The organism is Paenibacillus sp. FSL F4-0125 (assembly GCF_038008565.1).
Lineage (GTDB): Bacteria > Bacillota > Bacilli > Paenibacillales > Paenibacillaceae > Paenibacillus_AQ.
Window position 1 is genome coordinate 5,767,149 of sequence record NZ_JBBOZJ010000001.1, and the last position, 115,343, is coordinate 5,882,491.

Annotated in this window: 102 protein-coding genes, 1 riboswitch and 1 other annotated feature (2 of these 104 cut by a window edge); of the genes, 21 read left to right on the plus strand and 81 right to left on the minus strand. The window is 44.9% G+C overall.

Annotated elements, in window-relative coordinates; translation table 11 throughout:
* From NST74_RS25630 to NST74_RS25645, 4 genes are all read right to left on the minus strand, one after another.
* On the minus strand, positions 1-13 hold the 5' end (the start) of the coding sequence (locus NST74_RS25630) for an MBL fold metallo-hydrolase (protein ID WP_341115123.1). It extends 617 nt beyond the left edge of the window; 13 of the gene's 630 nt are visible here — the first part of the coding sequence; the start codon lies at positions 11-13; the stop codon falls past the left edge of the window.
* 4 nt (positions 14-17) lie between these two features.
* Positions 18-584, minus strand: a complete 567-nt coding sequence (locus NST74_RS25635) for a thioredoxin family protein (RefSeq protein ID WP_339288129.1) — start codon at positions 582-584, stop codon at positions 18-20.
* Complete coding sequence (locus NST74_RS25640) at positions 581-1,195, minus strand: DedA family protein (protein ID WP_042131027.1); 615 nt, start codon at positions 1,193-1,195, stop codon at positions 581-583. Before NST74_RS25640 ends, NST74_RS25635 begins: the two co-directional genes overlap by 4 nt.
* Positions 1,196-1,586: 391 nt before the next feature.
* Positions 1,587-2,345 (minus strand): glucose 1-dehydrogenase, encoded by a 759-nt coding sequence (locus NST74_RS25645; protein WP_341115125.1) that lies wholly within the window; start codon positions 2,343-2,345, stop codon positions 1,587-1,589.
* 217 nt (positions 2,346-2,562) lie between these two features.
* Here NST74_RS25645 and NST74_RS25650 point away from each other — a divergent pair, with 217 nt between their 5' ends.
* Entirely contained in the window at positions 2,563-2,865 is a 303-nt protein-coding gene (locus tag NST74_RS25650; protein WP_341115126.1) for an autorepressor SdpR family transcription factor, read from the plus strand.
* A gap of 2 nt (positions 2,866-2,867) precedes the next feature.
* Positions 2,868-3,521, plus strand: coding sequence for an SdpI family protein (locus NST74_RS25655; protein WP_341115128.1), 654 nt, complete (start codon positions 2,868-2,870; stop codon positions 3,519-3,521).
* Here NST74_RS25655 and NST74_RS25660 read toward each other — a convergent pair.
* The 4 genes from NST74_RS25660 to NST74_RS25675 all read right to left on the minus strand — a co-directional run bounded on the left by NST74_RS25660 (position 3,510) and on the right by NST74_RS25675 (position 9,133).
* Positions 3,510-6,035: an O-antigen ligase family protein gene (locus NST74_RS25660; protein ID WP_341115129.1), complete on the minus strand. Its 2,526-nt coding sequence runs from the start codon at positions 6,033-6,035 to the stop codon at positions 3,510-3,512. The two genes, NST74_RS25655 and NST74_RS25660, sit on opposite strands and share 12 nt — an antisense overlap.
* A 344-nt stretch (positions 6,036-6,379) precedes the next feature.
* Positions 6,380-7,570 (minus strand): class I SAM-dependent methyltransferase, encoded by a 1,191-nt coding sequence (locus NST74_RS25665; protein ID WP_341115974.1) that lies wholly within the window; start codon positions 7,568-7,570, stop codon positions 6,380-6,382.
* 82 nt (positions 7,571-7,652) lie between these two features.
* Complete coding sequence (locus tag NST74_RS25670; protein ID WP_341115131.1) at positions 7,653-8,462, minus strand: PhzF family phenazine biosynthesis protein; 810 nt, start codon at positions 8,460-8,462, stop codon at positions 7,653-7,655.
* Positions 8,462-9,133 carry a DUF6483 family protein gene (locus tag NST74_RS25675; RefSeq protein ID WP_341115133.1) on the minus strand — a complete coding sequence of 224 codons (672 nt, stop codon included), beginning with the start codon at positions 9,131-9,133 and terminating at the stop codon, positions 8,462-8,464. The genes NST74_RS25670 and NST74_RS25675 overlap by 1 nt, the downstream gene beginning before the upstream one ends.
* Positions 9,134-9,348: 215 nt before the next feature.
* On the opposite strand from NST74_RS25675, the gene NST74_RS25680 reads away from it, so the two are divergent.
* The gene (locus NST74_RS25680; RefSeq protein ID WP_445668157.1) at positions 9,349-9,936 is read left to right on the plus strand and encodes an MFS transporter; all 588 of its coding nucleotides are present in this window, start codon (positions 9,349-9,351) and stop codon (positions 9,934-9,936) included.
* A gap of 216 nt (positions 9,937-10,152) precedes the next feature.
* Here the strand turns inward: NST74_RS25680 and NST74_RS25685 are convergent, their stop codons facing one another.
* On the minus strand, positions 10,153-10,959 hold the full coding sequence (locus NST74_RS25685) for an alpha/beta fold hydrolase (RefSeq protein WP_042131034.1): 807 nt from the start codon (positions 10,957-10,959) through the stop codon (positions 10,153-10,155).
* A 90-nt stretch (positions 10,960-11,049) separates the two neighbouring features.
* Complete coding sequence (gene yyaC, locus NST74_RS25690; RefSeq protein WP_042131035.1) at positions 11,050-11,577, minus strand: spore protease YyaC; 528 nt, start codon at positions 11,575-11,577, stop codon at positions 11,050-11,052.
* A gap of 143 nt (positions 11,578-11,720) precedes the next feature.
* Here yyaC and NST74_RS25695 point away from each other — a divergent pair, with 143 nt between their 5' ends.
* Positions 11,721-11,945 carry a DUF1128 domain-containing protein gene (locus NST74_RS25695; protein ID WP_042131036.1) on the plus strand — a complete coding sequence of 75 codons (225 nt, stop codon included), beginning with the start codon at positions 11,721-11,723 and terminating at the stop codon, positions 11,943-11,945.
* 82 nt (positions 11,946-12,027) lie between these two features.
* On the opposite strand, the gene NST74_RS25700 is transcribed toward NST74_RS25695, so the two are convergent.
* From NST74_RS25700 to NST74_RS25715, 4 genes are all read right to left on the minus strand, one after another.
* A complete protein-coding gene (locus tag NST74_RS25700) occupies positions 12,028-13,032 on the minus strand; it encodes an asparaginase (RefSeq protein WP_341115136.1) in 1,005 nt (334 codons plus the stop codon).
* Positions 13,033-13,400: 368 nt separating this feature from the next.
* Positions 13,401-14,237 (minus strand): sugar ABC transporter permease, encoded by an 837-nt coding sequence (locus NST74_RS25705; protein ID WP_042131038.1) that lies wholly within the window; start codon positions 14,235-14,237, stop codon positions 13,401-13,403.
* A complete protein-coding gene (locus tag NST74_RS25710) occupies positions 14,234-15,538 on the minus strand; it encodes a sugar ABC transporter permease (RefSeq protein WP_341115137.1) in 1,305 nt (434 codons plus the stop codon). The genes NST74_RS25705 and NST74_RS25710 overlap by 4 nt, the downstream gene beginning before the upstream one ends.
* A 19-nt stretch (positions 15,539-15,557) precedes the next feature.
* Positions 15,558-16,892: a sugar ABC transporter substrate-binding protein gene (locus NST74_RS25715; RefSeq protein ID WP_341115138.1), complete on the minus strand. Its 1,335-nt coding sequence runs from the start codon at positions 16,890-16,892 to the stop codon at positions 15,558-15,560.
* Between the two features lie 457 nt (positions 16,893-17,349).
* Between NST74_RS25715 and NST74_RS25720 the strand changes: the two genes are divergently transcribed.
* From NST74_RS25720 to NST74_RS25730, 3 genes are all read left to right on the plus strand, one after another.
* On the plus strand, positions 17,350-19,110 hold the full coding sequence (locus tag NST74_RS25720) for a glycoside hydrolase family 13 protein (RefSeq protein ID WP_042132488.1): 1,761 nt from the start codon (positions 17,350-17,352) through the stop codon (positions 19,108-19,110).
* 106 nt (positions 19,111-19,216) lie between these two features.
* Positions 19,217-19,726, plus strand: coding sequence for a YtxH domain-containing protein (locus NST74_RS25725; protein ID WP_341115140.1), 510 nt, complete (start codon positions 19,217-19,219; stop codon positions 19,724-19,726).
* Between the two features lie 144 nt (positions 19,727-19,870).
* Positions 19,871-20,203: a DUF5665 domain-containing protein gene (locus NST74_RS25730; protein ID WP_042131041.1), complete on the plus strand. Its 333-nt coding sequence runs from the start codon at positions 19,871-19,873 to the stop codon at positions 20,201-20,203.
* A gap of 222 nt (positions 20,204-20,425) precedes the next feature.
* Here the strand turns inward: NST74_RS25730 and NST74_RS25735 are convergent, their stop codons facing one another.
* The 9 genes from NST74_RS25735 to NST74_RS25775 all read right to left on the minus strand — a co-directional run bounded on the left by NST74_RS25735 (position 20,426) and on the right by NST74_RS25775 (position 30,913).
* Positions 20,426-21,196 carry a sigma-70 family RNA polymerase sigma factor gene (locus NST74_RS25735; RefSeq protein ID WP_042131042.1) on the minus strand — a complete coding sequence of 257 codons (771 nt, stop codon included), beginning with the start codon at positions 21,194-21,196 and terminating at the stop codon, positions 20,426-20,428.
* Positions 21,193-21,645 carry an anti-sigma B factor RsbW gene (gene rsbW / locus NST74_RS25740; protein WP_042131043.1) on the minus strand — a complete coding sequence of 151 codons (453 nt, stop codon included), beginning with the start codon at positions 21,643-21,645 and terminating at the stop codon, positions 21,193-21,195. The genes NST74_RS25735 and rsbW overlap by 4 nt, the downstream gene beginning before the upstream one ends.
* Positions 21,646-21,663: 18 nt before the next feature.
* Positions 21,664-22,002 carry an STAS domain-containing protein gene (locus NST74_RS25745; protein ID WP_042131044.1) on the minus strand — a complete coding sequence of 113 codons (339 nt, stop codon included), beginning with the start codon at positions 22,000-22,002 and terminating at the stop codon, positions 21,664-21,666.
* A 99-nt stretch (positions 22,003-22,101) separates the two neighbouring features.
* Positions 22,102-23,772, minus strand: a complete 1,671-nt coding sequence (locus tag NST74_RS25750) for a response regulator (RefSeq protein WP_341115141.1) — start codon at positions 23,770-23,772, stop codon at positions 22,102-22,104.
* A gap of 21 nt (positions 23,773-23,793) precedes the next feature.
* Entirely contained in the window at positions 23,794-24,660 is an 867-nt protein-coding gene (locus tag NST74_RS25755; protein WP_341115143.1) for a CheR family methyltransferase, read from the minus strand.
* A gap of 88 nt (positions 24,661-24,748) precedes the next feature.
* A complete protein-coding gene (locus NST74_RS25760; RefSeq protein ID WP_341115145.1) occupies positions 24,749-28,417 on the minus strand; it encodes a response regulator in 3,669 nt (1,222 codons plus the stop codon).
* Positions 28,414-29,586: a fused response regulator/phosphatase gene (locus NST74_RS25765; protein WP_341115976.1), complete on the minus strand. Its 1,173-nt coding sequence runs from the start codon at positions 29,584-29,586 to the stop codon at positions 28,414-28,416. Before NST74_RS25765 ends, NST74_RS25760 begins: the two co-directional genes overlap by 4 nt.
* Before the next feature lie 235 nt (positions 29,587-29,821).
* A complete protein-coding gene (locus NST74_RS25770; RefSeq protein ID WP_341115147.1) occupies positions 29,822-30,346 on the minus strand; it encodes a hypothetical protein in 525 nt (174 codons plus the stop codon).
* A 60-nt stretch (positions 30,347-30,406) separates the two neighbouring features.
* On the minus strand, positions 30,407-30,913 hold the full coding sequence (locus NST74_RS25775; protein ID WP_042131049.1) for a DUF948 domain-containing protein: 507 nt from the start codon (positions 30,911-30,913) through the stop codon (positions 30,407-30,409).
* A 190-nt stretch (positions 30,914-31,103) separates the two neighbouring features.
* Here NST74_RS25775 and NST74_RS25780 point away from each other — a divergent pair, with 190 nt between their 5' ends.
* Both NST74_RS25780 and NST74_RS25785 read left to right on the plus strand, forming a co-directional pair.
* On the plus strand, positions 31,104-31,271 hold the full coding sequence (locus NST74_RS25780) for a DUF1328 family protein (RefSeq protein WP_042131050.1): 168 nt from the start codon (positions 31,104-31,106) through the stop codon (positions 31,269-31,271).
* A gap of 126 nt (positions 31,272-31,397) precedes the next feature.
* Positions 31,398-31,772 (plus strand): hypothetical protein, encoded by a 375-nt coding sequence (locus NST74_RS25785; RefSeq protein WP_341115150.1) that lies wholly within the window; start codon positions 31,398-31,400, stop codon positions 31,770-31,772.
* Positions 31,773-32,010: 238 nt separating this feature from the next.
* On the opposite strand, the gene NST74_RS25790 is transcribed toward NST74_RS25785, so the two are convergent.
* Positions 32,011-33,102, minus strand: coding sequence for a C40 family peptidase (locus tag NST74_RS25790; protein WP_341115152.1), 1,092 nt, complete (start codon positions 33,100-33,102; stop codon positions 32,011-32,013).
* A gap of 199 nt (positions 33,103-33,301) precedes the next feature.
* A complete protein-coding gene (locus NST74_RS25795) occupies positions 33,302-34,171 on the minus strand; it encodes a cation diffusion facilitator family transporter (protein ID WP_341115154.1) in 870 nt (289 codons plus the stop codon).
* A 124-nt stretch (positions 34,172-34,295) separates the two neighbouring features.
* On the opposite strand from NST74_RS25795, the gene NST74_RS25800 reads away from it, so the two are divergent.
* The gene (locus tag NST74_RS25800) at positions 34,296-34,481 is read left to right on the plus strand and encodes a hypothetical protein (protein WP_042131054.1); all 186 of its coding nucleotides are present in this window, start codon (positions 34,296-34,298) and stop codon (positions 34,479-34,481) included.
* A gap of 82 nt (positions 34,482-34,563) precedes the next feature.
* On the opposite strand, the gene NST74_RS25805 is transcribed toward NST74_RS25800, so the two are convergent.
* The 3 genes from NST74_RS25805 to NST74_RS25815 form a co-directional block, all read right to left on the minus strand.
* A complete protein-coding gene (locus NST74_RS25805) occupies positions 34,564-35,172 on the minus strand; it encodes a histidine phosphatase family protein (protein ID WP_341115158.1) in 609 nt (202 codons plus the stop codon).
* A 115-nt stretch (positions 35,173-35,287) separates the two neighbouring features.
* The gene (locus NST74_RS25810; protein WP_042131056.1) at positions 35,288-36,913 is read right to left on the minus strand and encodes an ABC-F family ATP-binding cassette domain-containing protein; all 1,626 of its coding nucleotides are present in this window, start codon (positions 36,911-36,913) and stop codon (positions 35,288-35,290) included.
* 156 nt (positions 36,914-37,069) lie between these two features.
* Positions 37,070-38,035: an MBL fold metallo-hydrolase gene (locus tag NST74_RS25815; protein ID WP_341115159.1), complete on the minus strand. Its 966-nt coding sequence runs from the start codon at positions 38,033-38,035 to the stop codon at positions 37,070-37,072.
* A 243-nt stretch (positions 38,036-38,278) separates the two neighbouring features.
* Between NST74_RS25815 and NST74_RS25820 the strand changes: the two genes are divergently transcribed.
* Both NST74_RS25820 and NST74_RS25825 read left to right on the plus strand, forming a co-directional pair.
* Positions 38,279-39,415, plus strand: coding sequence for a virulence factor (locus tag NST74_RS25820; protein ID WP_341115160.1), 1,137 nt, complete (start codon positions 38,279-38,281; stop codon positions 39,413-39,415).
* A gap of 103 nt (positions 39,416-39,518) precedes the next feature.
* Positions 39,519-39,724, plus strand: a riboswitch (Lysine riboswitch).
* Positions 39,725-39,925: 201 nt separating this feature from the next.
* Positions 39,926-41,404, plus strand: coding sequence for an amino acid permease (locus NST74_RS25825; RefSeq protein ID WP_445254076.1), 1,479 nt, complete (start codon positions 39,926-39,928; stop codon positions 41,402-41,404).
* A 472-nt stretch (positions 41,405-41,876) separates the two neighbouring features.
* Here the strand turns inward: NST74_RS25825 and NST74_RS25830 are convergent, their stop codons facing one another.
* The 9 genes from NST74_RS25830 to xylA all read right to left on the minus strand — a co-directional run bounded on the left by NST74_RS25830 (position 41,877) and on the right by xylA (position 56,781).
* The gene (locus NST74_RS25830; protein ID WP_341115161.1) at positions 41,877-43,016 is read right to left on the minus strand and encodes a transglutaminase domain-containing protein; all 1,140 of its coding nucleotides are present in this window, start codon (positions 43,014-43,016) and stop codon (positions 41,877-41,879) included.
* A 140-nt stretch (positions 43,017-43,156) separates the two neighbouring features.
* Positions 43,157-45,535 (minus strand): glycoside hydrolase family 95 protein, encoded by a 2,379-nt coding sequence (locus NST74_RS25835; RefSeq protein ID WP_445668158.1) that lies wholly within the window; start codon positions 45,533-45,535, stop codon positions 43,157-43,159.
* A 109-nt stretch (positions 45,536-45,644) separates the two neighbouring features.
* Entirely contained in the window at positions 45,645-47,402 is a 1,758-nt protein-coding gene (locus NST74_RS25840) for an ABC transporter substrate-binding protein (RefSeq protein WP_339288158.1), read from the minus strand.
* Positions 47,403-47,547: 145 nt separating this feature from the next.
* Positions 47,548-48,453: a carbohydrate ABC transporter permease gene (locus tag NST74_RS25845; RefSeq protein WP_339288159.1), complete on the minus strand. Its 906-nt coding sequence runs from the start codon at positions 48,451-48,453 to the stop codon at positions 47,548-47,550.
* A gap of 65 nt (positions 48,454-48,518) precedes the next feature.
* Complete coding sequence (locus NST74_RS25850; RefSeq protein ID WP_231574304.1) at positions 48,519-49,454, minus strand: ABC transporter permease; 936 nt, start codon at positions 49,452-49,454, stop codon at positions 48,519-48,521.
* 643 nt (positions 49,455-50,097) lie between these two features.
* Positions 50,098-51,639 carry a response regulator transcription factor gene (locus NST74_RS25855; protein WP_341115166.1) on the minus strand — a complete coding sequence of 514 codons (1,542 nt, stop codon included), beginning with the start codon at positions 51,637-51,639 and terminating at the stop codon, positions 50,098-50,100.
* Positions 51,636-53,423 (minus strand): sensor histidine kinase, encoded by a 1,788-nt coding sequence (locus NST74_RS25860; protein WP_339288162.1) that lies wholly within the window; start codon positions 53,421-53,423, stop codon positions 51,636-51,638. Before NST74_RS25860 ends, NST74_RS25855 begins: the two co-directional genes overlap by 4 nt.
* A gap of 207 nt (positions 53,424-53,630) precedes the next feature.
* Positions 53,631-55,127 (minus strand): xylulokinase, encoded by a 1,497-nt coding sequence (gene xylB, locus NST74_RS25865; RefSeq protein ID WP_339288164.1) that lies wholly within the window; start codon positions 55,125-55,127, stop codon positions 53,631-53,633.
* Between the two features lie 337 nt (positions 55,128-55,464).
* On the minus strand, positions 55,465-56,781 hold the full coding sequence (gene xylA / locus NST74_RS25870; RefSeq protein WP_042131068.1) for a xylose isomerase: 1,317 nt from the start codon (positions 56,779-56,781) through the stop codon (positions 55,465-55,467).
* A 377-nt stretch (positions 56,782-57,158) separates the two neighbouring features.
* Here xylA and NST74_RS25875 point away from each other — a divergent pair, with 377 nt between their 5' ends.
* Entirely contained in the window at positions 57,159-58,319 is a 1,161-nt protein-coding gene (locus NST74_RS25875; RefSeq protein WP_341115171.1) for an ROK family transcriptional regulator, read from the plus strand.
* A 201-nt stretch (positions 58,320-58,520) separates the two neighbouring features.
* On the plus strand, positions 58,521-58,721 hold the full coding sequence (locus NST74_RS25880; protein WP_042131070.1) for a hypothetical protein: 201 nt from the start codon (positions 58,521-58,523) through the stop codon (positions 58,719-58,721).
* 142 nt (positions 58,722-58,863) lie between these two features.
* Here NST74_RS25880 and NST74_RS25885 read toward each other — a convergent pair whose 3' ends face one another.
* The 7 genes from NST74_RS25885 to deoC all read right to left on the minus strand — a co-directional run bounded on the left by NST74_RS25885 (position 58,864) and on the right by deoC (position 67,767).
* Positions 58,864-59,097 (minus strand): glutaredoxin family protein, encoded by a 234-nt coding sequence (locus NST74_RS25885; protein ID WP_341115173.1) that lies wholly within the window; start codon positions 59,095-59,097, stop codon positions 58,864-58,866.
* A 72-nt stretch (positions 59,098-59,169) separates the two neighbouring features.
* Entirely contained in the window at positions 59,170-60,111 is a 942-nt protein-coding gene (gene trxB / locus NST74_RS25890) for a thioredoxin-disulfide reductase (RefSeq protein ID WP_042131072.1), read from the minus strand.
* Positions 60,112-60,267: 156 nt separating this feature from the next.
* Positions 60,268-62,232: a heavy metal translocating P-type ATPase gene (locus NST74_RS25895; protein WP_445668159.1), complete on the minus strand. Its 1,965-nt coding sequence runs from the start codon at positions 62,230-62,232 to the stop codon at positions 60,268-60,270.
* A 346-nt stretch (positions 62,233-62,578) separates the two neighbouring features.
* The gene (gene aroB / locus NST74_RS25900) at positions 62,579-63,718 is read right to left on the minus strand and encodes a 3-dehydroquinate synthase (protein ID WP_341115176.1); all 1,140 of its coding nucleotides are present in this window, start codon (positions 63,716-63,718) and stop codon (positions 62,579-62,581) included.
* A gap of 480 nt (positions 63,719-64,198) precedes the next feature.
* Entirely contained in the window at positions 64,199-65,275 is a 1,077-nt protein-coding gene (locus NST74_RS25905) for a hypothetical protein (protein ID WP_341115178.1), read from the minus strand.
* 213 nt (positions 65,276-65,488) lie between these two features.
* Positions 65,489-66,781 carry a homocysteine synthase gene (locus tag NST74_RS25910; RefSeq protein ID WP_042131076.1) on the minus strand — a complete coding sequence of 431 codons (1,293 nt, stop codon included), beginning with the start codon at positions 66,779-66,781 and terminating at the stop codon, positions 65,489-65,491.
* 308 nt (positions 66,782-67,089) lie between these two features.
* Positions 67,090-67,767 (minus strand): deoxyribose-phosphate aldolase, encoded by a 678-nt coding sequence (gene deoC, locus NST74_RS25915; protein ID WP_341115180.1) that lies wholly within the window; start codon positions 67,765-67,767, stop codon positions 67,090-67,092.
* A gap of 324 nt (positions 67,768-68,091) precedes the next feature.
* Between deoC and NST74_RS25920 the strand changes: the two genes are divergently transcribed.
* Positions 68,092-68,433: a hypothetical protein gene (locus tag NST74_RS25920; RefSeq protein WP_341115183.1), complete on the plus strand. Its 342-nt coding sequence runs from the start codon at positions 68,092-68,094 to the stop codon at positions 68,431-68,433.
* Between the two features lie 10 nt (positions 68,434-68,443).
* On the plus strand, positions 68,444-69,433 hold the full coding sequence (locus NST74_RS25925) for a ketoacyl-ACP synthase III (protein WP_042131078.1): 990 nt from the start codon (positions 68,444-68,446) through the stop codon (positions 69,431-69,433).
* 126 nt (positions 69,434-69,559) lie between these two features.
* Here NST74_RS25925 and NST74_RS25930 read toward each other — a convergent pair whose 3' ends face one another.
* The 6 genes from NST74_RS25930 to NST74_RS25955 form a co-directional block, all read right to left on the minus strand.
* Entirely contained in the window at positions 69,560-70,393 is an 834-nt protein-coding gene (locus NST74_RS25930; protein WP_042131079.1) for a prohibitin family protein, read from the minus strand.
* A gap of 108 nt (positions 70,394-70,501) precedes the next feature.
* On the minus strand, positions 70,502-71,272 hold the full coding sequence (locus NST74_RS25935; RefSeq protein WP_341115186.1) for a hypothetical protein: 771 nt from the start codon (positions 71,270-71,272) through the stop codon (positions 70,502-70,504).
* A gap of 227 nt (positions 71,273-71,499) precedes the next feature.
* Entirely contained in the window at positions 71,500-72,498 is a 999-nt protein-coding gene (locus NST74_RS25940; protein ID WP_341115188.1) for an LLM class flavin-dependent oxidoreductase, read from the minus strand.
* A 21-nt stretch (positions 72,499-72,519) separates the two neighbouring features.
* Positions 72,520-73,002 (minus strand): RrF2 family transcriptional regulator, encoded by a 483-nt coding sequence (locus tag NST74_RS25945; protein WP_042131082.1) that lies wholly within the window; start codon positions 73,000-73,002, stop codon positions 72,520-72,522.
* Positions 73,003-73,190: 188 nt separating this feature from the next.
* Positions 73,191-74,633 (minus strand): SulP family inorganic anion transporter, encoded by a 1,443-nt coding sequence (locus NST74_RS25950; protein ID WP_445668217.1) that lies wholly within the window; start codon positions 74,631-74,633, stop codon positions 73,191-73,193.
* Positions 74,634-74,821: 188 nt separating this feature from the next.
* Positions 74,822-75,901: a bifunctional 3-deoxy-7-phosphoheptulonate synthase/chorismate mutase gene (locus NST74_RS25955; protein ID WP_042131084.1), complete on the minus strand. Its 1,080-nt coding sequence runs from the start codon at positions 75,899-75,901 to the stop codon at positions 74,822-74,824.
* Between the two features lie 686 nt (positions 75,902-76,587).
* On the opposite strand from NST74_RS25955, the gene NST74_RS25960 reads away from it, so the two are divergent.
* Positions 76,588-77,133: a glutathione peroxidase gene (locus tag NST74_RS25960; protein WP_341115191.1), complete on the plus strand. Its 546-nt coding sequence runs from the start codon at positions 76,588-76,590 to the stop codon at positions 77,131-77,133.
* A gap of 279 nt (positions 77,134-77,412) precedes the next feature.
* On the opposite strand, the gene NST74_RS25965 is transcribed toward NST74_RS25960, so the two are convergent.
* From NST74_RS25965 to NST74_RS26010, 10 genes are all read right to left on the minus strand, one after another.
* Positions 77,413-77,754, minus strand: a complete 342-nt coding sequence (locus tag NST74_RS25965) for a 4Fe-4S binding protein (RefSeq protein WP_076285502.1) — start codon at positions 77,752-77,754, stop codon at positions 77,413-77,415.
* Positions 77,751-79,361: an FAD-binding protein gene (locus tag NST74_RS25970; RefSeq protein WP_341115193.1), complete on the minus strand. Its 1,611-nt coding sequence runs from the start codon at positions 79,359-79,361 to the stop codon at positions 77,751-77,753. The genes NST74_RS25965 and NST74_RS25970 overlap by 4 nt, the downstream gene beginning before the upstream one ends.
* Before the next feature lie 79 nt (positions 79,362-79,440).
* Positions 79,441-80,499 carry an ABC transporter substrate-binding protein gene (locus NST74_RS25975; protein ID WP_052414745.1) on the minus strand — a complete coding sequence of 353 codons (1,059 nt, stop codon included), beginning with the start codon at positions 80,497-80,499 and terminating at the stop codon, positions 79,441-79,443.
* Between the two features lie 47 nt (positions 80,500-80,546).
* Positions 80,547-80,879, minus strand: a complete 333-nt coding sequence (locus NST74_RS25980) for a ferredoxin family protein (RefSeq protein ID WP_341115195.1) — start codon at positions 80,877-80,879, stop codon at positions 80,547-80,549.
* Positions 80,876-82,483 carry an FAD-binding protein gene (locus tag NST74_RS25985; RefSeq protein WP_341115196.1) on the minus strand — a complete coding sequence of 536 codons (1,608 nt, stop codon included), beginning with the start codon at positions 82,481-82,483 and terminating at the stop codon, positions 80,876-80,878. The genes NST74_RS25980 and NST74_RS25985 overlap by 4 nt, the downstream gene beginning before the upstream one ends.
* Positions 82,484-82,506: 23 nt before the next feature.
* Complete coding sequence (locus tag NST74_RS25990) at positions 82,507-83,394, minus strand: ABC transporter permease (RefSeq protein WP_081954196.1); 888 nt, start codon at positions 83,392-83,394, stop codon at positions 82,507-82,509.
* Positions 83,395-83,430: 36 nt separating this feature from the next.
* A complete protein-coding gene (locus NST74_RS25995; RefSeq protein WP_341115197.1) occupies positions 83,431-84,234 on the minus strand; it encodes an ABC transporter permease in 804 nt (267 codons plus the stop codon).
* 105 nt (positions 84,235-84,339) lie between these two features.
* Positions 84,340-85,116, minus strand: a complete 777-nt coding sequence (locus NST74_RS26000; protein WP_341115198.1) for an ABC transporter ATP-binding protein — start codon at positions 85,114-85,116, stop codon at positions 84,340-84,342.
* A gap of 281 nt (positions 85,117-85,397) precedes the next feature.
* Positions 85,398-86,681 carry an ArsB/NhaD family transporter gene (locus tag NST74_RS26005; protein WP_076120306.1) on the minus strand — a complete coding sequence of 428 codons (1,284 nt, stop codon included), beginning with the start codon at positions 86,679-86,681 and terminating at the stop codon, positions 85,398-85,400.
* Positions 86,682-86,830: 149 nt separating this feature from the next.
* Complete coding sequence (locus NST74_RS26010) at positions 86,831-88,171, minus strand: PQQ-binding-like beta-propeller repeat protein (protein WP_341115201.1); 1,341 nt, start codon at positions 88,169-88,171, stop codon at positions 86,831-86,833.
* Positions 88,172-88,413: 242 nt separating this feature from the next.
* Here NST74_RS26010 and NST74_RS26015 point away from each other — a divergent pair, with 242 nt between their 5' ends.
* Complete coding sequence (locus NST74_RS26015; protein ID WP_341115204.1) at positions 88,414-89,499, plus strand: LLM class flavin-dependent oxidoreductase; 1,086 nt, start codon at positions 88,414-88,416, stop codon at positions 89,497-89,499.
* Positions 89,500-89,980: 481 nt separating this feature from the next.
* On the opposite strand, the gene NST74_RS26020 is transcribed toward NST74_RS26015, so the two are convergent.
* Complete coding sequence (locus NST74_RS26020) at positions 89,981-90,214, minus strand: hypothetical protein (RefSeq protein WP_042131096.1); 234 nt, start codon at positions 90,212-90,214, stop codon at positions 89,981-89,983.
* Entirely contained in the window at positions 90,211-91,218 is a 1,008-nt protein-coding gene (locus NST74_RS26025) for a TIR domain-containing protein (protein WP_231573941.1), read from the minus strand. Before NST74_RS26025 ends, NST74_RS26020 begins: the two co-directional genes overlap by 4 nt.
* A 147-nt stretch (positions 91,219-91,365) precedes the next feature.
* Here NST74_RS26025 and NST74_RS26030 point away from each other — a divergent pair, with 147 nt between their 5' ends.
* On the plus strand, positions 91,366-92,496 hold the full coding sequence (locus NST74_RS26030) for an N-acetylmuramoyl-L-alanine amidase (protein WP_341115208.1): 1,131 nt from the start codon (positions 91,366-91,368) through the stop codon (positions 92,494-92,496).
* A gap of 72 nt (positions 92,497-92,568) precedes the next feature.
* Here the strand turns inward: NST74_RS26030 and NST74_RS26035 are convergent, their stop codons facing one another.
* The 9 genes from NST74_RS26035 to NST74_RS26075 form a co-directional block, all read right to left on the minus strand.
* On the minus strand, positions 92,569-93,483 hold the full coding sequence (locus tag NST74_RS26035) for a glycine betaine ABC transporter substrate-binding protein (RefSeq protein WP_341115211.1): 915 nt from the start codon (positions 93,481-93,483) through the stop codon (positions 92,569-92,571).
* A 43-nt stretch (positions 93,484-93,526) separates the two neighbouring features.
* Positions 93,527-94,183, minus strand: coding sequence for an ABC transporter permease (locus NST74_RS26040; RefSeq protein ID WP_042131100.1), 657 nt, complete (start codon positions 94,181-94,183; stop codon positions 93,527-93,529).
* Positions 94,180-95,319 carry an ABC transporter ATP-binding protein gene (locus NST74_RS26045; RefSeq protein WP_341115214.1) on the minus strand — a complete coding sequence of 380 codons (1,140 nt, stop codon included), beginning with the start codon at positions 95,317-95,319 and terminating at the stop codon, positions 94,180-94,182. The genes NST74_RS26040 and NST74_RS26045 overlap by 4 nt, the downstream gene beginning before the upstream one ends.
* A 195-nt stretch (positions 95,320-95,514) precedes the next feature.
* Complete coding sequence (locus tag NST74_RS26050; RefSeq protein ID WP_341115216.1) at positions 95,515-96,150, minus strand: TrkA C-terminal domain-containing protein; 636 nt, start codon at positions 96,148-96,150, stop codon at positions 95,515-95,517.
* Between the two features lie 88 nt (positions 96,151-96,238).
* Positions 96,239-97,498 carry an Nramp family divalent metal transporter gene (locus tag NST74_RS26055; RefSeq protein ID WP_076120331.1) on the minus strand — a complete coding sequence of 420 codons (1,260 nt, stop codon included), beginning with the start codon at positions 97,496-97,498 and terminating at the stop codon, positions 96,239-96,241.
* A 262-nt stretch (positions 97,499-97,760) separates the two neighbouring features.
* Positions 97,761-97,961: a DUF2933 domain-containing protein gene (locus NST74_RS26060; protein ID WP_042131102.1), complete on the minus strand. Its 201-nt coding sequence runs from the start codon at positions 97,959-97,961 to the stop codon at positions 97,761-97,763.
* A 74-nt stretch (positions 97,962-98,035) separates the two neighbouring features.
* Positions 98,036-99,715: a glutamine--tRNA ligase/YqeY domain fusion protein gene (locus NST74_RS26065; RefSeq protein ID WP_339288188.1), complete on the minus strand. Its 1,680-nt coding sequence runs from the start codon at positions 99,713-99,715 to the stop codon at positions 98,036-98,038.
* Positions 99,716-99,796: 81 nt separating this feature from the next.
* Positions 99,797-100,057, minus strand: a binding site (T-box leader).
* Between the two features lie 71 nt (positions 100,058-100,128).
* The gene (locus NST74_RS26070) at positions 100,129-101,685 is read right to left on the minus strand and encodes a tetratricopeptide repeat protein (protein WP_341115222.1); all 1,557 of its coding nucleotides are present in this window, start codon (positions 101,683-101,685) and stop codon (positions 100,129-100,131) included.
* Between the two features lie 49 nt (positions 101,686-101,734).
* A complete protein-coding gene (locus NST74_RS26075) occupies positions 101,735-102,589 on the minus strand; it encodes a copper amine oxidase N-terminal domain-containing protein (protein WP_341115224.1) in 855 nt (284 codons plus the stop codon).
* A 170-nt stretch (positions 102,590-102,759) separates the two neighbouring features.
* Here NST74_RS26075 and NST74_RS26080 point away from each other — a divergent pair, with 170 nt between their 5' ends.
* Positions 102,760-103,971 carry an oxalate decarboxylase family bicupin gene (locus NST74_RS26080; RefSeq protein WP_341115225.1) on the plus strand — a complete coding sequence of 404 codons (1,212 nt, stop codon included), beginning with the start codon at positions 102,760-102,762 and terminating at the stop codon, positions 103,969-103,971.
* An 87-nt stretch (positions 103,972-104,058) separates the two neighbouring features.
* On the opposite strand, the gene arsC is transcribed toward NST74_RS26080, so the two are convergent.
* The 7 genes from arsC to NST74_RS26115 all read right to left on the minus strand — a co-directional run bounded on the left by arsC (position 104,059) and on the right by NST74_RS26115 (position 111,330).
* Positions 104,059-104,478, minus strand: coding sequence for an arsenate reductase (thioredoxin) (arsC, locus tag NST74_RS26085; RefSeq protein WP_341115981.1), 420 nt, complete (start codon positions 104,476-104,478; stop codon positions 104,059-104,061).
* A gap of 21 nt (positions 104,479-104,499) precedes the next feature.
* A complete protein-coding gene (locus NST74_RS26090) occupies positions 104,500-105,789 on the minus strand; it encodes an arsenic transporter (protein ID WP_341115228.1) in 1,290 nt (429 codons plus the stop codon).
* 112 nt (positions 105,790-105,901) lie between these two features.
* Entirely contained in the window at positions 105,902-106,234 is a 333-nt protein-coding gene (locus NST74_RS26095; protein ID WP_341115231.1) for an ArsR/SmtB family transcription factor, read from the minus strand.
* A 259-nt stretch (positions 106,235-106,493) separates the two neighbouring features.
* Positions 106,494-107,819: a sensor histidine kinase gene (locus tag NST74_RS26100; RefSeq protein ID WP_341115233.1), complete on the minus strand. Its 1,326-nt coding sequence runs from the start codon at positions 107,817-107,819 to the stop codon at positions 106,494-106,496.
* Positions 107,820-108,488, minus strand: a complete 669-nt coding sequence (locus NST74_RS26105) for a response regulator transcription factor (RefSeq protein WP_042131111.1) — start codon at positions 108,486-108,488, stop codon at positions 107,820-107,822.
* Between the two features lie 28 nt (positions 108,489-108,516).
* A complete protein-coding gene (locus NST74_RS26110; RefSeq protein WP_341115238.1) occupies positions 108,517-110,508 on the minus strand; it encodes an ABC transporter ATP-binding protein/permease in 1,992 nt (663 codons plus the stop codon).
* 294 nt (positions 110,509-110,802) lie between these two features.
* The gene (locus NST74_RS26115) at positions 110,803-111,330 is read right to left on the minus strand and encodes a DinB family protein (protein ID WP_445668160.1); all 528 of its coding nucleotides are present in this window, start codon (positions 111,328-111,330) and stop codon (positions 110,803-110,805) included.
* A 111-nt stretch (positions 111,331-111,441) separates the two neighbouring features.
* Between NST74_RS26115 and NST74_RS26120 the strand changes: the two genes are divergently transcribed.
* Positions 111,442-111,816, plus strand: a complete 375-nt coding sequence (locus tag NST74_RS26120) for a hypothetical protein (protein ID WP_042131112.1) — start codon at positions 111,442-111,444, stop codon at positions 111,814-111,816.
* On the opposite strand, the gene NST74_RS26125 is transcribed toward NST74_RS26120, so the two are convergent.
* The 3 genes from NST74_RS26125 to NST74_RS26135 all read right to left on the minus strand — a co-directional run.
* A complete protein-coding gene (locus tag NST74_RS26125; protein ID WP_042131113.1) occupies positions 111,813-112,469 on the minus strand; it encodes a response regulator transcription factor in 657 nt (218 codons plus the stop codon). The genes NST74_RS26120 and NST74_RS26125 overlap by 4 nt on opposite strands.
* Positions 112,447-114,834 (minus strand): ATP-binding protein, encoded by a 2,388-nt coding sequence (locus NST74_RS26130; protein WP_341115242.1) that lies wholly within the window; start codon positions 114,832-114,834, stop codon positions 112,447-112,449. The genes NST74_RS26125 and NST74_RS26130 overlap by 23 nt, the downstream gene beginning before the upstream one ends.
* Before the next feature lie 136 nt (positions 114,835-114,970).
* Positions 114,971-115,343 carry the end of a CPBP family intramembrane glutamic endopeptidase gene (locus NST74_RS26135; protein ID WP_341115244.1) on the minus strand. 437 nt of this gene lie beyond the right edge of the window, so 373 of the gene's 810 nt are visible here — the last part of the coding sequence; the start codon falls outside the window, past its right edge; it ends in the stop codon at positions 114,971-114,973.

The window sequence follows — 115,343 nt, forward strand, 5'->3', positions numbered from 1 at the left end:
GTATATTTAGCATCGGTCTAGAATCCGGAAATCAGACTACGCAGTTCTTTTGCGATAACTGTCTGATATTCCGTTCCTTCCCCATAGGCTTGCCCCATAGCCTTACGTGCTTCTGCGATTTTGCTGTCGTAATCAGCGGCCTCACGATCAGGATTCTCACGTTTGAACTCTCTCATAATACTCTGCACATGCTCTGGTCTAGGACCCCAATGTCCGAGCACATATCCGCCGGTGTCCGCAAAAATTACAACAGGGACAGATCTTCCACCCATGGTCAAGAAATCATCCATAAGCTCCGGATTCTCTTCCAAAATGAATACCTCTGTCTTCATTCCTGCCGTCTCCAGAATACGGAATACAGCAGGAACGTTGCGAACTACGTCTCCACACCAATCCGCTGCAAGAATAAGTACCCGCAAATCGTCGCGATGGTTCAGACTTTCGAAATATTCCTTATCGCTCTCATCTTCCCAATTAAACTTCTCATACCAGGATTCAAAAGCCTGTTGATTCTTCGTCATACTTTCTACGAATTGGCGTGGTGTTAGGCCTTTTCCAAACTTATGAGCTACATTCTGCTTCATTTTGTAGTCCCCTTTTTCTTGGATTTGTACCATTTGAACACAAAGTAAATGATGATCAGAGCGATCGCTACAAGTATAATTTCGTTGGTATACTTAGCTGCTACTTTGTCAATATCTTCCCACTTATTCCCTAAGGTCATACCCAAATATACAAATAACGCACTCCATGGAATAACAGCAAGCGTAGTCAGCAAAGTGAACTTACCTAAAGGCATTTTCGATATCCCGGCTGGAACGGAAATGGCATGGCGAACAACGGGAATAAAACGTGCTGTAAAGATTACGCCAGTCCCGTATTTATTGAACCACTCTTCTGAATGGTCAATATGCTTCTTTTGAATAAAAATATATTTCCCGTATTTCTCCAGAACAGGCCTGCCACCATAACGACCAATCCAATAAACAAAAATCTGTGCGATGACTCCGCCAATCGTACCGAATAAAACGGCACCAAAAAAGTTAATATCTCCACTCCATACTAAAAAACCACCGAAAGCCAGTACAATTTCACTCGGAATGACTTCAATCATAAGTCCGATCATAATCCCAAAATACCCAAGACTCTGAATCCATTCAAACAATGTCGAGATCAGATCAGAAATAAAATGCAACCGAACTCCTCCTCCCTTTTCCGCAGAATATGGCTATGTATCAAGCGTAAACATCTTCGGCATCTATATTAAGACGCTAAGCGTTTAAACGAGAAATATAAGAATATTAAGTATTGATGCTAAACTTATGCTTTCTTATATTTTCAAAAGCTCTGCCGCTCTGCTCTATTTTCCAGTTTCTCTTAGCCTATTCTAGCACAAGCAACCTTATCACATCTACTTACAGCGGCAAGGCCGTCACCCTATTTCGATCCTCTCTTAAAAAGAGTTGGAGCAACACGTATAACCCAAAAAAGTGTGCACTTCCACCAATGAAGATGGAAATAGACACCTTTTCAGCTAAAATCTAAGAGCTAACAATTATTAGAATTTTAAGAAAAACATTACCTTGTTAATAAGCGGTCCATCCAGCATCCGCCGTTATTACCGTCCCATTCACGAAGCTCGCTGCATCTGAAGCCAAGAATAAAGCTATCGTTGCAATCTCGCTGCTCTCCCCTGTTCGCGGCATCGATGCCATCCCTTCTCCTGCTCTTTGACTACCAAAAGCACTCGGATTAGACAAATCAATATTAGTCTTTACCCCACCTGGTGCTATGGCATTACAGCGAATTCCAAGCTTGGTGTACTGATAACCTATATTCTTAGTCATACCGATTACAGCATGCTTGGAGGCAGTATAAGCCACCCCTGCACGTGATCCCTCTAAACCTCCGATAGAAGCTACATTGATGATACATCCACTTTCTTGTGCCATGAAAATCGGCAGTGCCTTACGAATGGCTCTCATGGGTCCGGTGACGTTCACTGCAATCACTTTATCCCATAAGTCATCTGTGATTTCATGAGCCGGGGTCATTTTATCCATAATCCCTGCATTATTAACGAGAATATGGAGTCCACCAAATACTGTACTTGCGGCATCAATCATTCGCTGGGTATCCTCTTCCTTCGAGACATCTGCCATTACAGGATAAATCACCCCGTTGCTCTTACTTTCTGCTGCCTTCTTAGCCACCGCTTCAACATTCTCCAGCTGGATGTCCGCAGCAATAACCTTAGCCCCTTGCTGGGCAAAAAGAAGGGCGATTGCTTCCCCAATCCCCGAACCCGCACCTGTAACAACCGCAACCTTGCTAGTCAGCATCATACGTCCACTCCACCTCTTGTTTGATTAGATCTATTTATCGACTACATGCCCACAGTTAGTATTAGCATGGACAGAGGCTCAGGCGCCGATAATTTCAAAGATTCGATGACACTTTTGTTTGCAGTTATAAGGAGGCGAATACACATTGACACATCATATAATAAATAGTTATTATATATTTAGATAATTACCTAAATATCGAAAGGCTGGGTGGAACATGAATGAATCTTTCAAAGCACTAGCTGACCCTACCCGTCGCCAAATCATTCGGTTACTAAAGGAGAAAGATCGAACCGCAGGTGAAATTGCCGATTTTTTCAACATGTCTAAGCCAAGCATTTCTCACCATCTGAATGCACTGAAGCATGCCGATCTCGTACAGGATGAAAGAAAAGGTCAATTCATTATGTATTCATTAAATACGACGGTTCTCGAAGAGGTTCTTGGCTGGATGCTTGAGCTAACAGGTACGGGAAAGCAAAGTCGTCAGAATTCTGATTCTGAGAAGGAGGCTGATTAACGATGAAGGATTTTAAATGGAGATGGCAAGATACACTGATCGTAATCTTAGGTTTAGCTTCACTGTCTTACGCTTTAATCAATTACGGCAAGCTCCCACAGGAGCTGCCCGCACAGTGGGGAATTACGGGTAAGGTCAACCGGTACTGGGATAAAAGTATAGCTATTCCCCTGTGGGGTATTTTAGGCATTGTGCTTCCGCTGATCATGCAGTTCACCCGCAGCATCGATCCTAAACGGGAAAATTACAAGAAGTTCGAAAATGCCTATGCCATGAGCAGACTTGCTATTGGTGTGCTTTTTAATCTAATGCTCGTGCTCACGGTTGCTTACGGTCTGGGTAAAGATATTAATGTGGGCAAAATTGCTATAGGAGCTGTCGGAGTGATGTTTATTGCGCTCGGCAACTACATGCCACAGGTAAAAGATAATTATCTATTCGGTGTTCGTACAGCCTGGACGCTCTCCAGCCCAGAGGTGTGGCGAAAAACACATCGCCTTTCCGGGAGAATGTGGATGGTCGGTGGGTTGCTTATTTTTGGGGGAGCCTTCTTGAGCGGAGTCTTGTCTCAGGCTCTTATTATTACAGCACTTGTGCTTGCTATTATTGTCCCTGTTCTGTATTCCTGGATCATCTCGCGTCAGTTAAAATCTTGAAGCTAATACACTAAGCCGCCGACTAAGGTCGTCGGCTTGTTCTGTGATATGGAACTTTCGATCATTATGCTGCTCCCCTTTGCTAGCCTCGAATTCCACCAACACTCTATACTGCCGCAAAAGCTCATTCCCTGAGGCAATACAGCTTATAGCCTCCGTTCGATTCCCTTCCGCTAACTTTTTCCAGCCCATCATAAGCATACCTTCAATCCCTTTGACCCACTTAGCATTGTTGTATTTATCTAGTCGAAGACTTCGGCGTACCCAATATAGTGCAGCTACCGGATCATCACTGTACATCCATCGTCCAGCCATTTCCCAGCTCAAACCTGAATTCTCTGGGGAGTATTGCAAGCTCTGCCGGAGTATTCTCACGCTCTTTTCACCCGTAAGCAGCCTGGATAATACTATAGCTGTTCTAGAAGACCGCGGATTCCACGCTAGTGATTGTTGCAGCAAACTAACCTTCTCCAAGGAAACAACCGTCTGAACTGCTTGCCGGTAGTACCTCTCTCCTTGGGCTGCCTGAAAGGACAACACGAATAGCACGAGACAAAAGGAGCCGGCGACAGTAATGAGTAGCCCGCGAAAAAATGGATAGACGGAATTTAGCCGGTTCGCGAATGATGCGGAATGAGTAGTCTGTAAATTGACGGACGTAGAATGTGAGGTCTGCAAGTTCGCGGACGGTGAGTATGTTGGCGGCAGGGTCGCAGTTTCAGAGTCCATGGTCTGCTTATTCACGGACGTAGAATGCATGGTCTGCAAGTTCGCGGACGACGAGTGAGCTGGCGGCAGGGTCGCGGATGCGGAATGAGTTATGAGTGAACTTTTGGTTATAAAGCGGGGTGTCGCTGATTGATATTCCTGCTTATATTCAGCTAGCGCAAGTGCTGGCAGCCAAAAAAGCAGCAGCCAGATTAATCCGTAGCTCCAGTCAAAATCGACTGCGCTGTGTAAAACGATAACCAAAAATGGCGGCAACAGGCGCGGCGAGCTCTTAGCCAGCAGCCAGCCTGCTGCTAGCAGCATAAGCAGTATGGCTGCTAGGCCGGCAAATCCTAGGTTCAACAGGATGTCGAGATAACCGCTATGCACCTGGCTGCCTACATAGGGGCGAGACTGGGCGGCGAGGTATGAGCTCCGCCAAGTCTCACCCCCGCGCCCCAGCCAAGGTGCCTCTGCCGCCAGCCTCCAGGCGTCGCGGTAGAACAGACCACGCGCGGATACCGTCGATGACGGTCCGGTGATCCGCTCGCGCACGTGCAAGAGGACGGCGGTGCCCGCCGCCGTCCAACCTGCCGCCGCCAATGCCAGCATGGCGGCTCGGGCACTGCCCGCCGCGCTGCGCTGGCGGCGGCACAGCCATAGGCCGGCTAGCAGCGCGCCGGCCCAAAGCCCGGCCAGCAACAGCAGGCCGGGCAAAGGCTCTACCGCCAACCCGGCACGGGCCAGTTGGCGGTAGATCAGCGCCGCGGCGACCACAGGCGCGGCGCCAGCGGCAAGAAGCGGCGCGATGAGCTGCCGCTTCCAGAGCAAGACGGCGGCGCAGGCGCAAGCCGCCGTCAGCCACGCGCCGCGCGACTCGCTGAGGAGCAGCGCGGCGGCGTACGGGAATAGCGGCAGCAAGCGTAGCAGCGCGGCGGCCGTGCTTCCCGTTTCTCGCTGCTCCACACCTACGCGTCCATCCCCTACGTTCACGCTCACCGTGTCACACTTTGACCATTTCTTTCCACTCCCACGTTTCACCTCTACGCACTTTGAACCTGTCTCGTTACTCCGTAGTCCTTCCCCAGCATACTCTAGCCCTGTCTGTTTACACTCTCGCCCAATCGCCCGCTCTCCTGCTACCCGCTTCTTCGCACTCTTCTGCGGAGTTACATAATAAGCAGCGGCAGCAAACAGCCGCTCCAGTAGAAAAATAGCCATCACAGCTCCAAAAGCATTAGGATATTCCATCACCCCTGCTAATCTGGCACCTGTGATGCTTACTTCCGATGAATTACTATAGGCTACAGCAAAAGATAACTCTACCACCCCGCACACTGCCAGCAAAGCACTCATGCTCAAGAACATACCCAAAATGGACCAAGACGCAATGATAAGCTGACGCCCCACCCTATTCAACGCGCAAAAACAAACCAAAAATGCAAAGCTGGCATACAAGCCCCACCGTAACATTTCATTCATTGTTCCCTGTGCCGAAAGAGGTTCTCCTAGCCAATGAACCAGATAGAGTAATAGAACTAGCAAAGGTACGATCAACATTATTCTCACAACTCTGGGTGCCCTACTTATTCCCCACACACTGCCACTCCGCGTACCCACTCCAATATACAAATAAAGCAAAATCGCAGAGCACATCACAAACCATAGGACCAGAAAGGGATACATCTCCTCCGTAAAAAAAAATCCCCGCAACAAACAAGCTCCTACTCCGGCTGCGATTACTAAGGCTGCACTAAAATATACGAATACTGAATCAAGACTCCGCGCTTTGTTAACGTTCCACATTTAGATACCCCTGTAATCGTTAAGTTATCTCTATCCTTTCCACATTTCCCCTTTGCAAAACTAGAATACAAAAAGGACCATACCTCTCCACGAAGGAGCTGCACCGCCCTAATGCTCAACATGAGCTATTTAGTTGTAAAAAGTACAATAGATCTGTTTAATTCGCTGCCTAGTTTCATTTTAATTGTATTATGTGCAACCGTTTCGCGAAAATACCGCCAAATACGGAGTATTATTCGTTTTAGAGTGTACAAAGTGCAATTAAATCCTTAAAAAGTAGCTTCAAAGCATATTCTGTTGCACAAAATACAACTAAACCAATTTTCCGCTCTTAAAATGTCGTGTTACCCCTCCACCGAACTCTCACCCGGAAGCAGGTCAGCGCATACGCGCTCAAGATAAGGCTTCGCACCTATAAAGTCACGGAATGCGGTATATTCACGCCATTTGACGGAGTTATCACCGCCTGAGCTCTTAACGGCACGGATCAAAATGTTCTTAGGTGTATTCTCCAGGTCGATGAATTCCAGCAGCTGGCTGCTATAGCCCATCATATCGAGTAATTTGGCACGGATGGCATCCGTAGCCAAGGCGGAGAAACGCTCCTTCAGTATCCCATGCGACAACATCGGACTCATTACTTCATTCTCAATCTGTGCGAATAATTCGTGCTGGCAGCAAGGGACAGACAGGATGACGGAGGCCCCCCAGCGTACTGCTTTTTCGAGTGCAGCATCTGTAGCTGTGTCACAAGCATGAAGCGTTATAACCATATCTACCTGATCCAGCTCATTGTACTCGGCAATGTCACCCACAAGGAACTTCAAGTGATCGTAACCGATCTTCGCAGCTAGCTCGTTGCAATGCTCAATGACATCAGCTTTCAAATCTAGTCCTATAATATTGAGATCCCGCTTCTTGCGAACGGTCAGATAGTGATAAAGCGCAAAGGTCAAATACGATTTACCACAGCCGAAATCAACGATCGTCAATGGTCGCCCAGTTGGAAGATCGGCAAGTACATCCTCGACCATCTCCAGGAATCGGTTGATCTGCCGAAACTTATCATATCGTTTAGCAAGCACTTTACCTTCTCTATTCATAATGCCGAGCTCCACGAGAAAGGGTACAGGGTCCCCATCTTCCAGCACATAACGCTTACGGCGATTGTGCGCTAGATCCGGCTCTTCTTTTTTAGTGGGAGACTTGGTAAGGATCGACACTTTAAATTTCTTGCTAATCAGCACCTGATAATCCGCTTCTACTGTACATAAAAGACCTTGGCGGAATGTCTCTCCAAATAGAAGAGTCATTTCCTCCGCCGCTAATTCAGCCGGTACGTTACGATGTTCAACCTTTGTACCAATATAAGATGCAAACTGATAATGCAGCTTACCCTTTAGTTCGATAGGTTTAACCTGTACTTTCGTACAAGTCTCCCCTTTATAACGTACTTGGCTTAGGGTTGCCATAATCAAAGTACGGTCACTTATCAGTTGTTCAATAAGAGCTGTTAAAGATTCCACAACGCACATCTCACTTTCGGGATTAAAAATGGAGAATCTATGTCTCCTAACCATCATCATTTCATTATATCACGGCTCTACAAGAGGCATCCTAGCAGGGCTTCACATGCAGCTCTCCACTAACGATAGTTATTGCTCGGCCAGACATCTTAATCTGATCTTTGCTTACCTCAAGTTGAAGCAAACCTCCCCGTTCGGAAGCTTGATAGGCGGTCAACTGCGTACGGTTGAGTCGACTAGCCCAAAAAGGTGCCAGCGCAGTATGCGCTGAGCCTGTAACCGGATCCTCATTTACCCCCATCTTCGGTGCAAAGAACCGTGACACACAATCTATGCCTTCCGTGGAGCTAACTGCAGTTACCGCGAAGGCTCTCCCTTCAAGTCGGGATAAAGCCCCGAAGTCTGGGCTAAGTTCGCGAACTAGGGATTCCTGATCAAGTCGCACAAGCACATTGTCCGCATATAACATAGTTTCCACTACATTTGCCTCCGTAATACCAAGTGCTTCTGTAAGACCCGGAATTGTAGGAGAAGACTTAAGCTCATAAGGCGGAAAGTACAGTGAGATCAGATCACCTGCACGAGAAGCTCTAAGCAACCCGCTGCGTGTATAGAATCTAGCCTCCACATCGGGGTCCAGCAATCCCGCTCCCCACAATACATGTGCACTAGCTAGAGTAGCATGACCACATAAATTAACCTCAGCCTTGGGTGTGAACCAACGCAGGCGATATCCATCATTCTCTGGCCAGAGAAAGGCCGTCTCTGACAAATTCATTTCTGCTGCTGTCTTCAGCATGAATACCTCATCAACTGGATGCTTCAGCAAGCATACTGCCGCCGGGTTTCCTGAATAAGCTTTTCCTGCAAAGGCATCGATAATAAATAAGGGTGTATTCACTAGGCTTCCGACTCCCTCCGAACTTCTGTGATCCGGCTCCACTCTTTCCATCCTTGTTCCACTTCATGTATAGGAAGCGAGCCTTGTTCCAATTCTTCCGGTGATTTAAGCAGCAGCCGTCTGTACAATTGATCGCCTTCCAGCAAGACATTCTCCCCCTGCTCCCATAGTCGATACAGACTGTCCTCCGCTCTGCTGTAATGCCCGATCGACTCCATATAAACTAGCAGCAGCCGTTCCGTCTTGGTAGGAAGACGATATGCTTTGACTTCCTCCAGGAGTTCATCGATATCCGCTGTCATCTGCAGCAGTTCTCGATCAGCTCCGTGCAAATCTGCGTACAAATATAAATGCAGTGCCCTCATGCTTCGAAATAGCGCTGCATCATGATCACCGCTAGCAGCATAAATGCTGCCCTCTTCCTTAAGCAGTTTGGCAACACCTTGAAGCTTATCTGACTCCAACACCCCGTTAAAACGGAACATATCTATGATATCTTCTACAGATAGTGAGTTTAAAAGACGTGAGTTCAGTGGAAAATGTCGGTTCAACAGCTCATCAATTTCCCATAAGGCTTCCGTTGTCTTCCGCTCCTGCTTCAGCGTTAGAACCTTGGCAACCATCGCCGTCATATCTTCGATCATCCGGACAATATAGTCTCTTCGGAACATGAACTTCCCCCTTTTCCATACTGTAACTGTAAAGCTTGTGTATCCGGTTATTATATATGTTCTATTCATTTATCTTAAACCATTGCACTACGCTATGCCACTAAAGCAATTATAAGAAAAGGAATGATCAAGACCCTTCTTCTTATTGAATGCCAAGTTAAAATATACTTGACCCCACCAACCAAGGATGAATACATAGGAGGCAATACCTATTCATGATCTCTGCAAATACTACTGAATCTAAAAGCCGTAACCCATTCCGGGGATTCGCTGCTCCATTTGCTGAATCAAGTGCTTTTCCTTTTCTATGGCTAGGTCACCTGATTTCATTTCTAGGAAGTTCAGTTACGATGGTTATTTTACCTGTCTTAGTCTATTCCTTAACTGGATCTACAACGATTATGGGCATCGTAATGGCCGTCTACATGCTGCCAAATATAATAATGCTTCCTATCTCTGGCCATATCGTAGACCGCTATGACCGTGTAAAGATTATGATGCTGGCTGATATTGCTCGGTTCTTAATCATGCTGGCAACTGCCGCTCTTTCTTTGATCGGAGTTTTGACAATCCCGCTTCTACTTATATTGGTAGGCCTTTATGGTTTGCTTGATGGTCTGTTTCAGCCTGCTTATGCAGCAGTCCGTGCAACAATCTTCACGCCAAATATTCGTGTTGCCGCTAATGCGCTAACCCAAATGACTACTCAGACCGTACGCCTTATTGGTCCTGCCCTTGGCGGGATATTGATTACTCATTTATCGGCAGGTGTAGGATTTGGGATGGATGCTTTACTTACTTAATGTCCCTAGTCTGTCTGATTTATTTACGAAAAGTACTACTCAACAAATCAAATTCCGAAATAGCTAAGCCCCCTACATCATCTATTGCACAGCCCTTGGAATCTTCTCCGAATTGGAAACAGGATTTCATGGAGGGGTTATTTTTCAGAAAAAGAGGCAGCCCACGCCAGTTACTTTGACGCGGATCTGCCTCTTTTTGAATTATTATTTCAGCGATCACGAATGACTGTTAATACTACCCGTAGCTTGGGTGAATTCCTTGATAACCTCAGCTAGCCGTTCAGGAGCTTCAAACAGGCTCATGTGGCCTGCTCCAGAAATCGTAGCTTGCGTTATATTTGGTTTATCCGAAGTGAAGGTGCGCTCCGCAGGAATCAGTTCATCCTGCTCGCCAGCAACAAGTAGTACCGGCAACGTGGTAGCTGTGATCACATCACGTCGATCCGGACGCTCGCGCATCGCCAGTGCAGCTCCCGCTGCTCCTTGTGGAGGTGTTTTGTAACCAATTTCTTTTGCTCGCTCCAGCAAGTGCGGTGATGTAGAAGCGGTTGCTTTAGCAAAAATCCCCGGGACAAAGCTGTCCACAAAAGGAGTAATACCTTCATTTTGAATCCTGCTGACACTTTTCAATCGATTCTCCCGAGCTTCTTCACTATCCGGATATGCCGTAGAATGGATTAATCCGAAGCCCTTCAATCGAGAGGCATACCGCTGCGCGAACGAAAGTGTAATATATCCACCAAGTGAATGTCCCAGCATGGTGCATTCAGAAATTTCCAGTGTATCTAACAAGCCCAGAACATCGTCTGCCATTTGTTCAATAGTATAGGGGCCTAGTGGAGCCTCAGAAGCTCCATGACCACGTAAATCGGGAGCAATCACTCGGTAGTCGCTGCTTAAGATGGGAATGACTTGTTCCCAGTATTCAGCACTTCCACAAAAGCCATGCAGTAATACAATAACCTCGCCTTTCCCCTGATCGCTATAGCAAATATTGCTTCCGTCACAACGTACTCTTTCCATGGCTGCTTCCCTCTTTCCAAAATACTAAGATATATTAACTAATATCTATTATTAAGCAAAACAGCTCTCCTTGAAACCGGCATCGTATTCTTAATACCCAATTCCAAACCCTTTTGCTGCTGCGGCGGCAATTTGTTCAGCCATAACCATAACTCTATGTAGTGGAGTCGTCTGCAGCGTCCGATAGGGTTTTGGGCCGTTGATATCTACAATCGCCGCCAAGCTATAATGCCCCACTGCGGGAAGGCAAGCCCCCACTGATTGTGCTGGCTGAAGCGGCTCATTCGAAACGAAGAAATAACCGAGAGCTACTGGTGGTCCTAGGCAGGCATCCACAGCAATAATGATATGCTCCGATGGAATCTCAGCTACTCTGGCCATCAAGTTATCTGCATCGCAAGGAGATGGCAACGTACCGATTACGTGTGGAAAGCCATATTCCAGAAGTTTGCTCCCTGTTAACGGACCGAGGGCATCACCTGTAGAACGATCCGTTCCGATACACAGAAATGTGACTTTCTCAGCGGAATGCAGTGCAGCAATTTCCATAAAAAAGGACACTAATCCTACATCGTCCAATTTGCTTCGTTTTCCGCTTCCTTGTTCTCTAATTGCCAATCCCTTTCCTCCCTTCGATGATATTTTTGATTTCATGCCTTTAATTTAACATGATTTCTGTGGGCTCGACAAAAAAATGGTGATCAAGCTCACAATCATGGTAAAATACATGGATCAGTATACAGAGAGGATGTTAATAACCAATGGATTTAACACAACCTAGTCAGGAAAATGTTGAATATATGATCGAGGCCATCAAGAACAAGCTGAAAATGGCTAGTGCTGCAGCGATGCAAGCCTCTGCTTTTTCAGTAGATAAATATGAGGATATCTTCGATGTCTATGAGGTAGCCATGAGCAGCGATAGACTCAGTATTTCTCAGGTGGAAGCGCTCGTCTCTGAACTCGGACGCCTACGTCAGAAATAATTGTTCTGCAGGTAAAAAAAGAGCCTCTCGCTTACGTATCCAGAGGATGGATACGTAGTCGAGAGGCTCTTTCCCTATGCGCTTATTTTATGAAATGAAGCTGGAATTCTGTATCGGCATGGCCTACCCGTGTACCACCGTCATTGTAGATCACACCTGAAAATGCATGACGCAGCTTTTCCAAAGTGTTTTTCTGACTGTATCCAATCTGATTTAGAATCCCCTGTACAATAAGTCCCCACTCTTCTTCTGATCCATCCAGAATCTTAAAGGCAATACCCAGTCGTTCACGGCGCAAGCCGAAGCAATATACGCCCTTAAATCCACCCTTAGCAATAATATTGTCATCTTCTAAAAGAATTGAATCGAGTCGTCCGTGACCAGAAACCATTTCCGGATGTGCATTCATCGCCGCCGTGATCGTAGAAACCGCCTTGCGGGTAGCCTCGTCAGCAATTAAATCAGGATTGGCTAATTTCAAATACGCGGTCGCCAAAGCTGTCAAAGGCATAGCAAATACCGGCAGACCGCATCCGTCCGTACCTAGGCCAATACTATCTGGGGCTACGCCAGCCATATAAGCAATGGTATCTATAATCTCACGCTGAACCGTTTGCTCCGGCTGTGAGTATTCCTCAAGCGGCAGCCCTTTGAGCTTACTATACGATAAAATCCCCATATGCTTACCTGCACAGTTATGATAGAACTTTCTTTTGCCCGCGCCGCGAATGGCATTCTCTCTACTCGTATAATCCAGAGGATAGCTTGTGGCACATATCATTTGTTGCTCATCGATGCCAATCTTGGTGGAAATGCTCTCAAGCGCAGCAACATGATAGCTCTCTCCACGGTGCGAAGCAGTCATTAGGGCAATCTCAGCGGGTGTAAAACCATAATGCTCCGCGATTCCTCCACGTATGCCTGGAATAGCCTGAAGTGGTTTGGCCGCTGAACGAGTAAAGGATACAAACTCAGGATCACCTGCATATCCCTTCACATCACCATTTTCTCCTACGATGGCAATATGTCCACTATGAACACATTCCAGCAAATCTGACCGATATTCTCGTACTAATACTGTTTCCATTATATTTCTCCTCTTTTCTCATGGTGCTCTATAACTCACAAGGATTTATCAGGATTCTACATTTAATTAATGCTAGAAAATAACCCCGTGCTCCGGGGATTTATTTGTACAGACATACTCCCTTAAGTGTTAGTTCCATGAGGAATTCTACTCCTATTTTCATCATTCTTCAATCCTCTCCACACTAAGAAGATTTTAGAAGCTACACAAAAACAATTACAACAGCAATATATTCCGAATGACATGAGTATAAATGAAGCTTTCAAATAAAAAAAACCACTTCCTCCTCAGAATTTTGATTTTCTGAAAAGGAAGTAGCCTATATGGAATTCGGCACTGTTGTAGTGTGGGAGCATGCACAAATCGATCTATCCCTTGCTTGCACCCGCGGTCAGACCATCCACCAAAAAACGCTGAAGGAAAATGAACAACAGCGTGACCGGCAGAGCAACCAGCACCGCTCCAGCGGCGAACAACGTGAATTCGGTCGAGTTGCTTTGATTCACCATCCGGAAAAGCCCGACAGCTAGCGTCCTCGTCTCTTCCGTACGTAATACAAGGTCAGCGAAAATGAAATCCACAAAGCAGCCGTTAAATATCATTAGACTGGCATAGGTAAGCATTGGTTTGGACAGTGGGATCATTATAGAGAGAAAAACTTTCATATGGCTCGCCCCGTCCATCCGCGCAGCATCTTCCAGACTTTTGGGAATGGTATCAAAAAAACCTTTAGCCACAAATACATTCGTGATAATGGCCCCGCTGCTGTATACAAGCACAAGCGCCCAGTGAGAATTCAGCAGCCCAAGTGTATTCAGCAGCACGTAAACTGCAATCATAGCCATGAATCCCGGAAACATCTGCAGAACAAGGAGCGCGGTCAATGTTGTTTTTCTGCCTGTAAACCGATACCGAGAAATGGCGTACGAAGTCAACAGCAGCAGAAAAGTGCCAAGTAGCGTAGACAGCGCTGCAACCTTTAGCGTATTCATGAACCATATCAAGTATTTAGTTTGCTCAAACAGTTCCTTGTAATGAATGAACGTGAAATTTTTAGGAATCAACGAGTCACTGAACAAACTGTTACCCGTCTTGAATGAAGACATAATAATCCAAAACGCTGGAAAAAGACTAATAAAACTGAGCACAATCAGTAGCAGATGGCTTCCAATCGTTTTAAACGCTTCTGTCAGTTTTGGCTTCATGCAATCATATCCTCCTCTTTGTAGGATCGCGTTCGACGGTAGCTCCAGATGGAGAAGGTCGCTACCAACAGGAAGATGACAATCCCGATGACAGAAGCAAAGCTGTACTGCGACTGGTTAAGCGCCAGTTTGTAGAGCCAAGTCACCAGTAGGTCGGTGTGACCCGCGTACTGGTAGTTTGGATTGACCGGTTCTCCGTTGGTCATTAGGTAAATGACGTTAAAGCTGTTAATGTTACCGGCAAACTGCATGATCAGGATCGGAGCGGTTGCGAACAGCACCATAGGCAGTGTAACCATGCGAAACTTGTAGAATGCCCCAGCTCCGTCCACTTCAGCCGCTTCGTACATATCCCTTGGAATTGTTGTCAGTACCCCAAAGGCCAGGATCATGGTGACCGGAATTCCGATCCACATATTAGCCAGAATGACGGTCGCTTTGGCCCAGAACGGATTAGTCAGCCAAGCCACACCGTCCAGTCCCATAGCTCTTAAATAACTATTAATCGGTCCAAACTGATTATTGAACATATTGCGCATAACGAGCAATGAGATCATATTCGGGATGGCGAAGGGAACAATCAGAAGTGTCCGCCATAGCTTTTTGCACCGAACACGAGGCTGGTGAATAAGCACGGCAATGAGAACACCCCCGATGTAAGTCGTCACGGTAGCAATAATCGCCCAGATCAGTGTCCAAATCAGCACTCCGCTAAAGGTAGAACTCCATACATCCAAACTTAGCATCTTCATGAAATTTCCAAACCCCACCCAATCCACCAGGTGCGCTGGCGGAAGAATCGGATCAGCAAAGTTCGTAAATGCCAAGAGTACTGAGAAAACAAGCGGTAGTATCGTCAGAAAAACAACTGCCACAAAAGGAATTACAAGTACAAGATAAGCAAAATTTTTGCGACCCATATGTCTGAGCGATTCACCAAATGAATGAATTGGCTCTCCTCTGTCGCGTGCCGCTCCAACCAGAAAAGCATCTCTGATGTTCAAAACATGAAAGGCTGAGTAAAAAAGCAGTGCCAACAAAGCAATCAAACCATCGATCATCATAAAAATGGAATGATCGCCTTCCACCATCCGGGTCAGCTTTCCGACCTTGACCATACGACTAGGAAATTCACCGAGTGTGACCAATCCATGTAAATATCCAGTCAGATTAAAGACGATAAAATAGATCCCGGCAGCCCCTACCAATAGAAATATTAATCCTTTTAGCCACTGACGGTTATAGAATTGGCCCAGTCCCGGAATAACCGAGAGTAGCGCTGCGCCCTTTTTTTTGTGCATAGGTCAAATCACCCGTCCTTTACTTCGACGCCAGATCGGCCTGAATCGTTGATACGGTCTGATCTAGTGTCTTCTTAACATCAAGACTTGGGTCATTCCACAGGGATACAAATGCTGCCTTTAGCGGGTCCCAAACAGATTTGATTTCTGAGATGGAAGGCATCGGCACGGAGTGTTGGAACTGCTCGAAGAATCCGCTGATAATTGGATCATCCTTGATTTGCGGCGCTTCTCCAGCTTCGATGTTTGCAGGAATAGCTCCCGTCATTTCAAAGTTTTTGAGCTGATTCTCCTTATTGCTTGCAAAGTGTGCAAACAGACGGCCAGCGACGGGATACGCCGTATAGGAATTAACATAATACGATTTGACGCCAGAGAAAGAAATACTGTCCTGTCCGTCAGGTCCTTTTGGAAGCGGAGCCACACCCAGATTAACATGATCCTTGAATGCCGCAACAGACCAAGGTCCGTCGATGTTCATTGCCAGTTTACCTTCCTGAAACAATTGGGTCTTAACGTCATAGGTGATATCTCCTGCGTTCAATGGCAGAATGCCCTTTAGGCTTTGAAGAAAGGTAAATCCTTTGACAGTACCTTCGTTATTTAATCCGATATCCTTGGTATTTGTATTGTTATCACCGTAGATGTATCCGCCGAAGCTGCCGATGAATGGATAACTGTAATACCCTACGAATTCCCACATGATCGCAAATTTGTTCTCCTTCGGCTTGTTATACGTGTTGGCAAAAGCAACCACATCATCCCAGGTTTTTGGAGCCTCAGGGATCAGGTCCTTGTTGTAGAAAAGTGCATAGGTCTCTACCGATTTAGGATAGCCGTACAGGATGCCGTCATAAGTCGATGCTTGAATGGCTGTCTCCACCATCGTTGATTTCGTCTCTTCCTCAAACACATCATTAGGCAACAGTAGCCCCGCTTTTACAGCCTGACCGATCTGGTCATGCGGAAGAGTCAGCACATCGGCAGCTAGTTTGGACGGGCCGTCTGTTGCCAGCCTTGCACCCTGATCTCCACCCGCCATTTCCTCCACCTTGACAGGAACACCGTATTCCTTTTCGAAATCAGCGGCTAGCTGCTTCATGTATTCAACCTGCTCCTTGGCTTCCCAGACGGTCAATTTGGCCCCAGCTTCCGGTTTCAGCTCTTCTTCGGCAGGATTTGTCTCATTTGTAGTCTCCGCCGGTTCGTTTACTGCGGAATTCAGGCTTGCGTTCGGTTCTGTTGCAGAGTTCCCATTGCCTGAACCGCAAGCCGTAACGGTCAATGCCAACAGCAGACATAAGACTGTACTAAATGATACCGCTTGCATTTTTGAACGTCTACTCTTCTTCATTTGCTCATCTCCCCTTTATTCTTGAGTGATCAGACCTAACACACATAGAAAAAATAAGCATACAAAAAAGGTACAACCTCATTTGCACAAAGTGCCGAGGTTGTACCCTGTCAGGTAACATTGCCTTTAATTTGTATGCGTGTTATGAAAAATCAAGTTCATTCGCCCTCATTCTATAATACCCATAATTTGGATTGCAATAAGAATATAGACCCAAATGGGACGATTTAATAATGTTTTTCAGGTTCTTCCTTATATTTTCTCTTTATTTCAACCGCATACTTAATATTCCATATCGTGGATTTATGTGAAATTATCTCTTGCTTTGATCTTGAGGGGTATGATAAGATTCAGACAAAATTTAAAGGCAATGAAACCGCCAAGGGTTCAACCTCTGAAAATCATGAGGTTGAACCCTTTTTTGCGTTTACTTGCCGCGAAGGGATGGAAATTGAATATGATTCAACCAGAAGCCGTTTATCATCGTATGGGGCAAAATTGGTCATATGCCTACAATGAGTCTACACTGCATATTCGCATTAGAACTAAACGTGATAATGTGTCCCGGATCGATCTTTTATGCGGAGATAAATACGGGTGGGATAAAACCCATGAGATCATTCCTATGCAGATCCTTGCTTCTGATAGCTTATTCGATTATTGGCAGGCTGCGGTCCGTCCTATTTATCGAAGACTCACTTATTACTTTGGACTTTATGATGGAGATGAGGTCCTTTATTATTTGGAAAAAGGCTTCTTCTCAGAACCTCCAGTAATTATATATGAAGGCCTATTTGACTTTCCTTTTTTAAACCGTGAAGATGTACACTCCCCTCCAGCATGGGTGAAGGATGCAGTATTTTATCAAATATTCCCGGAGCGTTTCGCAAATGGTGACCCTACCAATGATCCGGCAGATGTGCTGGAATGGGGTGGCACGCCGAGTCCACGGAATTTCTTCGGAGGCGACTTGCAAGGTGTGCTAGATCATTTAGATTATCTCTGTGAACTGGGCATCACTGCTATATATTTCAATCCTATATTTGAGGCAACTACCAATCATAAATATGACACAAAGGATTATTTCTTGGTGGACCCTCATCTGGGAACCAACGCATTGCTAAAAGAACTTGTAGACGCCTGTCATTCCAAAGGCATTCGCGTCATTCTAGATGGTGTCTTTAATCATTGCGGCCATACCTTCCCTCCATTTGCTGATCTGCTCGCCAATGGGCAATCTTCTCGTTACGCTGACTGGTTTCATGTACGGGAGTGGCCACCACAGGTTGTCGACAAAGTTCCCACCTATGACACGTTTGCTTTTGAGCCTATCATGCCAAAACTCAATACAGAGAATCCTGAGGTCAATGAATATCTTCTGAATGTTGGTCGCTATTGGATTGAGGAAATAGGTATAGACGGCTGGCGGCTTGATGTCGCGAATGAAGTCTCTCATACATTCTGGCGACAATTCCGTAATGCGATCAAAAGCATTAATCCAGAAGCCTATCTCGTAGGAGAAATTATGCATGATTCCTTGCCGTGGCTTCTTGGTGATCAATTTGACGCTGTAATGAATTACCCGCTAACCAATATTCAGATTAATTTCTTCGCTCACGGACAAATCAACGCTGCACAATTCTCTCTATCGATTGCTACTATGCTAGCGAATTACCCTCAGCACATTACAGAGGCTACCTTCAATCTATTAGACAGTCATGATACAACTCGTTTCCTGACCCTTTGCGGCGGTGATGTCCGAAGATTAAAGCTGGCTGTTTTGTTTCAGATGACCTTTCAAGGAGCACCATGCATTTACTATGGCGATGAAATCGGTATGGAAGGTAGCTATGACCCAGATAACCGAAAATGTATGGAGTGGGATCCCCAGAAACAGAATAATGAACTATTCAATTTCTACCGCTGGACGATTGAACTTCGTAAATCACATACAGCATTCCGGAATAGCGGCTTTAAATCGCTGGACATCCCGGATCACCCAAGGCTGCTTGTATATGAGCGTTGGGACGAACATGGCCGTTTCTTAATCGTGCTCAACAATGAAGACTTGATAGTCGACGCCAAGATTCCCTGCCCTGTGGCGCACTCTATATGGGTAAATCTAGAGACGCAGAAACGCACAGAAACTATCACCTCATGTCTCTCTTTGAATCTGCCTGAATTCGGCTACGCAGTGCTCCAAGCCGTTCATCATTAGTCCATAATAAGCGTCTCTCGCAATCTACGCCTTGCTTATCCATTGTTTCAGCCTATACTCCAAAGTTTATATACGAAGTAAGATAACTTATAAGGAGTGATTGGTGATGAGTAACGTAGAACATAAAGTAGAGCATGAAGTAGAAAACGGAAGCAACTTTTTCAAGGGCATCTTTATTGGTAGTTTAATAGGCGCTGCAGCAGCTCTATTATTTGCTCCAAAACCCGGTCGTGAAATGCGCAGTGATCTGTCTGACAAACTTACACTTGCTACTGACAAAACAAAAGAAGTTGCTGGTGTAGTAACTGACAAAACTAAAGCTATTGCCACAACGGTAGGTGAAAAGGCAACCGACCTGGCTAGTACAGTTTCAGTTAAAGCCACGGATATCTACACTACGGTCAGTGACAGCAAACAGCAAATTGCGGCCACCCTTCAAGACGCAGGCAGCAAAATTGGTGACACTGTAAGTGAAGCCTCAAATCATGTAGCCTCTGATGTTAAAGACGCTTCTAAAGAAGTGGCTGACGAAGCCAAATCATCCTCTAAAGAAATTGCTGATGAGGCTAAAGATGCGAAAGAGGATGTTAAATCTTCTTATAAATCCAGTTATTAAACTGCGGCCATTACACAGCTATATCAAACAACAGCCAGCTGTCCGCAGCTGGCTGTTGTTTAGTTATACCCTCTATAAAGTTTCATCTGATTGAATAGATCCTTAATGAATGCCCGTTCGGGCTACAGAAAGCAGGGGTGCTCCATGGGAGAATCAAATGGCCAAACAAAAACATATGAAATTGATGAACATCCTTTTGAGCTACGACATGAAGTAAAACGCCTAAACCATCGCCTCGATAAGATTGCTGAATCACTGGAGAAATCAGAATTCAAAGATATTCTCGAAAATTACTCCGATCCCAAAAAAAGAATCATCACAAACTTGATGGCCGGCATCTCCCGAGGTCTCGGACTGTCGCTCGGAACATTCGTAGTCCTTGGTGTACTGGGCTATATTCTTAGCCTGTTTCTTGATGTTCCTGTGATCGGTGAGTACCTTGGCGAGATCAAAAAATACATCGATGCAAATAGCTAACAGATGCGTTATCTATCGCCCATCTATCATCTATCACCTCTCCCCCTTACCCCGCTTGACCGTCTATCCTTTAGGGTTAGACGGTCAAGCGGGGTAAGAGCTTTGTAAAAACATAAAACACAAATAAAGGACATGCTATTCTCCAGGTGCGGAGAGAGGCATGTCCTTATCGTCGAAAAGTGGCGTTCAAATCAAAGTAATGTTTATTACACATAAAGGAGCTCAATAGGATGAGTTAGCCATAATCTGCTTTAACTTCTCAGTGGCCCGCTTCTGTATCCGTGAAACACTCATCTGTGAAACCCCCAGCTTCTGAGCGATTGCCCGCTGGGATTGACCATCTTGGAAGGCTAGTAGCAACACTTGCTGCTCTTGCTCCTTCAATTGTCCTAGTGCTTGCTGAAGATCCATTCGTTTCTCTACCGTCTCGTAATCGTTCGCATCAGAGCTGATAAGCTCCCCTAGCGTAGCTCCAGTCTCCTCTTGGGAAAGCGGTGAATCAAGAGATACGTAATGGTAACATTCTCTGCCTGCCAGTACTTCTACAGTTTCTTCAACAGACAGATCAAGATAATGAGCAATCTCATCGACCGCAGGAGAACGCTCAAGCTTCACTGTAAGTTCATCAATCGCGTGTTGAACAAGCGCTCCTTTTTCTTTAATCCGTCTAGGAACCTGTATGTACCAAGATTTATCACGCAAATAATTCTTCATATGTCCAATCATGCTTTTCATCGCATAGGGCTCAAAAGGGATTCCGAGACTGATATCATATTGCTGCAGTAACCGGATGAGCGCCATTTGCCCGACCTGATATAAATCCTCATACAAGTCGGGGCGATTACGGGAAATTTTCCCGGCAGCCATCTTCACCATAGGCTCATATTTCTGTATCAGCAATGTCGCCTGATCGTTATCCTTGGTCTGCTGATACTCCCAAATTTGGGTGACTGCTTCATTCATGGACTCGGGGGGAGTCACTTTGTCACTCATACTTTCTCCTCGCTAAAATTAAGGTGCTTCTTCAAAGTTACCACCGTCCCTTTTCCGGCTTCACTTACGACACTCACGTCATCCATCAACGCTTGCATTAAGTAGAACCCTAACCCGCCAACCTGAACGTCACTTAACTCCTTATCGTGCAGTGTCATACGTTCATTAGAATTGTCCAAGCCGTCAAAGCTCTCCCCTTCGTCTTTGACTGTAATGGATAAGGAGCTTTCTTCTACCTCAAAAATAACATCTACCACTCCGTCTTTTTGGCCATAAGCATATAATACTGAATTGTTACACGCCTCTGACACTGCCACTTTCATGTCTTCTATATCCTCATAGGTGAAACCCATTTTCGAGGCAATGCCGTATAAATTCAACCTAACAATATCCACATACTCTGCGCTAGCAGGCAACTGAAGAATTACTTTTTGCACATCATCACTCATTCTTTGTTCTATCCTTTCCTAGTGGGAATTCTCTTGGGAGGCAAAAAACTTGGAAATACCAGTCATGTCAAACAGCTTCTGAATTTGTGGAGGAACATCCTCAACCATAAACTTAACGTCCATTCCTTGTCTTGACTTCAAGATCGAAAGTAGAATACCAATCCCTGTGCTATCGATGTATTTTAATTCCTTAAGATTAATAACTAAATCTAGTTTGGTATCTCCTACAAGCGGCTCCATCACCAGGCGGAAATCCGAAGCAACTGATAAATCAAGTTCACCACTCAGGAAAACGGTGCATACATTCCCTTTAGTTTCTGTCTTCGCATGGAACTTGTTACTTTTATGCGTATTCATTAGACGATCTCTCCTGAACAAATATTTTCTATATTAATAACCTTAATGATATACCTTTGAATCAAACAACGTTAAAAAAACCAATTGGTAAATACTAGATTACGCCTGGAAAATAGATATATCAGGTTCAAGTATTACATTGTCATTGCTAGAATATCGAGAAATCATTTGTTTTATACTACTCATCTTCAGCGGTTTGCTGATGTAATCATCCATTCCTGAGGCCTTACAGCGATTCTGAATTCCCTCCATGACGTTCGCCGTCATTGCAATAATAACGGTCTTCTTGGCAGCAGGACCACCCTCTCGCCGAATTTGAGCGGTCGCCTCCAAGCCATCCATCACAGGCATTTGAAGATCCATAAAGATAAAATCATAAGGATGCTTAATTGCCATTTCCACAGCCTGTTGTCCATCTTCAGCCATATCCGCCGCATAGCCCAGCTTATCCAGCATACTGACCATTAGACGCTGATTAATCGGATGGTCATCTACAACAAGGATTCTGCTTCTACCCTCTTGATTTGGAACAGGTTGCATGGATTCCTCTTCTTGATAACCGCCTATCAAATCTTCTCCTGGCATAGATGCCTGAATCGTAAAGATAAAGGTAGCTCCCTTTTCCTCCATCGATTCTACCCGGATTTCTCCACCCATCATTCCGACAAGAGATTTACATATAGCTAGTCCCAGACCTGTTCCCCCATATTTCCGTGTCATAGAAGAATCAAGCTGCGAAAAGGGTTCAAATAATCGGTCACATTTTTCCGGAGAAATCCCAATCCCTGTATCCATGATCGTGAATTCAACTTCCATCTTATGATCAGCAATGCTCTTAATGGAGGCGACTAGATACACCCCACCTTGATTTGTGAATTTAACGGCATTAGCGATCAGATTAATTAGAACTTGGCGTAAGCGAGCCATATCTCCATATAAAAGTCTAGGCAATTTCTGATCAATAAAATACGCGAGTTCCAGGTTCTTCTTTCCCGCTTCAATCGAAAAGAGGCTGAACACCTCTTGAATACAATTTCGGAGTTCAAACAAATGCTCTTCAACTTCCATTTTTCCAGATTCCATTTTAGTAAAATCAAGAATGTCGTTAATTACCGTAATCAACGTGTCGGCACTTTTCCGAATGATCTCCGAATATTCCTTTTGCTCAGAAGTTAGATCCGTCTCCATTAATAGATCGATCATGCCAACTACGCCGTTCATAGGTGTACGAATCTCATGACTCATCATAGCAAGAAATTCCGACTTTGCTTTAGAGGCAATCTCCGCCTCTTCTTTTGCCTTAATAAGCTCACTGTTAATAATTTCTAGTTCTTTCGTCTTTTGCTGCAGCAGCATGGTTTGAGTCTGATGTTTCTTAGTCGTGATGTACATTTCGACAAAGCCTTGTATCTTAGAGTTCAAAATTTGTGGAATGAAAGGCTTGACCATATAATCAATAGCCCCTGCCGAATAACCAGCGAATAAGTGCTCCGCTTCCTTGCTGTTCGCAGAGATAAAAATAATGGGGATATCCTTTGTTTTTTCTCTGGCTTTGATCAATTTTGCGGTTTCGATCCCATCCATACCTGGCATCTGTACGTCCAGTACGATGACAGCAAAATCATACCTTAACAAACACCGCAGTGCCTCTTCACCGGAGGTGGCTTTGACTAGCTCGTAATGCTGGCTCTCAAGTACCGCCTCCAGCGCCAGCAAGTTTTCAGGACGGTCGTCGACTAGTAGTATATGAATTGGTTCTTGAAACCCCATAGGACCACCCTCCTTCATGCGTTATTTTATGTTACGGTATATTTTCTCCACTCTGTCTAAAGATTCATAGCAATCGCTATATTTCGTAAAGTGAATAGACTCTTTAGAGCCCAGAACAAGGATTCCAAAGCGACTTAGACTTTCATGAAACAATCCGTGAACATGATCACGAAGCTCATCATTGAAATAAATCATTACATTTCGGCAGAAAATAACATTAAATTCATTAAAAGAAGTGTCTGTAGCTAAGTTATGCTCAGCAAAAATAATATTTTTGCGTAAATAAGGTTGTAAAATAACGGAGTTATACTTCGCAGTGTAGTATTCGGAAAATGCCCGAGTACCTCCTGCCTCCAAATAATTCTTTGTGTATTGCTTCATTCTGCTAATATCATAAACGCCTTCCTTAGCCTGCTGTAAAGAACGCTCATTCATATCTGTGGCATAAATCCGAGCTTTATCATAAAGCCCTTCTTCATGTAGCAGGATGGCCATAGAATAAACTTCCTCCCCAGTGGAACATCCGGCATGCCAGATACGAATATAGGGATAGGTTCTTAACAAAGGAACTACCTTCTGGCGAAAAGTTAAAAATAATCCCGGATCCCTGAACATTTCAGTAACAGGAATAGAGAGACTGTAGACAAATCGTTCAAAACAAGCGCGATCATGCAGCACTTTCTCTTGCAGCGCGGATATACTGAGAACATTCTCCGCATGAACATGATGCCAGATACGTCGTTTCAATGAAGGCAACGCATAATTCCGGAAATCATAGCCATATAAACGGTGTACCCCATCAAGAAGCAGCTCGATCTCAATTTGCTCCAGTTCTTCACTTCCCGCCAGAACGGGCTGCTCCTCATATCCGTGTTCTAATGCTTTCATTGTTATCCGACTCCCTTATCAACACGCCGTACTTTTTTGAAGAATGGCTTTTTGTTAATTCTTTTAAAGTATTACCCCAATATTGAGGTTACGAATACAGCCAAACTCGCATTAAAGATAGAAGTTGACCTGTAGCGATTGGCTTTTTCATATAGTCAGAGGCTCCAGCTTCAATACATTTGGCACGATCCTCTTTCATCGCTTTGGCGGTAAGTGCAATAATTGGCAGTTTCTGATACTGCGGCATCTCGCGGATCCGGCGCATAGCCTCATATCCGTCCATCTCCGGCATCATCATATCCATAAGCACAAGATCGAAATCTTCTTGCTCTACCAGCATTTCTAGCGCTTCGCGTCCATTCTCGGCAAACTTCACTTCCATATGATACTCTTCGAGTACGCTGGAGAGCGCAAAAACATTACGAATATCGTCATCAACGAGCAGAATCTTCTTTCCTTCAAACAATTCTTCTTTATTATGAAGTTTCTGCAGAATCTTACGTTTATCTTCCGGAAGATTGGCTTCTACCCGGTGTAAGAACAATGTAGTCTCATCCAATAAACGTTCTGGCGAACGTACATCCTTGATAATGATTGATTCCGCATACTTGCGTAGCTGCGTCTCTTCTTTACCATCCAAATCCTTACCTGTATAAATAATAATAGGAAGATCATTTAATTCCTCATCATCACGAATCTGATCCAGCAGATCGAAACCTGTCATATCCTCAAGCATCAGATCTAGAACCATACAATCATATCTCTGCTTCCGCAGCTCATTCAGTGCCTCCCCGCCAGTTGAAACTGCGGTTATCGCTACATCGTCATGACCGATTAATTCCATGATAGAACGACGTTGAATCTCATCATCCTCAACTATCAGCAAGTACTTCAACGTACTGGAGGTATAGTTCTCAATTTGCGAGAACGCCCGCTCTAGAGCCTCTCTGGAAGATGGTTTTCTTAAATAAGCCATTGCCCCCATCATAAGCCCCTGCTTCACTTCATCATTTACAGAGATGACATGGACAGGAATGTGACGAGTCTGTGATGCACTCTTTAGCTCTCTAAGGATGGTCCAGCCGTCCATAACCGGCAGCTGAATATCTAGAATAATCGCATCCGGCAGATAAGTCTTCGCCATCTGCAATCCGGTATCGCCTTGGAGGGCTACCAGTCCTTTGAATTTGCGGCCATGAGCCATATCCAGCAATATTTTAGCAAAGCTCTCATCGTCTTCAATAATAAGCAGAACCTTATCATTTGCAGTCAAATGATCCCGGTCATCATCGATCATCAATTGTGGGATCGGTGCATGGACCGGCGTGGGTACAAGGGCTGGAAGCCTATCTCCGAAATATTCCTCAAAGGGTGCATCCTCTACAGAAGCAGCAGCTTCTATCACTGCAGGTTGCCTATTATAATTTCCTTTAACCGGCAAATACATAGTAAAGGTACTACCTTGGCCCTCACGGGATTCCAGCACAATGGCTCCGCCCATTAAACGTGCTAACTCACGGCTGATAGACAAGCCCAAGCCTGTCCCCCCAAACTTACGACTGGTTGTTCCATCCACCTGTTGGAAGGCTTCAAACACAATATCGGTTTTGTCCGCCGGAATACCAATTCCGCTATCCTTCACAGCAATAGCAATATAATCAGCTTCGCCTGGCAGATCTAGCGGAATAAGATTATCATCTGCTTGGCTAACAGAGAACTCAATAAATCCTTCCATCGTAAACTTAAAGGCATTAGAAAGCAGATTTCTTAGCACCTGCTTCAACCGATGACCATCGGCAATAACGCTATCTGGCAGCGGCTCGTTAAAGGTAATCCGTAAGGAAAGACCTTTTTTAAGTGCTTGCGGAGCAAAATTCTGCTTCACAAAGCTCTTCAGCTCAGTCAATTTAATTTCTTCTTGGTTTAGTTCCATTTTGCCTGCATCAACCTTGGACAAGTCCAAAATCTCATCAATCATCTTCAGCAAGTCCGCACCTGACATATAGATCGTATGCGCAAATTCAACCTGCTTCTCTGACAAGTTGCCATCCTTATTCTCCGTAAGTAGCTGGGATAGGATCAAGAGACTGTTGAGCGGAGTTCGCAATTCATGGGACATGTTCGCCAAGAACTCAGATTTATATTTACTAGTAACGGATAATTGCTTAGCCTGTTTCTCTAATTGAATTTTTGCATGCTCAATCTCATCTTTCTTCTCTTCTACCTCTTGTACCTGTTCCTCTAAAGCACGGGTCTTGGCAATAAGTTCTGTATTATAATGCTCCAGTTCTTCCTGCTGACGCTGAAGCAGTTCTTCCGAGCGTTTAAGCGCATCTGTCTGCTCCTCCAAATTCTCATTGGAACGGCGCAATTCCTCTTGCTGAGTCTGTAATTCCTCGGATTGACACTGCAGCTCTTCCGTAAGTGCTTGGGAATCACGTAACAATTTCTCCACGATCAAACGGCGGCTAATATTATTAAAAATAATACTTAAATTATTTGCGAGCTGTTGCAGCAAATCATTTTCCAAGCTGCTAAAAGGCTGGAATGAAGCAAATTCTACTACGCCAAGCAGTTCGTCTTCAAATATAAGCGGATGGATAGAAATATATCCAGGCTGTGCATCCACGAATCCGGACTTAACAGATGAATAGTCTTCCGGGGCCTTCTCCAGTCTGATCGGGTGCATATCGAGCGCGCTTTGACCTACGAGCCCTTCTCCAATCACAAAACCGTCCTTAGGTTTCTTATCATTGTCTACTGCATAATATCCACTGCTTCGTAAAAAATCAGGACGATTGGCATCTTTTAAATATACAGCTCCGAACTGTGCTCCCAGCACAGGGGTAAACTCATTGATGAAGGTCTGTGAGACCTGGTCTAAGGAGCTAACACCTCGCAATAGTTCCGTCACCCGAGCAACATTCGCATTCAGCCAGGATTGGTCATTCTGCGCTTGCGCATAGGCCTGTTCCATTTGCTGCTTCTGTTCAAGATCTAAAGCCATCTTTTTAAAGACAAGAGCAACCTCACCAATTTCATCTTTTGTAGTAACCTTTATACGCCGTATGGCCCTCACCTTACCGTTGCCAAAGCTGGTAATCATCATCGAAACGACATTAAGCCCCCGAGTGATGCTTGGGATGATCCATAGAACTACTCCAAGTCCGAGAAGTAAGCCCATAATCATCATTAGAACTACCATCTGAGTCGAACTTTTATAAGCTTCGTTGGCCTTCGTACTCTCTTCATTCATAATAAAAGCATTATAATCAGAGAGACTGTTCAGAGCGTTTAACACGGCATTCTGAATCGCTTGTCCCTCTGTGTTGGAATACGTGCTAGCATTCTGAAAATAACCAGCCGATAGCAGTTTCAATACCTTTTCCTGATAATTTAAATAAGTAGTGTACGCACCATCTATTTGACTGACCATTTGCATTTCTTCAGCGCTAGTCATCGACGCTTTTATTTTCTCGTAGTGCTCATTCGCTTTAGTAATCTTTTTATCAATCTCATTCTTTTGAGATTCTACCGATGATGCATCTGCACTTAACATGGTCGTGGTCAATATTCGTGCCATATCATTGACTTCTCCACGCATCCCCGAAGAAGACCGCCCCTTCATATATCTATCCTGATATCCTTCCAGTTGGTTATTCATATAATTTAAGCGGTCGTATCCTATCATCGTAAGTGCAAGCATAATCGCTAACATGGCACTGAAGCCAATTAAGAGTTTAGCCTTTATCTTCATTCTCTATCTGTTCCCTTCTTCAGTGAGATCCACACAATACACTTATCATCATCACGCTCTTTAGGAACCTCAACATTGAAAAAAGCAGCTCGAATAGCTTCTTCATTCCACTCATGTTCAACATTTAAATGTTGAATCATAAATTTCAACTGCTCCTCTTGTTCGCCCTCAACCAGTTCCAATAGACCATCTGTATAAAGAACTAGATGCCCTTCATCTTCATAGGTTAAGCTCTGTGGCTGAATATCAATCCGTTCAAACAGACCTACCGGGTGACAGTTACTTTCCAGCATCACTGGAGTCTTAGCCACACCTTCGAAAAACAGCGCAGGCGGATGCCCGGCGTTGACGTAGTCAATACGTTTCATACGGGTATCTATCACGAGATAAATAGTCGTAAAGTAGTATTGAATCAACTTTTTTTCAATATAGAGCTGATTAAACCTTCGATTGAGCTCCTGAATAACCTTTTCCGGTTCTACATACGTAGTTACCGTGTCCTTTAAGACAGATGCAAGAAACATACAAAAAAGTGATGACGATATTCCGTGTCCCATAATGTCCAGCAGGATCACGCCATATCGGCCATCACCAAGGGGGTACCACGCATATAAATCACCGGCAAGCTCAGAGGATGGCTGATAGATGGCATTGACCTCAAAATTCTCTTCCTGAAGCGGCAAGCTCAACACAGCATTCTGAACAAGTGCGGCCAGTCTCAATTCTTCCTGAATACGCTGATCTCGTTCCTTATGCCAATCTTTCTCTCGCTTCAATCGAAGCGCAAGCCGAATTCGGGCCATGAGCTCCACTTTGTTAATCGGTTTCGTAACATAATCTACTGCACCTGCATCCAGTGCCTCAGCCAGCTTCTTGGAATCACCAACAGCTGTAACCATTATTATTGGAATATCCTTAAGATGTTCGTATTGCTGTACAACACGACATGCCTCGATTCCATCCATTTCCGGCATCATCATATCCAGTAAAATCAGATCGATATCTGACATCCGAGGACGTCCATCTTCACTTACAGTACCGATTCCCAGCCGTGTAAGCATCTCTTTTGCAGAGGATGCAGTTACGAAATTTCGGTAATCTTCTTTTTTCAGGATTTCACGGATAATGATAACATTAGTCGGATTGTCATCTACGATTAAGATTCTCATCATCTTCACCTCACACAAATAGTATTACGACCGTAAAATTCTGCGACTCATTACCTATATCATACGCTATTTAAAACCGTTATATCTATTTTTATAATATGTAAATATAGTAATAGGTTCATTTACGTCTTCAGCAAAGTAACCTCCCGAACCACTACACCTAGTGGTTCGGGAGGTTACTCTATGGTAAAGACAGCCCCTGATTATTAACCAAAATGATCAAAAGTGAAACACATTAAGAAGAAATACTATCAAATAAATCAATACCTTCGAATTCCCCTGCCAAATTTCGATATATTTTGAGCGCATTATTTCCTCTCATATATACGTCACCATCTTCGGCTATAAAATACGGTTTCCCCAAGGTTGATTGCACATTATCCTTCACGGGATCAATTCCTACCCCATCTACCTGCAGACCGAACTGCTGCGCTTGAGAAGGGGAGACATGCACATATAATACAAAGCCTTCGCCAACACCGACTGTCACATCTGCGTAGTGGTACTCCACTGTCCCTTGCAATGGATCATTTGTTACCGTAAAGGGATTCCCCTTGGTCAGAAGCAGTTCTTCCTTTGTGGCATATAAAGAGACTCCTTGAAGTGAATCAAACCGATTTATAGAAGGGCTGGATTCTGCAATATGCTCAAAAGCCAGAACAGACTTAGGCTGTTCAATAAATGTTGAGATAGGTGTCAACTGTGGAGACGCATCAAAGTATGGGGAAAGAAGACTAAACAAAAGAATGATAATGTTCATGTTGTTATCCCACCTTTCTTATCTGCAGCCGCCATTTACAGAAGACTTGCTGCCTTAAGTTTAATGACGGAATTTTTTCCAAAGAGTTGCAGCTACATCTACACCTTTTAACACAGTAGCTATTTTCCCCGGTGCTTTCTCGGCATTAACAGCATCATAGGAGTTAACCGTACGTTCCTCGGCTGCAGTCAGTGGGACTTCTTTTACGGATACTCCCTTACGCTTCTCCCTCAGTTCATGCGATTTACGATATCTCTCAATCACAGTTACTGAGACTTGCTTAACGGTTAAGGTTAACTCATTCATAACTTCTCCCAAATTCTTCACAGAATCTATGACAGGATCAATCTTCTGAATTTTATTCTGTACATCAGCGGTAATTTCATTGGCATGTCTGACTGTAGTCTTCACTTCATAAGTCAGTTCATCCATCGTCTTCTGCACTTCCACCAAGGTCTGGCTTACTTTGTCGAGAGATTGCTTCGCTGACTGCAAAGTCTTAATTAGAAAGAAAACAAGTATTGCGAATGCGATAGCAACGAGAGCTACACTAAGTTCAATAATCATATTCATAACCCCTTCCAAATCTCATAAATAGCGGCTTTTCAGCCTTGTATACTGCATAGTTACCCCTAGTACCATAGGCCGAAACATTCTGTCGAGCGTTGTCAAAACTCCCTGCTCCCCCTTTGTTTCAGAATCAAAGTCCCCGTTTATACAATGACTACAAATACAAAAAAAGGATAGGTGATATGTAATGTTAAAATGGTCCGCAATTCTACTAGTTGTAGCTGTAATCGCTGGTATATTTGGTTTCTTTAATCTTGTAGCAGCTGCTGCAGGTCTTGCAAAGATACTATTCTTCGTCTTCTTGGTTCTGTTTGTTGTTTCCCTCTTCACGGGACGCAGAGGTCGATCGATGTAGCCTCCTCCCATAAGTATCCATATATCTTATTCATCATGCAGAAAGTATAGGTCATTCGCACACAGATGTCACTTGAGAAAATAAGAAAAATATATGAATCTGGTTCATAATAAGGAGGAACTAAACATGAAAAAATTCGCCAGCATTACACTAGCCTTAGGACTTATGGCTTCAATAGCAGCTACTGCATCAGCCGCAGAGGTAACAGGTACAACTACAGACACTACGACAGTTAATGGGAGCACTTACACAAATACTTTCGAAACGATTATTACGCCATCGGATATTACTCCAGCTACACCACAAATTGTTCTAACCGAAAAAACAGCCTTCCACTTTTCAGTTGGCAGTATGATTCCCGCAGGCTGGCTTAGTGCTCAAACGCTTGACACTACAGGTGAAGTGATTACGGATACTTGGGGCAATGAATGGAGAGAAATTTACACATGGCTAGGAAAAGCGTGGGTAAAGGTTCCTGTGGCTGCCAATGTAATTATGTAATTAGCTCCGAAAAGCTGATAACAAGCATAAACGCCTTCGGCGTCCCTATAAGAACGGCAAGTGTTTATGCGAGAAATATAAGGATAATTTATAGCACGGAACGTATAAATCCTTATATTTACCAAAAGATACCCCCTCAGTAGATATGATTCTACTGAGGGGGTATCTTTTGCACTTACGCCGCCTTTGTTCACCCGTCACAAACATGCGATGCTGCCGCTTCTGTGTACCTATATAATTATCGGATGACCGATCCCCCAAAGAGGAAACGATTCGTCCAAGAAGCGCTTAACTGATCTACTTTTACCCCGCCTGAAGCTACGGAATACGTATGAATAATTTGTCCATCTCCCAGATACATAGCAACATGTGATATTCTAGCCTTGGATTTATCAATCCCTGCATAAGCGGAAGCGGAATTCCCTTTATAATCCATGAAGAACATAAGATCACCGCGTTTTAAACCTGAGGTAGACGTAACCACCGTACTGTTTGATTTCACCCAATCTCCCTGTTGACGAGAATCAGCAGGTAGTTTCAGATTCAGAGCATCCATGAAAATTTGGCGAATAAAATCAGAACAATCGAAGGTACTTGTATCATTTCTGCTAGATCCAAACTCATACGGTGTACCAAGATAGCCAATACCTGCTGAGATTACACTCTCGATTTGGGCCGAAGCCCCAGGTGTCGAAATAGGTGGTGCTGGTGGTACCGATGGTGTTGGTGTTGGTGTCGGTGTCGGTGTTACCGTCCCAGTCCCCCCGTTACCAGCAAACGAAATATATTGATCACTTGAACTTATATATCCAATGCTACCATCAGAGGTTTGAATTTGATACCAGTAGCTGTTCGGCTCTGCCAGAAGTTGTACTTGTTCCCCCTTCTTCAGAAGTCTCAGTACTTTTCCGCTTGTAGAAGGAGTAGTTCGAAGATTCACTCCGTACTTAATAGTTCCCGTTTGTGCTGATGGTGCAGTTGATGTACCTACTGAAGATGAATTTACGCTGATATACTTATCATCCGTGCTAGTGTAACCGACGGATCCATCTGCTGTCTTCACCTGATACCAATAGTTATTCGGTTTCGCCACAATCTGCACTTGATCGCCCTTTTGCAAATACTTCACTACTTCTCCACTTGTAGAAGGTGTGCTGCGAAGGCGAACACTTGCCTCGATGACCGCGGTTTGACCGGCTGCTGCCGCCATAACTGAATTTGATGGACTTGAGGCTGCTGCTGCATTTCCAGGAGCAGATACTCCTAAACCTGCAACAATTGCAGCTGTAACCAACAAGGATGCTGTTAATTGCTTATGTGATTTAATCATACGTTCCCCCAATACCATGATGAGATTTCAACAAAGGTGTGTACTACATTCCTTTATGCCCTCATTATAGGCTTGCCCGGGATTTGGAACATGCTCCAAATTGCACATATAATCATGCCACTTTATGGTAAAATACAGGACTAAAGTCTTGAATCCTCCTTAAATATGTTTGTTTCTTCCTTAATTTAGTATTTTAAGTTTAATCTTTAGGTTCCACATGCACCTGCACATTCATAATATTATGTAGCTTGCTCATTCTCTCTTCGATGGAATCACTGATTTTATGACCCTCTACCACTGTAATATTTGCGTCAACCTCCACTACAACATCCACGTGCACATGGTTCCCATGCACCCGTGCCTTTACATTTTTAATTCCTTCTACTCCAGGTGTACGAGCGATAGTACTGCGGAGATCCATCAACCGATCTTCATCAAAGCCATCCGTAAGTCGATAAGTTGAGTCACGGAAAATATCCCATGCTGTCTTTAAGATAATCAGCCCGACAACTACGGCTGCCGCAGAATCAATCCATGGCAGTCCGAACTGAGCACCCACAATTCCAACAGCAGCCCCTACACTAACCATAGCATCCGAAAAATTATCTTTTGCCGCTGCCATTAGTGCGCTACTATTTATCTGCTTAGCCAGCCTTTTGTTGTATATGTATACTCCCATCATTGCCACTGCACACACTAAAGCCACACCCGCAGACCATAGCTGCGGCGTTTCTTTTGCACGATCGAAAAAAGAACGCACCGCCTCCACAATGACCTGAATACCTACTACCGCCATAATAAAAGAGGCCAACAATGCAGCTACTGTCTCTGCCCGAAAATGTCCATAAGCATGGTCAGAGTCAGGAGGCTTTCTCGAAATCCGCAGACCAACCAATACGGCTGCCGATGCCACGATGTCAGTTAAATTATTGACCCCGTCCGCGACCAATGCATTAGAGGCGAATAGATAACCGCTAATCAGTTTGAATGTCGATAAAATGAGGTAAGCCGCTATGCTAACCCAAGCGCCACGCTCGCCTTTACGTATATCTTCGTAAATATCAACCATCTTGGCTATCTCCTCGTTTTCTGTTTGGTTAGAAAAGAATTCTTTCAATTATTCTTGCCCTTGTAGCAGCATTTAAAAACAATTAGAATAAAGTGAAGGACTTGCTTCGAAGGAGGTTATCATAATGAGCGAAAGCAATGAAAAAGGAAAAATCAATTTAGCTGAAGCTATCCGGCAAAAGCTGGAGCAGAAGAAACAACAATCTTCCTCCAAACCTGGATCAACTTTTCAGGCCGGCTCCGCCAAACCGCTAAAAAGTCAGAATAACAAAAAGCCTAACAACCAACGCCGTCGTACCGGCGGATCCTAGTACTATCTTATAAACATAAAAGGCTGCCTATCCCTCAGGGACAACGCAGCCTTTTATGCGTTCGTCTCCCTTTAAGGATGGGCTAGAACTCATCAAATTCATTACTGATTCTCTTTATTGTACAATTAGCCAACTGAAAACATGCGCTTTGGGAAACCTCAAGTGTTAAGGTCTCCTGTCTTGTAAGCCCCGCGTATGCTCCGCGTAGAATTCTACTTGTTAATCCATGTGTGACCGCTATGACCTGCGGAGAAGAAGATACGCTATCCAGCCAGTCTGTGACACGCTCCTGAACCGCCTCGTAGCTCTCCCCGTCTGGAGAGTGAAAGTACCAATCATACATAGTAGTTCCAGTAAGTCTATTGGCCCAGCCCTGTTCAATCTCTTTCAGCGTTAACCCTGACCATGATCCGACGGATACCTCACTTAGCCTGGAATCGGTTTCTACTTTATTGAAATCGTAACCTAAGATTTCACACAAAATCTGTGTGCTTTGCAGCGCTCTCCCAAGCGGACTTGAAATCACCCTCCACTTGGAGGAATGATCTACGGAATAACGAAGCAGCCTCGCCATTTGTCTGACTTGTTCCACACCATGCTCAGTCAGAGGTGAATCCAATTGGCCTTGGTAACGACCTTGCGTATTAAACTCGGTCTCCCCATGCCTCATAATAAAAATTGCTCTGTCCACAGCCTTCACCTACCGTTAACTTTTCGAAATTGAAATTATAAAGACAGCTACTCTAATCCTATAAGGATTAGAGTAGCTGCTTAACGGGTTCCTTCCGCTTAGCGGAAGGCAAATATTATACTTCTACAGGATACATGCGTTGGCGCATTTCCTTAATTTCAGGATTCTCCAAATACTCATCGTAAGTCATCGTGCGATCAATTACACCTGTAGGTGTGATTTCGATGATACGGTTAGCAATGGTTTGGATGAACTGATGGTCATGGGAAGTAAAGAGAATAGTCCCGTCGAAATCGATCAGTCCGTTGTTCAGTGCCGTAATGGATTCCAGATCCAAGTGATTGGTAGGTTCATCGAATACAAGCACGTTCGCACCGTTCAGCATCATCTTCGCCAACATACAGCGAACCTTCTCGCCCCCGGACAGTACACTTGCTTTCTTCAGTGCTTCTTCTCCGGCAAACAGCATCCGTCCAAGGAATCCACGCAGGAACGTCTCATCCTGATCTTTAGAATACTGACGCAGCCATTCTACGAGATTCAAGTCCACGCCATCGAAATAGCTGGAGTTGTCTTTCGGGAAATAAGCTTGAGTTGTAGTGACTCCCCATGCATATTCACCCGCATCCGCTTCTTGCTCGCCCATGATCACATCAAACAGAAGTGATTTAGGCTGAGAGTAAGGGCCCACGAAAGCAATCTTATCGCCTTTGTTAACTACAAAGCTGATTTCATCAAGAACCTTCTCACCTTCAACCGATTTGGTCAAGCCGCTGATCGTCAGCAGCTGCTTACCTGCTTCACGTTCAGGTTTGAAGTTGAGGAACGGATATTTACGGTTGGATGGACGAATGTCATCCAGTGTAATTTTCTCGAGTTGTTTCTTACGAGAAGTTGCCTGTTTAGACTTGGAAGCATTGGCCGAGAAACGCTGGATAAAGGCTTGCAGTTCCTTGATCTTGTCTTCCTTCTTCTTGTTCGAATCACGCTGCAAAGCTTGAGCAAGCTGACTGGACTCGTACCAGAAGTCGTAGTTACCAACGTACATCTGAATTTTGCCAAAATCAATATCCGCAATATGCGTACATACTTTGTTCAAGAAGTGACGGTCATGGGATACGACGATAACAGTACCTTCATAATCCATGAGGAAGTTCTCTAACCAGCCAATGGATTCGAGATCCAAATGGTTGGTAGGCTCATCGAGCAGGAGGTTATTTGGACGGCCAAACAAGGCTTGTGCCAAGAGTACCCGTACCTTCTCATTGCCGCTCAGTTCGGCCATTTTCTTATCATGCAGTTCACGCATAATGCCAAGACCGATCAACATAGCCGCCGCATCCGGCTCTGCATCCCAGCCATTAAGTTCTGCAAATTCGCCTTCTAGCTCACCGGCACGTAGACCATCTGCTTCCGTGAAATCAGACTTCGCATAAAGCGCGTCCTTTTCTTTCATGATTTCATAAAGACGAGTGTGACCCATAATAACTGTTTCAAGTACTGGGAATTCATCGTACTCGAAATGGTTCTGCTTCAGAACTGCAAGGCGTTCACCTGGTGTTATATGAACATCACCCGTGTTCGCTTCAATCTCCCCGGACAGAATTTTCAGAAAGGTTGATTTACCAGCACCATTGGCACCAATCAAACCATAGCAGTTACCAGGGGTGAATTTTATGTTTACATCTTCGAAGAGAGCGCGTTTTCCGTAGCGGAGTGTTACGCCGCTTGTGCTAATCATTACGCATTACCATCCTTTTCACTTTAGGGTTTCGGCTCATTATAGCATAAAATCAGTGCAAAAATCCCATGAAATAGGCATTTAAGCTGATCTCTCTCCTACGAAACTTATTCCAACTGTTTTACGACGGCAACTTTCAAGGAGGAAATTTTTCAATTATTGTCCAGATGTGCGATTCTCCGATTGTACAACCAGTGTTTCTCCATAACTGAGCGTACGAATTCGGTTCTCAGAAATCCCGTGTTTAACTCGGGCGCTTTCCATGCGATCCAATGCTTCCCGGGCGGTATCATCAGCAAGTCTGAAGGTACCATAATGCATCGGAATCATGGTCTCTGCTCCTACATCTAGGAAGGCTTGTATCGCCTCCTCTGGATTCACATGCTGAGAGGTCATGAACCACTCCGGTTCATAGGCCCCAATCGGCATAAGCGCGATATCAATCTTATAACGGTTTCCGATCTCCTTAAAACCTGGAAAATACCCGCTGTCCCCAGCGAAATAAAGGTTCGGAGAAAGCCTCTTGTTCTCAGACTCGGCGGGCTCCAAGATATACCCACCCCAATGAGAAGTATTCGTATCCCAAGGCGTTCTCCGCGTCCAGTGCTGGGTAGGTACAAAAGCAAGCTTGATTTTCCCTAGCTTAATCTCCTGCCACCACTCCATTTCCATACAGTTGCGGAACCCTTTGCGAAGCATTTTTCGCTTCAGACCTACAGGAACTACAAGCGTCGTCCCTGCCCGATATAATTTGCGGATAGAGGCTATGTGTAAGTGATCATAATGAGAGTGCGAAATCAAAATCAGATCAATCGGCGGCACTTCACTAAGCGGAATCCCAGGTTGTCCCAATCTTTTCTCAAAGCCTAGCCTTCTTGCCCAGATGGGATCTGTAATGATATTCATCCCCTCATATTGAAGGAAAAATGTTGAATGCCCAATCCACGTAATGGTAGACTCCAAACTATTCTCCGACAGATAAGATAATTCGGGCGGCGTATTTGGCACAACATATGAATAGTCCTTCTTCTTGCGACGACGCTCCTCACGCCACTGGCGAAATTCTTTTAGTGTTTTATCTGTACTTACATTGTCGACATTATGGTAACGAGTTCTAGGCATAAAACACCTCTTCTACAGAGTTTGCCGCGCAATCCTAGCTTTAGCGAATATACTACAACTATATTGAACAGCAGCGCATTTTGCAAAATATACAAATAGCATAAGAAAGGTTCGCCCTTTTATTCATCGCATTGCAGAACTTAGTGAAATAAATAGAAGTGTTATTTTGTGTTTCACGCCAGAAATGAGATAATATGTGTATAAAGTATGACGGTCCATATACCGTTCAAGGGGGAGCTACGTATGAAGATTACATTTATTGAACCGACTCCTAGTCCAAATACGATGAAGCTTCATTTGGACGAAAGTTTAGAACCCGGAATTCGCAGAACCTATACGCCAGAAAGCGAGCGTTCCGCACCTGCTTGGGCACGTGAAATGTTAACGATACCGGGCGTTACTAGCATTTATCATGCTGCTGACTTCGCAGCACTTGAGCGCAAAGGCAACGCCGATTGGGCAGCCATTCTTAGAGAAGTTCAAAGCCGCTTCGGGAGTAGTGACGGATTGACCGGAGATTGGAGCCTAGCTGACGAGGATGCCGGTGCGCATTTTGGGGAAGCACAAGTCTTCGTCCAAATGTTCCGCGGAATACCGATGCAAATCCGAGTAAAAACGGGCGCGAATGAGGAGCGCATATCCTTAGCGAACCGCTTCACGAAAGCGGTTATGGATGTAGCCAGCGCCGTAATGATCAAAGAGCGCAAGCTCACCGATTACGGCGTTCGTTATGGCGAGCCCGCGGACATTGCGCGCGAGGTCGAGCAAGAGATCGAAGCGGCGTATCCGCAGGAACGCCTCGACTCCCTCGTGCAGCAAGCCATTGCGCACGGAGCCGAAGGCGAGTTCGTCGAGCAGAGACGAACTCGCACTCAGGATGAGCTGCTGCGAGACCTGAAGCATGAGGATTGGCGCGTGCGCTACGCCGCGCTAGAGGATCTTACGCCGACGGCGGAGCTCCTGCCGGAGCTAAAGGCGGCGCTACACGATCCCAAGCTGCATATTCGCAGGCTTGCGGTCGTGTATCTAGGCGACCTTCGCACGCCCGAGGCGATGGAGCTGCTCTATGAGGCGATGGCAGACAGTGCGCCAGCGGTAAGACGTACGGCTGGCGATACCCTGTCCGACATCGGCGATCCTGCCGCCACGCCAGTGATGACGGCGGCACTAACGGATAAGAGCAAGCTTGTCCGCTGGCGCGCGGCTCGTTTCCTTTATGAAGTCGGCACATCCGAAGCTCAAGACGCGCTCACACTTGCTGCGGATGATCCAGAGTTCGAGGTTGGACTTCAGGCTAAGATGGCTTTGGAGCGCATCGCCTCAGGTCAAGCTGCAGCGGGCACCGTCTGGCAGCAGATGTCAGAACGCCGTCGCAATTAACAGCGAAGTACCTGATTTTGTCATTGCTTTGAGATGTAAACTTGCTTTATACTAATTCCTGTTGTTTATAAATGAATGAAGTAAAGATAGCCTCGTCATACTAGGATGAGGTAGAGGTCGCGGATATAAAGAGTACGCGTGTGGAGACGTTAGAGCCGTCTATGAATCACGCCGAAAGGAATATCTGCCGAAGCTTGCGCTGTAGCTCTTACAGCGGTGCAGGCTGGGGCCGTTGCCGAAAGGCACGGAACTGTCACATTGTAGAGCCTGCGTAAGTAGCAGACTGCAGTGTGTTGCGCTATCTTCACAGGGAGTATGATGCGGAGCTGTATAGATGGAGGCCGCAGACATAGTTTGCGGCTTCTTTGCGTTTACAGAATTTGTATGTTTCGTACATTCATCCATAACCTTCTGGAAATCACGAAGTATACCTCCCGCCTTGCGGGAGTCAGCAGCTCAGCACTCCCCGTTCATGAACAGTAAGATTAGATCATAAGGAGTGTCATATTCATGCAGGGCAATCAGCAAAACCCAGCGCAAGGCAACATGAATCAGCCTGCGCTAAAAAAATCATTCAAAGCAAGACATTTGACCATGATCGCGCTTGGCGGATCTATTGGTACGGGTCTGTTTCTAGCCAGTGGCGGCGCGATCGCTTCAGCAGGACCTGGTGGAGCGCTTCTAGCTTATACGGCAGTGGGTGTAATGGTTTATTTTCTCATGACTAGTCTTGGGGAGCTCGCCACCTATTTACCGGACTCCGGGTCTTTCAGTACCTACGGTACTCGTTTCGTCAGTCCCGCCTTTGGCTTCGCCATCGGGTGGAACTTCTGGTATAACTGGGCGGTTACGATTGCAGCAGAGCTATCGGCGGCTACCGTCATCATTAAATATTGGTTCCCGGACAGTCCTTCCTTTCTCTGGAGTCTGGTGTTCCTACTGCTGATGTTCGGCCTTAATTTCCTATCTGCTCGTGGCTACGGGGAATCAGAATATTGGTTTGCCATTATCAAAATCATTACCGTTATCGCCTTTCTCGTTGTCGGGGTCCTCATGATATTCGGCATTATGGGTGGAGAAGCCGTAGGCTTCAGTAACTTCCAAATCGGGGGCAGCTCCTTCCACGGTGGTTTCTTCGCCTTCGTCGGAGTCTTTATGGCAGCCGGATTCTCGTTCCAGGGTACCGAGCTAATCGGCGTTGCTGCTGGTGAGAGCGAGAACCCACGCCGCAACGTTCCAATAGCGATCCGCCAAGTATTCTGGCGTATATTAATCTTTTATATCCTTGCTATATTTGTAATCGGAATGTTGATTCCTTATACGAATCCAGATCTTCTGCGCGGGGGTATCGATGATATCGGAGTCAGTCCGTTTACGATCGTGTTCAATAAGGCAGGGCTTGCAATTGCTGCATCCGTAATGAATGCTGTCATTCTAAGCTCTGTATTATCAGCCGGGAACTCCGGGATGTACGCCTCTACCCGTGTCCTGTATGCAATGGCTAAGGATGGCATGGCTCCGCGTGCACTGGGCAAGCTCAATCGCCGTGGTGTCCCTGTTGGCGCTTTGCTAGTAACTACGGCTGTCGGAATGCTCGCCTTTCTCGCTTCATTCTTTGGTGACGGAGCCGTATATAACTGGCTACTGAACGCCTCTGGTATGTGCGGATTTATTAACTGGTTGGGTATTGCGGTCTGCCATTACCGTTTCAGACGTGCTTTTATAGCACAAGGGCATTCGCTAGATGAACTACCTTACCGAGCTAGATGGTTCCCATTCGGTCCTATCTTTGCCTTAGGACTTTGTATTGTAGCTATCCTCGGTCAGAATATGGGCGCCTTCTCAGGCGGAAATATCGACTGGTATGGTATCGCCGTTTCCTATATCAGCTTGCCGCTGTTTGTCTTGATCTGGGTCGGCTATCGCTGGTTCCGGAAGAGTAATATTATTCCTTTAGATAAATGCGACCTAAGTACTCACCCAGAATAAATAGACCCGGTAAAAGTGGGTGTCTCAAAAGTAACTTTGGGCAACCTGAGTGGTAAAATATTGTTAAAATGCAAATAAAGGAGCTAAGCAGTCTGTAGACGCTTAGCTCCTTTATTTTTGGCTTTCCCTGCAGCTAAGCTAGGTGAGAGGAATTAGGGAAAATCTCCCTAGCAATAGATGGAAAGCTCTTTATTTGAATGCAATTAGGGAATTACTCCCTAATAATTGAGTGAATTATATATATTTACCACCAAATAGGATGAATTTCAGGGAGGAATTCCCTGATTATTAGTCTTAAGAGCTAAAATCGCTGAATTTTAGGGACATTTTCCCTAATTGTTAATCGGTGGTAATCCAGTTTGTAGGCATTAATGAAGTAACACACAAAGAGACTTACAAACAAGAACCATTAAAAGTCAAGGAATATCCCGTAGCCATTTAGACTTATGGGATGTCCTTTTTTGTTATCCTTCTATTCCCAAGTCACAAACACTTTGAGATCACCCGTATTGTCAAAAGCAGAACTGGAGTAAGATACATCCTCTAATCCAAGCTTATATAGCTCCTGCAGGTCATTCTTAAGCTTGGTCCCACTCCCTTGATAACGGAATAATATAGACACCTCACCGGAGGCAATTGCCTTATTCGCTAGCCGAGTCAGATCTCCTACCGAACGTACAATTAGCTCCTCGGCATATAGCTCATAATTGAGATCCTTCTGAAGCTGTTTATAGACAGCCGCATTCTGTCCCCCACGTTCCACAAGCACAGACAAGGTCTTATGATAACCTACAGAAGCTGCCGGATAAGACTTCGTCCAGCTATGGTCCTGACGCATCTGGACATCCGTTCTCAAGTAGTATGCTGTGCTAACCACACCTGCCTTATCAGGTGTCGGGTCATCCCAAGTTGTGTCGAGATGATACCACCGTCCATCTAACAGCACAAGATTCCAGGCATGCAACTGGCTGCGTCCTCCAGGCTGTTTGGCTGTACCCTCAACGATTTTATTCGTGAATCCAGCCTCCTTTAACAGCTTATAGGTCAACAGCGAATACCCTTGGCAAACGGCGCTGCCACTCTTCAATCCTTCATAAGCTGTGTACTTGCGATATGAGGTATCATACTTCAGATGAAGCACAACCCAGTCGTGGATAGCCTTCACCTTCTGATGATCGTTCATGCCCGGCGTTATGATCTTCTTCAGCGCAGCCTTCACTTCTTTGTTCACAAAAGCCGTCTGCTCCAACGTCTCCAAATATTTCACTTCCACCGTAACTTTTACAGAGCTTGCGCTTCCTCGATAAGTATATCCGTAGCTGTCTATAATGTAATACAAATAAGGGTCACTAGCCATCGCTTGATCCAGGGCCGCTTGTATTTTCGTTTTCAAATTTGAAGCTTTGCTCTCATAAGTAAAAGTAATGGTCTCTCTACGGTTGTTCATTGCACCCGTTAGCTTCTGCGCTACTTCGTTTACAGAACGAAGGGTGGGTGAACTCGAAGCCGCATAAGCATGACCCCAGCCCCAATAAATCATTGGTGGAATAGCAGCGAATATAATCACTCCTCCCAGAATGATCTTTACTAGTGTAAAGCGTTTTTTCCACATATATATTCCGTTCCTCCGGCTCCTATAGACTTATAATGAACCCTACCATTTAATAGATAATGAGCGTTTAGGCAAAAAAAGACTGCTCCCTGTAGAATAATTCTACTCTGAGAACAGCCTATATGCTAGAAGGATATGTTTTATTCGCTTTGCGGTGTAATGATGTAGGTCTCTCCTATTACAGTTTCAAATTCCATCTCTAGCCCTATTCGTGAACCACCAGAACTTTGAATGAGCAAAGGCTGACGACTATAAATCCTGCACAGTTGTCCATGAGTCGAGGTCAGTTCTGCCTTCTTTAAGCGCCCCTCACGCCATTCTATATTTGTGATAAAGCCGCCTCGGGCTACCAACCCTTTCACACTACCGTCAGACCATCCTTCTGGAAGAGCAGGCAATAATTCAAGCCCTTCCTGATGACTCTGCAAGAGCATCTCAGCAATCCCGGCTGTAGTTCCGAAGTTACCGTCAATCTGAAATGGAGGGTGATTACCGAATAAATTGGGCAGACTTGAATCGTGCAAAATACGACGTAAACAGCTATATGCACTCTCTCCATCCTTCAAACGTGCATATAGATTAAGTAGCCAGGCTGCACTCCAGCCCGTATGACCACCCCCGCCTTCCAAGCGCTTCTTAAGCGATAACGCTGCCGCCTCTGCTAGCTCTGGTGTGGAGGAAGGACTAATTACATTCCCGGGATATAAATCATACAAATGAGAGACATGGCGGTGCCCAGGCTCTTGTTCAGCAAAATCCTCATTCCATTCACGAATACGTCCGTCCGGTGCAATCCCCGGGTGGGCAAACAGCTTTTGCATCTGCATGAGCTCTAGACGCAGTTCGTCATCGGTATTCAAAATCTCAGCAGCCTGAATACAATGCTCGAACAACTCCGCGATCATCGATAAATCCATAGCTGAGCCAGCTGAAACACTGCATGGCGTGCCATCAGCAGTCAAGAATACATTCTCCGGTGAGGTAGACAGACCCGTTGTCCACCTTCCATCAGGCAGCTCTACCAGCCAATCCAGACAAAATAATGAGGCTCCCCTTAACAAAGGATAAGCTGTGTTTCGCAAATATTCCTCATCTGGACGGAAAGCGTAACGCTCCCACAAATGGCGAGAGAGCCAAACGCCTCCCATTGGCCAAAATGCCCACATCGCCTTGCCGTCTGACGGAGACGTCATACGCCATAAATCTGTATTATGATGCACCGTCCAGCCACGCGCGCCATAATGAACATTTGCTGTACGGCTGCCAGCCACACTAAGCTCCGTAATAAAATCGATTAGAGGTTCATGGCATTCCCCCAGACCGCATAACTCGGCAGGCCAATAATTCATTTCAGTATTTATATTAGTAGTATAATTGCTGTTCCATGGCGGCTGAAGATAAGGATTCCAAATCCCTTGCAGATTCAGAGCTTGCGTTCCCGGCCGTGAGCCAGCAATCATCAGGTAGCGGCCATACTGGAACAGCAGCGCTTCTAGCGCAGAATCTGCTTGACCTTCGCGGTACCGTGTCAGTCGCTCATCCGTGGGAAGCTCTATTTCGGAGGAAACTGGTGCAAGCGTTAACTCCACGCGCCGGAATAAGGACTGATGGTCCTCCAGATGGCGCTGCTTCAGCTCTGCATATTCAGTAGAGGATATAGCCAGTTGTTCTAGGCACATCTCCGAAGGCAGCTTACCGCCGCTTCCTGGCTTCCGGTCATACCCGGCAAAATCGGTTGCTGCAGCCAGACGGATGGTAATGGAGCGAGCACCTGTAACCGACAACATGCCGTTCGCTGCTGCACAATTACCGCCATCTGTACGGATTTTCAATCCCGCTGCGAAGCTTATGCCAAGGCCTTCTTCGTATAACACAGCACGTGGATGATCCCCTGCATAATTATCAGCCACATGCGATGGGGCACGGCCAGCCATGATCAGCATGCCGTCCGAAGTTAGCTCCGAGCAGAAAGGATGCGGCGAAGTTAGCTCCACCGAGAAATCAGGTAGAACTCCCCGCCCTTCTCTCCCTTCTGCACGAATATGAATAGCTATAAGTTCATCCGGCCTGCTGGCCAGCACTTCTCGCACAATCCTTACGTCCCCTGTCGTATAGGATACAGTAGCCAGCCCCTGAACCAAATCAAGCCCCCTCCGGTAATTCTCTACAGGACCCGCAAGATTGAACTTCATTCGCAAATCCCCGAGCGGTTGATAGGATTCGGTCCGTCTGCCTAACATCTTGGCTTCCACCAGCGCTTCTGCTTCCTTGTATTTCCCCTCCGCCACTAATTGCTTAGCCGGACCCAAATGACGTAGCGCCTCATAATTTGCTGTATCCCGCGGAAAGCCCGACCATAAGGTGTCCTCATTAAGTTGAATTAGCTCTTCTTCCGCTCCGCCAAAGATCATGCCGCCTAGTCTGCCGTTACCCACGGGCAGTGCCTCTTCCCAAACAGCTGCCGGCTGCTTGTACCAAAGCTCATCCCTTCCAGTATTTTTGCTCTCTCCCACGTACATTCCTCCTATCCTATAATTATAGATGAAAAGAAATCGGCGGGAAGCCCGGACTTTCGTTCGGACTTCCCGCCATCTACTTGCTTCTATTGTATTAGCCTTGAATTAGCAATTAATCATTCCAAAGCTTCACGCGTTGTTTAACCAGCTCTTCACGCATATCTTCAGCTTTCGTTACACCGGCTTTATCCAGTTCAGCCATGTAAGTATCCCAAACTTTATCGAAATCAGCTGGTTTGGACAAGATGGCTTCAGGAATACGTTTCCAAGTGATGTCTTTCAGCTTGTTGTCAAGAACAACAATTTCGCTATCCCCAGGAATGGTGATGTTCCAAGCTGCGCCCCAAGGCTTAACTTTGAATTCATCTTCGCTTGGGAAAAGATCTTTCCATGTTGTTGCTTTATAAGCTGCAAGTGTTTCTTTTTCTACAGCATTGTAACCTACGGTTACTTGTTCAGGGAAACGGGTTGTGTAGTAGTTACCAGTAGGGTCTAATACACCATCGCCATAGTGAGCACTAAGCAATGCGTAGTTTGATCCGACATTACCTAAACCAGTTTCCTTTTGGAAGTTGGTTGTGTCATTATATTTACGGTTGTTTACATCTTCAGGAATGACGCGTTTGCCATCTACAACGTTGTAGTGCTTGCCTTCAATACCCCAGTTAATCAATACTTGACCCTCATCGGAAGCGAGGTAGTCCAAGAACTTAATCGCACGAACCGGATCTTTAGCATCTACACTGATCCCGACTCCGCTACCGCCCATGAAGCCTGTTGGCCAGAAGGAAGCTTCTTTGTACTCCTCAGACAAGGTTACTGGATAGTGTCCATATCCTTGATCCAGCTTACCTTCCGCTTTTAAAGCTCTTTCTCCATCGCCATAACCCCAGTCTTGGTCAATCAGGCCGATAACACGGCCGGTAGCGATTTTTGCTTTATATTGGTCATACTTTTGAACGAAGCTTTCTGGATCAAGCAATCCAATATCGTTCATATGGTTGAGCCAACGGAAATATTCTTTTTCAGCAGGACGACGGAAGTGGTATGTTACTTCTTGTGTATCGATATCAATTGCATATTCACCATCGTCAGGGGAACCCGTAGTAATAAACGCTGGGTTGGTTACTGTGATGTACATGTACCAATCGTCTGCATTCAACGTTAAACCAATGTTTTTGTTACCATTTTCATCTGTAGGGTGTTTTTCAAGGTATGACTTGATTACATTCTCATAATCTTGAACGGTTTTAATTTCTGGGTATCCAGCTTCTTTAACCGCTCGGTGCTGTAGCTCGAATCCACCGCCTGCATCAAAATATTTATTATCTACACCTGCATAAGTAGGAATTGCATAAATGGCATGGTCATCATCACTATAACGAGAGCGTTTCATACCTTCTTCGCCCAATACTTTTTTGATGTTCGGAGCATATTTTTCAATCAGATCTGTAAGATCTAGCATGGCACCTGCATCTACCAGCTTACTCACGTCAGTCTTGGCACTGATCAGATCCGGATAATCACCGCTCGCTGCGATCAGCGCTACTTTTTGAGCAGGGTCACCAACCGCGTACTCAGCATTCAAGGTTACGCCTGTTTTTTCTGTGATTACTTTACCTACTTCATCTTGCATACCCGTCCAGTTTGGGTTAGGGTCAGCACTAAAGAAAGTCATCGTGAGCGGAGAAGTATCTTCAACCGCATTGGCCGCATTGGACGAATTCCCCTTATTTGTTGCATTTCCAGCTGCATCTCCAGCTGCGTTATTCCCGTTGTTGCCACCACAACCTGCGAGCATACCGAGCATCATAATAGAAGTGAGTGTAAGTGCAGTTGCTTTAGCTTTTATTTTTCTATTATTCCCCATTAATAAACCCTCCTTAAAATTGTTTATCTATCGTATCACAGATAAAACCTGTTAATACTCATTACAAAACTTACCAAGTATAAAGAAAACGGATACATAATACTCTTAAAACTTAGGGGAGACTATGCTCCCCTATAAGCTGTGATTAGCTCTTCACAGCGCCAAGTGTCATCCCTTGAACAAAGTACTTCTGAATGAACGGATAAACCAGCAATATTGGCACGGTTACGACAATCGTAATCGCCATTTTGATAGACTCTGGCGAAACCTGATTCGATGCTAGAGAAGCAATGTTGGAGCGGTAATCTCCACCATTCCCACTGGTTGTACTCTGCAGAACCTTCATCAGTTCATATTGCAGTGTAGTCAAATGTGGACTTGAACCATTATACAAATACGTATCAAACCATGCATTCCATTGACCTACCGCTAGGAACAGCGCGATCGTTGCCAGCGCCGGCTTCATCAGCGGAAGGATGACACGCCAGTAGATAGTAAAGTCATTCGCTCCATCCAGCTTCGCTGATTCCTGCAGTGCATAAGGCAGACCATCAATGAAGGAGCGGATAACGAAGACGTTAAAGGCACTAACCAGTCCAGGTAATACATAGACTGCAAAGCTGTTCATCATATGGAGATCCTTGATCAGCATGTATATTGGAATCATTCCTCCAGAGATATACATGGTCATCGCCAAGAATGTGGAGACGAACTTGCGGCCTGCAAAATCAGGACGGCTAATCGTAAACGCCAGCATCGAGGCACTGATCAGCCCGAACAAAGTACCGACGATTGTCCGCAAAGCGGAAATTTTGAACCCGGTGATCAGTCCTGAGAAACTGAAGATTTTCAAGTAATTGTCCCAGGTAAATTCCCGAGGATAAATGGTGATACCGCCGCGCACACTATCCACTGAATCATTCAGCGAGATCGCAAGCACGTTCAAAAACGGGTAGATCGTGATTACAACCACGAACAGGATTACAAAGTAAACAATGAAGTCAAAGATCCGGTCTGACCACGACTTTCCGGTGATAGCTGTGTTTCCCACTGTAACGCTCTCCTTTCAAGAAAAGGGCAATTTTGCTGCCACGATTGTTAGAAGGGCCCTCTGTGTTACAGAAGGCTCTCTTTAGTTGTACGTTTGAAGATTCCATTAATCGTAAACAGCAGGATTACACTGATCACTGAGTTGAATATATTGATCGCGGTACCGTAGGAATATCTCGCCATGCCTAGTCCATATTTCAGAGAATACAGATCCAACACTTGAGAATAGTCGGTAACGAGGTTGTTTCCAAGCAAGAATTGCTTCTCAAAGCCGATATTTAGCAAATTACCGATCGACATAATGAGTAGCACTGTAATCGTCGGGCGGATACCAGGAAGAGTAATATGCCATACCTGGCGGAGCCTGCTGGCACCGTCCACTCGAGCCGCTTCGTACAGTTCAGGTCCAATACCCGAGATGGCCGCAAGGTAGATGATCGCATTCCATCCGGTTTCTTTCCAAACATCAGATAATGTAACGATTCCCCAGAAGAGATGGCCCTGAGCCATGAACTGGATTGGCGAGTCTATAAATCCAATTGTTAACAAGAGATCGTTTACAAGACCATTTTCGCTAGATAACATTTTAGTTACAATTCCCGCTGCAACCACCCATGATACAAAGTGAGGCAAATACGAGACGGTCTGAGCAAATCGTTTAAAAAATCCAAGACGCAATTCATTGAGCAATATTGCAAATGTTATCGGAAAGATAAAACCTGCGATAAGGCCCATTCCGCTCATCGCCAGCGTGTTCCGTAGTGCCAGTAGGAATTGCGAATCGCTAAACAGTGTCTTAAAATGTTCGAAGCCTACCCATTCTTGTTCAAAAAAGCCGCGTGCGGGCTTGTACTTTTGAAACGCCATCGTCCAGCCCCATAATGGGAGATAACTGAAGACGAATGCCCAGATCACAAAGGGTATCGACATCATCCACAAATACTTTTGATTCTTAAAGCTTCTCCAAAACCGTCCTCCTGAAGCAGGCTTTTTGTTGCGCATTCGGGTGTCCGGCGGGATTTGAGCAGTTACTGTGTCCGCTTTCATAAAGCCCCTCCTCTCTATGTCATCATTCTAAATCTTTGTAAGCGATTGCAGTACCCTATAAATTCGACTTAAAATCAGGTGAAAATTAGAGATTTTTGTCCAGGGTGAATTCTCATTTCGGCTCATCGACACAGGGGGGGCTAATGCTGCTGACGTCTGCATTATTCTTTGGATTGAACTCCTAAAAACACTTTGCTTGCTGGATATTAGTCACTACGAGGAATATTTGAACTTCCGATCGCTGTTAATCCTCAGATTTCCTGATTTGAACCGCTTCTCGCAGTAGAAATCCGAGGATAGCATATGCTTTCGAAGCGAGCTTTTCTACGAAAAGCTTTCGGGCGAACGCTCCGCTTCTACAGTTCCAAATATTCCTCTTCGCTCCTTTACCAGCAGATGTTTAGAACCCTGATTCTAAAGAAAATGCATTAGCCTCCCACCCGCATAAGCTTAAGCAGGTGTCTATTTAACTACATTAATACTTCACCACGTACAATTGGTGGGAGTAGGGAAAACAAAAAAAAGACCCGTGGACTGAAGTTCAGAAAACCGCCTGAACTCAGCCACGGGTATAACAGACAAGAACACCACACCAACCTTAAATGCTTTTACGATAAGAAGTTGGTGAGATTCCTACATATTTACGGAACTTAGCGTTGAAATAATCGGGGTTCATATACCCAACCTTCTCGGCTACCTCATATACTTTCATTCCTTGCGTCAGAAACTCTTTCGCCTTCTCAATCCGCACTTTGTCCACGTACGTATTAAAGTATTCTCCTGTGGTGTTCTTAAACATCTTACCTAGATAAGCGCTGTTGTAGCAGAATAATTCGGATAAGGTCTCCAGCTTTAGGTTCTCATTGTAGCGGCGGTTGATGATCTCCGTGATCTTCTTAATTTCATTTCCGCGCCCACTGGTCATCTGACCCGCAATTTCTTCGAGAAATGAGACAGCCTGATCCTGCAAATCGGACAAATAATAACTTTGATAGAGTTCCCCTATTGGTGGGGAGTGCTCTGCTGCATAGGTACGAATTTCCGGATACGTAGGCTCCAGACGAGCCAAAACAGTACTAAGGAGTCTCACAAAGGTCTCTTTAATTCGCAATTCATCACTGCCCGCGGCTATAAGCTCAGCACAGATGGTCTGCACGATCGGTCGAATCGCGCTCAGACTTCCGGTTTCTACTGCAAGCAAAAGTCGGCTCTCCGTATCTTGCAGCTCTTCTGTCTCCTCCTTCATTCCCGTCAGAAATCCTGAAGCATCTGCACTGATGATAATCCCCTTCTTGAAGAAGAAAGCGCGTCTTGATAGCTCCCGTGCTATACTCAATGATTCTCCCGCCAGTTCAGGTCGGGATACTACTCCCCCCGCTACTGCAATGAAGTCGTATTCCATTTTTACTATCATATCTGATAATTCATTGTATAATTCTTCTCGTTTAATAGCACTCGGGTCCGGATCCTTCATTAGAACGCCCAGATACTGTGACCACGTAAAGAATGAAGCGTTAGGATGTTTACTAAAATGCTGCTCCATCACTGTTTTGATTTGCTGGAGACCCTCCTCATTGGCACCAGCTTTCTTTCTTAACTCAATGAGGATGACTTCATAATCCCCCTGTTCCAGTCCTAGCGCCTCCGCATGTCTGCTGAGGTCCGCGTCCGTTTCCTCCTCCGAAGTCGGCTGCAGCAGCGTTCGAAGTAATGCTTCCCTATTGCGGGCGGGCTCCTCCTCATTCCAGTCACTAAACCGCTGTTCCTGCTCAATCGTTTCGCGGAGCTGCTCCAGACATACAATCATCTCATCTTCATCGACTGGCTTCAGTAAATAACCGTCAATCCGAAAACCAATCGCCCGCTTAGCATATTCAAAATCCGCATGTCCACTTAGGATTAGCACATGGCTCTCTGAACCTTCATTACGAAGCTCACTGATCATTTCCAGACCATCCATTCCAGGCATGCGGATATCCGCTACTATAAGCTCCGGGTAGAAGGTATGATATTTTTCGATGGCTTGCAAGCCATTAGCTGCTGTTGCTACCACCGTATAACCGAGCTTCTCCCACGGGATCAGACTACGTAGCCCTTCCCGCAGCTTCGGTTCATCATCGACAATCATCACTTTTATCATAGTTTGTTGTCCTCCATTGGTATGCAGAAGAAAATTATCGTACCTACATTAGGTTTACTCTCAATCGTTAGCCCATATTCTGCGCCATAGGATAGCTTTAACCGGTCATGGACATTGCGAAGTCCAATCCGCTCGCCTTCACGCTCTTCTTGGCGCTCAAGTGTATTCAGTAATTCCTCCAGCTTATCGGGAGATATCCCTACCCCATTATCTGTAATCGTAAATTTCGCGTGATTTCCAGCTTGTACAACTTCCACCGTCACAAATGCACCTTCCATTTTATTATCCAGTCCGTGGATGACTGCATTCTCGACAAGCGGCTGAATAAGGAGTGGTGGCATATAGATAGACTCTACAGCCGGATCTATAATAAATTGATATTTCAATCTTTCTTCATAACGGAATTGCTGAATATCCAAGTAACAACGTACCACCTCTAATTCCTGACTCAGCAAAACATTACTCCGGCCTACCTCTAAGACACTTCGCATCATTTTACCTAAAAGACGCACCACACGGGCAATTTCCACTTGTCCCTTCATATGTGCTTCCATCCGAATCGCTTCTAGTGCATTGAACAAAAAATGCGGGTTAATCTGACTCGCCAGCATTTTGAATCGTATATCATTTTGCTTCTGCTCTAGCAGACTGTTTTGAGCATTGGATTCCTGTACTTCATACATCAGATCATTAATGCTGCGTACCATGGAATTGAATTGACGGGCTAACAGGGCGATTTCATCCTTGCCATCAATCTTCAATGTCGTATCAAAATCCCCAGTACTGACTCGGTTAATATGTCTGCTTAAATGCAGCAACCGTCGTGAAAACAATGAGGAGAAGCTATATATAATTAAAAAGGCCAATAGAACACTTATCGCAATGACAGTAATCGAAAGCTTAATGACTTGATTGGGTTCTTTAACTATACTTTCAATCGAAAAAACAGATATAATTCGTAGTGCATTTCGGCTGGCTTGTGGTTTAAGCTCCTCTATCACAATTTTAGAAGCTTCACCATCTACTACCGCTTCATAGCTTCCGCTTCCTTGACCCAAGAGGGTCGTGTCAAAGGAAACGTCCGCCAGCGTTTTGCCTGTCCGCTCTTTGCGGTTCGCTGCAATGATATTGTCCTGATCATCGACAATCATAGTATCAAAAGATTCTTGGCTTAGAATGGATGCAAGCTGCTGACTGTTCACATTAATAACGAGTACACCTATTTTGCTGGAGCCCTCCAGCTCAATTTTGCGAACAAGGCTTAAATAATTCCGCTTATCACGCTCATCTTCAATATATTCCCAACCGACAAGACTATCGTACCGCTGTGCTCTTTGATACCACTGGCTCTCTCTAATCTCCGCCGTTGGATTGATTAGCTCCCAGTTGTTAAGCAGCGTAGCATTATCAGTGTACAAGCGAATGTTGGATATTTCTTTATATAACCTTAGGTATTCACGCATATCTGAGTAATCCCGGTATGCTTCCACCACATCATAAGTGCTAACATACTGACGTACGGCAAGTTTTTTCAACCGTGCATCATAACTTAAACGATAGGCGATATCTTGAGATACACCAATGACTTCTTCCGTTCTTTTCTTTACCCTGTCTACGTTAATTGAAGCTTGCTCCAATGCACTCTTGAACGCCATGGTCCTCATTTCAATCGTAAGATATCCGCCTACCAGTAACACAGGAAGTAATGTAGTGAGTAAAAAAGCGAGCAACAGCTTATTGCGGATTTTGATGTCATTCAACAACTTTACCATCCATTGGAACATGGCCTTCCGCCCCCCGAAACCTTGACTATCTCATCCAGTGCTTAGCTCTGCCCTGATGATATCCCATACTTTACAGAAGTATAATGAAAACGGCAACAATTTTGAACATTACCTATCCACACACTCCTCCATAATTAAGCTGGTTATAAAAAGGTCCTCCGCCATATGCGAAAGACCTTTATCATCAGTTATAAATACAATGGCACTTTATTGGCGGTATGCAGCCAGCTTGTTATTCAGTTCACGAGTCTGACCGTAGACTTCCTGATAGAGGTTGAATAAACCGTCATAGATTGCCGCTTGCTTTGGATCTGGTGTATACACATCCGCAGGACGGATGAAGGCTTCTGCACATGCACTAAGGGATGCGAACCATCCGCTTCCATAAGCTGCCAACATCGCTGCTCCCATGGCCGGACCTTGCTCACTTTCAAGCTTCACGATGGATGCATTGAAAATATCTGCTTGCATCTGGAGCCATGCCTCATTTTTAGCCCCGCCGCCGATCGCAATGATTTCTGTAATTTCTTTGCCTGAATCACGTACAATCTCGATGGATTCACGTAACGAAAAGGTAATACCTTCTAATACGGAACGTGTAAAATGAGTCAATGTATGCCCTGAATCCATACCAATAAAGCTTCCGCGAATATTCGCATCTGGATGCGGTGTACGTTCTCCTACTATATAAGGTGTAAAGAGCAGTCCGCCGCTACCCGCTGGAATGGAAGACACTCCATTTAGCAATTCATCAAAGCTCTTGTCTGCCGCAAAGGTTTCTTTGAACCATGTAAGGCTATGACCCGCAGCTAGAGTAACACCCATGATATAGTAGGCATCCTTTTCACCATGGTTGAAGAAATGGACTTTACCTTCGAGATTTAAATCTTTGTTGCTCTCATAGGAAAGAACTACGCCAGATGTACCAATACTGCACATCGTCCGGCCTTCACCTAGAACCCCTGCTCCAAGTGCTCCACATGCATTATCCGCACCACCAGCAAATACCTTTGTTGATGATAAGAGACCAGATGCTTCAGCAATATCCGGCAATAACGTTCCTGTCTGTTCAAAGGACTCTACCAGTCTAGGACAAAGGGAAAGTGGCAGTTCAAAAGCTTCAGCAATTTCAGCACTCCACGTTTTAGAACCTACATCCAATAGAAGCGTTCCAGCAGCATCGGAATAATCCATCGCATAATCACCGGTCAACCGGAGACGCACATAGTCTTTTGGTAAAAGGAACTGGTACGCTTGTGATAATACCTCAGGCTCATTCTCTTGCACCCATAGAATTTTAGGAAGCGTGAAGCCTTCTAACGCACGGTTTCTAGCGACCTCAATAAGCTTTGCACCGAGCGTCTTCTCTATTCTTCTGCACTGTGCAGTAGTACGTGTATCATTCCAAAGAATGGCCGGACGAAGCACTTGACCTTCCTTATCCACTAGTACCAATCCGTGCATTTGCCCGGAGAAGCTAAGACCATCAACTTGCGATGGATCAATGCCCGATACTTCAATTAGGCGACGAAGGCTGACCAGCGTTCCTTTTACCCAGTCCTCTGGATTTTGTTCGCTCCAGTTCGGCTGTGGTCTGCTTAGCGGGTAGGATTCAGAGTGCTCAAAAGCCACCTTGCCTTGTGGGTCCACTAGCACAGTCTTCACTGCGCTAGTACCCAAATCTACACCTATAACGTATTTCATTTTTGACCTCCTAAAAGTTTTATGGAGCTTAGCTACTTGATTCTCTTCGAAATAAAACTTACTTCGTAAGCATCCTGCTTAGTTTTGTGAGCATAGGCTTCATTGAATTACTTCGAGCAAAACTTACTTCGTAAGCATCCACTTAGTTTTATGGAGCTTAGCTACTTGATTCTCTTCGCAATAAAACTTATTTCGTAAGCATCCTACTTAGTTTTGTGAGCGTTTCTAGAATTTCTTTGTACACAAAAGGGGCTGCCGAAGAATGCTCTCTTCAGCAACCCCCGTTGCATTTGTTCAAACTGGATTCAAAGCCTAAGCTTCAAGCTCCCTGTAAATCCTACTCAGCCAAAATGTATTGGTTAAGTGTAGCTCTCAAGTATTCTTGACGTCCGGATTGGTTAGGACGTGGGTTCTCATTGTTCAAAGCATATTCAGCCAAGGAAGCCAGTGTTGCTTTCCCGGATACGATATCCGCGCCAACACCTTCATTGAAGCTGCTGTAACGTTTTTCAACGAAATCTTCGAATACGCGATCTTCGATCAATTTAGCAGCTACTTTCAAGCCTTTTGCATAAGTATCCATACCAGCGATGTGTGCTAGGAACAAATCCTCAGGCTCGAAGGAAGGACGACGTACTTTAGAGTCAAAGTTGATTCCGCCTTTGCCAAGACCATCATTCTTGAGTACTTCATACAGTGTGAGTGTTGCATCGTAGATGTTAACTGGGAATTCATCCGTATCCCATCCGAGCAATGTATCACCTTGGTTAGCATCAAGCGATCCGAGCATACCATTGATACGAGCTACACGAAGCTCATGTTCAAAAGTATGACCAGCAAGTGTAGCATGGTTAGCTTCAAGGTTCAGCTTGAAGTGCTTGTCGAGGTTGTATTTTTGCAAGAATGAGATCGTTGTTGCTGCATCGAAATCATATTGATGTTTCGTAGGCTCTTTTGGTTTAGGCTCGATCAGGAATTGACCATCAAAGCCGATTTCCTTAGCGTAATCTACAGCCATGCTGAACAGACGAGCAATGTTATCTTGTTCAAGGCCCATATCTGTATTCAGCAACTCTTCGTAGCCTTCACGGCCACCCCAGAATACATAGTTGCTCGCGCCTAGACGTTTACCCACTTCCAGACCTTTCTTCACTTGTGCTGCTGCATGTGCGAATACATCAGCATTTGGAGTGGAGCCTGCACCGTGCATATAACGTGGGTTAGTGAACATATTAGCTGTATTCCACAGCAATTTCTTGCCGGAAGTCTTCATGCCTTGTTCAAGGATATCAACGATGGTATCGATGTTGCTGTAGAATTCACGCAAAGATGCGCCTTCTGGTGCGATGTCCACATCATGGAAGCAGAAGTAAGGCAGGTCCATCTTGTCCATAAATTCAAAAGCTGCTTCAGCGCGAGCCTTAGCTTTGTCCAGACCGTTCAATTTGTTCCAGCTACGAATAGCAGTTTCAGCGCCAAACGGATCGGAACCGCCAGCAGTTAATGTATGCCAATAAGCCATTGCAAATTTCAGATGTTCTTCCATAGTTTTGCCGGCTACGACTTCTTTAGGATTGTAGAATTTAAATGCAAAAGGGTTGGTGGAACGGCTTCCCTCGTAAGAGATTTTGTTCACTGTCTCAAAATAAGCCATTGTGTAATCCTCCTCAAATTGTACTTCGCCCGCAAGCGTTTACAAGATCATCTTAACACATCTTTCGGACTTTGTATATTGGTTAAACAAAGTTTTGTTTAAGTTTTTTTCGTCCATTTTTTGGAGCTTTGTCTAGCTTCCTCACTCCTCTTCCCAATTATAGGAGATCTATCTTGGAAAATTCCCTCTAGACGCTATGTATTGCAATTTCCAGCACATCACTCTAGACTAAGTGGCATACAACAAATGGGAACAATGACAAGCTAAAACGCCTTTAGCGTCCTTTTAAGGACGGTAAGCGTTTATGCGAGAATTATAAGGAGAAAGTATACCGTGAAGCTTATACTTTCTTATAATTTAAGAAGGATGTGTGATTTGTGAAGGTTACTGGAGACCAAGCGCTGGTCAAAAAAATAAATAAATCGATCGTACTACATACCATTCGAAGACACTCTCCACTCTCGCGCGCGAAGGTTTCAGAGATGACCGGATTGAATAAAGCTACTGTGTCCAATCTGGTAGCTGAGCTGTGCACGCAAGAATTGGTAACTGAAGTCGGACCTGGGGAATCAAGCGGCGGCCGTAAACCGTTAATGCTGCATTTCAACGCAATGGCTGGCAGTGTAATTGGCATAGAACTGCGGGTAAAGCAGCTAACAGCAGTCTTATGTGATCTGAGTGGGGGCATTCTTTACGAAAGCGATTTCCCCTTAGACAATCATGATCTCCCTTACGTACTGGAACAAATGAAGAAGCTTATCTCCGGCTTGATTGTCAGCGCTCCTGAATCGCCTTATGGCATCGTCGGTATCGGAGTAGGTGTCCCCGGCATGGTGGATGAAAATGGTGTTGTACTCTTTGCTCCCAACCTTGGCTGGGAAATGGTCGACCTGCGGGCGATACTGGAAGCTGAATTTTCTGTCCCAGTCACCATTGATAACGAAGCGAACGCAGGCGCACAGGGAGAACTCAACTTTGGCGCGGCAAGAGAGGTAAGGCATCTGCTTTACATCAGTGCGGGATCAGGGATCGGATCAGGAATTATTATTGGTGGAGAGCTTTACAAGGGTGCAAGAGGATATGCCGGTGAAACCGGACATATGACGATTGAAGCACAAGGCAAGCCTTGCAGTTGCGGCAGTCGTGGCTGCTGGGAGTTATATGCCTCTGAGAAAACCTATGATAATCCCGACCTCCCCCTCCCTGCCCATACTACGCCAGAGCTGGTTCGTTATGCGGCTGGGGGACAAGAAGACGCCCTTCATCACTTCTCAACGATGGGCGAATATCTCGGTATCGGGGTGACAAATCTAATCAATAGCTTCAACCCAGAGCTTATAGTAATCGGTGGAGCATTGTCTGAGGCTGAAGAATGGCTAGGTGAGCCGCTGCGCCGGGTTGTAGCTGAACGTACTCTTCCTTACCACAAGCAGCAACTCGAAATCACATTCTCTAAGCTCGGCAGCCGTGGAACGATGATCGGTGCAGGTTTCTCTGCCGTTATGCAATTCCTAGGCGACATTCGAGTGACCCTATAATTATTAGTTTGATGGATCAATTGTGTTCATTCACTGAACATCTTTATAGGCGAAAATTCATAAGACAAATAATTGACGTAAAATTGACGCATTTGAGTGAATCAAAAGTGCAGTAAAAGGAACAGAAATCCTATATAATAAAGGCTAAGCTAGTGTGACATTTATCACTACAACCCCTTTTTTGAAATGGAGAGCGAGTCCATGACCTATGTTGATACGTCTGATATCTCGGCACAGATGTTCATCACTGTGTTGCTTTTTCTGCTCATTATTGCCCCTTTGATCAGCCTCGGTGTGCTCCGTTTTTTTCAAGCTAAAAAGAAATCAGGATTTATTCTTATTGGCAGCGGCGCTGCTGTATACGTACTATTTCAGATCATTACATCTTTCACTCAAACCTAACTCTACTTCTAGATCTACTTTCATAAAAATAGTCTGCGCACTAAAGCGTCAGACTATTTTTTGTATACTTAAAGATCATAAAAAAGACCGCCTCCTGATCGGAAACGGTCCCTTACAATTTCCTTGCGGAAATCTTATTTACTTAAACAGTCGCCAGTGCTTTGTCGAACTGAGTTTTGTTCATGCCCACAATTTTATGCTCACCAATAACAGTTACAGGAATAGCTCTCACTCCCATGTCCCATACTTGCTGCGCAAAATCATCATTCTGCTCGACGTTGCGTTCTTCGTAGGAAACGCCTTTTTCGCTAAGAAAGCTCTTAACCTGACGGCAATGCGGGCAATTTGTTGAGGTATATACAATAACCTTCTCCATGGTATGACCTCCTCCTATAAAAGATATATAGTGAAGATATCTAATGTAGCATTGAGTTTTTTTCAAACCAAATTATAGAATAACTGCACTGTGCTCCAAGCTTTCGATATATTTCTCAGCATCCATAGCTGCCATACATCCACTGCCTGCTGCAGTAATCGCTTGTCTGTAACGAGTATCCTGCACATCACCACATGCGAACACGCCTGGGATATTGGTTTCAGAAGTGCCTGGATTCGTCATGATATAACCATCCGCATTGGTTGTGATCTGTCCACCCAAGAAAGAGGTGTTCGGGTGGTGACCAATCGCAACAAACACGCCGCTTGCTTCGATGATTTCTTCTTCTCCGGTCTCATTGTTAAGCACTTTTAGACCATTGACGCCTCTGTCACTCGAAGTCACTTCCAGTGGAGTGCGATTCAGGTTCCAGTCTACTTTAACATTAGCACGAACGCGATCCTGCATGATCTTCGAAGCACGCAATTCTCCACGACGATGCACCAAAGTTACTTTGGAAGCAAAACGAGTCAAGAAGCCAGCTTCCTCAAGTGCGGAATCTCCGCCACCAACAACCACGATCTCTTTATTACGGAAGAAAAATCCGTCACAGGTAGCGCAGGTGCTTACACCGCGTCCCACATTATCTTGCTCCCCTGGGATACCGAGGTATTTTGCCGTAGCGCCTGTGGAAATGATCAATGTATCTGTAGTAAGAACGCCCATTCCTTCAACATTCAACTTAAAAGGACGCTCTCCAAGTTCTACACTGTTCACCCAGCCCGTACGGAACTCCGCACCAAAACGTTCAGCTTGTTTACGCATATTATCCATCAAGTCAGGACCCATGATGCCTTCAGGAAATCCAGGAAAATTCTCCACTTCTGTTGTAGTGGTCAATTGTCCACCGGGTTGGGGTCCTTCGATTACTAGTGGGTTCAAATTGGCACGAGCCAAATAGATAGCGGCGGTTAATCCTGCCGGTCCAGTTCCAACAATTATTGATTTATACATATCTATGTCCTCCTTGAGCTAGACGGCAATGACGTCGCTTCTTAATTAAAATAATTATAATGTAGTGTTAATTATGATAACTGAAAGCAAATATGTCAATATGCCAGACTCCCTCACCCCAAAACTATTTTGTGAACAATTTAATTTTGATAAATATTATCGTAATAATCTTAGTCCATTGAGAATCACTAATATCGTACTGCCTTCATGACCTATTACGCCAAAAGGAAGTGCGATCCCTTGCACAAAATTGCTGATCATAAGCACTGCAATCACAGACACAGCAAAAATCATATTTTGCTTCACAATACGCTGTGAACGACGCGCCAATGATATCGTTGAAGCAATCTCTTCTATATTATCATTCATAAGCACTACATCGGCTATTTCGAGTGCAGCGCCGCTCCCTTTCATGCCCATACCCATGCCAACGGTTGCTGTCGCCAAAGCAGGTGCGTCATTCACACCATCCCCTACCATAACAACGTGACCATACTTTTCACGCAGTGCCTTGATATGCTTCACTTTATCCTCCGGTAAAAGGTCAGCAAACACTAGATCTACCCCCGTTGTAGCTGCAATGACCTGGGCCGTAGCGTCACGGTCACCCGTAAGCATTGCCACTTTAATCCCAAGCTCCTGTAGCTTCCGCACTGCGGCTTCTGCTTGTGGACGAACCGTATCCTGCAAAGCAATCATTCCGGCAATTTGCTCGCCGTCCAGAATGATGGAGACGGTCTTCCCTTCTTCAGCCAACTGCTGCCGCTTAAGTTTCCAATGCTCCAGTTCAGGATTCATAGTAGACTGAGCCAGCTCATCGAGCAAATTAGACTTCCCGATTTTCCAGAGATGTCCATCGATTTGACCTTCAATCCCCCAGCCTGTGATGGTTTTACTGTCTTCCACTCCCCGTAGCTCCAGGCCTTCCTCTTCCGCTTTACGTACAATCGCTTCCGCCAGTGGATGACGGGACATATTCTCAATGGATGCACTAACCGTTAGCAACTCTTGACGACTGTAGCCTTCTCCTGCAATAAAATCAGTTACTTGTGGAGTTCCTTCTGTAAGCGTCCCTGTCTTATCGAACGCCACAACCGTTGTGCGTGCCATATTTTCCAGATGGACCCCGCCTTTAAAAAGAACCCCTTTTCGCGCACTTTTAGAGATCGCCGACAGCATCGCTGGCATAATGGAGGAAACCAAAGCGCAAGGTGAAGCTACTACTAGAAACACCATCGCTTTATAGAAGGTTGCGCTCCAGCTCCAGTCCAGCAAAAACGGCGGAAGGAGAATCAGTGCCACGGTCGAGGCTACGACAACCCTTGCATAAATGGCTTCGAGTCTTTTTATAAAACGCTGCGAATTGGGAACTTCCGTTTCTGCCTCTTCTACCATTTTGATGATTTTGGCAAAAAGGGTGTTCTCAGCAGCTTTCGTTACTTCAATATAAAGGGGACCTTCTCCATTCACGGTGCCTGCAAAAACTTCGCTACCGGCATATTTTTCAACGGGTACGGATTCTCCCGTAATGGAAGCCTGATCTACTGCCGACTCCCCCCGATATACCTTACCGTCTGCCGGAATCAAATCTCCCGGGCGTACAAGCAGCAGATCTCCGATCACCAACTGGTCGATATGGACCTCGTTCATACTTCCTTGTTCAATACGCATAGCCGTTGCCGGCTTGAGAGCCATCAGCGAGGAAATATCCTTTTTGCTGCGTTCCATCGTATAACTCTCTAAGGCTCCACTGAGTGCAAAAATGAAAATAAGCATGGCGCCTTCATTCCAGTACCCAATGGAAGCTGCGCCTAGTGCGGCTGCAATCATTAATAGGTTCACATCGAGATCCCGTTCTTTGACGAGCGTTTCTACGCCTTCTTTTGCTTTATTCCAGCCACCAATCGTATAAGAAATGACATAGAGTACTATGGAAAGAATTTCTGACCATCCACCAACAGACCATGCTAAAAGCATAAGCAGTCCGCTGCCCAGAGCAGCCTGCATTTCGGAATTGCTAAGCATGGCACGCGGATCGAACCGACGCTTTGGACCGCCTGGCTTCTTCATACTGCCGGAAATAGAGGATTGCTGGGGTAAATGTTTTGATGTTGCTTGCATAATAATCGCCGTCCTTTAGAGTTTTGTAAGATAACTTCATTAATTAATTTCTCTTCGCAACAAAACTTGCTTCGTAAGCATACGCTTTGTTTTGTGGAGCCTAACTTCAGCCAAGTGAGAATGAGAGCCATTATTAAGACCCCTAAAATGACACATGCTGCCCCGGCTTAGCCGGGACAGCATGATTGATAACTATAGGTAGTGAGAATGATAATCATTGTTGCAATAGTACAACTATATTTCCTTAGTGCAACTTATATTTTAATCATACCACCAGGAATGAAAAAGTAAAGCCTATCTATTCAGCTAACCGCCCTAAATTTCAGAGTATATGTTAGCTGCTCGCTTAATGGCGGATTTTATCTAACAGTTCTGTTAGGACATGTTCCTCGACTGGAGTCGAATAAGATCCATCCTCAAAACGTTTCATCGAACCAATCGCCTCTTGGAATACAAACCGTATGCGCCCTTTGCGTACTTTTTTATCTGTATACATTTTATCGATTAGCATTCGGTCTGTAATGGTTGCTGGAATTTCAGTCGGCAGACCCGCCTTCTGTAGTAATGCAATCACCCGCTGAGTTTGGTTCGGAGTTACATATCCCAAGCGCTCTGCCAACTGCACCTGAATAGCAAGACCTATCGCAATAGCCTCACCATGTAACAATTCATAACCGCTTAAAGCCTCCAGCGCTCGACCCGCAGTATGCCCTAGATTAAGAATTTGCCGCAGATTGCTCTCCAATTCGTCCTTCTCTACCACACCGTATTTGATCTCACAATTATAAAGTGCAATCCGTTCGCAGACCTCTTGGTTTAAAATAAGCTCTCCCTCTAAAGAAACAACTTGTTCCAAATTCTGCTCCAAATACTTAAAAAAACCCGCATCCGCCATGCAGGCATGTTTGATCGTTTCAGCTAAGCCGCTACGCAACTCACGAACCGGAAGTGTTCTCCATGTCGCTAAGTCGATGTACACCTTTCTGGGTTGATGAAATACACCGATTAGATTAGTAGCGACCGGTGTATTTACGCCTGTTTTTCCGCCAATGGATGCATCTGCTGCTGCTAATAAGGTGGTCGCATAGTTCAAACTCGGCACTCCCCGGCCAAATGTCCCTGCCAGAAAACCTGCCAAATCCGTTACCGCCCCGCCTCCAATCGCAATAATACAGCAATCTCGTCCATAAGAACGGCTTAATAGCTGATCCTCCAGCAACGCCTTCGTTTCACGGGTTTTGGATTTCTCTCCGGCGGGGAAAGAAAAAAGCTCCGCATGAAAATCATTCTGAATCAACTGTTCCAGCAAGGCTTGTCCATAAAGTGCTTCAACTTTGGAATCCGTAATTATCGCAAATTTGCTTACATTTTCTACGATACCTCGTTTTAAGTCCTCTATTAATGCGCTAAATAAAGTTTCTCCTATCTCAATGTCGTAGGAGTGGTCAACAACCTTCTTCAGGGCAACTCTAAAATTTGCGGACATGTGCAGCGCCTCTTTTCAGTAGGATGCTAATAGATTCGATCCGCTAATATAATTATCCTTTTTATGTAAAATAAGTGAGAGTGCTGAAAGAAATTGTGCGCTCACCACTCCACATGCCCCAGACGGGAGGCAGCAACATGAATGATATGCTGGTCACAGGACGAGACCTTACTTGATCTACAGATAAATACATTTGAGAGACATTGTTGATAAAGCAGGAAGGCTGTGAGCGAGCCGCTACGGACACAGCTTCTATTGAATAATGTCTCTGGAGTCCGAAACTGTGCTCCAAAAGCATAAATCATACAAATAGGGTCCTCCGAGTCCGTGCGCCCAAAGCGATGATGAATATTTTTTTGAAGCAAGCAGTCAAAACGTACTAAATGAAGAGCAGTGATCCTCCGATAACGGGAGAATCACTGCTCTGTCGTCTCATTTAGAATCGCAAGTGGCATATGGGACAGCCACTTCGATGCTGTGTTACTGCCTTCCACCGGCGGCAGTATCCAGTGTTTCCTGCTGCCTGGCGATCCAGATCAGACAGGCAGCTCTAAGCAGCGCTTCGGTCCGCTGACCGGCGCTGCAAAAGATCCCGCTGAGGCCGATCTGATACAGACCGGCCAAAGCCGACGCCGCCGGAGTCCCCGCGGCGAGCACTACCGCCGCCGGCTTCACGCTCCGCACGGCGGCAAGGATCTCCCCCGCCGCCAGGGCGAAGCCCTCTGCGGCGGCCCCTTCCGCCGCGAGCTCGCTCGCCGCGCCGTCGAGCACTAGGAAATCGGCGATGCGCGCGATTTCCGCGGCGGCGGCGGGCTCCACATCGGGCGCGATCAGCGCCCCGATGCGGCACGCCGCCGCATAAGCGTGGCCGAGTGTCTGATCGGCCACGAACTCGATGAATTCGCGCTTTGCCGCGAATTCGGCTCCGCTTGCGGTGTAGGCGACCAGCAGGTCAAGGCGGCAATCGCCGCCTTGACGCTGGCTCTCCGCCACCGCAGTAAAAAGCGCTTCGAGCTGCGCGTCCTGAAGCGCGGCGAGCTTTGCGGGCTGCGCCGCAAGCTCCTCTGGATGCAGCAGGGTGACTGCTGCCCATTCACCATCCGGTGATTCCAGCAGAGCTGTGGTGGCTGCTTGCAATCGGTAATAGATCCGCTGCAGCATTCGATTAGCCTGCAGCTCATCCTCACTGGATAACCAATGCTCATAAAGACAAAACAGTTCAGGTTCAAGCAGCCATTCCTCACTTCGTATCAGACAAGGACCGGCTTGAACGGACCTTGCGCCTTCCCGTGTAATCGGACGCTCTTCTCGTTCTTCACGTCCTTCACGCAATACTAAGAAGGCCGACTGTTCTCCAGGTCGTTTAAAATAAGAACGGTTCAAAGGTTCTACGACATCCTTCTGCTCTACCCCGGTGATAAATTCTGCGGCAGCGGAGGCTACGGATCCGGCTTGGCTCATTTCCATCCCTACAGCCCGATCACCGGCCTTATACATGAACTTGAACGGGCGCTCTTCACTACTCCGAAAACCATCCTGCTGACGTTCACCCTTCATCTTCGCACCCACCCTTTATCTTTGGATTGCTGCCGGTACGCCAAGTTAATTAACTTCATGCCACCGACATCTTATTACCACACTTATAAATACGGGAACCTCCCATGAAATATGCAAGCGTTGCCAAATGATGTGAATAATTTAGCCTTATTTAAATCACAAAAAAAAGGCATCGCCGCATAGCAGCAAATGCCTTCCTTGAATTTCATTGTTCTATTGTTGACTGGCGGCGATTGCCTGCTCCAGATCATAAATAATATCATCAATGGATTCCGTACCAATCGATAAGCGGAGCAATTCCGGAGTTACTCCCGCTGTGGTTTGCTCTTCATCCGACAGCTGTGCATGTGTTGTGCTTGCAGGATGGATAATCAATGACTTGGAGTCACCGACATTCGCCAAATGCGAGAACAGCTTCACATTTTCAATCAGCTTGCGTCCCGCAGCACTTCCACCTTTAATACCGAAGGTAAGGATCGCTCCTTGACCTTTAGGTAAATACTTTTGCGCTAATTCATGAGATGGATGAGTAGGAAGTCCAGAATAACTTACCCATTCTACGTCAGCGTGTGCCTCCAAATATTGCGCAACCTTTAGTGCATTCTGGCTGTGACGTTCCATCCGCAAATGGAGTGTTTCGAGCCCTTGCAGCAGCATCCAAGAGTTAAATGGTGAAATAGAAGCACCTAGATCACGAAGCAGTTGAACACGGGCTTTAATAATATAAGCAATCGGACCCACAGCTTCCGTGTAAACAACACCATGATAACTTGGATCAGGTTCTGTAAGTCCTGGGAACTTACCGCTTGCCTTCCAATCGAACTTACCACCGTCCACAATAATTCCACCGATAGATGTACCATGCCCGCCGATGAATTTAGTTGCCGAATGAACAACGATGTCAGCTCCATGCTCAATCGGACGCAGTAAATATGGACTCGGGAACGTATTATCCACAATCAGAGGAATTCCATGTTCATGCGCAATTGCTGCAACGGCTTCAATATCTAGTACATTCCCCTGTGGGTTACCAATGGTTTCTGCATACAAAGCTTTGGTTTTATCATTAATCGCAGCACGGAAGTTCTCAGGATTATCCGAATCCACAAAATGCACCTTAATGCCAAGCTTAGGCAGCGTTGTAGAAAAAAGATTATAAGTTCCACCGTATAGGCTTGCCGCAGATACAATTTCATCCCCAGCGCCCGCAATATTTAGAATGGAGAAAGAAATAGCCGCTGCCCCGGAAGCTGTAGCAAGTGCACCTGCTCCACCTTCTAGTGCTGCCAAACGCTGTTCAAATACATCTGTAGTCGGATTCATCAGCCGAGTGTAAATATTACCGAATTCTTTGAGCGCAAACAGATCCGCTGCATGATCAGCATCACGGAATCCATAAGACGTGGTCTGATAAAGCGGTACAGCACGTGCGAAAGTAGTTGGATCAATTTCCTGGCCTGCATGAACAGTCAAAGTTTCAAATGACAGCTTACGGTCTTCTGACATAGGTATTTCCTCCCTTTATAAATAAGAATAGAAATCTTTAACAAATAATAATTGTACTCATTCTCTCATAAACGACATCATTTGAAAAGAAAAAAATCTTATTATTCCGGTGTGAATTATTATAATTTTATTTTGCGAATGAAAGCCTGTTCGATAAAAACCAGATAACGCTTTCAATAACAGTTTTAAGCTAAAAAACAGGTATACCCTATGTATCTAGTAGAGAGCTTCTACGCATAAAAAAACAGAATAGCGGCGGACAAAGCTTGTCCACCTTATCTCACCGCTACTGATTTACTTATCTTCTATTAGTAACTGCTTTGGCTTGTTTCTCCCTTAGCAATCGCCACACCGCCGCTAGTACCAATACGACTTGCGCCTGCTTGTACCATTACATGAGCGTCTTCCGCACTACGAACACCGCCGGAAGCTTTCACACCCACATTAGGTCCAACTGTTGCACGCATCAGAGCGATATCTTCCTTCGTTGCTCCACCTGTAGAGAATCCTGTGGATGTTTTTACGAAGTCTGCTCCAGCTTCAACAGAAAGCTTGCAAGCACGTACTTTTTCTTCTTCCGTTAATAAACAAGCCTCGATAATGACCTTAGTCAGCGCTTTGCCGCGAGCTGCTTCTACAACTGATGCAATATCATGTTTAACCAGTTCATCGTTACCATCTTTCAGCGCTCCGATATTGATAACCATGTCTACCTCACCTGCACCATTCGCAATAGCATTGGTAGTCTCGAATACTTTAGTCTCTGTTGTCGAAGATCCGAGCGGGAAGCCGATAACCGTACATACTTTAACTTCAGGCGTATCCTTCAATACTTCATGGGCAGTAGCTACCCAGGCAGGATTTACGCAGACCGAAGCAAATTTATAGGCTTTTGCTTCTTCTGCTAATTTAACGATATCTGCTTTCCGTGCATCTGCTTTAAGCAGTGTATGATCAATGATCCCCGATAGTGTAATTTCGCTCATTTCTGTCATTCCTCCATGATTTGGATAGTAAATTTTTTTCATCTCTGTAATCATACCAATAGAACTCAGCTTTGCAAAGTCGACAGGGCAATCAAGCCCACTCCAATCTCGGTTAACTCATTATAAATATACTTGGAGCAGGTCATTATTAACTTAATTATCTTTTCAAGTTAAATTTATACCTTCTTGTATTTTTTTAAATATAAATAACAATCCCCCTAAACTTTCCCATTTAAAAATACGATAATAGTTATATATAAATGGGTTTTTTAGCCTATTTATTAAAAATTTTCTTCAAACTTACTTAGGAGGAGACTGTTTAATATGGGAAACTTTAATTTCGCCTCAAACGCTGCAGCCCAGAAACTGAATGTACAAGTGGAAGGTTCTATGTCACCTGAGGATGCCGGACGTTTCATTCAGGAGTACAACCAAATCATAAGTACATTTAACCCGACACAATTTGAGATCATTTTAGATTGCAAGACACTAAACGTATCCTCGCCGGACACTCTTCCTATGCTTGAACAATGCTACATACTGTATAAAGAATCTGGATTTAAAAAAGTGACCTTCATTATTGCCAAAAGCCCTGTCCTAAAAATGCAGCTAAGCCGAGTAGCCCGGGCAACGAAATTAGAGAACTACGAAATTATTGAAGCATAGGAGGTTTCATTTGGGACATATAACCATCCGCCAAGCTGCTTATTACCATCCGGAGCATGTCGTAACTAATGATTATTATCTGGGGCATTTCCAGAGTATGGGCAAGGACATCAAGCGATTCCTGGAAGTCATGGGTCGTGACCGGAGATACATCGTAAAAGAAAAGGATGAGAATGCCCTAACGATGGGATTCAAAGCCGCCCAAAAAGTGTTAAATGAAGCCAATTTACATGGGGAAGATATGGACATGATTACGTTCGCTTCTCAGACACCGGAATATACCTACCCTACCAACGCACTTCTGCTACACCGTATGCTGCAAGGCAAACACCGGACCATTACCCAAGATTCCAATGCCAACTGCGCAGGAATGGTATCCGCCGTGGAGCAGACAAGTCGTTATATGCAAGCTAATCCTAGCATTCGGTACGCGCTCGTCGTGGGCAGTGACTATAGCTCGGTAAACTGCAATACAGATGATGAAATTACTTACCCTAACTTCGGAGATGCCGCAGCAGCTGTCATTCTGGAACGGAGCGAGCAAACTGGCTTCATTGACTCCCTTTATTACACTGATTCTGAGGGCTCTGAGAACATTATGTTCCCTGCTTGCGGTCTTTCGAATATTTATCATGAAGACATTACACCGGAGCAAATTCGGATACGCTGGACCCCCTTTGACGGTACAGTATGTGTAGATGCGGCCGTTGCAGACATGAAGGAGCTTCTCTCAAGAAACGGCCTGACTACAGATGATATATCTGCCTTCTGCCTTTCACAATTCTCTCTCAAAAATATCGAACTCATCCAAGAGGGTCTTGGACTTACTGATGAGAAATTCATCTACGTAGGTGACGAGTTCGGGTATACAGCAACAAGCAGTCCTTTTATCGCCTTTCAACGCGGAGTCGAAGACGGACGAATCAAACGTGGCGATTATGTCTTCTTTTGGTCAGTCGGCGCTGGCTGGCAAATTCCTACAATGCTTTATCAATATTAATAGTATAAAAAGCCCTACTTCTATAGAAGTAGGGCTTTCCCATCAGAGGAGTAGATGTTGAAGCAGACAGCCACGAACTCAAACAGAACAGCAATTGGAAAAATAAATCAGAAATCCAACAATGAATTATTTCGTCAGGGATTGAATATCCACAAATGGAGTCGCTCCCCCTGTTACTGACGGCAGCACGCCGTTCCATTTTTCTAACGCTTTCTCTTGGACCTCAATTTGCTTCAGCTGCACCAGCTCAGGTGTAACCTCCTGCTTCTTTAGTCTTAGAGATTCAGCCTCTGCTTGCGCCTGGGCGATTTTTTGCTTTGCTTCGATTTCAATCCTACGAAGATCATTCTCCGCTTTTAGCGCCTGCTGCTGAGCAACCTGCTTCGCTTCAATGGACTGATTGAACGCCTCCGAGAATTTAAAGTTAACGATGTTAATATCGTTGACGATCAGGTCATATTTTGCCAGCCTAGCAGTTAAATGCTCACTGATCTCACTAGACACTACATCACGGCGCGTAATCAAATCTTCTGCTGGATATTTTGCCGTCACTTCCTTGACGATTTCTTGAATGGCCGGATTGATAATTACATTGTCAAAATTACCTCCGATATTGTTCATCAGATTAAAGGCGGAAGCCTTGTTTACGGAATAATTCACTGCTACATGTGTGGATACAGGCTGAAGATCTTTTGAAGAAGCTGAAGTATCGGTCTCCGCCTTCGTTACCTGCGTGTTGACCTGAATTACCGTCTGAATAAATGGAATTTTAAAATGAATGCCGGGTGACAACGTGTTGTCATTTAATTTACCAAAGGTTTTGTACAAACCTACATGCCCATATTCCACAGATACAAAAGAGTTCGCGCCAATCAACAATACAATGAGCACTGCTGCAACACCGCTAACTATTTTTCCCGGACGCAGCTGTTTCAATTTCGGATTCATTTGCATATTCATCCAATACCCCTCCTAGATTATGGATAATCATTTAAGCTTAATCGTCTATACGGAGGTTTGAGCGAATTGGTCGCAGGAAATATTTCAGCAGCACTGGTCATGACGTTATTACTCTTGGATCAGTCCTTCTAAGTTCAACCGGAATCTTTTGCTCTGCTTGTCCCCGATATTTAAAGCTTCATATATTCCTTCATCCGTTAGTACCACGGAATCCGCCTTTAAAGCATCATTAACGAAAGTTACCTCAGCGTGATCAACATTCCAGCGGTAAATGTAGGCACTCATCGGATTTCCATGTGCAGCTACACCCTCAATAGATCCATCCCCATCAACATCCAGCTCTTTGGAATGTCCGGTATCTATCTGCAGCAATCCCGAGGGGTTACCACTCTCGTCGATTAAATAATAGTTAGTGAGCGAATTATTTGCTCCTAGTCCACCGGTGATTTTCAGCACCTTTTCGCTAAAAATCCGCACCACTTCTACCTTGATATTCTCCGGCTGACGATAATTATAAGTTCCTATCGCCCCTAGACTGTATTGTCCTTGGGATGAAGAAACTCTGGCATATACATAGTCTTCGTCACTAGCCATCGTATACACACTCACTTTGACTCCTCCGAAATCATCAAGCTTCTTTTCTGTAATCAAAGTAGCGCCTGTAGGTGGAGCACTTAGTTGAGAGACTACAGGGATTGTATCCACCAGATTCCATTCCAGCTTAATGAGGTTAGCAGCGGTGTCTGTTGGTTTCGGTCTTGATGTATGGTAGTCGTTGGCCGATTGAAGGGGGGCTGGATCAGCCTGATGTTGGCAACCCGCCAGCAGATTCATTAGAAGCAAAGCTGTCAGCGTAACGGATTTATGTAAAGGAAACATCTCTTGGTCACTTCCTATCCTTTTTTTAAAATTAAATCTTTCATTAATCATAGATGAAGTTAAATATTCAAATGTTACTTTTAGGGGGCGGGAGGGTTAATTTATTGTCTTTTGAGGGCATGCGTCGATCAAAAAGCTAAATTGGGCATACAAAAAACCCGCATCAAATGCGGGTTAAGATGGGAAATTGCTATTATAATCAATCACTCACTCTTAGCTCTCCAGAATCAAGAACCGAGCAGTTCACTCGCCAGTAACCGGTAAACCTCTAGCCGTTTTTCCTGCGAATGCGGAATGCTGCATATCATCGCTTCCTGGAATCCATATTGTGCTTGTTCTTCTTGCAGGCGTACGGCGATGTCTTTAACCGCACCGACCAAATGAATCTTACGACCTTCCTTGATTGCCATCCGGTCAATTTCTGATAACGATATGTTCTGAGCTTCTTCTGGTGTCAGCACCTGCGTAATTCTGCCCTTACTCATCATCAAGCGGAAAATATCCTGCGGTAATGCCTCATACTCAGCTTCTTCCTTCGTTTCTGCTGTAGTCACCATATAGGATACACTGATCTCAGGTTTGTCCATGAAGATAGAAGGCTGATAGTTATTCCGATAATGGTCCAAGATCTCATTACTCATCGCACCGTTAAAAAATTGCGCAAAAGAGTATCCGACTCCCATTTGTGCAGCTTTTCGCGCACTGTTGCCGCTCGAGCCTAACAACCATACTTCTGGGAGCGCCACCTTCGTTGGAGCAGCGAGATTTTTGGCATACAGCTCATCTTCCGGAATCTGATCGCTAAGCAGCTGCATAGTAATGCCAAGCTTATCATACATGTTATGAAGCATTAACTCGCGGCCTTCAGACAGAGCGTACATGGCGCTTGTATCGCCGCCAGGCGCTCTTCCTACACCGAAATCAATTCTCCCCGGGGAAAAAGCACTTAACGTTTTAAATACTTCCGCCAGCTTAAGTGGAGAATAATGCATCATCATCACACCGCCGGTGCCGATTCGAATACGGTTGGTCTTGGCGGCTAAACGCGCTGCCGTTACTTCAGGAGCCGAGCTAGCAAATGTATTTCCGCCATGGTGCTCAGCCATCCACATTCTGCTATATCCCAACTCATCTGCTAAAATAGCCAATTCTTCTGCTTTATTCAAAGCACCTTCCGCTGTGTTACCACTAGTCACGGGTGCCTGATCCAATACGCTCAATCTCATGCGAATACATCCCTTCTTTGGTTAGATGACCATTTTATTGCGGATCCATTCCTCTAAGGCTGCAATCTTATCTTTAAACCGTTCACCGCGCATTTCCTCCGACAACGAAGCAATAGTCTCCCGTTTTAATACAGCTTTCCAGGAGGATTCAGCTTCTTCCATCAGATTGGTTAACAGGCAGCAGCTATCTTCTTTTTCTAAATCCAACATGTCTACCAGAATACCATTGGATGAATACAGCGACTGCTGTCCCTCCACCGCGAGGTAAACGTCATATACACGAATATCCTCAGGTCTCTTCTTTAATTTAAAGCCGCCCTTAATACCGGGAACAGATGTGATGATGTCTGCGGTAACCAGCTTTCTTAACAGTTTCTGAAAATAGGTCGCCGATGCTCCGAGTTGCTGGCTAATCGCTTCCCCAGACAGCACCGCCTTATCCGGCAGCATGTTGAGTAGAACCAGTGCATATACTGACTGTTCTACCCCTGTTTTCATATGCATGTACAGCACCTCGATTTACGTAGATAGCTTGAATAGAACTGTAGATGATAACATCCGTGTATAAAGCGGATAAACATTATCCACTTTATACTTTATATCAATTTGCACCAAAAGTAAAACCTTGCACTTCTTCTATTACGGTTATCCCTGCTATAAAAAAAAGATCGCGCATATAGCGCAATCTTTTTTCATAATGATAATCCCACCCGCTGAACCAGCTGCGAGCTCTGGTCATTAAGTCCGGTAATGGTGACTTTTTTGCCACGCTCGGCGTAGTTGCTCATCGTCTTCGCTATGGCATGAACTGCGGACTGGTCCCACACATGGGAGTGTGAAAAATCGATAATAATATGATCCGGATCGCTATCGTAGGCGAATTCATGAATGAAGTGGCTTGTCGTGCCGAAGAACAGCTGGCCGGAAACCGCATATGTTTTGGAAGAGGCAGCTTCCTGAACAGTTAGGCGGATCGAAGCTATTTTCCAGGCAAACGTTAGAGCACTTAACAGAACTCCAAATAAAACACCAATAGAAAGGTTGTCCGTAGCCACCACGGTGACCACCGTCACAATCATAACCAGCGCATCACTGAGCGGAACACGGGTTAAAGTTTTGAGCGAGCCCCATTCAAAGGTGCTGATACAGACCATTATCATTACGCCGACCAGCGCCCCCATCGGGATCTGCTTAACCACATCGCCAAGTACAATAATTAGGAACAATAAAAAGATCCCTGACACAAACGTAGACAGACGCGTGCGTCCTCCAGACTTCATGTTAACCATTGACTGACCGATCATCGCACAGCCTGCCATCCCTCCGAAAAAACCAGTGACTACATTCGCAAGTCCCTGTCCCTTCGCCTCTCTGTTCTTATCACTACCTGTGCCCGTAATATCGTCTATTAAGGTGGCAGTCATCAGTGATTCCAATAGCCCAACTACGGCCAGTGAGAGTGAATATGGCAAAATAATAAGCAGAGTATCCAGCGTGAACGGGATTTGCGGAAGATGAAATAGTGGCAAAGTTGCTGTAATATTCCCCATATCGCCTACGGTTTTTACGTCCAGATGAAGAGCGATGCTAAGAACAGAAACGATAACAATCGCTACAAGTGCTGAAGGTACGGCTTTGGTAAACCGAGGAACCGTGTAGATAATGAGCAATGTCAGAGCTACCAGGCCGTACATCACCCAGCCCTGTCCATTAAAATGGGTAAGCTGCGCCATAAAAATCAGTATTGCCAGAGCGTTGATAAACCCCGTCATAACCGGCTGTGGCAAAAACGTGATGAAACGGCCCAGCTTTAGCATCCCCATCAATATCTGAAACACACCAGCCAGTACAGTTGCTGCGAACAGATACTCTATTCCGTGTTCTAGTACAAGACTTCCGACTAACAAAGCCATAGCCCCTGTAGCCGCCGAAATCATTCCGGGTCTGCCTCCGGCAAGTGCTGTTACAATCGCAATACAGAAAGAGGCGTATAAACCAACCATCGGACTTACTCCCGCCAGGATTGAAAAAGCGATCGCTTCAGGAATCAGTGCAACGGCTACGGTCATCCCCGATAAAATATCGGTTCGAGTGTTAGAAAACCACCCATTATTTAAGGTAAGCTGCTTCAAAATCTAATTTCCTCCTGTGACTATTAAGGTATATAGGCCTTTTTCCAAAAGACCCGGGGCCGGTGCAACGCTAATGTTGCTTATTGTACTCGACCCGCCTTCACCTTCACAAAAAGATTAGTTAGACTTGTAAGCGCTTATTCACCTCGTTTTCTAGTCAATCCTTGAAAAATCATTCAAATTCTATATTTCTAGATTCGGTACAGTCCGGATGCTTTCACTTCGTTAAAGAAGGTGTTGAACTCATCAATATTCAGCTGCTGTGCGGCATCGGACAGCGCGGTTGCAGGATCAGGATGCACCTCGACCATAATCCCATCGGCTCCGGCTGCGAGCGCGGCTTTTGCGCAAGGGATGAGAATGTCTTTGCGTCCTGTAGAGTGAGTAACATCGACCAATACTGGCAAATGGCATTCCTGCTTGAGAATAGGCACTGCTGAGATATCGAGCGTGTTGCGGGTCGCTTTTTCATAGGTACGAATTCCGCGTTCAATCAACATGATTTGTGTGTTACCACGAGACATAATGTATTCCGCTGCATGTATGAATTCATCAAGTGTGGCAGCCAATCCTCGTTTCAGCAGCACTGGCTTATTAACTTCTCCGACTGCCTTGAGCAGCTCGAAATTGTGCATGTTCCGTGCACCGATCTGGATGATATCTACATAATCTAAAGACTCTTCAATATGTCTTGGATCTACAATTTCACTAATGGTCAGCAGACCATAGTCATTTGCTGCTTCGCGCAATATTCTTAGTCCGTCCATACCTAGACCTTGGAAGTCATAAGGAGAAGTACGGGGCTTGAAGGCACCGCCACGCATAACACGTACGCCAGCCTTTTGCAGAGCAGCAGCTACGGTGCGGGTCTGTAGTTCGCTCTCCACGGAGCAAGGGCCAGCTACCATCAGTGAAGAAGAGCCGCCAACCGTAACATCTCCTGGCAAAACAATCACTGTATCTTCTTTGTGACCCTTGCGTGCTACTAGTAAGGTTTTTTTATGTTCATCGGATTGTAAGTCCAGAGAAGCTGAAAAAATTTGTTTGAAGAGGCTGCGGATGGTCCCGTCAGTGAAAGGTCCTTTGTTGCTGGCTACGAGCTGATCCAACATTTTCTTTTCACGTTCTGGATCGAACTTAGGCACACCTTGCTTTTCTTTAACTACTCCAATCTCCTGCACAATCTTAGCCCGCTCGGAGATCAGCTCCAGCAATTGCCCATTGATTTCATCCAGACGACCTCTAAGAACATCCAATTCCACGTTACTCATTACCCTTCCACTCCCTCTTCTTTGTTATAATTTGAAACGCAAAAAGGCCCCCCGTCGCAAGGGACGAGGAGCCGTGGTACCACCCTTATTTAGAATTAACCCGAATACTAGCACAAAGGAATAGAATATTGAATTCCCTTGACTAAAGATTAACTCTATCTTAAACCCGGTAACGCGGGGCGCGGGCCTCCCTACTCATACCTGTCACGACCTGTGACAAACTACTTCAGGGGCCGACTCGGAAGTGAACTTCGGCATTAATCGTCTCATGAGGGTGCTCTCAGTCTCCGGCACGCCTTCCCTGTTAAGATCCGCTATAATGCTTACTCTCTTCGTCATAGTCCTTGTTTATGTCAGCGCGTCTTTTGCGCTGGTTTCTGCTATCTTAATCAAAAAATGTTTTCGATGCAAGATAATAATGGAACGCAGAGTAGCTTTAACGCATTAAAATGAAATGAGGTAGAATTATTCCTATAACAGCTGCTTTGAATAGACTTTGAAATATGAAATAACCCATAGCCATATCCATACTATTCTAGTTCTGCTTTAAAGGTTCCACCCCTTTCTCGGTATGAAGTTGACAGTGATATTTACATTGTTTACAATTAAATCATTGAAAATTTTTCCTATTCTTATTCACTGGCAGCTTTAGGGTTTACAATACATAACTGAAGGGATGTAGCAGCATGAGCATTTATCCATATACAGCACGCAGTATTCGCGGAAAAGATATCGAATTAGAGCAATACAAAGGTAATGTACTTTTGATTGTAAATACAGCAAGTAAATGTGGGTTTACCCACCAATACTCCGACCTGCAAAAGCTCTATGAGCGATACGAAGATCGCGGCTTCCAAATTCTCGGTTTTCCTTCGAACCAATTTGGAGAGCAGGAGCCTGGCACCAATGAAGAAGTGAATGTATTTTGCCAAATTAACTACGGCGTTACATTTCCTCTCTTTGAAAAGGTTGAAGTAAAGGGTGAACATAAACATCCCCTCTTTACTCACCTTACGGAGCAAGCCGGATTTGAGGGCTTCGACATGAACCATTCTTCAGGAAAGCTGCTCCAAAGCATGCTTGAGAGCAAAGATCCGGAAGCGCTGAACAATGACGAAATCAAATGGAACTTCACTAAATTTCTAATTGATCGCGAAGGCAATGTAATTACAAGATTCGAATCTACTGTAGATCCGCTGGATATTGAGCCAGCGATCGAAGCACTGCTATAGATTTGTCTAGATATATACCGAACTAATAATATTAACTTAAAGCATAGTAGTCACTGCGGTGAATAATTGGACTTCCGGCCGCTGTTGTCCCCAGATTTCTTGATTGAAACCGCTCTTCGCGGTGGAAATCCCGGGACAAAGGCGGTCGCTATCGCTCCTACAGTTCCAATTTCCCCCTCCGATCCCTCTCGCTTTTTGTTATATTCTTATGTTCAACCTATATAGATTGAATTTCTATACAACAATAAGCCGCCCAGACTCCAACTCTGGGCGGCTTTTTCACGTACGGTACTGCTCGGTAAACACTTCAAAATAAGGGGTAGTATCTCTTTCCGCCATCGAACCGTTAGCGCCCGGTCCCCAGCCGATCTCAGCCCGCCAGCTCCCTAGCAGCCCTGTCTGGATTAGCGCCTCCTCATTTACACCGATCAGCTGATCTGCCTGTGGTGCTACATAGAGTGCATCTACAGGGCAATAAGCTTCACACATAAAGCAAGTCTGGCAATCTTCCTGACGCGCAATTACCGGAATCTTCCCCTGCATTTCGAATACGTTTGTCGGACATACTTTCGTACACAGTTTACAACCCACGCAGCGTTCCACGCTGATTAGTTCGATCATATCGCCTGCCCCTCCTTTAGTAGATTCAGTTCATGAGCATGGGGCACAGCCTCGGTACCGATGCTTATTTGCTCTATACCGGATACAATCAGCCGGTGGGTTTGACGCGGATCAAGCTCCGGATATTCCGCGAGCTTTTGCAGGCCGCGCGTCTCCTTCCGAGCCAGCGCGGCGGTGTACATCCACCTGCCGACCGCTAGCATAGCCGCGGCTTCACGCGCTTGCACGATGCCCTGTACGGTGGCGGGGACCCGCCCGTTCAAGAAGGGCATCAAGGCATTCAGCCGCTTCAAGGCTGAAGAAATGCCCGGCTCGCTGCGGAAATAATTAATCTGCAGCGGTAAGATTTCACGCTGGATCGCCGCGACTAGCGGCTTCACCTCCAGCGTCTCCGAGGTGTCGGCGCCAGCCGCCAGACCGTAGCGTCCCGCTGCGGTAAGGTTGCGGCTGTTCGCCTGCCCTCGGCAGGACCGCGCATGCTGCGCGGCTCCCTGGCCTGCCCAGCTTCCGCTGCATATGGCCCAGGAAGCGTTGTAAGCCCCGCCGCCGGAGATGGCGCCGGTCACTTTCTCGCGAGATGCGGCATCTCCAGCCGCATAAAGTCCGGGCACGGTCGTCCGGCAGTCCGTGCCGCTCAAGCGCAACCCCCCAGTACCGCGCATGGTTCCCTCATAGCGCAGGGTGAGCGGGAATTTCTGCTTAAACGCATCAATCCCCGCCCGCTCCAGCGGCATAAAGAAAATCGGATGCGCTTTTCGCAGAAAATCCTGTTTCTCCGCTGTATCTGCCAGATCGAGCGAAGCATAAACCGGACCTTTGAGCATCATTTCAGGAATGCTGCCAAAAGTCCGATCCCCTTTATGCAGCGGATGACCGTCCGCGTCATAAAGCGTTGCCCACGCCAGCATACGGCCGCGGGTTACGGTTCCATCCGCAAAGCTCGGCGCGTATTGGCGGCTGAATTCCATGCCCGACAGCTCGGCTCCCACTTCAGCAGACATCAGCAGCCCTTCGCCTGTCAGTACGTTGCAGCCAAGACCTTTGCTGAGAAAAGCGCAGCCTCCGGTTGCCATCACTACGGCATTAGCCTTCACTTCCCAAGACTCCCCTGTCAGACGGTTGATTCCACGTGCCCCGCCAACCCCATGTTCATCATGAAGAAGCTCTAGCGCTGGCGACTGATCGAGGATCGTGACCCCCGCTTTGCGGACAACTCTTCGCATAATCCGCATGTATTCTGGCCCATGCAGATGTGTACGAAGTGAGTTGCCTGCCTCATCCTTCGGAAAAGGATAACCCCACTGCTCGACTAGAGCCAGATTCTGCTCTACCTGATCCAGCACTCGGTGAATCCAAGCATTCTCCGACAAATATCCACCGGATTTCAGCCTGGATTGAACCGCCTGCTCTCGCAGTTCGGCAATCGGAGGGATAACGAGCAGTGTTGTACCGCCCGGAGCAGTAGCCCCGCTTGTACCCAAGTAGCCCTTATCGGCCAGGACTACCTTTGCACCTTGCGACGCTGCACTCCATGCCGCCCAAGCACCTGCGGGGCCTCCTCCAAGCACGAGGACATCCACTGTCATTTCCTTCTTAAGCTGCGACATTTGACTTCCTCCCAAAAAAATTAGCTAGCACATGCTATTTTAGACCGCTTCAAATTCAGGTTGTGCTTCCCAGCCATCGTTATTTCAGCTGCCAATCACTAATATTAAAATCCTTTTTCGCAAGCTTTTCTTCGACAAGGAAGTTTTTAGTACCCTCCAGCAGCTTGGTTCCCTCATCAGTAAATGCGGTATCCTTGATATCGCTGATCGGATTTACTTGCTTCGCCAGCTCAGGGGTTGTATCTCCGATTTCGGCGAGGAATTGATAATATTCATCTTCATGCTGCTTCAAGTCAGCCAATGCTTTCTCACGAGCGGCATTCCATACCTTAGGGAAATCAGGGAATTTCGCCAGATAATCCTCAGACACAACGGTTGCGCTAGTGCCAAGCAGGTTCGGATGCTTCGAGGCATCATCCAAGTGAGTATAGCCTTGGTCAATTAACTTTAGCGCAGGAACACCCAAGTTCGTAGTAGCATCTACATCTCCACGGGCTAAAGCTGCGGTAGCATCCGGAATGAGCATATGGACAAGTTTGTAGTCAGTCACGCCTTCTTCTTGCAGTAATCCGACCACATAGCGGTGCATGAAGGAGCCTTTTTGAATCGCGATAGTTTTACCTTGCAGATCTTTCACCGTCTTAGGCCCATCCTTCTTACCGATTAAATAACCGATAGTGTTGGCTGAGGATTGTGAAATCAGACGCGTCTTGGCGCCAGAAGCATAAGCAATAATAGCAGGTGTATCCCCAAGACTGCCGATATCCAGCCGACCACTAATTAAGGATTCTGTCTGATCGGGACCGTTTGGAAAGCCCGTAAGCTTCACCTCAGTAATGCCATATTTCTTTAACTCTTCCTGAATGATCCCCTTATAAAAGCCCCAGCCCTCCGCGCCACCTGGCACATTCAGCTTATTGGAGCCGATAAAACCAAAATTTAGAACCGCTGGAACATTACTCGCGGTCTCTCCTCCAGATTTCTCTGTATTAGAGCCGCCGGATGCAGATGCTCCATTGCCTCCAGTGTTATTTCCGCAAGCCTGAAGCACCAGCATGATCATCATTATCGTAGTTAAAAGTGCAAATCGTATCCTTTTAGATTGTTTCCCTTGAATCTCTCTGTACGCTTGTTTCATTACTTTCTCCCCCTAGTAAATGTTATTTATTTAAATCTTAATCAAGATCAGAACCCTGCCCTCGACGCCAATTTGTACATAAAGTCATGGCTTGCTACCGGCTGTCTGCCTTTGCCCCAGCCTACTTTTTCACGATAACCACCAAGTAGACCCTGCTCCTCTAGCCCTGCCTCTGTCACCCCAATCACTTTCTCTGAATCTGGCGCTACATAAAGAGCATCCACAGGACAGTACAGCTCACACATAAAGCAAGTCTGGCAATCGCTCTGCCGGGCAATAACAGGAATACCATCCTCTACCTGTTCGAAAACATTGGTCGGGCAGACCGATACACATTGGTTGCACTCTACACATCTGGCAGCGCTGATCACCTCAATCACGATAAAACACCCTCCTTGGCCACGGCTTCTGTCTTCACCCATACCTGATCCAATCCACCGCTAATCAAGCGATGATGCTGATCTTGATCCGTTCCCTTAAAATCTTCACGCTTATGCATGCCCCTCGTCTCAGTACGGGCAAGCGCGGAATTGTACATCCAGCGGGCGGTTGCTGTCATGGCTTCTGCTTCACGCGCTTTAACCCCTTCAGGTGTACGCTGAATCTCACGGCTGCGCTGATCTTTCCACAGTTCATCCAGACGACCTAATGAAGAGGTCAGCCCTTTGTCCGTACGGAATAAATTAATGTCATACGGCTTCACTTCAGCCTGCACAGCAGATACAACCTCTGTCGTTTGAGCAGTCACTCCTGGCTTCACTTCTTGATGAACCAGTGGGGAAGATGATAAGCCGACTGGATTACGGTGCGCTGCATGTGAGCCAAGGCTCTGCGCATAGACAGCTGCCCCTTCTCCTGCAAAAGAGCCGGATGACATAGCCCAAGCCGCATTATGACTGCCACCACCAGTAAATCCCCCGCAAATCAGCTCACGGGTTGCTGCATCTCCTGCCGCATAAAGTCCCGGAACACCTGTGCCACAGCTTTCGTCTGTGATATGAATACCACCCGTCCCGCGAACCGTTCCTTCCAGACGAAGCGTAACCGGAAAAGCATCCTTGAACGGATCGATCCCTTGTCGATCAAAGGGCAGGAAAAAGTTCGTCTGCGCCACCCGCAGCAGCGGTCTTAAATCTTCGGGCGCTCCGTCCAGTTTGGCGTACACCTGATTGCCTGCCAGCAAATTCCGAGCGATCACTGAACGTCCTTTCTTGGAACCTGCCCCTTCCACAATGCTCCCATCCTCATAATAAAAGCTGGCATAGCTGTAATACGCCGTCTTGGTCACCGATGAGAACGTAGGGCAAATCGCGTAGGCATTAGAGAACTCCATACCTGACAGATTTGCTCCGGCCTCAGCAGCGAATAAATAGCCGTCACCAGTAAGCACGTTGCAGCCGAGTGCCTTACTTAAGAAGGCGCATCCCCCAGTAGCAATAACGACCGCTCCGGCTTGAACCGTCCAGGTCTCACCACTCTGCGTATGAACGCCAGCCGCTCCGGCTACGCCATGCTCATCCGCAAGGAGCTCCATGGCTGGGCTATGATCTAAAATTTTAACGCCCGCCTTTTTCACCAGTTTACGCATTAATTTCATATATTCCGGTCCCTGAAGACTCCTACGAAACTGATTGCCCTGCTCATCTACAGGGAATGGATATCCTGAAACGCCAAGTTTGTTCATATTGACATAGGTACGGTCTAGCACTCGGTCCATCCAGCGGGATTCAGCCAGCTGACCGCCCAATATATATCGACTTGCCTTAGCTTCCTCGCGGAGCTTTTCATCCGGCTTGACATACCAGACCCCTGTTCCCGAAGGCGCAGTTGCACCGCTCGAACCGCAATAGCCTTTATCTGCGAGGACAACTTTCGCACCCTTTGCTGAGGCCGTAAGGGCTGCCCATGTTCCTGCCGGTCCTCCGCCTATAACGAGCACATCCGCCACCAAATTCAACGATCCTTTTTGTATCGATCTACTCATGTCCCAAGACCTCCTCAATTGGTTTACCCTTCGTAACTATCGCGCCAGAACAAGAACTTGCGTTCAATGATTCGGAACAAAGAGTCGATTAGCTTACCGACAATAGCAAAAATAATAATGCCTACAAATACAACCTCTGTATTTGAATTCTGCTTCGCCTCATTGATCAGGAATCCGATGCCGGACTGTGAACCAATGAGCTCAGCTACAACAAGACCAATCCATGCTACAGCCAATGACAGCCGCAATCCTAACAAAATTCCGGGTAATGCTGCCGGCAATATCAGCCTGCGCAGCTTCTGATACGGGCTAAAGCCTAACACCCGAGACACTTCAAACAGCTTGTTATCCACATTGCGGATGGCCATAAACGTATTAATATAGAGTGGAAAAAATGACCCTGTCAGAATGATCACTACTTTAGACATCTCCCCAAAGCCAAACCACAAAATAATCAGCGGTGCTATAGCTAAATGCGGGACAAGCCGCAACACCTGCACACTAGGATCTAGCACATATTCCACACTGCGAAATAAACCAGTCAGGACTCCGAATAAAAGGCCTAGAACACCTCCGATGAGAAAACCAATTCCCGCTCTCCCCATACTGACACCTAGATGATGAGTTAACTCTCCAGTAACCAATAGGTCTGTAAACGCTCTGGCGATCGACAACGGAGTCGGCAAAAACTGCGCGGAGATCAGTCCGGTGCTTCCTGCCAGCTGCCAAAGAACAATCGTCACCACCGGTATGATAGCGCCCGTTCCCCAATCTGACAGTAGAGATTTCCATGCTATAGGTACCGCGGATCTCTCCGATTTCTTAGTCGATAAAGGAGCAGTATCACTGCTATCTAACGATTCCCGTGCTCTTGTAGCGTTTTTTAAAATAGCTTCTACTCCATCGCTCATGGTGCATCCCCCTTTCGTTTCTTGCGCGTTTTCTGTTTATCCACGATAGTTGTCCTGCCATCTGAGCAGCCGTCGTTCAATGTAGCGGACAATAGAGTCACTCACCAGTCCTGCAATAGCAAAAATAATAATTCCCACGAACACCACAGGGGTATCCGCGAATTGACGCGCGTCCGACATCATATACCCAATGCCTGAAGTGGAAGCAATCAGCTCTGCTACTACCAGACCTAACCAAGATAGCCCCAAGGAAAGGCGCACTCCGAGAATAATGTTCGGCAGCGCCGCTGGAAGCACTAATCTTACAACTTGCTTAAACCGACTGAACCCAAGCACTCGAGAAACTTCGAACAGCTTATTATCCACACCGCGAATGCCCATGAACGTATTAATATAAAGTGGGAAAAATGCGCCTTTAGCAATCAACAGCACTTTAGATTCCTCGCCGATCCCGAACCATAAGATGAACAGCGGCACTACCGCCAAGCTCGGAATCATGCGAATCATTTGCAGGGAGGGATCTAGCAATTTCTCTGATCTGCGGAACAGACCTACAAGAATGCCTAACAGCAGTCCAAGTCCACCACCGAGCAGGAAGCCGGAAAGAGCTCTCACCAAGCTGATCCTAAAGTTCGGCCATAAATCCCCTGAGACGGCCAAGGATACAAATGATTCCGCAATGGTATACGGTGTCGGGAACAGCATCTCTGAGATCATTCCATAGTGTCCTAGGGTCTGCCACAGAATCAGCACAGTGCCCGGCAACAGAAGACCCAGTCCCAATGTTGTTACCTTTCCGGGGCGTCCGGAAGTTCTTACGGCCATAGCTCGATTTGTCATGCTCTGCACCCGCCTTTTTTTAGCTTTACAATCTCTTTAAATAACAAAAAGAGACCCTCGAATATTGAACACTTTCGGAGGTCTCCATTGGTATGGTCGACTTATTTATATTCCTGCCCCGTCAATAAGCTCAAGCTCATCGACTTTTTCAAAATAATTCAGCACCTTCAAACGTAGCTCTTGAAAGGAAGACGTTGTTTTTTTACGTGGATACGGCAGATCAACCGGTACAACCTTACGTATCTTACCGGGGCGCGGTTCTAGAATCACTACCCGATTGCCTAGGAATACAGCCTCATCAATATCATGTGTTACAAAAATCATGGTTGTTTTATTCGCACGCCAAATGTCCAGTAATACCGTCTGCATATGTGCTCTGGTGAACGCATCCAGTGCACCAAACGGTTCATCCAGCAGCAGGATTTTGGGATTTCGCAGTAGTGCACGGGCTATCGCCACCCGTTGGGCCATCCCTCCTGATAACTCCCGGGGATAGGATTTCTCAAATCCATTTAACTTGACGAGATCAATCAACTCATCGACCTTCCGTCTAATCTCCTTGTTCCCTAGCGGTAAATCGGAAGCAATATTCTTCTCTACGGTGAGCCAAGGGAAGAGACGATGTTCTTGAAAAATAAACCCTTTATCAATTCCGGGACCTCCAATTTCCGTCCCTCCTAGGGTAACACTCCCCGTATAACCGCTGTCCAAACCGGCCACGATGCGCAGCAGCGTGCTTTTGCCGCAACCGCTGGGGCCGATGACCGTAATGAATTCACCTTCTTGCACATGGAGATCAACATTATACAGTGCCTGAACATGACCCCCTGCAGACTCAAAACGTTTATTCAGATTTGAAATAGACAGCAACGCTTCTCCCACCGGAACCCCTCCTTCTAGTTTGATATTAAAGCCCAATCGCCTTCGGCATCCTTATTAGGACGATAAGTGTTTATGTGAGAAATATAAGGATACTATATAGCGTGAAACTTATACGTTCTTATATTTACAAAAAAACAGAGGTATTGCGCTTTACATGCGCAATACCTCTGTAGGAACAGTCGGTAAATTTTATTCAAAGTAAATCAATTGGAATTATAATATTTAAAATATCATCCATTTGAAAAGCTGTCAACAATAAAACTTATTTCTGACACACTTATTCACATCAGGTATCTTAAATATAAATATACACTTGAGATCACAATGGACAGCAGCATCAAAGGGAAGCCCACCTTTAAGTACTTCATGAACGTAATCGGGTAGCCCTCTTTTCCGGCTAGACCGGCAACGATCAGATTGGCACTGGCACCGATCAATGTACCGTTGCCGCCCAAGCAAGCACCCAAGGCCAAACTCCACCAGAGGGGCTCCAAATTGGTAATCCCCATCTGTCCCATCTCCTGAATCAAAGGAATCATCGTAGCTACAAAAGGAATATTATCAAGAAACGCAGAAGCGATTGCACTTACCCATAGGATCATCATCGAGCTCATGAGCACGTCCCCACCCGTTAATTCGATTGCTTTGGCAGCCAGCTCCGCGATGACACCCGTCTCGACGAGTCCTGATACCAGAACAAACAGTCCGATAAAAAAGAAGATCGTAATCCACTCCACGCTGTGAAAAGCTTTCTCCAGCATGTGTTCTCCTCCAGTTAGTAAGAGCAGTAAAAAAGCCCCTGCTAAGGCAACCGTAGCAGACTCCAAATGTAACGCCTGATGTAAAAAGAAGCCTGTAATCGTAATTCCAAGTACGATCAAGCATTTTCGCAGCAGCTTATGATCCGTAATCATCGCCTTCTCATCCATGCTCATGATGCTTTGCTGCAATTCCGGCGTAGATTTAATTTGCTTACCAAACATCAACAGGAAAAGCGGGATATACGCCAACATAATGATAATAATCACGGGCGTCAGATTGCTGATAAAGGACATAAAAGTCAGCTCTTTCACAGCACTGCCAATCATAATATTCGGCGGATCTCCGATCAATGTTGCTGTCCCACCGACATTCGATGCGATAATTTGTGACATCAAAAAAGGCAGCGGATTTATGCGCAGTTGTCTTGTAATACTGAAGGTAACGGGTACCATAAGTAGCACTGTTGTAACATTATCCAAGAAGGCAGAAGCCACAGCAGTAATAACAAATAAGGCAATCAGTATCCGTCTCGGCTTCCCTTTCGCCAGCTTAGCCGATTTCACGGCTGCATATTTAAAGAGCCCTGTCTCTGCAGTAATTCCTACAATCATCATCATGCCTACAAGTAATCCAATGGTATTAAAATCGATGTGATGCAATGCCGTCTCCTGATCCACAATGCCCATCGCTACCATAACAATAGCACCTAACATCGCTAGGATCGTACGGTGAATTTTTTCAGATATAATCAGTCCATAAATCAGTAGAAAAATACCTATCGCCCAAATTGCTTGCTGTTCCATAAAATCCCCCGGTCCTTCTATTTAATTTCTTAAATCTATATCCTATTAATCATAAATTAGAATTGTGTTTTTCGCACTGGGATTTTAAAGTCCAATTCACAGAAAACGGCTCTACCGAATATTCTTCGGTGAGCCGCTTATGAATTCTATTATTTCATCTTCAGTGCCTGCGGCTCCTTGAAAGCAGTTAGCTTCCCTTTGCTCTGTACAATAATCATCCCGTTCTCCAGCAAGGTTGGGCCAAATACTCTATCTGGTGTTTTGAGCTGTAAGATCGGTTTTGCGGTAATCAGGTCTATCGCGATTAATTTTCCGTCAGTCTGGGCCACATACATACCATGTCCGAGCAGATCAAAGCGTGCAATCGGATTGCTAATTCCACTATACTGAACCGCTGATTTATTCGCCATTTTAACACCATAAATACTTTGTCCCTTACTAAAAAGAATTCTTCCATCATAAGGACCAGCTGCGTATTCTAAATTCGATCCGATAGATGCATACGAGTAATTATCTCGTGTTACGGTAGCAGGATCTGCATTCAGGGGGTAACTAAAAACACCCTTCTCCCCTGTTATATAAATTCTGTCACCGTCACTCCAGGCACTGCCTCCCTTAAATGCTTCGGGATCATTCGGGTCAATATTAGCAGGATTATACTCTACGGTTTTTACCACTTTCCCTGTCTTAACATCCAGACTGTCGAGTGTCGGAAGTGGGTAAGTATCGAATAAGGTAGCTTTCCGTTGTACGACAAGCGTTCCATTAATCTCTGCAATCGGAAGCTCATAATCTCTATTATTCCAAAGCTCCTTACCCGTTGTTCGATCAAACGCATGCAAGATGTCATACGTATATGCTCCAGATACTGAGTTTTGAGCTAGTACCAGATTCCCCTCAACCATAAACGGTTCAAACAGCTGATCTCTGAAGTTATCACGCCACTGCAACTTGCCATCCTTCAGATTGTAGGCTTGAATATCACCATTGGCTGCGGCAAATAGCTGATCTTTATCAAGAACCAATTGACTGACACCTTTACTATTTGCTGACGAGCTCCATTTATTTTTTCCAGTAGCTGCATTCACTGCATAGATGGTACCCGCCTCAGAAGTCGCGTAAACCACGCCGTCTTGATAAAGCATCGGTGTTTTTAATTTAGCACCGTATTTCCACACAACTTTTCCTGTCTGAGCGTTAACGGCAAGCAGTTGACCCTTTTGAAGCATAAAAACTTTACCTGCACCAACAGAAACAACCCCCTTCCCCATGAGGTAATCCGTCGGTACATTTTCTAATGCTGGTAAATCCATCGTTGTTGACCACTCTACCTTCGCAGCAGGCAGATTTGCATAATAATCCTCAAAGTTTGAGCCTATATACGAGGTGTGTGAATCAATCCCAGCAGCTTGTACCGGATTTACCATAAGCAATACCCCTAAACCAATAACTGCAGTACGAAGATGTGATTTTAATAATGTTCCTCCCACTACCACACGCCTCCTCATATAAATGCTATCTTTGGATATATTTTTAAAATGAAATATAATACTAATGACAATTATAATGTAATAACATGGATTAATCTTCCTCATTTTGTAATTTAAAAGACTGGAATTCAAAACATTTACTCATAAACTTACAATTTGTAAGTTATTGTGTTATAATAATCACATTCTTTCATAAACGAACAAGCTTTATCAAATATATGAATAACAAGGGGTTTGTGATCATGAGTAACGAGGTAACCACAGCATCAGCAGCCGATTTTGAATTCGGTATCTACACCTTAGGAGACATAGTAGCTGATTGTCATACCGGCAATAAGATCAGCCCGAAACAACGACTTGACGAAGTTGTAGCTGCGGCGAAGTTAGCGGATGAAGCGGGGCTTGATGTATTCGGTGTAGGTGAGCATCACCGTCTTGATTTTGCAATTTCTTCGGTTCCAGTCGTTCTGGCCGCCATCTCTCAGGTTACCCGTAGAATCAAACTGACGAGCGCCACCACCGTATTAAGCACCATTGATCCCGTGCGCGTGTTCGAGGATTTCGCCACGCTTGATTTACTGTCGAATGGACGTGCAGAGATTATTGCTGGACGTGGTGCTTTTGTGGAATCTTTCCCGCTCTTCGGGTATGAACTTGAAGACTATCATCGACTTTTCACCGAGAATATCAATCTGCTTCTCGAGCTTAATAAACATGAAATTATGAACTGGGAAGGTTCCTTCCGTTCATCCTTGAAGGATTCTGAGATTGCTCCACGCCCCCTTCAACAAAGCCTGCCGGTATGGATTGGTGTAGGAGGTTCTCCTGAAAGCGCGGAGAAAGCCGGCGTACTCGGAACTGGAATGGCCATCGCCATTCTTAGCGGTAGTCCAGAACCTTTCCAAGAGCTTGCCGCAACTTATCGACGCGCTGGAATGCAGGCGGGGCATTCACCTGAGGCATTAAAGATTGCGATTACTAGCCACGGCTACATTGCCGAAACTTCACAGCAGGCGCTCGATGAATATTACCCTTACTATTATAGTTATCGTAATTCCATCAGCCCAAAACCTGGACAAGAATACAACGTCTCTCGTGACGACTTTGGCCAATATGTATCTGCTGATAACACGATGGCTGTGGGCAGCCCGCAGCAAATTATCGAAAAAATCCTTTATCAGCATGAGCTGTTCGGCCATAACCGCTTTATGACTCAGCTCGACATCGGCGGCCTTCCTTACGCCAAGGTAGCCAAGGCAATTGAACTATTGGCAACAGAGGTTGCACCTGTCGTACGACGCGAAATTGCCAAGAAAAGCAGTCGATAGAGCTGAAGGCTGTCCCAGTAAGCATAGAAGCGCTTCTCCTGTTAATGGAGAAGCGCTTCTATTGTGCTGCTGCAGCATTGTTTGTGGCTTGGTGCACTATGTATGACTTGCTATAACACGTTGTGCAGAGCGCCCTCACAACGGCTGAAGAATTGAAACAGAAGCTCTGCTTAGGAATTAGGGAATATCTCCCTAATAATCGGAGATTTCTGCTCATTATTCTAACAATTAGGGAATATCTCCCTATAATTGACCTGATTCGGTGCTAAATATAGATATTCCCCCGATTTTTAGGGAGGAATTCCCTAATTCCATTCATTTAGAGTTATTACCAGCTATTTTTAGGGAGTTTTTCCCTAATTACTCCAAAAATTCCATTAGTCCCACAGCTTAATGCCTCAATCGATCGTTACATTTACGCAAAAAAAAAGAAGCTGCCCCTTAAGTAGATTTCTACTTTCGAGACAGCCACTTATGCTTATCACGCAAAGGAAGGTTTATTATTATCTACCTTACCGCTAATAAGCTTCTTATATTCATCGTCTCCGCCGTCTAAAGAAGGCGCAGTATAAATTTGAGCTGAAGCTGGTTGCTGAGCAGTATGGCTCGAGCCTGCTTTACTTGAGGTGTTCTTATCTCCTGAACTACTGCTTCCACCACTTGCAGATCGGAGAACAGCACCCGTTAAGTTATTCATACCCTTTATTCTCTTCATGCTGAATCCTCCCCTACTAAATGATTGATGGTACGGAATAAATCCTGATTATGCCCAACTACCGCCTTAAGATCATCCGCAGATAACCCATCACTCCCTGAAAAATGTACGGAAAGAACATGTTTCTTACCTAGAGGATAGCATAGGATATATACCTCTGCAACTTCTGTTCGTTGAAAAAAAGTCCATTTGCTCGATAAAAATGCATCCACCACACTAGGCCGCTTCTCATTCCCTCTCGTTACAGACAGGGGGTAAGAGTGACCACGCCCAACATTCCCTCCGACCTGAACAAGAGTCTCCTGCTCTTGAGCCTGCCAAATCGCTGCACCGATTACACGACAATGCTTCGGAGGTAAAAAGGAATTGCGTATCGCCTCGCTGAGTGCGTGATACTTCTCTCCATTTTCAGAGATGGTCACATTACTATTATATTGCCAAAAGAAATGAAGGATACTTTCTTTGCGCCTTAATTCTATCTTTAGCTGCTCTAAATCTTTAACCGGGTCCCGGAATCTCCCACGCTCTTGAATACTATCAATAATCTTACCACAGCTCACATCTACAGCAGCCGTAGGATTATCATGGTGCACTTCATACTCTAGAGATGTAATTCCTGATAAATCAGACAACAGATGGTACTCTTCAACATTCTCTCCAGGGATTAAATCATCACGGGCAGTCACCTGATCAGGCACTAGACAAAATACGCGGCTACGCCGTAATCTAGCCCAGAATAAACCCATTTCAAACCCCGTATTATCACGTGTCACATAATAAAATTTACCGCGTATTTTGGCGACATCATCTGGTGAGAACACAAATACAGCAAAATCACTCTCATCTAAATTTCGTTCCAGTGCCTCCATAGTATATTCATTCGCTCGAAAGGCATTGGCATACCAAGGATGAACTTCAGCATCCCTCTTTAGCTGCTCATGAATCGCTCTTGCATAACGTATGGATTCCCTGGAAGATCCAATGAATAGCTTTGGTTTAGTCACGGCAGTCTCCTTCATCCTTTTCCCATTATGTAATAATTATACAAGTCTTTAGACAGCTGGAAAAGAGGCCTTATTCTCAAAAAATATTATTCTAAACCTCGTAAAGTGGGTAAAAAATTACGACTACTTTGAAAAAGCGAGGATACTATGAAGAAAATGATAGGTGTCACATTACTTGCGGCAAGTCTTATGGGTATGGCAGCGTCACAGCCTGCTGAAGCTAAAACAGCAGCCAGTTATACCGCTCAGGTATACGCGAACTCTTTAAATGTACGCAGCGAGCCGGCTAAGAATGCAACTGTAGTAGGATCTATTAAGAGCGGCGCCAAAGTAACTGTGTCCGATGAGCAACACGGTTGGTTAAAGGTGAAGACCGGAAACACCTCTGGTTGGGTAGCCGGCTATTACCTTAAAAAGGTGAACAGCAGCTCCCAGCAATCTGGCGCTTCTAAATCTTCCAACACCAGTACTGCTTCTTCCACCTCAACCAGCCCTTCGGGTAACACCACAAAGGCTACCGTAACGGCAGATTCATTGCGTATCCGAAGCGGTCCGGGAACACAATATAAGATGCTTGGTTCTTTAAAAGCCAAGGATACTGTTACCCTCATCCTTCGTCAGAACGATTGGGCGCGGATTCGAACAGCTAGCGGTGAAACCGGTTGGGTCGCAGCGCAATATATCCGTGCCGGAGCAACGCAAAGCATCACAAGCACCGTTTCGCGCACAGGAAATTTACGAGGAAAATTAATCGTCGTAGATCCCGGTCATGGCGGCAGTGATCCAGGAATGCTCGGCACTACATACAACACCATGGAAAAGGATTTGAATCTGCATACTGCCCTTTATCTCCGCGATGCCCTTTTAGCTAAAGGTGCACGGGTTGAGATGACACGTACCCGGGAGGACCAGAAGCCTACACTCGCTCGGCGAGTTCAAATGACTGAGGCTCTGCATGCTGATGCATTTGTAAGCATTCATTATAATTCCTCACCTAAAAAAGTGTCCGGAACACTGACCTTCTTTTACTCCGAGTCCGATGATCTGAAGCTGGCACGGGCGATAGAATCCCGGCTAGGTCAGGGCATCGGTCTAAAAAGCAACGGGTTATCCTTTGGCGATTATCACATCCTGAGGGAGAATCGAATTTCAGCTACCTTAGTTGAACTCGGATTTCTTACCAATCCTACAGATGAGTCAATTGTCCGCAAATCCTCCTATCAGAAAAAAGCAGCCAAAGCCATCGCGGAAGGATTGGCAGACTACTTTAGAAACTAGCCAGACCTACAAATAATCAGAAAAAGAAGCAGGCTAGAAAATTCCTAGCCTGCTTTAGTTTGCATCTCATATTTAGCCTTCTATTAATCCCTTCTTGATCAGGAAATTACGAGCTACATCCTCTTCCTTGAGCGCATCCACATCAACTTCTGCGTTCAATTGTTGCATTTCTTCATCACTGATCTGTCCGTTCAATTGATTTAAGATACCCTCTAGTTCAGGGTATTTATCTAGCGTTTCCTGACGAATAATCGGTCCTGCATCATAAGGAGGGAAGAATTCCTTATCATCCTGCAGAATCACCAGATCATGTACTTTAATTTGCGCATCCGTTGCATATGCATTGGTTACATCTGTTTCCCCATCGTCGATCGAACGGTACATGATACCATGGTCCATTCCTTTGCTCTGCTTAAAGTCCATACCATAGAGTTTTTGGATACCAGGGTATCCGTCCTCACGATCCAAGAACTCGAACTCTACGCCAAGAACCATTTCTCCAGATACTTTCGCCAAATCGCTGAAGGTCTTTAGATTGTACTTCTCAGCCGTTTCGCGACTAACAGCTAAAGTATAGGTATTATTTATGCCGAATGGATCCAGAAAGGCCAGTCCATCTTTTTCAAGCAGTTCTCTTGTTTTAGCCAACGATTCCTCGGAGTTTCCTGTCTTCTCCTGATAGTAATTAGCTACAATAGTACCGGTGTAATCCGGATATAGCTGAATGTTATTATTCTCAAGCGCACTCCAAGCTACATTAGAGCCTCCCAAGTTCATCTGGCGCTTCACTTTAATATCTGTTTTATCTTCTATCAGATCTGCCATCATATGAGCGAGTAGAACATTCTCCGTGAAGTTTTTGGAGCCAATTGTGATTTCTCCACTGTTACCAGCAGCAGCGTTATTATTCCCTCCACCACATCCAGCAAGTAGCGCGCCCATTAATACTGTAGTTAAAACGCCTGTCATCAATTTTGGAATTTTCATATATGATCTCCCCTTTTATATTCTTTCTAGACCAGAGCTTAAGTTATACTTTCAATCCCTTTGGAGTCGTTAGCCGTTCGAGCAATCCGAGTAGATAATCCAGCACGAGTGCAAGAATCGCGGCCGGAATAGCTCCAAGTAGGGTTAGAGCTTCGATGTTCCGTTGAATACCCAGGAAAATAAATTCACCCAATCCGCCAGCACCGATAAAGGCTGCCAGTGTTGCTGTCCCGACATTAATAACTGCAGCAGTACGGATTCCTGCCATAATTACACTTAAAGCTAAAGGGAGTTGGACCCGGAATAGAATCTGCCAGTTCTTCATACCCATTCCCCGGGCCGCTTCCACTATAGATTGGTCCACATCAGTTATTCCCGTGTAAGTGTTGCGGATAATTGGCAGCAGTGAATACAGAAATAAAGCTACAACCGCCGTCTTCATCCCTATGCCGAATAGAGGAATCATAAATCCGAGCATCGCCAGACTAGGTATCGTCTGAAGAATCCCAGCTGCACCAAGCGTAACACCTTTCAGAGGTTTAACCCTTGTAATCATAATTCCTAGCGCAATGCCAACAATAATTGCAAATAACATGGACAAGAGCACAAGTTGCATATGCACGCCCATAGAATGAATCAAATCTTCCCTACGTATATCTAATTGATATATGAGTTGTTGCCATAATGATTGATCTCTCATATAGACATTTCCTCCTCTTTCACGCCTCCCCATTGTGCGGCAAACGCCGTCAGAAGACTGCCTCTTGTAACAATCCCGGCAATGATCCCCTCAGCGGTTACAATCGGAATAATGCCGTAAGGAGCTTCCGTAATCAATGATAATGCGTCTCTTGCTGTTGCTGTATCCTGCAGCACCACCCCAGGTGGTGTCATAATTTCTTCGATAGTAAGGCTTTGTTCCATTTTGGCGGTAACATCATAAGCGGAGACTATGCCAAGCAGCTTACCTTTCTCGTTTCCAACCAGTAATGTATCCATTTTGCGTTGACGCATAAAGGTAAGAGCTTTGCCCAGCGTCCGCCCTGGAAGCGATGTAGATGGATTGTCGCGCATAACTTCTGTTACGGGGATATACTCAGGGTTTTGGTAAATACGGTTTTTGCCGATAAATGATTCTACGAAATCATTAGCAGGCCGGCTGAGCAGCTCATATGGTGTATCCAGTTGAACGATTTCACCGTCTTTAAGAATAGCGATCTTATCTCCAAGCTTCAGCGCTTCATCCATATCATGCGTTACAAATACAATGGTCTTCTTTACTTCTTGTTGCATGCGTAGCAGTTCATCCTGCAGCTGCTCACGGGTAATAGGGTCCAAAGCACCAAACGGTTCATCCATCAATATAATCTCAGGATCAGCCGCCAATGCACGGGCTACTCCTACACGCTGCTGCTGCCCACCTGATAATTGTTTCGGATAACGTTTGGCATATAGGGTCGGATCAAGTCCGACTAGACGGAGCATTTCTAGCACCCGTTCTTTTTTCTTATTAACATCCCACCCCTTTAGGTCAGGAATCAGGCCTACATTGTCTTCTATGGTGTAGTGCGGAAATAAACCAGCTTGTTGAATAACATATCCGATGTTCTTGCGGAGGGTTACGGGGTTCTCCTTGGTGATATCTTTGCCGTGGATAAAGATATGGCCTGAAGTATGCGGAACAAGACGATTTATCATTTTCATCGTTGTTGTCTTTCCGCAACCACTAGGACCGATCAGCACTAGTATTTCTCCAGCTTCAATTTCAAAGCTAATGTTCTTAACTGCTTCATAACCATTAGGGTATTTCTTACCTACTTTTTCAAATTTCAGCATAGGGTCTCTCCTTCTTATCTCTATCGTCAGATCATCTCGCCGGGCGACTCTGTAAGTTAAACTATAACAAACAACTCCCGAACTGACAACCTATAATGTGTATATAGGTTGTTTGTCATTTATTGTAATTTAATAATCAAAAAAAAAGGCTATCCAGTGATAAACCCCGCTGGATAGCCTTTTCTCGACCTATTATTATAAATGATTCTCAGAATTTTTATTAATAAATTGCTCTGTTCTTTGGTACATTTTCTCATCACCAACTGCTACAAGTACATCATTTTCTCTGAGTATGACATGCGGACCTGGGGAAATTGTTACGTTCGCCCCTCGGCGAAGCGCTATAATAGTTGCCCCTGTATTCTGCCAAAATTGTAGTGTGCCAATGGTTTTACCGACCACATGTGATTGTTCATGGATTGTAATCTCTTCCGGGTGATATGGTTTCAAATTCTTCATCCGGTCTGACGCCTCGATAATTCCAGTGAGCAGCTTCTCAAATTTGCTGTCGAGCTGCTTCTTTTCCAGCAATAATTGCTGTAGATCCTCTTTCAGTGAATAAACTGATTTCAAATAATTATTTCTAGTGATATACTCATACGCCTTTTGATCAGAGATGACAATAATCTCTTTCCCCTGCGAGACAAATACTATATTCTCATCCTTCAATAATCCCATAGCTTTACGGATCGTCTCGGGAGAAACATGGTATTGGCCTGCTAATAGAGAACGCCCGGAAAGCTTACTCTGTACGGGGAATTCCCCGCTTACAATTCTTTGTGCAATATCAAGGGCTATAGACTTATAACCGGATATTTCCTGCATGGACATTGTCGATCTCCTTACTTTGGCGTGAATTATGAATTATAAACATGCTCCAGTATACCTTTTTTCATTCACCAAATAAAGATGTCCTGCCTTATACAAACATTTGATAGACCAAAAATAAATTTAACGATACAACCAGACCGGAGATAAGCCAGCCGAGAGCAGCTGTCATCTTACGATTCACTAACCCGCCCATAATCTGACGATTGCTTGTAAACATAACCAGTGGTACCAGGGCAAATGCAATCCCAAAGGATAAGACCACCTGACTGATAACGAGTGCCTTCGTTGGATTTACACCAAAACCGATGATCGCCAATGGCGGAATAATCGTAATCGCACGGCGTAAGTACAGATTAATTCTTTTGTTGATAAAGCCTTGCATCACCACATCACCAGCCATAGTGCCTACAGAAGAGCTCGATAGTCCCGCGATAAGTAGTCCTAAGCCAAACGAAATCGCTGTTACAGGTCCAGCCAAGTGACTAAATTGCTGAAACGCGACATCCAGGTCCTCAACCACAAGACCATTTTTGAAAAACAATGCCGCGGAGACAATGACCATCGCCAGATTAACCGCACCTGCAATAATCATCGCAATAATAATATCTATGAATTCCAATTTAAAAATTTGTTTCTTCTCCGCTTCATTCACCCCTACGATGCGGTTCTGAGTAAGTGATGAATGTAGATAAATGGCGTGTGGCATTACGGTTGCGCCTAGAATTCCTGCAGCCAAAAGGATGCTGTCGACCCCTTCAAACTTAGGTGTAAACATGCCTACAGCAACCGCACCCATATCCGGTTTAGCTACAATAACTTGAAAGGCGAAGGCTAAAACGACAATAAGAATCATTGCAGCAATTCCGGCTTCAAGTGAGCGGTATCCCCTACGCTGAAGCTCTAAGATAGCAAAAGAACCCACGGCAGTGATCATTGCTGCAGGCAGCATAGGGATATCAAACAATAAATAAAGTCCTAATGCTGCCCCGATAAACTCCGCCAGATCCGTAGCTATTATTACCAGTTCACTTTGAATCCATAAGAAGATCGATACACTCTTCGGGAAACGATCATGAGCGATCTCCGGAAGGTTCTTCCCTGTAGCAATACCAAGCTTAGCGGACAACGCCTGAATAAGAACAGCCATCAGGTTCGAAGCTACAATGACCCATAATAAGAGATAGCCATATTTTGAACCCGCCGTAATGTTGGTGGCAAAATTACCTGGATCCAGATAAGCAACCGCAGCGATAAACGCTGGACCTAAGAAAGGCAGTAATCTTTTAATTCCTTTGGTCTCCCCATTAAGTACGGCTTGCGCCGAAATGGAGTTTTTATGTTGTCTCATATGCGGTTGTTCTATATGTGGTTTTTCTATTAAAGTTTGTTCCAACATGTCAATTCCTCCTCTTGCCCAAAAAAGTTGTCTATATACACGAAAGTTTCCTCTGTGCAACTTATATTTAAAGTATATGCTCATTTCTGAAAAATGTAAATATGTTTCATTAGGAATTTTCATATGCTTGTACACTTCTGATCGACAAAAAAAACCGGACAACATCAGGAATTACCCGATCTTTGCCCGGCTTAAGCCAATTACTCCGCATTGCTTATGGTGTGAGACTTTGAATATCTCTTCTCATTTGTTCATTCTGTGTTTTCAGCTCATTCAATTCTTTCTGAAGCTCCTGATAATCAGGTGACGCTTGCTTTCTCGACCCATGCCCGTGTCCATGTTTCCCGCCCAGTCCAAACATCATAAATATCATCATTAAAGGGCAGATCAATGTAATTAACCAAGACCAATTCATAGCTTTACCTCCTAGAAATTCTTTATGACCTCTATATCATAAAGAATACTTGTGGAGAAAGGATGTGCTGTGAATTACGAATTCTTCTTCCATGTATCCTTCAGCGGTACAATCCGGTTCAGTACCAGCTTATCTGCTGTCGTATGCTTCTTATCCACACAAAAGAATCCATGGCGGATGAATTGATATTTATCTTCTGGAAGTGCACTATCCATGGAAGGCTCCAGCAAACAATTCTTCAGAATCGTTAAAGAATCTGGATTAAGATACGCGTCCCAGCGCTCATCGTCTTCTTTAGGACCGTCATTCTCTTTTAGCAGCCGCTCATATAGATGAACTTCCGCCTTGATTGCGTGTTCTGCCGATACCCAGTGGATGGTCGCTTTGACCTTACGTTCATTAAATCCACTTCCACTCTTCGTTCTCGGATCATAGGTACAGCGAAGCTCCATCACTTCTCCGGTTGCTTCGTCCTTGATCACCTCATTGCACTTAATGAAGTAGGCACCTTTTAACCTTACCTCATTCCCTATAGTCAGCCTGTGATAACCTTTAGGCGGCTCCTCCATGAAATCCTCTTGTTCAATATAAAGCGTACGTGAAAAAGGAACCTCTCTATCCCCAAGCGTCTTATCTTCACTGTTATTCTCAATCGTAAGCCATTCGCTTTGATTCTCGGGATAGTTAGTAATAACCACCTTTAGCGGCTTTAGAACAGCCATTACGCTAGGTGCCTTCGCCTTCAAATCTTGTCTAAGCGAATGCTCTAACATGGCTATATCTACAATGGTGCTATGTCGGACAAATCCGATTTCTTTCACAAAATTCCGAATACTCTCCGGCGTAAAACCTCTTCTCCGAAGTCCGCGAAGCGTGGGAAGCCTTGGATCATCCCAACCATCCACATAATGTCCTGCAACCAATTGTCTAATGTACCGTTTGCTAGTAACGACACCGGTGATGTTTACGCGTCCAAACTCCCTTTGCTTTGGAGCTTCGGGGGTATCCAGCTCATTTAGTACCCACTCATACAGGGGCCGATGATCCTTAAACTCAATGGAGCATAGGGAATGCGTAATCCCTTCGATCGCATCTTGTATAGGATGTGCAAAATCGTACATCGGATAGACGCACCAATCGTTGCCTGTTCTATAATGTTCCGCATGGATAATTCTATAAATCACCGGATCACGCAAGTTGATATTCGGTGAGCGCATATCTATTTTGGCGCGTAATACTCTGGCACCCGTAGGATAAACGCCATCCCTCATCTCTGCGAATAACTTCATATTTTCTTCCACAGAACGCTCCCGATAGGGACTGTTCCTTCCCGGCTCTGTAAGCGTCCCTCTATATGCTGTCACCTCTTCAGGTGATAAATCGCAGACATAGGCTTTTCCTTTTCGGATTAGCTTTACTGCGCTATTGTAAATTTTTTCTGAATAGTCTGATCCATAGAAAATATGGTCCGGTGAGTAGCCCATCCATTCAATATCTTCGATGATGGCATTTACATATTCCAGATCCTCTTTTAAAGGATTCGTGTCATCGAAACGCAAGTGGAACTTTCCGCCATACTTTTTTGCAGTTGTATAATTCGTGTCAATGGCATACGCACTGCCAATATGCAAATATCCGTTAGGTTCCGGTGGAAATCTGGTGCAAATGTCTCTGCTGTAAGTTTCAGCCTCAAGCTCTTCTTGAATAAATCTGTCAATGTAACTTTCTGCCACTACTTCTGATGGCTTATTCATTGTTGTTACCTCCTGTATATTAGCGATATCCGCCTTGTTTATCTGCAAAATAAAAAGAACCTCACCTCCAAGACTTATGGTCTTGGGGACGAAATTCTCGCGGTACCACCCCAGGTTCATTAATATGTCGCCATATTAATCTCATCAAGTACGGCAATGCATCTTTCGCAGTGCTTATACTCTAGCTCTATAACAGGAGCTCCCGTCATACCATCCCCGTCACCCGGTTCCGACATGCCGCTCAGAGGCTTGTTTCGATAAAATCCTCCTTACCCCGTTCTCATCATCCAGGGCTCTCTGTGAAGGAATGATTTTATTTACTCTTCTCGTCATCGCGTTTAATTATTTTGTATAGGATACCAAATAGATGGTCCTGTGTAAATGGTGTGCTTTCTCTTCTGTCCGCTTACGATCTATTCCTCGCTCAGAGCTGTTATCAGTTCCAGCACCACTTCATTATCCGGCTCTACGGTCAAAGCTCTACGCGCGTATTCCAGTGCAGCCCCTTCAGCTCCAAGCTCATAGTTACAAATCGCCATGCTATAGAGCACCGATGCTAATGGTTCTTCCGCATTGGCATGCATAGACCGCTCTAAGTAGACTAACGCCTCCTCGAACTTATCCATTTCATACAGCAATAAACCAGCGTCCAGTGAGAGGTCATAGCTCTGTTCCATCGGATAATAACCTGTCCACATGAGCTGAATCCCTCGCTGAAGATCCAGCATTTCTTCATCACTGGCATCCGGCAGCAGCTCCGAGATCTGTTCAGCACTATGGATAAACCATTCTGCATCATACCCACCTAAGCGCCAAAAAGCCAAAATCTGCTGAAGCCCCATCGTATCTACTTGCTGATCCATCCATTCCTTCATACTGAAGAAATCATCCGGGCCAAAACGCTCTATAAACCGTTTGTAACCTAACCGAGTGTTCGCATAGCTCATCGGCGATTCCAGCATAAGAATACATCCGATGTTCAAGTTTTTATAATGATGAGAGGTAAATAAGGAATGCGCTCCTTGTTGCTCTAACGTATGCTGAATCGCATGATAGTTCGCTGTTAAGGAGAAGCTACCATGATGAATTAGCATAGGCGGCTCCGCAAATTCCCAATTCTCTATTCGGTGATCGCCCTTATCCGCTGTAAGGAGTACAAACCCTCCTGTAGATAACTTAGCTAGCCTCTCCAAACAAGTAAGCCCCACCACTGGAAACAGAATATGCGAATCCTCCAGCTTCTGCTGATAGAGCTTTATAACATCGTGATAGGGATAAGTTTCCGCTTCGTAATCAGCCGCACGACGATAATGATATTGCGGGATAATTGTACCGAGTACCTCTGAGGGGTTATCCGAATCTGCATCCTCAGAATACTGAATCGACATCTCACATTCAAATATTTTACCTTCATCCACATAAATTAATTCCTGCGGGATACTGTCAAAAAAATAATTCGCCACAAGCAGCAGCGGCTGCTGTAAATCACCAGGTTTGATGCTGAGCTTAGCGTGCACTAAATGCAGTTCAGTATCCTGTACAGCATCAAAACGTGCAAAATCCAGTATACCCTGCTCTACGAATGGAAGTAAGCTTGGGTGCTGCTGCCAGCTGGTTATATTTTTTACGGGTAAATCACTCATCACATAACGAAAAGGAGGAAGTGGAGTCCCCGCATAATCTATGATTTCGCATAGCTTCTTAAGGATATGGAACGCCAATCGCCCAGCTCCTGCTCCCAATTCCAGTATGGTGACTGTTTCAGAGAGATGTCCTTGTCCAGCCCGGTCTTGCAGGAATCCAAAGATCATTTCCGCATATGCTGTCGCAATCATAGGATTACTCGTAATGTACTGCGGAACCTGATCATTATTCCAAGCCTTTAATCCCTGTTCTTCATAATAAGCCCGCTGCAATTCCCAAATGGGTGCTTCGCTGAAGCGATAGTGCTGCCCTTCTTTACCTGTCATCTATTTCTTAACCTGCTCTCTGTATATCTTGTTAGAACACCTATTATACTTATTCCGCTCTCAATGTGCGTGATCTGAAAATGACGTATTCAGCCTCTGCAGGAATGGAAACGGAAAATGACAATAATCCCGCCTTAGAGGTTAACGAATCAGGTCCTTTTAACGTTTGGTAATAAGAATTCCCTTTGCTGTCCACACTCACCAGTTCCAGTTCCGCATTCCCTTTAGGGATGACGAATCCGGAGGTATTTTGCACACCTAAGGTTAGTTTGTATTCTTTCCCGGATTGAGTCTGTGTTAGTGTGCACGGATATAACGGATATGGATGTGCTGTCGTTTCCACTGGGTAAGGGGTAAGCGCTCGATCCGCCTCAGGCTTCGCCCATTCCTCGCCTTTTCTAGCGCCAATTCCAAGGGTTAATTTATTCACGTTATTGAACTGAGTTTCCCAGCGAAATGTCTTTAACCCCTCTAGAATAGGGGATGCTGGAACAAACAGGATTCCATCCTTGATCTCTGGGGCGATTTCTAATGAATCTTTTGTCTCCCCATTAAATTCTGCCTCTAGCTGCCCTGCTTTAATCTTTCCAATCGATCGATCCAGTAGTGAAACCGTAACACTATTCGTTAAGGCGTCATAGAGCAAATCTGCACCAATCGCACTCGAAAAAGCCCGAATCGGCACCATTAATTTACCTGATTTAAAATAAGGAGCGAGTTTACCCGGAAAAAGGACGTAATACCCCCCGTATGACAGTGGCATTACCTGAGTCCCTAACTGGACAGCCGCCGACACCGATGTAGGTGTAACCGCTGAACCTGCGGCGAACATGATCACTAACAGACCGATGATATAAGCTCTTATTTTTCCTAGTCGTTGTAAGGACTCCTTAACATGATTCATCTTAAACCCCTCTCCCTCTCTGCTCCGTTTAGATCCTCAATCTATATAAGTAATAATCAATGATCCCTTGGCGCATGTCAACTTGTTCCACTTTTGTTATTCATCATAAAAGACAGGATTCTGCATATATTTCCATTGAGTTATTTAGAATCAAGAAAGGAGTGCGATGGATGACCGATGCTGGACAGGATTCACCAAGAAAGACAAATATCCCCCAGCCCATTCGAAGCGATGGCGCAGGGGGATTAGATAAAGGACCGCGTGATATTATGCGGGATTTGGAGAATCCGGATATGTTTGTCCCTCCCGTGACCGATGCCGGTCTTGTCCCCAATTTAAAATTCTCTTTCTCCGATGCGCATATGCAGCTTAACCATGGCGGCTGGTCGAGAGAGGTGACGGTCAGGGACCTCCCCATCGCCACTACACTAGCCGGCGTAAACATGAGCCTTACCCCCGGAGGAGTACGCGAACTCCATTGGCACCAACAAGCAGAATGGTCCTATATGCTGCTAGGTCGAGCTCGAATTACTGCCGTGGATCAGAATGGTCGAAACTTCATCGCCGATGTGGGACCAGGCGATCTTTGGTATTTCCCTCCGGGTATTCCCCACTCATTACAGGGTCTTGAAGAAGGCTGTGAGTTTCTGCTTGTATTCGACGATGGAAGTTTCTCTGATCTAAACACCTTGTCCATTTCCGATTGGTTTGCCCATACTCCGAAAGAAGTGCTTTCGGCTAACTTTGGGGTGCCTGCCGCTGCATTTGACTCTATTCCCACCGAACAGGTCTATATTTATCAGGATCAGGTTCCGGGTTCATTGCAAAGCCAAAAGGTAGAATCTCCATACGGAGAGATCCCACAAACCTTTAAACATTCCTTATTGGCTCAACCTCCGCTGAAGACTCCCGGCGGGAGCGTCAGAATTGTCGATTCCAGTAACTTTCCCATCTCCAAAACCGTAGCTGCCGCATTGGTAGAAATTGAACCCGGAGGGATGAGAGAGCTGCACTGGCATCCAAATAACGATGAATGGCAATATTATCTTACCGGAAAAGGAAGAATGACTGTATTTGCCGGAAACGGTGTAGCACGAACGTTTAATTACAGAGCAGGCGATGTAGGGTATGTTCCTTTTGCTTTCGGACATTATATTCAAAATACAGGCGAAGATTCCTTATGGTTTCTTGAAATGTTTAAGAGTGACCGCTTTGCTGACGTTTCTTTAAACCAATGGATGGCACTCACTCCTCATGAATTGGTTCAAAGTAACCTAAACGTTGGACCAGAGGTTATAGACGCCTTAAGGAAGGTGAAATGGCCCGTAGTGAAATACCCTAAGCCAAGCAAAAACGCCTCCGGTGTCCCCAAAGGGCGGTAAGCGTTTTTGCGAGAAATATAAGGATAAGGTATCGGGTGAAACTTATACTTTCTTGTATTTTCTTAAAAAGGATGCTTCATCTAATAACTATTCGCCAGACTCCGCAAATTGTTTGATTCTTTCCTCTATCTGGTCACGCACACGCTGGAACACTGCCCACTTCTCTTCATCGGTGCCTTGCGCTTTTGCCGGATCATCGAAGCCCCAGTGTTCCCGCATCACCTTCGGAGGTGTCGTTGGACATTTATCCGCAGCATCCCCGCATAAGGTAATGACTAGATCAGCGTTATTCAGCAGATTAGAATCAATCATATCCGAGGTCTGTCCGGTGATATCAATTCCTACTTCGCTCATGGCTTGTACAGCTTTTGGGTTTAGACCATGGGCTTCAATTCCAGCGCTATACACGTTCCATTCCTTCCCTAAATATCGCTTAGCCCAGCCTTCGGCCATCTGACTCCGACAAGAGTTTCCTGTGCATAAAAAATAAATGGTTTTTTTGTTCATCATGATCTTCCCCTTTTCAAATTAGGTAACCAATAACCACAAATAAAGACCGAGAAGCGTAATAAACAACGTCGGGATGGTTAATATAATTCCTGTCTTAAAGTACGTTCCCCAGGATATCTTCACACCTTTAGCCGACAGTACATGCAGCCACAGCAGCGTGGCTAATGAACCAATTGGAGTGATTTTAGGCCCTAAATCTGAACCTATAACATTCGCATATATTAAAGCCTCTTTAATGATTCCGGTTGTATGCGTTGCATCAATTGCGAGTGCGTCAATCATTACAGTAGGCAAATTGTTCATCATCGATGAGATCAATGCGGCAATGAAGCCCATACCCATGGTTGCAGCGAACAGACCCTGATCAGCAATCACGCCAATCGCTTTAGCAAGTAAATCTGTTAGACCCGCATTCCGAAGTCCATATACCACGACATACATTCCGATAGAGAAGAACACAATTGCCCAAGGAGCTCCTGTAATCACTTCTTTCACCTTGACGTAAGGGCTTCTTCTCGCGAGGAGCAGGAACAGAATTGCAATAATTCCCGCAATCACTGATACTGGAATATTCAAAAATCCACTGACGAAATATCCTATTAGAAGAATAGCCAGTACCATCCAAGACAGTCGGAACAATTTCTTATCCTTGATAGCCTCTTGCGGTTCTTTTAGCTGAGAGTCATTAAATTGCTTCGGAATACTTTTGCGAAAAAAAATATAGAGCACCACGATACTCGCCATCAAAGAGAATAACGTAGGTACGATCATCCTCCCTGCATACTCCATAAAGGTAATCCCAAAAAAGTCGGCCGATACGATATTCACAAGATTGCTAACCACAAGCGGCAATGAGGTGGTATCCGCTATAAAACCACTGGCGATAATGAACGGAAATACTTTTTTCTCATCAAAACTCAGCGCCCTTACCATCGCAAGCACAATAGGCGTAAGAATAAGGGCCGCTCCATCGTTCGCAAAAAAAGCAGAAACCAATGCACCAAGAACGATAACATACACAAACATTCGTGTTCCGTTCCCCTGTGCCGCCCGCGCCATATGTAACGCAGCCCATTCGAAAAATCCGATACTGTCTAGAATTAATGAAATTAAGATAATTGCGACAAACGCCAAAGTAGCATTCCACACCATCTGTGTTACTTCGAGCGCATCATTAAAGCTGACGACACCTACTAATAAAGCGATGATAGCCCCGCCGCAGGCTGACCATCCAATCGATAAATTTCGAGGCTGCCAGATCACAAAGATTAAAGTTACTATAAATATAAGTATGGCTAGAATGGCCACTGTGCCATCCCCCCTGAACTGTACAACCACATCTTTCTCAACACCCCTATAATCTACGAATACATATCACCATATAACTATATAGTTATATGTAGTCTAAAAAAATCCACAACTAGTTTGAATCGCAGCACGTTGCCTTAAGTTCTTTATTCAGAGCAGTCAATATTGATTCAGAACTAGGCATCTCTTGAAGAACAGCTCTAAGATGCGGTTTATCCTCCACATTTAACGAATAATGTACCCACTGTCCTCGTTTGCTTTCCCTTACGATCCCTCTACTCTTCAGTTTTCGTAAATGCTGACTAATCGCCGGCTGGGATATATCAAAAATATCAACAAATTCACACACGCACCATTCCCGTTCCTTCAGAAGAGAAAGCATAGCGAGACGTGTCTTATCTCCTAGTAGCTTCAAGTCATCAGCAATATTCGTAAGTGAATCCATTTCTTCTTCCCCTCCCTCCAATGCTTATATAAGCGAATGCTTATATTATAATGATCTAGATAGGAAGAAGCAAGAATTTTATGTACTCGCTTCTCTTAATTGTTCTCAGAGTTTATATTTTGATTCAGTCCGTTAACTATTCATATGACTTGATATTACATGTAAATTTGTCAGATCATATTTATGAAAAAAAGACCGACAGCTCTCTTGCGAGAGCTATCAGCCTTATCTATTTCTATGGACTTATTTAGCATGTGATTTAGGTTCTTGGGATGGTTACAATAAACTGAGTACCTTCTCCTACTTTGCTCTCTACATCAATTTTACAATCATGTATTTTTAGAATTTTCATTACAATGGAAAGTCCTAGTCCATTCCCTTTAAGGGCACTGCTCCGCGCTTTTTCCACCATATAGAATCGATCAAAGATGAGCGGAAGTGCTTCCTCTGGAATCCCTCGTCCTGAATCTTTAATATATACCTTCACAAACGGCTCAGATACCTCGATTTCCACATGAATGGTACCCTCTGGTTCCGTATATTTAATAGCATTATTTATCAAATTCTGCCAGACCTGATCAAATAAATCTTTATCCACCGTAATCTCGCAAGGCAATAAATCCAATTCAATCGTAATATCCTTCTGCTCCCACTGTGGTTCCGCAAATACAATCGTTCTTCTTAATTGTTCGTCTAATTGGAAGGTGGTGGGATTCACCGGATGATGTTCCGTATCGAGTGACGCTAACCGGAGCAGATTATCACTAAGCCTAGAAAGGCGTAATGTTTCCTCATAAATAATATCCAGATGCTCCTTTTGCTCTTCCAGTGGAATGACACCGTCTTGCAGCGCTCTTGTAAAGCCTCTAATCGATGTAAGGGGTGACTGCATTTCATGGGAAACATTGCTGACAAAATCATCACGAACAGAGTCCATTTTCTGCAGCTCACTTGCCATACGATTAAAGCTTTCCATCAATTCACCTAACTCATCTTTATTACGATAAGTTAATCTGACAGATAAATTGCCTGACGCCATTTCCTTAGCTGCATCTGTCAGCTTGTTGATAGGCTTCACTATATACCTGGACATGAACAAGATAAGCAAGCTTCCAATGATTAGTACAGCTAAAAGTGTAGACAAGAGCGTAATTCTCAACCCTTTTACAATCGATGAAAAATCAAGCTTGATGATGAAAGCGCCTTTCGCATCATCTATCTTAGGAATCCCTACGATAGCAAGTCCACTCTTGCCCGATAGAAAAACGGCATCGCTTGTGTTTGGTTTGAACAGGGTTGCGATTTGTTCCTTGTTTAACGAAAATACAGCGTTGCTTGGCTCATTAACGATCGCTATATCTATACCAAATCGATTAAGCAGGTCTGCAAACGCATCTACTTTTTCCGGATCATCGATTAAAGTTATCACCTTAGCTATATCTTTAGCAATATTAATGAACATATGGTTTGGGGTATTATTTTTTTCTGAAAACTGCGTAAAAAGAACAAAGGAAATAATTAAACTTACTAAAACAATACCAATAAAAGTAGCAACGATTCGAAGACGAAGGCTTTTTCTCAGCATCTAGGCTAGCTCCAAACGATATCCAAGTCCTCTTACCGTAGAAATAATTAGCTGCGGAATGGGTTCAAGACGTTCTCTCAAGCGTTTGATATGCACATCAACCGTCCTCTCATCGCCCTCATAATCCATTCCCCAGACATTTTCTATTAGCTGAGTCCGTGTGAAAATTTGCTTTGGCGAACCCGCCAAAGCAAATAACAATTCACATTCCTTCTTTTTTAATTCAACCGTTTGATCGGCATTAGTGACTGTTAAATTCCCTAGATCAATCGTTGCTCCCCCTAATTGAATAACATTCGAAGGGGTCACATGATATCTCTTCAATAATGATTTCACACGGAGAACCAATTCTATGGGATCAAACGGTTTTACTAAATAATCGTCTGACCCGGCATTAAATCCCCTGACTTTATCCTTAGACTCTCCTTTGGCTGTAACCATAAGGATTGGCATATCGATATAAGATCGAATATCTTCTGTCAGTTCAATACCATCGATATGCGGCATCATCACATCCACAATTGCTAAATCAATTTTCGTATGAGCCAGAATATCTAATGCCATTCGACCATCTTCCGCTTCCACTACGGAAAACTGATTTTTTTCAAGATATAATCGGATTAATTTTCGGATATGGGAATCATCATCAACCACTAGAATTGTGCTCATACATCAATGTTCCTTTCCAAAGTTGTATTTATTCGTATCTTAGAGATTCCATTGGATCGAGCTTGGCCGCCTTCGATGAAGGCATCAAACCAGCAATAATACTAATCCCTGTACTTACAACTAATCCGAATACGATATAAGATCCAGAGAGATTAATAAGCTTGACTCCGAAAGCATTTTCCAAGAAAATATTTAATCCATAGCTAATGACTGCTGCAAAGACTACCGCAATAATACCACTAAATATTCCCAATAATGCAGATTCGGAAAAGAATATTCGCTTGATATCTTTCTTTCTTGCCCCAATTGCACGAAGAATTCCAATTTCTTTAGTCCGTTCGACTACACTAATATAAAGCACAACCAAAATCATAATCCCTGATACGATGAGTGAAATCCCTGCAATACCAGACAAAACGATCGTAGCCATATCCACATAAGTCGTAATACGCTCCATGATTTTTGCTGTTTGGGAGCCCGAGAAGCCCGCATCAACAGCCGCTTTATTAATATCATTCACATATTTCATATCCGTTGCAAAAGCATTAACCTGAATCGGCCCAATGGCAATCCCTTTATCGGCATACATTTGCTCCAGTGTCTGTGTTGGAATATACCCTGTCGGTGACATTTGCGCTCTTGGATCAGTGGCTTCATAAACACCAGAGACAGTAATTTCTTTTTCCAACGTTATCGGTTTATGTTGAGCATCCATTTCAGTAATATACAGATGAATAGACTTCCCTACCATAGTATTTGGTTGGTCATTTCCGCTTAATTGACTCGCTATTTTCGTTGGTAATAACATTTCATTTTCTTTTGGTAAAGCCCCTGCTTTAATCGTCGCTTTATCAAACGTATCGTTTAAGGTGGTTAATTGTGTGAGACTACCCGTTTGATCACCAAAAACCGTAGTAGATTTGCCTGTAATGGTTGTAATGGTCTCCACATGATCTACATTTGGAAGGTTCCGAATCGTTTCAACATCGGCCTTTGTAAACGAAACGCCTGGTAACATCATCGCTTCTGGACCTTTCATGTCCTTGGCTTCTGGATTCGGCTTAGTGATATCCACCAGTAAAGGGTCCATACTTGAATTAATTTCGTTATTAATATAGCTCGTGATCCCATTCCCTAAGGAAAGCATCAAAAGTACACTTAAAATACCTATCGAACCGCCCAATGCTACCAATACATTACGTTTGGCGTTGAGCTTCATATTTTGAAGGGCCATTTTGAAAGAAGCCATTAAGCTGAGGTTTCGGGCTGAACCATCACCCCCATCGTAGGTAGCCATGGAACGTTCCTTCAAATGAATATCGTCTTTCACCAATCCCTCTTCAAGCTTAACGATACGGCTACCGTAATCAGCTACTTTTTGTGAGTGGGTCACAGTAATGACCAAAATCCCTCTTTTCGCAATGCTGTCCAACAAGACTAATATTTGATCACCTGTATCTTTATCCAGCGCACCCGTAGGTTCATCGGCCAAAATAATGTCTGGATTATTCGACAATGCACGTGCAATGGATACCCGTTGCTTCTGTCCACCGGACAGTTGATTCGGACGTTTTTTCAGATGATCCTTTAATCCTACCTCAGTCAAAATCTCTATAGCACGCTTATTCCGTTCCTTCTCACTCGTATTCGTCATCTGCATCGCAACCGTAACATTCTCCAACACTGATAAATGGGGGATCAGATTGAAGTTTTGAAATACGAAGCCGATATTATTCTTCCGGTAATCATCCATTTCCTTTTCGGTCATCTTGCTCAGGTTCTTTCCGCGAACAAGAACATCGCCCTCATAATCAGAGTCCATTCCACCGATGATATTCATCAGTGTGGACTTACCACAACCAGACTCACCGAGGATGGAGACAAATTCACCTGTCTCAAAGCTTAAGTTGACATCATGGAGTACTGGAACTTTTTCCTTACCATACAAAGTATACGATTTCTTAACATTCTTAACCTCTAATATGTTCATTTTGATTTCTTCCTCTCTTAGATCACGCACGTTTTCTCTTCCTTTGATGTTTCCAATCCTAACAAATTTATGTGAACTGAAAATGAACTGAAAACTTTCATGATTTCCACAAAAAAAGACAACCTTCAATAACTGAGGTTGTCTTGTAAGGATTATTAAGAACTTAGTGAGTCAAATTATAAGCTAAATGGCCAATTTCTTTTCCTGCATAATAAACAATATCTATAATTAGTACCGTTACTATAACTTTCGAGAGCAGCGGATACTTTTTAAATAAGGGCATTATACTTTCCTCTATGAACTTCATTTATGTTCCTCTTTCCTTTAAGCTAGCGCTCTTTTTCGTATTAATCTGATTTGACCTCTGTGATTGATTTCATCTTCGAATACATGAAACCACATGAAATAGCGATTCGCTGGTTTGTTATACCAGAACTCTTCTTCAACATCTAACCAGTCATCATCCACGGTTGAAAATAATTCGTAAGTTCTTTCTCTTACTTCATTTAAACGGTCTAAATAATAACTAAGCTCATTTCCTTTAATAACCGTTCGACCTTCATCCCCTAAGTTCAGTGCCGGTCCCCAGATTGTTAGCTCTTCTTCGGACAAATCTCTTCCCTCAAACGTTGACACTTGATACGCATATTCCACGGCAGCGTAGTGTAATAATAATGCGCCAATAGAGTTACTCTCCGAATCCAATAAATAGTCTAGCTGATCAACACTTAAGTCCTTAACAGCCGCTAATGTTGTGTGTCTTGCATAATTCATCATAGATAAAAGACGACTAATTTGCGGTGAGTAACCAGGAATATCTGAGATAAGATAAATTCTGTTCATATCGATCATTGGAATCTCTCCTTCATATCTTTGGAATTATAAATCCACATCCCTGAATGGTTCAGAAGCATTCATTACAGGTAATGACAAACAAGAAATCAAAGTGAGGTGCTTAACACCATGAATAAGACTAACAAAACTATGTATTGGGTCGTATGGATAATTGCTCTTATAGGAATTAATTGTTATGCCTTTCCACTGGCGATTTGGTCCACCTTTGCTGGAACAGAAGAAGCTAAATGGCTATGGATACTTATAGCCGTTGGAATTTATCTTCTATTAAACTTAGGAATCATTCAGATGTATATTGCCATCAAGCAAGACAAGTTTCGGTTTGTATGGATAGGCTTAATCGTTGCCGTTGTTCAGTTTATTGCAATGATGATTCTAGGTGGCGAATTTGAAGGAGATATGCCTCTTCTTTTGGGGACCCTTGCCGTCTTCATCATTCTGATAATTGCTCAGCGATATGATAACCACACAGCAAGATATTAAAATTGCTCTGATCTAACAAGTCCCAGACGCTTTCCCTCCACGATTGCTTCGGATCTGGAATGTACACTCAGCTTCTCGAAGATTCTCGTCAAGTTATACTCCACAGTCCTTTGTGACATTAAGAGCTTGCTGGCTATGTCTTTATTGCTTTTTCCACTGGCTACTTCTTGGAGTATTTCTTGTTCCTTTTGATTAATAGATACCTCTTCAATGAGTTGAGTACCACGATTGTTAGTTATCTTAATATCATTTCTTCTTAGCTGCTTAAGTAAGGAAACTGGAATAACAGCCTCATTTCTTAATGCGCACCGAATGGTATTTAACAACTGCTCTCTGGAAGCTGTTTTAGAGATAAATCCCGTAACCCCCGACTCTATCAACAGGTTATAATGGGCACTGATTTCATATCCGGTGTAAATCACCACTTTAGATTCGGGATCACGCTGAACAGCCCTTTTAGTGAATTCAAGTCCGCTAATTGTAGGCATATTAAGATCGCATAAAATCACATCAAATTCTTGCTGCTCTAGCCTATCGAAAGCTTCCATCGCTGACAAAACAAAGGTTACCTCCATATCAGCATCCTGCTCAATCATATTCCTGGTTCCTTCTCCGACTGAAGGATGATCATCAACCAACAAGATACGTATCATCGCCATCGCCTCCTCTGTTCTTTTCTTCCGCGAAAGTCGTTGTCGGTAAATAAATAATGACCTCTAGCCCCTTACCCTTCTCAGAGTTAAACGTGCATTTTCCTTCTAAACTCGCTACACGCTCTTTGATACCAGACAAGCCCATATGCTGAAAGGATTCCTTAATATCCACGATATTCATGCCTACTCCATCATCCTTGTAACGGAAATAGAGATACTCTTTCTGATCAAGCTCAAGCTCAATCTGATTTGCCTTAGCGTGCTTCGCGGCATTCCGTAAAAGCTCCTGTACAATTCGATAAATGGTGATCACTAGTTCGTCATCCAGCTCGCCTATCGGACTTGAAGTAAAGGTAATAGTATAATTGGACTGTAACTGAGCATACTCAAACAAAATCTCCAGCGCCTTCACAATTCCAGCTTCTCTAAGAAGCGGAGGACGCAGTTCATTGCAAGTCTCCCGAATCTGATAGATGACATCCAAAAGCCCTTCTTTAATCTGAAGCAGCTCCGGTAAGATTTCCGTTGAAATGTCGTGATCGGAGATCAGTGTTTCCAGCCTACGAAGCCAAATAAGCTGATCCTGAAGTGCAGAATCATGTAAATCCGCCGCCAACTTTCTACGTTCATTCTCTGATAAGTTAAAAATCAGGCGCAAAACCCATGGGGTCCCATGGTGTTCTTTTTTCATTTCAGCTTCAAGGTCTTCAATTAGGCCTTCAATCAGATATAAATTTTCATAGACGATGCTTGCATAGTTTGCGATGGTACTTAACCAATTTATCTCTTCTCTGTTAAACTTGATATGATTCTTCTTATGATCGATCCATAAGAGATGAACACTCTTTTTATGACGGCCTATCACTAGTAGGATCCCTTGCTGGAGTTGAATCACCTCACCTACTTTAAGAACAGGAGATTGTGATACAAAATGCAAATGGATTTCTTGGCCTGAATCGTCCACAAGTGGATGAAGAGTACGCAAATTCTCAGCCTCATCTATCTCAAAAAAAGCTGACCGATTCACCGGCAGAATCTCATTGATCTCCTTGTTGAGTGCAGCTTCCAAATCAGATATCTTCATAACCTTTGAGATTTGCTTAGAGAATCGTTCCAAACTTCCTTGATAATGGTGAAGTTCACGGAACAGCTTAGGCCGGAAATAATAATCTATTTTCTCCTTGAAGAATAAGAAGGTCGTAATCGATAAATATACTACCAAAAACATCTGCACCCATTTGATCCAATCATATTCCGGTCTACTCTGAATGATCGCAAGCACTGACACAATCATTAGCGCCGGAATAAAAGCAATGAAAAGATCATATTTGAATCGACTAAAAGCGAAATCAATATCAAAAAGCTGTTTAGCAGTGAGCAGATAAAAATAGGTAACCGGCATTAAAAACAAGAAAATCGTAGTGATTTCGTAAGGAATCAAATCGACCCCAAAAACTATCGGCACCGCTGATAGAAGAACAAAAGGTGTAAACGAAAGGATCTGTCCGGTGAGCATTATTTTAAACATCGATTTAAGTGCTGTGCTCCGATAATTGATGTATAAATAGAGCAGCTTAACTATGCTGTATAGGATGCCAACTACAAAGAAACCGATAACAATCAGACGTATCAAGGAATATAAAGACCTATCCCAGGAGTAAATAACTAAACTTAAGGTTGCCAGCATCCCTAACAAAATGACGAACCCATAAAAAATCTTAATTAGAAAAGTCGAAAGAAATAGAACATTAAATCGTTTCAGATGCACTTGGAGAAAATGGATAAACACCAGCGGGATTAAAGGTAACAGGCAACTCATAGTAATTCTAGCGATGAGGTCTGATCTGCTTGAGGCATATCCCGCAAAGTACGTCACGCCCACCAATAAAAAGAACAAAATTAGTAGTTCTGCTGCGCGTTCTCCACTTTTTCTACGGTATAAAAGAAGACTCAACACGGCCAAAAAAACAAAGGTCGCTCCAGGAACTACAAGCTGTGCAAACGTATGATATACGGAGGATTTATTCTTGATATCATAATGTTCTGCCACCTGAGCACCCTCTCTAGAAATACGGAGTAGGTCAATGGAATGAACTTGCGTCAGATTTCCATATCTCACGGGTCCATCCACTTTCTCAATCGGTGTTCCATTAACCGCTACTATGATATCTCCTTCTCGCAGATTCTGTTTATAACCTTCACTGGAAGCATCAATCTCTGCGATAAAATATTGTCCTTGTTCATTCTGCGCCAAGCCGACTTCAAGTAAGAGGTTGGAGTGAATGATCCCCACAAAATGAATGATAAGAAACGCAAAAATACAAAGTGATCCTGATATGTAAACATAACGGAGCTTCACTCTCATTTGAATCCCCCGGAACAACAAAATTATACATATTTGTAATCCAATCCGTGTATTCTCTACCATTTTAAATGAATTCAACAGGGAATAATATACTTTTATGCATGATATTCCTTCATTTATAGACGAACGCGCAAAGCTATTGCCCTAAACTGATCGACTGCCGTTTTATCTTGAGGTTTCGATTCAGCATCCAGATGGCCACAGCGCCATATAAAATCACCGGGACCCAACCACTCTCTCCAGCTACATACTCCAGCATCGGCGATGAACTGGCAGTAATATTGCGCAACACACTATCCACCGCATTATTAGCTCCATGCAAAAGCACTGCCGGCCATATGCTGCCAGAGGTCAGACGCAGTTCATTAATAATGATTCCCGCAAATACAACGGATAAGGTGAACAGGGTCAACACAAGCCAGCGGTTTCCTGAAGAATGATAGGCCCGCGGGCCAAGAATCGCCGGATAATGCCATATCGCCCAGATCAAGCCCATCGTGATACTGGAA

Bases quoted from the DNA above. Each gene is read 5' to 3' on its own strand.
- NST74_RS26030 (WP_341115208.1), top strand. From the start codon at position 91,366: ATGAAGAAAATGATAGGTGTCACATTACTTGCGGCAAGTCTTATGGGT.
- NST74_RS25935 (WP_341115186.1), bottom strand. From the start codon at position 71,272: ATGTTTCCTTTACATAAATCCGTTACGCTGACAGCTTTGCTTCTAATG.
- NST74_RS25830 (WP_341115161.1), bottom strand. From the start codon at position 43,016: ATGTGGAAAAAACGCTTTACACTAGTAAAGATCATTCTGGGAGGAGTG.
- NST74_RS26095 (WP_341115231.1), bottom strand. From the start codon at position 106,234: ATGGATTCACTTACGAATATTGCTGATGACTTGAAGCTACTAGGAGAT.
- NST74_RS25910 (WP_042131076.1), bottom strand. From the start codon at position 66,781: ATGTCAGAAGACCGTAAGCTGTCATTTGAAACTTTGACTGTTCATGCA.
- NST74_RS26100 (WP_341115233.1), bottom strand. From the start codon at position 107,819: ATGCTGAGAAAAAGCCTTCGTCTTCGAATCGTTGCTACTTTTATTGGT.
- rsbW (WP_042131043.1), bottom strand. From the start codon at position 21,645: ATGAGTGATGATGTGCAAAAAGTAATTCTTCAGTTGCCTGCTAGCGCA.
- NST74_RS25735 (WP_042131042.1), bottom strand. From the start codon at position 21,196: ATGAGTGACAAAGTGACTCCCCCCGAGTCCATGAATGAAGCAGTCACC.
- NST74_RS25930 (WP_042131079.1), bottom strand. From the start codon at position 70,393: ATGAATATGCAAATGAATCCGAAATTGAAACAGCTGCGTCCGGGAAAA.
- xylA (WP_042131068.1), bottom strand. From the start codon at position 56,781: ATGGCTTATTTTGAGACAGTGAACAAAATCTCTTACGAGGGAAGCCGT.
- NST74_RS25715 (WP_341115138.1), bottom strand. From the start codon at position 16,892: ATGAAGAAGAGTAGACGTTCAAAAATGCAAGCGGTATCATTTAGTACA.
- NST74_RS25880 (WP_042131070.1), top strand. From the start codon at position 58,521: ATGACCTATGTTGATACGTCTGATATCTCGGCACAGATGTTCATCACT.
- NST74_RS25770 (WP_341115147.1), bottom strand. From the start codon at position 30,346: ATGAACATTATCATTCTTTTGTTTAGTCTTCTTTCCCCATACTTTGAT.
- NST74_RS26070 (WP_341115222.1), bottom strand. From the start codon at position 101,685: ATGACAGGTAAAGAAGGGCAGCACTATCGCTTCAGCGAAGCACCCATT.
- NST74_RS25705 (WP_042131038.1), bottom strand. From the start codon at position 14,237: ATGAAGCCAAAACTGACAGAAGCGTTTAAAACGATTGGAAGCCATCTG.
- NST74_RS25820 (WP_341115160.1), top strand. From the start codon at position 38,279: ATGAAGATTACATTTATTGAACCGACTCCTAGTCCAAATACGATGAAG.
- NST74_RS26035 (WP_341115211.1), bottom strand. From the start codon at position 93,483: ATGAAAATTCCAAAATTGATGACAGGCGTTTTAACTACAGTATTAATG.
- NST74_RS25965 (WP_076285502.1), bottom strand. From the start codon at position 77,754: ATGATCGAACTAATCAGCGTGGAACGCTGCGTGGGTTGTAAACTGTGT.
- NST74_RS25665 (WP_341115974.1), bottom strand. From the start codon at position 7,570: ATGTGCGTTGTGGAATCTTTAACAGCTCTTATTGAACAACTGATAAGT.
- NST74_RS25720 (WP_042132488.1), top strand. From the start codon at position 17,350: ATGATTCAACCAGAAGCCGTTTATCATCGTATGGGGCAAAATTGGTCA.
- NST74_RS25785 (WP_341115150.1), top strand. From the start codon at position 31,398: ATGAAAAAATTCGCCAGCATTACACTAGCCTTAGGACTTATGGCTTCA.
- NST74_RS26005 (WP_076120306.1), bottom strand. From the start codon at position 86,681: ATGGAACAGCAAGCAATTTGGGCGATAGGTATTTTTCTACTGATTTAT.
- NST74_RS26045 (WP_341115214.1), bottom strand. From the start codon at position 95,319: ATGCTGAAATTTGAAAAAGTAGGTAAGAAATACCCTAATGGTTATGAA.
- NST74_RS26060 (WP_042131102.1), bottom strand. From the start codon at position 97,961: ATGAATTGGTCTTGGTTAATTACATTGATCTGCCCTTTAATGATGATA.
- NST74_RS25775 (WP_042131049.1), bottom strand. From the start codon at position 30,913: ATGATTATTGAACTTAGTGTAGCTCTCGTTGCTATCGCATTCGCAATA.
- NST74_RS25885 (WP_341115173.1), bottom strand. From the start codon at position 59,097: ATGGAGAAGGTTATTGTATATACCTCAACAAATTGCCCGCATTGCCGT.
- NST74_RS25955 (WP_042131084.1), bottom strand. From the start codon at position 75,901: ATGAGTAACGTGGAATTGGATGTTCTTAGAGGTCGTCTGGATGAAATC.
- NST74_RS26020 (WP_042131096.1), bottom strand. From the start codon at position 90,214: ATGAAGAGAATAAAGGGTATGAATAACTTAACGGGTGCTGTTCTCCGA.
- NST74_RS26115 (WP_445668160.1), bottom strand. From the start codon at position 111,330: ATGATCGATATGAACAGAATTTATCTTATCTCAGATATTCCTGGTTAC.
- NST74_RS25755 (WP_341115143.1), bottom strand. From the start codon at position 24,660: ATGAAAGCATTAGAACACGGATATGAGGAGCAGCCCGTTCTGGCGGGA.
- aroB (WP_341115176.1), bottom strand. From the start codon at position 63,718: ATGTCCGCAAATTTTAGAGTTGCCCTGAAGAAGGTTGTTGACCACTCC.
- NST74_RS26055 (WP_076120331.1), bottom strand. From the start codon at position 97,498: ATGAGACAACATAAAAACTCCATTTCGGCGCAAGCCGTACTTAATGGG.
- NST74_RS26120 (WP_042131112.1), top strand. From the start codon at position 111,442: ATGAATAAGACTAACAAAACTATGTATTGGGTCGTATGGATAATTGCT.
- NST74_RS25695 (WP_042131036.1), top strand. From the start codon at position 11,721: ATGGATTTAACACAACCTAGTCAGGAAAATGTTGAATATATGATCGAG.
- NST74_RS25675 (WP_341115133.1), bottom strand. From the start codon at position 9,133: ATGTTCCGAAGAGACTATATTGTCCGGATGATCGAAGATATGACGGCG.
- NST74_RS25730 (WP_042131041.1), top strand. From the start codon at position 19,871: ATGGGAGAATCAAATGGCCAAACAAAAACATATGAAATTGATGAACAT.
- arsC (WP_341115981.1), bottom strand. From the start codon at position 104,478: ATGAACAAAAAAACCATTTATTTTTTATGCACAGGAAACTCTTGTCGG.
- NST74_RS25660 (WP_341115129.1), bottom strand. From the start codon at position 6,035: ATGTGGAACGTTAACAAAGCGCGGAGTCTTGATTCAGTATTCGTATAT.
- NST74_RS26105 (WP_042131111.1), bottom strand. From the start codon at position 108,488: ATGAGCACAATTCTAGTGGTTGATGATGATTCCCATATCCGAAAATTA.
- NST74_RS25750 (WP_341115141.1), bottom strand. From the start codon at position 23,772: ATGGGGTTTCAAGAACCAATTCATATACTACTAGTCGACGACCGTCCT.
- NST74_RS26075 (WP_341115224.1), bottom strand. From the start codon at position 102,589: ATGAATCATGTTAAGGAGTCCTTACAACGACTAGGAAAAATAAGAGCT.
- NST74_RS26065 (WP_339288188.1), bottom strand. From the start codon at position 99,715: ATGAATAAGCCATCAGAAGTAGTGGCAGAAAGTTACATTGACAGATTT.
- NST74_RS25800 (WP_042131054.1), top strand. From the start codon at position 34,296: ATGAGCGAAAGCAATGAAAAAGGAAAAATCAATTTAGCTGAAGCTATC.
- NST74_RS25970 (WP_341115193.1), bottom strand. From the start codon at position 79,361: ATGTCGCAGCTTAAGAAGGAAATGACAGTGGATGTCCTCGTGCTTGGA.
- NST74_RS25940 (WP_341115188.1), bottom strand. From the start codon at position 72,498: ATGAGATTGAGCGTATTGGATCAGGCACCCGTGACTAGTGGTAACACA.
- NST74_RS25860 (WP_339288162.1), bottom strand. From the start codon at position 53,423: ATGTTCCAATGGATGGTAAAGTTGTTGAATGACATCAAAATCCGCAAT.
- NST74_RS26130 (WP_341115242.1), bottom strand. From the start codon at position 114,834: ATGAGAGTGAAGCTCCGTTATGTTTACATATCAGGATCACTTTGTATT.
- NST74_RS26040 (WP_042131100.1), bottom strand. From the start codon at position 94,183: ATGAGAGATCAATCATTATGGCAACAACTCATATATCAATTAGATATA.
- NST74_RS26050 (WP_341115216.1), bottom strand. From the start codon at position 96,150: ATGTCCATGCAGGAAATATCCGGTTATAAGTCTATAGCCCTTGATATT.
- NST74_RS25650 (WP_341115126.1), top strand. From the start codon at position 2,563: ATGAATGAATCTTTCAAAGCACTAGCTGACCCTACCCGTCGCCAAATC.
- NST74_RS25855 (WP_341115166.1), bottom strand. From the start codon at position 51,639: ATGATAAAAGTGATGATTGTCGATGATGAACCGAAGCTGCGGGAAGGG.
- NST74_RS25815 (WP_341115159.1), bottom strand. From the start codon at position 38,035: ATGCCTAGAACTCGTTACCATAATGTCGACAATGTAAGTACAGATAAA.
- NST74_RS26015 (WP_341115204.1), top strand. From the start codon at position 88,414: ATGAGTAACGAGGTAACCACAGCATCAGCAGCCGATTTTGAATTCGGT.
- trxB (WP_042131072.1), bottom strand. From the start codon at position 60,111: ATGTATAAATCAATAATTGTTGGAACTGGACCGGCAGGATTAACCGCC.
- NST74_RS25905 (WP_341115178.1), bottom strand. From the start codon at position 65,275: ATGAAGGGTGAACGTCAGCAGGATGGTTTTCGGAGTAGTGAAGAGCGC.
- NST74_RS25920 (WP_341115183.1), top strand. From the start codon at position 68,092: ATGGGAAACTTTAATTTCGCCTCAAACGCTGCAGCCCAGAAACTGAAT.
- NST74_RS25840 (WP_339288158.1), bottom strand. From the start codon at position 47,402: ATGGGGAATAATAGAAAAATAAAAGCTAAAGCAACTGCACTTACACTC.
- NST74_RS25710 (WP_341115137.1), bottom strand. From the start codon at position 15,538: ATGCACAAAAAAAAGGGCGCAGCGCTACTCTCGGTTATTCCGGGACTG.
- NST74_RS25745 (WP_042131044.1), bottom strand. From the start codon at position 22,002: ATGAATACGCATAAAAGTAACAAGTTCCATGCGAAGACAGAAACTAAA.
- NST74_RS25680 (WP_445668157.1), top strand. From the start codon at position 9,349: ATGATCTCTGCAAATACTACTGAATCTAAAAGCCGTAACCCATTCCGG.
- NST74_RS25645 (WP_341115125.1), bottom strand. From the start codon at position 2,345: ATGATGCTGACTAGCAAGGTTGCGGTTGTTACAGGTGCGGGTTCGGGG.
- NST74_RS25960 (WP_341115191.1), top strand. From the start codon at position 76,588: ATGAGCATTTATCCATATACAGCACGCAGTATTCGCGGAAAAGATATC.
- deoC (WP_341115180.1), bottom strand. From the start codon at position 67,767: ATGAGCGAAATTACACTATCGGGGATCATTGATCATACACTGCTTAAA.
- NST74_RS25835 (WP_445668158.1), bottom strand. From the start codon at position 45,535: ATGTACGTGGGAGAGAGCAAAAATACTGGAAGGGATGAGCTTTGGTAC.
- NST74_RS25700 (WP_341115136.1), bottom strand. From the start codon at position 13,032: ATGGAAACAGTATTAGTACGAGAATATCGGTCAGATTTGCTGGAATGT.
- NST74_RS25995 (WP_341115197.1), bottom strand. From the start codon at position 84,234: ATGACAAATCGAGCTATGGCCGTAAGAACTTCCGGACGCCCCGGAAAG.
- NST74_RS25895 (WP_445668159.1), bottom strand. From the start codon at position 62,232: ATGCAAGCAACATCAAAACATTTACCCCAGCAATCCTCTATTTCCGGC.
- NST74_RS25990 (WP_081954196.1), bottom strand. From the start codon at position 83,394: ATGAGCGATGGAGTAGAAGCTATTTTAAAAAACGCTACAAGAGCACGG.
- NST74_RS25975 (WP_052414745.1), bottom strand. From the start codon at position 80,499: ATGAAACAAGCGTACAGAGAGATTCAAGGGAAACAATCTAAAAGGATA.
- NST74_RS25985 (WP_341115196.1), bottom strand. From the start codon at position 82,483: ATGAGTAGATCGATACAAAAAGGATCGTTGAATTTGGTGGCGGATGTG.
- NST74_RS25765 (WP_341115976.1), bottom strand. From the start codon at position 29,586: ATGAGAATCTTAATCGTAGATGACAATCCGACTAATGTTATCATTATC.
- xylB (WP_339288164.1), bottom strand. From the start codon at position 55,127: ATGAAATACGTTATAGGTGTAGATTTGGGTACTAGCGCAGTGAAGACT.
- NST74_RS26080 (WP_341115225.1), top strand. From the start codon at position 102,760: ATGACCGATGCTGGACAGGATTCACCAAGAAAGACAAATATCCCCCAG.
- NST74_RS25790 (WP_341115152.1), bottom strand. From the start codon at position 33,102: ATGATTAAATCACATAAGCAATTAACAGCATCCTTGTTGGTTACAGCT.
- NST74_RS25725 (WP_341115140.1), top strand. From the start codon at position 19,217: ATGAGTAACGTAGAACATAAAGTAGAGCATGAAGTAGAAAACGGAAGC.
- NST74_RS25655 (WP_341115128.1), top strand. From the start codon at position 2,868: ATGAAGGATTTTAAATGGAGATGGCAAGATACACTGATCGTAATCTTA.
- NST74_RS26125 (WP_042131113.1), bottom strand. From the start codon at position 112,469: ATGATACGTATCTTGTTGGTTGATGATCATCCTTCAGTCGGAGAAGGA.
- NST74_RS25760 (WP_341115145.1), bottom strand. From the start codon at position 28,417: ATGAAGATAAAGGCTAAACTCTTAATTGGCTTCAGTGCCATGTTAGCG.
- NST74_RS25945 (WP_042131082.1), bottom strand. From the start codon at position 73,002: ATGCATATGAAAACAGGGGTAGAACAGTCAGTATATGCACTGGTTCTA.
- NST74_RS25850 (WP_231574304.1), bottom strand. From the start codon at position 49,454: ATGCGCAACAAAAAGCCTGCTTCAGGAGGACGGTTTTGGAGAAGCTTT.
- NST74_RS25810 (WP_042131056.1), bottom strand. From the start codon at position 36,913: ATGATTAGCACAAGCGGCGTAACACTCCGCTACGGAAAACGCGCTCTC.
- NST74_RS25780 (WP_042131050.1), top strand. From the start codon at position 31,104: ATGTTAAAATGGTCCGCAATTCTACTAGTTGTAGCTGTAATCGCTGGT.
- NST74_RS25685 (WP_042131034.1), bottom strand. From the start codon at position 10,959: ATGGAAAGAGTACGTTGTGACGGAAGCAATATTTGCTATAGCGATCAG.
- NST74_RS25635 (WP_339288129.1), bottom strand. From the start codon at position 584: ATGAAGCAGAATGTAGCTCATAAGTTTGGAAAAGGCCTAACACCACGC.
- NST74_RS25825 (WP_445254076.1), top strand. From the start codon at position 39,926: ATGCAGGGCAATCAGCAAAACCCAGCGCAAGGCAACATGAATCAGCCT.
- NST74_RS25795 (WP_341115154.1), bottom strand. From the start codon at position 34,171: ATGGTTGATATTTACGAAGATATACGTAAAGGCGAGCGTGGCGCTTGG.